At 67.7% G+C, this 114,518-nt stretch carries 103 protein-coding genes (1 of these 103 running past the window's edge); 66 read left to right on the plus strand and 37 right to left on the minus strand.

The features are described 5' to 3' along the window. Positions 1-5,983 precede the first annotated feature (5,983 nt). The 5 genes from trxA to C566_RS0115705 all read right to left on the minus strand — a co-directional run bounded on the left by trxA (position 5,984) and on the right by C566_RS0115705 (position 11,978). Positions 5,984-6,310: a thioredoxin gene (gene trxA, locus C566_RS0115685; RefSeq protein WP_018775302.1), complete on the minus strand. Its 327-nt coding sequence runs from the start codon at positions 6,308-6,310 to the stop codon at positions 5,984-5,986. Between the two features lie 37 nt (positions 6,311-6,347). Further along, complete coding sequence (gene trxB / locus C566_RS0115690) at positions 6,348-7,304, minus strand: thioredoxin-disulfide reductase (protein WP_018775303.1); 957 nt, start codon at positions 7,302-7,304, stop codon at positions 6,348-6,350. Positions 7,305-7,574: 270 nt separating this feature from the next. Further along, a complete protein-coding gene (locus tag C566_RS0115695; protein ID WP_018775304.1) occupies positions 7,575-9,131 on the minus strand; it encodes a hypothetical protein in 1,557 nt (518 codons plus the stop codon). 172 nt (positions 9,132-9,303) lie between these two features. Continuing rightward, a complete protein-coding gene (murJ, locus tag C566_RS0115700) occupies positions 9,304-11,367 on the minus strand; it encodes a murein biosynthesis integral membrane protein MurJ (RefSeq protein WP_018775305.1) in 2,064 nt (687 codons plus the stop codon). Between the two features lie 62 nt (positions 11,368-11,429). Continuing rightward, positions 11,430-11,978: an NUDIX hydrolase gene (locus C566_RS0115705; RefSeq protein WP_231386393.1), complete on the minus strand. Its 549-nt coding sequence runs from the start codon at positions 11,976-11,978 to the stop codon at positions 11,430-11,432. A 171-nt stretch (positions 11,979-12,149) separates the two neighbouring features. On the opposite strand from C566_RS0115705, the gene C566_RS0115710 reads away from it, so the two are divergent. The 5 genes from C566_RS0115710 (at position 12,150) to C566_RS0115730 (ending at position 18,249) form a co-directional block, all read left to right on the plus strand. Continuing rightward, on the plus strand, positions 12,150-13,628 hold the full coding sequence (locus C566_RS0115710; RefSeq protein ID WP_018775307.1) for a CCA tRNA nucleotidyltransferase: 1,479 nt from the start codon (positions 12,150-12,152) through the stop codon (positions 13,626-13,628). Continuing rightward, positions 13,629-14,213, plus strand: a complete 585-nt coding sequence (locus tag C566_RS0115715; RefSeq protein WP_018775308.1) for a histidine phosphatase family protein — start codon at positions 13,629-13,631, stop codon at positions 14,211-14,213. A gap of 746 nt (positions 14,214-14,959) precedes the next feature. Next, positions 14,960-15,094 carry a hypothetical protein gene (locus C566_RS23365; protein ID WP_018775309.1) on the plus strand — a complete coding sequence of 45 codons (135 nt, stop codon included), beginning with the start codon at positions 14,960-14,962 and terminating at the stop codon, positions 15,092-15,094. Between the two features lie 231 nt (positions 15,095-15,325). Continuing rightward, positions 15,326-16,804, plus strand: a complete 1,479-nt coding sequence (locus tag C566_RS0115725) for a glycosyltransferase family 87 protein (RefSeq protein WP_051082337.1) — start codon at positions 15,326-15,328, stop codon at positions 16,802-16,804. Continuing rightward, positions 16,801-18,249 carry a phytoene desaturase family protein gene (locus C566_RS0115730; protein ID WP_018775311.1) on the plus strand — a complete coding sequence of 483 codons (1,449 nt, stop codon included), beginning with the start codon at positions 16,801-16,803 and terminating at the stop codon, positions 18,247-18,249. The genes C566_RS0115725 and C566_RS0115730 overlap by 4 nt, the downstream gene beginning before the upstream one ends. On the opposite strand, the gene C566_RS0115735 is transcribed toward C566_RS0115730, so the two are convergent. Together C566_RS0115735 and C566_RS0115740 are read right to left on the minus strand one after the other, a co-directional pair. After that, positions 18,246-18,974, minus strand: a complete 729-nt coding sequence (locus tag C566_RS0115735) for an ABC transporter ATP-binding protein (protein ID WP_018775312.1) — start codon at positions 18,972-18,974, stop codon at positions 18,246-18,248. The genes C566_RS0115730 and C566_RS0115735 overlap by 4 nt on opposite strands. A gap of 41 nt (positions 18,975-19,015) precedes the next feature. Beyond that, positions 19,016-20,125 carry an FtsX-like permease family protein gene (locus C566_RS0115740; protein WP_018775313.1) on the minus strand — a complete coding sequence of 370 codons (1,110 nt, stop codon included), beginning with the start codon at positions 20,123-20,125 and terminating at the stop codon, positions 19,016-19,018. 196 nt (positions 20,126-20,321) lie between these two features. Between C566_RS0115740 and C566_RS0115745 the strand changes: the two genes are divergently transcribed. The 14 genes from C566_RS0115745 (at position 20,322) to C566_RS0115810 (ending at position 38,395) form a co-directional block, all read left to right on the plus strand. Then, positions 20,322-21,749, plus strand: coding sequence for a sensor histidine kinase (locus C566_RS0115745; protein WP_018775314.1), 1,428 nt, complete (start codon positions 20,322-20,324; stop codon positions 21,747-21,749). Beyond that, the gene (locus C566_RS0115750; protein WP_018775315.1) at positions 21,746-22,402 is read left to right on the plus strand and encodes a response regulator; all 657 of its coding nucleotides are present in this window, start codon (positions 21,746-21,748) and stop codon (positions 22,400-22,402) included. Before C566_RS0115745 ends, C566_RS0115750 begins: the two co-directional genes overlap by 4 nt. A gap of 76 nt (positions 22,403-22,478) precedes the next feature. Beyond that, positions 22,479-24,512, plus strand: coding sequence for a penicillin-binding transpeptidase domain-containing protein (locus C566_RS0115755; protein ID WP_026266753.1), 2,034 nt, complete (start codon positions 22,479-22,481; stop codon positions 24,510-24,512). Between the two features lie 35 nt (positions 24,513-24,547). After that, entirely contained in the window at positions 24,548-26,230 is a 1,683-nt protein-coding gene (locus C566_RS0115760) for an ABC-F family ATP-binding cassette domain-containing protein (protein WP_018775317.1), read from the plus strand. 119 nt (positions 26,231-26,349) lie between these two features. Continuing rightward, positions 26,350-27,123 (plus strand): DeoR/GlpR family DNA-binding transcription regulator, encoded by a 774-nt coding sequence (locus C566_RS0115765; RefSeq protein WP_018775318.1) that lies wholly within the window; start codon positions 26,350-26,352, stop codon positions 27,121-27,123. Further along, entirely contained in the window at positions 27,120-28,322 is a 1,203-nt protein-coding gene (locus C566_RS0115770) for an MFS transporter (RefSeq protein WP_018775319.1), read from the plus strand. The genes C566_RS0115765 and C566_RS0115770 overlap by 4 nt, the downstream gene beginning before the upstream one ends. A 93-nt stretch (positions 28,323-28,415) precedes the next feature. After that, on the plus strand, positions 28,416-29,912 hold the full coding sequence (locus tag C566_RS0115775) for a bifunctional phosphatase PAP2/diacylglycerol kinase family protein (RefSeq protein WP_018775320.1): 1,497 nt from the start codon (positions 28,416-28,418) through the stop codon (positions 29,910-29,912). Positions 29,913-30,062: 150 nt separating this feature from the next. After that, positions 30,063-31,004: an ABC transporter ATP-binding protein gene (locus C566_RS0115780; protein ID WP_018775321.1), complete on the plus strand. Its 942-nt coding sequence runs from the start codon at positions 30,063-30,065 to the stop codon at positions 31,002-31,004. 3 nt (positions 31,005-31,007) lie between these two features. Continuing rightward, positions 31,008-31,892 carry an ABC transporter permease gene (locus tag C566_RS0115785; protein ID WP_018775322.1) on the plus strand — a complete coding sequence of 295 codons (885 nt, stop codon included), beginning with the start codon at positions 31,008-31,010 and terminating at the stop codon, positions 31,890-31,892. 36 nt (positions 31,893-31,928) lie between these two features. Further along, positions 31,929-33,275 carry a sensor histidine kinase gene (locus C566_RS0115790; RefSeq protein WP_018775323.1) on the plus strand — a complete coding sequence of 449 codons (1,347 nt, stop codon included), beginning with the start codon at positions 31,929-31,931 and terminating at the stop codon, positions 33,273-33,275. Further along, entirely contained in the window at positions 33,268-33,999 is a 732-nt protein-coding gene (locus C566_RS0115795; RefSeq protein ID WP_018775324.1) for a response regulator, read from the plus strand. Before C566_RS0115790 ends, C566_RS0115795 begins: the two co-directional genes overlap by 8 nt. 285 nt (positions 34,000-34,284) lie before the next feature. After that, a complete protein-coding gene (locus tag C566_RS0115800; RefSeq protein WP_018775325.1) occupies positions 34,285-35,748 on the plus strand; it encodes an amino acid permease in 1,464 nt (487 codons plus the stop codon). A 336-nt stretch (positions 35,749-36,084) separates the two neighbouring features. Continuing rightward, positions 36,085-37,023 carry an intradiol ring-cleavage dioxygenase gene (locus tag C566_RS0115805; protein WP_026266754.1) on the plus strand — a complete coding sequence of 313 codons (939 nt, stop codon included), beginning with the start codon at positions 36,085-36,087 and terminating at the stop codon, positions 37,021-37,023. A 55-nt stretch (positions 37,024-37,078) separates the two neighbouring features. Beyond that, on the plus strand, positions 37,079-38,395 hold the full coding sequence (locus C566_RS0115810; RefSeq protein WP_018775327.1) for a M18 family aminopeptidase: 1,317 nt from the start codon (positions 37,079-37,081) through the stop codon (positions 38,393-38,395). Positions 38,396-38,461: 66 nt separating this feature from the next. Here the strand turns inward: C566_RS0115810 and C566_RS0115815 are convergent, their stop codons facing one another. After that, positions 38,462-39,145, minus strand: coding sequence for a DUF1345 domain-containing protein (locus C566_RS0115815; protein ID WP_018775328.1), 684 nt, complete (start codon positions 39,143-39,145; stop codon positions 38,462-38,464). Positions 39,146-39,423: 278 nt separating this feature from the next. Here C566_RS0115815 and rpsF point away from each other — a divergent pair, with 278 nt between their 5' ends. The 4 genes from rpsF (at position 39,424) to rplI (ending at position 41,195) form a co-directional block, all read left to right on the plus strand. Beyond that, the gene (gene rpsF, locus C566_RS0115820; protein ID WP_026266755.1) at positions 39,424-39,729 is read left to right on the plus strand and encodes a 30S ribosomal protein S6; all 306 of its coding nucleotides are present in this window, start codon (positions 39,424-39,426) and stop codon (positions 39,727-39,729) included. A 55-nt stretch (positions 39,730-39,784) separates the two neighbouring features. Continuing rightward, the gene (locus C566_RS0115825) at positions 39,785-40,360 is read left to right on the plus strand and encodes a single-stranded DNA-binding protein (protein WP_018775330.1); all 576 of its coding nucleotides are present in this window, start codon (positions 39,785-39,787) and stop codon (positions 40,358-40,360) included. Between the two features lie 125 nt (positions 40,361-40,485). Beyond that, complete coding sequence (rpsR, locus tag C566_RS0115830; protein ID WP_003800144.1) at positions 40,486-40,725, plus strand: 30S ribosomal protein S18; 240 nt, start codon at positions 40,486-40,488, stop codon at positions 40,723-40,725. A 17-nt stretch (positions 40,726-40,742) separates the two neighbouring features. Continuing rightward, positions 40,743-41,195, plus strand: a complete 453-nt coding sequence (gene rplI / locus C566_RS0115835; RefSeq protein ID WP_018775331.1) for a 50S ribosomal protein L9 — start codon at positions 40,743-40,745, stop codon at positions 41,193-41,195. A gap of 104 nt (positions 41,196-41,299) precedes the next feature. Here rplI and C566_RS0115840 read toward each other — a convergent pair whose 3' ends face one another. Then, positions 41,300-41,722, minus strand: a complete 423-nt coding sequence (locus C566_RS0115840) for a DUF1801 domain-containing protein (protein WP_018775332.1) — start codon at positions 41,720-41,722, stop codon at positions 41,300-41,302. Positions 41,723-41,862: 140 nt separating this feature from the next. On the opposite strand from C566_RS0115840, the gene C566_RS0115845 reads away from it, so the two are divergent. Together C566_RS0115845 and C566_RS0115850 are read left to right on the plus strand one after the other, a co-directional pair. Next, positions 41,863-42,489 (plus strand): FMN reductase, encoded by a 627-nt coding sequence (locus tag C566_RS0115845; RefSeq protein WP_018775333.1) that lies wholly within the window; start codon positions 41,863-41,865, stop codon positions 42,487-42,489. 69 nt (positions 42,490-42,558) lie between these two features. Continuing rightward, a complete protein-coding gene (locus C566_RS0115850; protein ID WP_043422850.1) occupies positions 42,559-42,966 on the plus strand; it encodes a TFIIB-type zinc ribbon-containing protein in 408 nt (135 codons plus the stop codon). Positions 42,967-43,023: 57 nt separating this feature from the next. On the opposite strand, the gene C566_RS0115855 is transcribed toward C566_RS0115850, so the two are convergent. Both C566_RS0115855 and C566_RS0115860 read right to left on the minus strand, forming a co-directional pair. After that, positions 43,024-43,596, minus strand: a complete 573-nt coding sequence (locus C566_RS0115855) for a hypothetical protein (RefSeq protein ID WP_018775335.1) — start codon at positions 43,594-43,596, stop codon at positions 43,024-43,026. Between the two features lie 3 nt (positions 43,597-43,599). After that, on the minus strand, positions 43,600-44,046 hold the full coding sequence (locus tag C566_RS0115860; RefSeq protein ID WP_018775336.1) for a hypothetical protein: 447 nt from the start codon (positions 44,044-44,046) through the stop codon (positions 43,600-43,602). A 679-nt stretch (positions 44,047-44,725) separates the two neighbouring features. Here C566_RS0115860 and dnaB point away from each other — a divergent pair. After that, positions 44,726-46,111 (plus strand): replicative DNA helicase, encoded by a 1,386-nt coding sequence (dnaB, locus tag C566_RS0115865; RefSeq protein WP_018775337.1) that lies wholly within the window; start codon positions 44,726-44,728, stop codon positions 46,109-46,111. A gap of 21 nt (positions 46,112-46,132) precedes the next feature. On the opposite strand, the gene C566_RS0115870 is transcribed toward dnaB, so the two are convergent. Together C566_RS0115870 and C566_RS0115875 are read right to left on the minus strand one after the other, a co-directional pair. Continuing rightward, positions 46,133-47,107, minus strand: coding sequence for an acyl-CoA thioesterase (locus C566_RS0115870; protein ID WP_018775338.1), 975 nt, complete (start codon positions 47,105-47,107; stop codon positions 46,133-46,135). Between the two features lie 168 nt (positions 47,108-47,275). Next, the gene (locus tag C566_RS0115875) at positions 47,276-47,710 is read right to left on the minus strand and encodes a DoxX family protein (protein WP_018775339.1); all 435 of its coding nucleotides are present in this window, start codon (positions 47,708-47,710) and stop codon (positions 47,276-47,278) included. 149 nt (positions 47,711-47,859) lie between these two features. On the opposite strand from C566_RS0115875, the gene C566_RS0115880 reads away from it, so the two are divergent. The 3 genes from C566_RS0115880 to C566_RS0115890 all read left to right on the plus strand — a co-directional run bounded on the left by C566_RS0115880 (position 47,860) and on the right by C566_RS0115890 (position 50,329). After that, positions 47,860-49,215, plus strand: a complete 1,356-nt coding sequence (locus C566_RS0115880; RefSeq protein ID WP_018775340.1) for an MATE family efflux transporter — start codon at positions 47,860-47,862, stop codon at positions 49,213-49,215. 75 nt (positions 49,216-49,290) lie between these two features. Further along, entirely contained in the window at positions 49,291-49,884 is a 594-nt protein-coding gene (locus C566_RS0115885; RefSeq protein WP_018775341.1) for a hypothetical protein, read from the plus strand. An 82-nt stretch (positions 49,885-49,966) separates the two neighbouring features. Beyond that, on the plus strand, positions 49,967-50,329 hold the full coding sequence (locus tag C566_RS0115890; RefSeq protein WP_043467191.1) for a hypothetical protein: 363 nt from the start codon (positions 49,967-49,969) through the stop codon (positions 50,327-50,329). Positions 50,330-50,376: 47 nt separating this feature from the next. On the opposite strand, the gene C566_RS0115895 is transcribed toward C566_RS0115890, so the two are convergent. Beyond that, positions 50,377-50,919, minus strand: a complete 543-nt coding sequence (locus tag C566_RS0115895) for a CGNR zinc finger domain-containing protein (RefSeq protein WP_018775343.1) — start codon at positions 50,917-50,919, stop codon at positions 50,377-50,379. Positions 50,920-51,159: 240 nt separating this feature from the next. On the opposite strand from C566_RS0115895, the gene C566_RS0115900 reads away from it, so the two are divergent. Together C566_RS0115900 and C566_RS0115905 are read left to right on the plus strand one after the other, a co-directional pair. Further along, positions 51,160-52,113 carry an EamA family transporter gene (locus C566_RS0115900; protein WP_051082338.1) on the plus strand — a complete coding sequence of 318 codons (954 nt, stop codon included), beginning with the start codon at positions 51,160-51,162 and terminating at the stop codon, positions 52,111-52,113. A 62-nt stretch (positions 52,114-52,175) separates the two neighbouring features. After that, entirely contained in the window at positions 52,176-52,448 is a 273-nt protein-coding gene (locus tag C566_RS0115905) for a DUF2277 domain-containing protein (RefSeq protein ID WP_018775345.1), read from the plus strand. A 27-nt stretch (positions 52,449-52,475) separates the two neighbouring features. Here the strand turns inward: C566_RS0115905 and C566_RS0115910 are convergent, their stop codons facing one another. The 4 genes from C566_RS0115910 to C566_RS0115925 form a co-directional block, all read right to left on the minus strand. Beyond that, positions 52,476-54,716 (minus strand): heavy metal translocating P-type ATPase, encoded by a 2,241-nt coding sequence (locus tag C566_RS0115910; RefSeq protein ID WP_231386402.1) that lies wholly within the window; start codon positions 54,714-54,716, stop codon positions 52,476-52,478. Positions 54,717-54,879: 163 nt separating this feature from the next. After that, complete coding sequence (locus tag C566_RS0115915) at positions 54,880-55,110, minus strand: heavy-metal-associated domain-containing protein (RefSeq protein ID WP_018775347.1); 231 nt, start codon at positions 55,108-55,110, stop codon at positions 54,880-54,882. A 67-nt stretch (positions 55,111-55,177) separates the two neighbouring features. After that, on the minus strand, positions 55,178-55,537 hold the full coding sequence (locus C566_RS0115920; protein WP_018775348.1) for a metal-sensitive transcriptional regulator: 360 nt from the start codon (positions 55,535-55,537) through the stop codon (positions 55,178-55,180). 214 nt (positions 55,538-55,751) lie between these two features. Continuing rightward, the gene (locus tag C566_RS0115925; protein ID WP_018775349.1) at positions 55,752-56,249 is read right to left on the minus strand and encodes a universal stress protein; all 498 of its coding nucleotides are present in this window, start codon (positions 56,247-56,249) and stop codon (positions 55,752-55,754) included. Positions 56,250-56,403: 154 nt separating this feature from the next. On the opposite strand from C566_RS0115925, the gene C566_RS0115930 reads away from it, so the two are divergent. The 3 genes from C566_RS0115930 to C566_RS0115940 all read left to right on the plus strand — a co-directional run bounded on the left by C566_RS0115930 (position 56,404) and on the right by C566_RS0115940 (position 58,176). After that, a complete protein-coding gene (locus C566_RS0115930) occupies positions 56,404-56,616 on the plus strand; it encodes a hypothetical protein (RefSeq protein WP_026266757.1) in 213 nt (70 codons plus the stop codon). Positions 56,617-56,710: 94 nt separating this feature from the next. Beyond that, complete coding sequence (locus tag C566_RS0115935) at positions 56,711-57,835, plus strand: WD40/YVTN/BNR-like repeat-containing protein (RefSeq protein ID WP_018775351.1); 1,125 nt, start codon at positions 56,711-56,713, stop codon at positions 57,833-57,835. A 14-nt stretch (positions 57,836-57,849) separates the two neighbouring features. Continuing rightward, complete coding sequence (locus C566_RS0115940) at positions 57,850-58,176, plus strand: MoaD/ThiS family protein (protein ID WP_018775352.1); 327 nt, start codon at positions 57,850-57,852, stop codon at positions 58,174-58,176. A gap of 4 nt (positions 58,177-58,180) precedes the next feature. Here the strand turns inward: C566_RS0115940 and C566_RS0115945 are convergent, their stop codons facing one another. The 3 genes from C566_RS0115945 to C566_RS0115955 form a co-directional block, all read right to left on the minus strand. Next, entirely contained in the window at positions 58,181-58,417 is a 237-nt protein-coding gene (locus tag C566_RS0115945) for a hypothetical protein (protein ID WP_018775353.1), read from the minus strand. Positions 58,418-58,566: 149 nt separating this feature from the next. After that, positions 58,567-60,300 (minus strand): alpha-amylase family protein, encoded by a 1,734-nt coding sequence (locus tag C566_RS0115950; protein WP_018775354.1) that lies wholly within the window; start codon positions 60,298-60,300, stop codon positions 58,567-58,569. After that, on the minus strand, positions 60,297-61,292 hold the full coding sequence (locus C566_RS0115955; RefSeq protein WP_018775355.1) for a TIGR03885 family FMN-dependent LLM class oxidoreductase: 996 nt from the start codon (positions 61,290-61,292) through the stop codon (positions 60,297-60,299). Before C566_RS0115955 ends, C566_RS0115950 begins: the two co-directional genes overlap by 4 nt. A 118-nt stretch (positions 61,293-61,410) precedes the next feature. Between C566_RS0115955 and C566_RS0115960 the strand changes: the two genes are divergently transcribed. Then, positions 61,411-62,496, plus strand: a complete 1,086-nt coding sequence (locus C566_RS0115960; protein ID WP_018775356.1) for an ATP-dependent DNA ligase — start codon at positions 61,411-61,413, stop codon at positions 62,494-62,496. 125 nt (positions 62,497-62,621) lie between these two features. Here the strand turns inward: C566_RS0115960 and C566_RS0115965 are convergent, their stop codons facing one another. Beyond that, positions 62,622-63,938 carry an MFS transporter gene (locus C566_RS0115965; RefSeq protein ID WP_018775357.1) on the minus strand — a complete coding sequence of 439 codons (1,317 nt, stop codon included), beginning with the start codon at positions 63,936-63,938 and terminating at the stop codon, positions 62,622-62,624. Positions 63,939-64,163: 225 nt separating this feature from the next. On the opposite strand from C566_RS0115965, the gene C566_RS0115970 reads away from it, so the two are divergent. The 12 genes from C566_RS0115970 to C566_RS0116025 all read left to right on the plus strand — a co-directional run bounded on the left by C566_RS0115970 (position 64,164) and on the right by C566_RS0116025 (position 75,945). Then, entirely contained in the window at positions 64,164-65,006 is an 843-nt protein-coding gene (locus C566_RS0115970) for an IclR family transcriptional regulator (RefSeq protein WP_018775358.1), read from the plus strand. Between the two features lie 195 nt (positions 65,007-65,201). Then, positions 65,202-66,083 (plus strand): shikimate dehydrogenase, encoded by an 882-nt coding sequence (locus C566_RS0115975; protein ID WP_018775359.1) that lies wholly within the window; start codon positions 65,202-65,204, stop codon positions 66,081-66,083. After that, positions 66,083-68,113 (plus strand): sugar phosphate isomerase/epimerase and 4-hydroxyphenylpyruvate domain-containing protein, encoded by a 2,031-nt coding sequence (locus C566_RS0115980; protein WP_018775360.1) that lies wholly within the window; start codon positions 66,083-66,085, stop codon positions 68,111-68,113. Before C566_RS0115975 ends, C566_RS0115980 begins: the two co-directional genes overlap by 1 nt. A gap of 41 nt (positions 68,114-68,154) precedes the next feature. Continuing rightward, a complete protein-coding gene (gene pcaH, locus C566_RS0115985) occupies positions 68,155-69,063 on the plus strand; it encodes a protocatechuate 3,4-dioxygenase subunit beta (protein ID WP_018775361.1) in 909 nt (302 codons plus the stop codon). A 7-nt stretch (positions 69,064-69,070) separates the two neighbouring features. Next, on the plus strand, positions 69,071-69,646 hold the full coding sequence (gene pcaG, locus C566_RS0115990; protein ID WP_018775362.1) for a protocatechuate 3,4-dioxygenase subunit alpha: 576 nt from the start codon (positions 69,071-69,073) through the stop codon (positions 69,644-69,646). Next, positions 69,643-71,202: a lyase family protein gene (locus C566_RS0115995; protein ID WP_018775363.1), complete on the plus strand. Its 1,560-nt coding sequence runs from the start codon at positions 69,643-69,645 to the stop codon at positions 71,200-71,202. Before pcaG ends, C566_RS0115995 begins: the two co-directional genes overlap by 4 nt. Continuing rightward, positions 71,195-72,013 (plus strand): alpha/beta fold hydrolase, encoded by an 819-nt coding sequence (locus C566_RS0116000; protein WP_018775364.1) that lies wholly within the window; start codon positions 71,195-71,197, stop codon positions 72,011-72,013. The genes C566_RS0115995 and C566_RS0116000 overlap by 8 nt, the downstream gene beginning before the upstream one ends. Then, positions 72,010-72,495: a 4-carboxymuconolactone decarboxylase gene (gene pcaC, locus C566_RS0116005; protein ID WP_018775365.1), complete on the plus strand. Its 486-nt coding sequence runs from the start codon at positions 72,010-72,012 to the stop codon at positions 72,493-72,495. The genes C566_RS0116000 and pcaC overlap by 4 nt, the downstream gene beginning before the upstream one ends. Then, a complete protein-coding gene (locus C566_RS0116010) occupies positions 72,492-73,691 on the plus strand; it encodes a thiolase family protein (RefSeq protein ID WP_018775366.1) in 1,200 nt (399 codons plus the stop codon). The genes pcaC and C566_RS0116010 overlap by 4 nt, the downstream gene beginning before the upstream one ends. Before the next feature lie 18 nt (positions 73,692-73,709). Continuing rightward, the gene (locus C566_RS0116015; protein WP_018775367.1) at positions 73,710-74,369 is read left to right on the plus strand and encodes a 3-oxoacid CoA-transferase subunit A; all 660 of its coding nucleotides are present in this window, start codon (positions 73,710-73,712) and stop codon (positions 74,367-74,369) included. Between the two features lies 1 nt (position 74,370). Then, the gene (locus C566_RS0116020; RefSeq protein WP_018775368.1) at positions 74,371-75,078 is read left to right on the plus strand and encodes a 3-oxoacid CoA-transferase subunit B; all 708 of its coding nucleotides are present in this window, start codon (positions 74,371-74,373) and stop codon (positions 75,076-75,078) included. Positions 75,079-75,138: 60 nt separating this feature from the next. After that, positions 75,139-75,945 (plus strand): IclR family transcriptional regulator domain-containing protein, encoded by an 807-nt coding sequence (locus C566_RS0116025; RefSeq protein WP_018775369.1) that lies wholly within the window; start codon positions 75,139-75,141, stop codon positions 75,943-75,945. A gap of 67 nt (positions 75,946-76,012) precedes the next feature. On the opposite strand, the gene C566_RS0116030 is transcribed toward C566_RS0116025, so the two are convergent. Continuing rightward, entirely contained in the window at positions 76,013-76,252 is a 240-nt protein-coding gene (locus C566_RS0116030; protein ID WP_018775370.1) for a hypothetical protein, read from the minus strand. Positions 76,253-76,424: 172 nt separating this feature from the next. Between C566_RS0116030 and C566_RS0116035 the strand changes: the two genes are divergently transcribed. After that, entirely contained in the window at positions 76,425-77,375 is a 951-nt protein-coding gene (locus C566_RS0116035; RefSeq protein WP_018775371.1) for a diacylglycerol/lipid kinase family protein, read from the plus strand. A 71-nt stretch (positions 77,376-77,446) separates the two neighbouring features. Here C566_RS0116035 and C566_RS21640 read toward each other — a convergent pair whose 3' ends face one another. The 3 genes from C566_RS21640 to mscL form a co-directional block, all read right to left on the minus strand. Next, positions 77,447-78,328: an ACT domain-containing protein gene (locus tag C566_RS21640; protein ID WP_018775372.1), complete on the minus strand. Its 882-nt coding sequence runs from the start codon at positions 78,326-78,328 to the stop codon at positions 77,447-77,449. Positions 78,329-78,424: 96 nt separating this feature from the next. Further along, positions 78,425-79,018, minus strand: coding sequence for a DinB family protein (locus C566_RS0116045; RefSeq protein ID WP_018775373.1), 594 nt, complete (start codon positions 79,016-79,018; stop codon positions 78,425-78,427). 97 nt (positions 79,019-79,115) lie between these two features. Continuing rightward, on the minus strand, positions 79,116-79,646 hold the full coding sequence (gene mscL, locus C566_RS21645) for a large conductance mechanosensitive channel protein MscL (protein ID WP_018775374.1): 531 nt from the start codon (positions 79,644-79,646) through the stop codon (positions 79,116-79,118). A gap of 230 nt (positions 79,647-79,876) precedes the next feature. Here mscL and C566_RS0116055 point away from each other — a divergent pair, with 230 nt between their 5' ends. Next, positions 79,877-80,959 (plus strand): FUSC family protein, encoded by a 1,083-nt coding sequence (locus C566_RS0116055; protein ID WP_018775375.1) that lies wholly within the window; start codon positions 79,877-79,879, stop codon positions 80,957-80,959. A gap of 13 nt (positions 80,960-80,972) precedes the next feature. On the opposite strand, the gene C566_RS0116060 is transcribed toward C566_RS0116055, so the two are convergent. Next, complete coding sequence (locus C566_RS0116060; RefSeq protein WP_043467172.1) at positions 80,973-82,310, minus strand: MFS transporter; 1,338 nt, start codon at positions 82,308-82,310, stop codon at positions 80,973-80,975. Positions 82,311-82,443: 133 nt separating this feature from the next. Here C566_RS0116060 and C566_RS0116065 point away from each other — a divergent pair, with 133 nt between their 5' ends. The 4 genes from C566_RS0116065 to C566_RS0116085 all read left to right on the plus strand — a co-directional run bounded on the left by C566_RS0116065 (position 82,444) and on the right by C566_RS0116085 (position 86,117). Beyond that, on the plus strand, positions 82,444-83,223 hold the full coding sequence (locus C566_RS0116065) for an IclR family transcriptional regulator (protein WP_043467200.1): 780 nt from the start codon (positions 82,444-82,446) through the stop codon (positions 83,221-83,223). A 96-nt stretch (positions 83,224-83,319) separates the two neighbouring features. Beyond that, positions 83,320-84,510: a 4-hydroxybenzoate 3-monooxygenase gene (locus tag C566_RS0116070; protein ID WP_018775378.1), complete on the plus strand. Its 1,191-nt coding sequence runs from the start codon at positions 83,320-83,322 to the stop codon at positions 84,508-84,510. A gap of 117 nt (positions 84,511-84,627) precedes the next feature. After that, the gene (locus tag C566_RS0116075; RefSeq protein ID WP_018775379.1) at positions 84,628-85,020 is read left to right on the plus strand and encodes a nuclear transport factor 2 family protein; all 393 of its coding nucleotides are present in this window, start codon (positions 84,628-84,630) and stop codon (positions 85,018-85,020) included. 8 nt (positions 85,021-85,028) lie between these two features. After that, positions 85,029-86,117, plus strand: a complete 1,089-nt coding sequence (locus C566_RS0116085; RefSeq protein ID WP_043467174.1) for an FAD-dependent monooxygenase — start codon at positions 85,029-85,031, stop codon at positions 86,115-86,117. Here C566_RS0116085 and C566_RS21650 read toward each other — a convergent pair. From C566_RS21650 to purB, 5 genes are all read right to left on the minus strand, one after another. Continuing rightward, on the minus strand, positions 86,056-86,490 hold the full coding sequence (locus tag C566_RS21650; protein ID WP_018775381.1) for an acyl-CoA thioesterase: 435 nt from the start codon (positions 86,488-86,490) through the stop codon (positions 86,056-86,058). The two genes, C566_RS0116085 and C566_RS21650, sit on opposite strands and share 62 nt — an antisense overlap. Before the next feature lie 126 nt (positions 86,491-86,616). After that, on the minus strand, positions 86,617-87,120 hold the full coding sequence (locus C566_RS0116095) for a GNAT family N-acetyltransferase (RefSeq protein WP_018775382.1): 504 nt from the start codon (positions 87,118-87,120) through the stop codon (positions 86,617-86,619). 155 nt (positions 87,121-87,275) lie between these two features. Then, entirely contained in the window at positions 87,276-92,132 is a 4,857-nt protein-coding gene (locus C566_RS0116100; RefSeq protein WP_018775383.1) for an NAD-glutamate dehydrogenase, read from the minus strand. Positions 92,133-92,286: 154 nt separating this feature from the next. Further along, positions 92,287-92,958, minus strand: coding sequence for a histidine phosphatase family protein (locus tag C566_RS0116105; RefSeq protein WP_018775384.1), 672 nt, complete (start codon positions 92,956-92,958; stop codon positions 92,287-92,289). Next, positions 92,955-94,397 (minus strand): adenylosuccinate lyase, encoded by a 1,443-nt coding sequence (gene purB / locus C566_RS0116110; protein ID WP_018775385.1) that lies wholly within the window; start codon positions 94,395-94,397, stop codon positions 92,955-92,957. Before purB ends, C566_RS0116105 begins: the two co-directional genes overlap by 4 nt. A gap of 150 nt (positions 94,398-94,547) precedes the next feature. Between purB and C566_RS0116115 the strand changes: the two genes are divergently transcribed. Together C566_RS0116115 and C566_RS21655 are read left to right on the plus strand one after the other, a co-directional pair. After that, positions 94,548-94,910: a hypothetical protein gene (locus C566_RS0116115; RefSeq protein WP_231386399.1), complete on the plus strand. Its 363-nt coding sequence runs from the start codon at positions 94,548-94,550 to the stop codon at positions 94,908-94,910. Then, a complete protein-coding gene (locus C566_RS21655; RefSeq protein WP_018775387.1) occupies positions 94,910-96,361 on the plus strand; it encodes a hypothetical protein in 1,452 nt (483 codons plus the stop codon). The genes C566_RS0116115 and C566_RS21655 overlap by 1 nt, the downstream gene beginning before the upstream one ends. Here C566_RS21655 and C566_RS0116125 read toward each other — a convergent pair. Next, complete coding sequence (locus C566_RS0116125) at positions 96,312-96,698, minus strand: phage holin family protein (protein ID WP_018775388.1); 387 nt, start codon at positions 96,696-96,698, stop codon at positions 96,312-96,314. The genes C566_RS21655 and C566_RS0116125 overlap by 50 nt on opposite strands. 128 nt (positions 96,699-96,826) lie before the next feature. Here C566_RS0116125 and C566_RS0116130 point away from each other — a divergent pair, with 128 nt between their 5' ends. The 4 genes from C566_RS0116130 (at position 96,827) to C566_RS0116145 (ending at position 101,916) form a co-directional block, all read left to right on the plus strand. Beyond that, positions 96,827-97,945 (plus strand): histidinol-phosphate transaminase, encoded by a 1,119-nt coding sequence (locus C566_RS0116130; RefSeq protein WP_026266762.1) that lies wholly within the window; start codon positions 96,827-96,829, stop codon positions 97,943-97,945. 147 nt (positions 97,946-98,092) lie between these two features. Next, positions 98,093-99,373, plus strand: coding sequence for a thiamine pyrophosphate-dependent dehydrogenase E1 component subunit alpha (locus C566_RS0116135; protein WP_018775390.1), 1,281 nt, complete (start codon positions 98,093-98,095; stop codon positions 99,371-99,373). Further along, complete coding sequence (locus C566_RS0116140) at positions 99,373-100,353, plus strand: alpha-ketoacid dehydrogenase subunit beta (protein WP_018775391.1); 981 nt, start codon at positions 99,373-99,375, stop codon at positions 100,351-100,353. The genes C566_RS0116135 and C566_RS0116140 overlap by 1 nt, the downstream gene beginning before the upstream one ends. Before the next feature lie 9 nt (positions 100,354-100,362). Continuing rightward, positions 100,363-101,916, plus strand: a complete 1,554-nt coding sequence (locus tag C566_RS0116145) for a dihydrolipoamide acetyltransferase family protein (protein WP_018775392.1) — start codon at positions 100,363-100,365, stop codon at positions 101,914-101,916. 124 nt (positions 101,917-102,040) lie between these two features. Here C566_RS0116145 and C566_RS0116150 read toward each other — a convergent pair whose 3' ends face one another. After that, on the minus strand, positions 102,041-102,379 hold the full coding sequence (locus tag C566_RS0116150; protein ID WP_018775393.1) for a hypothetical protein: 339 nt from the start codon (positions 102,377-102,379) through the stop codon (positions 102,041-102,043). Between the two features lie 242 nt (positions 102,380-102,621). Here C566_RS0116150 and C566_RS0116155 point away from each other — a divergent pair, with 242 nt between their 5' ends. After that, positions 102,622-104,265, plus strand: coding sequence for an AMP-binding protein (locus C566_RS0116155; protein ID WP_018775394.1), 1,644 nt, complete (start codon positions 102,622-102,624; stop codon positions 104,263-104,265). A gap of 4 nt (positions 104,266-104,269) precedes the next feature. Here the strand turns inward: C566_RS0116155 and C566_RS0116160 are convergent, their stop codons facing one another. From C566_RS0116160 to C566_RS0116170, 3 genes are all read right to left on the minus strand, one after another. After that, a complete protein-coding gene (locus C566_RS0116160; protein ID WP_018775395.1) occupies positions 104,270-104,698 on the minus strand; it encodes a universal stress protein in 429 nt (142 codons plus the stop codon). 106 nt (positions 104,699-104,804) lie between these two features. Beyond that, on the minus strand, positions 104,805-106,097 hold the full coding sequence (locus C566_RS0116165) for an aminotransferase-like domain-containing protein (RefSeq protein WP_018775396.1): 1,293 nt from the start codon (positions 106,095-106,097) through the stop codon (positions 104,805-104,807). 163 nt (positions 106,098-106,260) lie between these two features. Next, positions 106,261-106,824 carry an NAD(P)H-dependent oxidoreductase gene (locus C566_RS0116170; RefSeq protein WP_018775397.1) on the minus strand — a complete coding sequence of 188 codons (564 nt, stop codon included), beginning with the start codon at positions 106,822-106,824 and terminating at the stop codon, positions 106,261-106,263. Between the two features lie 126 nt (positions 106,825-106,950). Here C566_RS0116170 and C566_RS0116175 point away from each other — a divergent pair, with 126 nt between their 5' ends. From C566_RS0116175 to C566_RS0116200, 6 genes are all read left to right on the plus strand, one after another. Continuing rightward, positions 106,951-107,583 carry a TetR/AcrR family transcriptional regulator gene (locus tag C566_RS0116175; protein ID WP_026266763.1) on the plus strand — a complete coding sequence of 211 codons (633 nt, stop codon included), beginning with the start codon at positions 106,951-106,953 and terminating at the stop codon, positions 107,581-107,583. A 374-nt stretch (positions 107,584-107,957) separates the two neighbouring features. Next, a complete protein-coding gene (locus tag C566_RS0116180) occupies positions 107,958-108,944 on the plus strand; it encodes an ABC transporter permease (RefSeq protein ID WP_018775399.1) in 987 nt (328 codons plus the stop codon). A 2-nt stretch (positions 108,945-108,946) separates the two neighbouring features. Beyond that, positions 108,947-109,948 (plus strand): ABC transporter permease, encoded by a 1,002-nt coding sequence (locus C566_RS0116185; RefSeq protein WP_018775400.1) that lies wholly within the window; start codon positions 108,947-108,949, stop codon positions 109,946-109,948. Further along, complete coding sequence (locus C566_RS0116190; protein WP_018775401.1) at positions 109,945-112,113, plus strand: dipeptide ABC transporter ATP-binding protein; 2,169 nt, start codon at positions 109,945-109,947, stop codon at positions 112,111-112,113. The genes C566_RS0116185 and C566_RS0116190 overlap by 4 nt, the downstream gene beginning before the upstream one ends. Positions 112,114-112,182: 69 nt before the next feature. Further along, positions 112,183-113,880 carry an ABC transporter family substrate-binding protein gene (locus C566_RS0116195; protein WP_018775402.1) on the plus strand — a complete coding sequence of 566 codons (1,698 nt, stop codon included), beginning with the start codon at positions 112,183-112,185 and terminating at the stop codon, positions 113,878-113,880. 165 nt (positions 113,881-114,045) lie between these two features. Beyond that, positions 114,046-114,518: the beginning of a Gfo/Idh/MocA family protein gene (locus C566_RS0116200; RefSeq protein ID WP_018775403.1), read on the plus strand. 583 nt of this gene lie beyond the right edge of the window; only the first 473 of its 1,056 coding nucleotides appear in the window; its start codon is at positions 114,046-114,048; its stop codon lies off the right edge, out of view.

Raw genomic sequence — 114,518 nt, forward strand, 5'->3', positions numbered from 1 at the left:
GAACGTCCCTGCGGAGTGGTTCCTTGCAGCGCGTGGAGTAAACCCGCGATCCGCCTATGGGCAGCCGGCAACGGCCACGCCCGACATTGCTAGACCAGCGGTAGTCTCCAGCCGAACACCTCGTCCTGCGGTACTCAATCCGCGCATATCAGTCTGACCGCGCCGTCGCCTTTGACACGCTGACTACCCCGCCAGACCAACCGGCATCCCAAAAGGAAGCGGTCCCGGACAACCCAGTCCGGGACCGCTTCCCCACGCCCTTGACAGACGAACACCACATATCAGGCGGTTCCCGCTCGGACTGAACGGCGACTCTAGTTCCTCCACGACGATCGCGCTGATCAGCAAAAGCGATTGGCGGCCCGCTTCCCGGTGTTCATGGATTGCCCTTGGCTTTCGAGCGATGTTTCACGTGAAACGGGGCAGCCAAACTTTGACTTCGACGCGCATCAAACGCGAGGCCAAGCAGACGACCAGATGGCGGAGACGAATTGAGGCGGACGAATCCGGTCAACGGCTGGAGATCGGTCGGCAATCGTCATCCCGGAACCCCACCTTGGCCGGCCGACGGACGGGCCGAGTGCGGGCGCTTCGAGGGTTCGTCCATCCGTAACTCGAATCAGGAAGAACGGCCTCGTACGGCTTGGCCGGTTCCTGGGACGGTGAGAGCTCGTCGCAGCAACAGACGAACGTGCGGGCGGCCGCAGCTTGATGCGCGAGCAGGGCTGGTGGGGCAGCCGCCACGTCCTGGGGCGCCACCCAAAGCGCCCTACGCGCCGCTGTTGCGTTGCGAGGGCGCGTAGTTGGTTCCGTGACCGCGAAGCAGGCTGCAGGGCGCTGGAGCCTTGGACGCCGTGAGGTGCGTCGAAGCGGCCACTGTTCATCCTCCGGGTAGGGCAATCACTCTCGCTGCCTACCGGTCTTTGTTCACGGAGGAACCCTTCGTCTAGGGGAATTGGGGTGGGGTACCCGGCTATCGCACCCATGTTGTCAGGTGCTGCCGCAACTTTGCTGTGGAAAGCCGTCGATTGCGAGACGGCTCTCTAGCTAAGCTTTACGCTCAGTGATTGGCGCTTGGCGATTGCTTCACGGCCGACCATTCATGCCCCTGCTCTGGAGGCCCGTGGCTTGTTGCGTACGGGCGACGATATTCGACGCTGGTCTGGCGGTGGTTGGTGGGCTGTTGGCCTCGACGTGCGCCTCTACGCGATCCCTGAACCGAGGTCTGAATGTGGGTTTGGTAGGGGCATGCACGAGGCTCTCGACAAAGCTATTGGGCAGTACGGACCTCGACACGGACTTGGACACGGTCTTCGCGTGGGCATGGATGCGGCCTTGATGTGCACGGCCTACTGGCATCGGCGCCGCAGGAAAATCTTGGGTTATGCCACTCGGCAGAGTGCCACTCATGGAAGTTTGGTCGCCGACGCTGAACGAGACTTCATAGCTTCACGGATCACCGCGTCCTTCGGCTCCCCCGCCAAGTTGCTGCTCGACGCATCCGTCAACTTGCACACACATCCCTGATTCCGCATCCAGTTCCCGAAGACGCCGCGTCAGTTCGCCGGAGCTCGGGCAATCGGAACCGGGCACTTGCCACACATACGCCACCATCCAATTGGCCCCTCCTGCCGTATCCGACAGCTCGCACCCGCAATCCCGCCGCCGCACTCAGATGCAGATGGCGCCATGCCGGCATGCCTGGCACGTGACACGCCGGCTCCCCCACACAGTTCGACGCTGCTGCCGTAACCGTCAGCCGGCCAGAACGTGCGTGGGACAAAGCAGTCCTGAACTTGTTTTGCCACGTGCCCACGGCCCTCGCTGGCGGAAGGTCTGTAAGAGCCCTTCCTGCAGGAACTGTGAGCCAGCTCTGCTCTCCCTCAGGGGAGGACGAGTAGAGCCTGTGAGAAGTAGGTGCCGGCGTCGTGTCCATTGAGACCACGGGTCGATCACGCCTGCAGCGCACTAGGCCTGGCCCGGATTTTCGGGTGGCCGGTGTTTGGGCGCGCCCGCTGCCATCGTCGGGTGTGTGCTCAAGCTGCTGCATGACCAACTCCACAGTTTCCCCTGCCCGGCACTGCACGCTCCGGTTCACGGTGGTTCCGGCGGCCGGATTCGTCAAGGCCTAGGGAGGGAATCACAGTCCGCGACCCGCGACCTGCGACCCGCGACCTGCGACGTGCGACGTGCGACCTGCGACTTCGAGCCGCGGGCGGCGGGCGGCGGGCGGCGGGGCGCTGCAGGATTCGCTTCGCTGACCGCACCGAAGCGGCAAGTGGATACCGGAACCGGACGGGACCGGACCGTAAAGAGGGCACGTCGGCAGCCGGGTCAGTCTGGTTGGGTTCTGGACTCGGGCATGCGAGTGTGAACAGTGCCGGCTCGACCGGTTCCGCAGTCGGGCTGCTCCCTCAGCCCGGATCCCCCAGCCCCACCGGCATGGGTTCAGCCGGGACAACTCCAGTACCATCGCAATCTAGACAACGCCTGGCAAACCTCACCGTCGACGTCGGACTTCGGGTATGCACCAACCAACGGTCACGGCGGCGGTCGCGAGCTTATGCGAGTAGAGGATGTTTGAACCAGGAAGAACCACCGAGGACGTACGTCCCGAAGCTCTCACGACCCAGAAATACACGATGCCCTCCTAAGCTCATCGTGCCCGGGGCGCCCGTCGGGGCAACATGGCACGACGAGGCGATCCCATGGTCGGCACGCTGCCTGGAGACAAAAGGCTGAAACGGCTGCACTCCCCTGGTGGTCTCGAAATCTGGTGTTCTCAAAATCCGACATTGCCCTGTGGGACAGCACGCTCCGACGTAGGGGCCAGACGACCCAATCTGACGCAGTCGGCACTACGCTCGACGTGACATGGTTCGACCCACCTGGCTTTAGGGCTTCGGCCAACGGTAGGGCGACCCCTTCCCGAGACTGCTGCACCGCAGGTCGAGGCAGACTCCAGGCGCTGTTGTCAGGGCCGTCCATGGCCCGGACTTTAGCCAGCGGCCCGTGGACGGAGCGGTGGATAGAGCGGTGGATATTGCTGTGGATAACTTTGTGGATTAGTGGCCGGCTGTAGCCAGCTCGTGCCGGAAGGATCATGCTCCAACGGCGTCTGTGATATCTGCCCGGAAGCTCCCTTGCGGGGCAACTTTCCGTTTCACGTGAAACATGGTCAGCTCAGCCAGCAACGCTGGCCGGAGCATTCGTGGAGATGTCCCAAATCGCCGTTCTGCGGTTAATTTTTCGAGGAATTTGGCCTCGTCTTTGTGATTGGCGCCAGCATACTGACGGGTTGGCCAGGGCACATCCACTGCAAGGTGGACAGCTGGTCAGGAATCCAATGCGAGAGGCCCCAGCCGGGCTTCGCAGCTCACGGAGCGGGGCATGTGAATAATCTCTCAGGGCCTGTGGATAACTGTGTGAATAACTTCTGTGGAGAAACTGGTGGATATCGAGGAAGCATCGGATTCGACAGTCCCCTGGGAGTGCCGGTAAGGCCCCAATGTGGGACGCCGTTGACCCTGGTCTGGGGCCTTGGGACGGCAGTCATGACGGCGCGTGTGGTGTCCGTGGGGCCAGCACGGGGTCATCAATATGGTGGCGATTTGCGGACGGACACGTGAGAGCTCGAAGGACATTCCCGGTCGACAGCGGTGGTGCCTGCCGGGGGCGGGGGGAGAGAGGCCGCAAGAGCCGGCGTCCCTTGCGTTGTCGCAGAGGGGTCAAGGCGCTGCATTCCGGCTAGCAACGCATGGAATCGAAGAGGGCAAAGAGGAAGAAGTGCATTCGCCGGCACCGTGATCTGGATCAAACAGGGAAACACAAGGGCCCGGCTCAAGGCCAGTCCCCTCTTCAGCAGAGGCGCAACGACCGGCTGCCGACGGCACGGGGGTCTGGGGAAACTCCCTGCGGGTTGAGTGAGCTTGAGACCGAACGTGCCCGGGGTTAGCAGGCAATGGTCAGCGCGCAGTCGATGGGGCCGGGGACAGCTGGCAGTAGTCACGACGGAGATGATCATGCCGGGACCTGAACCGAGGTGATGGGTGACCAGACGACCAGCAGCGGCACGGCGGGTTGACCCTGGCAGATGCCAGAGGTCCCTGGACAAGCGGAGCGTCGACTCGGGCACTGTGAGGGCTGCGGACGGAGACACCGTATGGCCAGATCCCCGGACCTGGCACGCCCTGGAAGTAGCTTCGCGCCCAACGGATGGAACTGTCCCAAAACCCCTGTCTGGTCGGTTCGGCGATGGACTGGGAGCCCTGTCCCCCGCGTCCGACGTCGGGTAGCCTGCAGGTTATGAGTCGGCCGTACTGCGGCGGGACGAGTACCTCCGAAGGCTTCCTGCCGCGGCGGCCTAAAATCGGTCATCAAATCAGACAACATAGGCCGTCGGAGTGGACATTCGCCTGAGGCCCCGAGCTGGTGTTCTGCCCCCAGCCCCAGGGACTTGGCCCGCATCCCACTGCGCCCAAACGGGTCCATTGCAGGCCGTAGCAGGCCCCTCAGGTTTGAATACTGACGCGTGCAGCCGGCCTGAAGAGTCCTTAAGGACGGACGTCAGTCCCCCAGCGGAGTCTACGCAGGGAAATTTGTGACTGCCTCACTGCAGACTGGTCCGAGTGGGCCCACATGTTTCACGTGAAACGTGTGGGCCTGGAGATTCTGCCACCGAGCCGGATGTCGTGGCGATCTGCGTGAAATCCCGCCGGTAGTGCGAGCCTGTAGTGCGAAATATGAGTCGCAGCCAGCCGCGGCGGGTGATTGGCAAGGAGTTCTGCTGTTCGCGTTGGCGGAGGATCTTTCGGCTGCCCGGGCCGGAGTCGTCCAGGCCGCCAAGCGGAGAGACGCACGCCAGGAAGCGCATTGGTGCACCTCCTCCACGCCTCCAGACCGGCGGAAGCGCGGTGCCCAGACCCGCGATCCGCGGATTATCTAAGAGTCCACTGTCACTTATAGGAATATTTATGATTTGCACGAGTCGGTCCTGGTGGTGGTTTCACGTGAAACATGGGAGGGCGGAGTGGGCCGGCAACTCTTCAGCACTCGGGTGACGAACGCACTGTTTCACGTGAAACCGTCTCCGCGCCAGCCAGCCACATGCTGGGGAAGGTATTGACTGGCAGCATGATCGCCGCGTGGGGGCGACGTGGACGAATACGTGTCAATCCCGCGCAATTGTGGACATCCATTGCCTGGGCACCTATTTCACCGCGGACGCGGTTCGCTCCAATCCACTCCGTTTTACCGGCGGAGGTGCAGGAACTGGCGCAGCGCGCTTGCCCTGACGGGAAGATGCGGCGCCTGCCTGATCTCGTGTCGGCAGCGGTGCGTGGTGTCCGACGGGGAATCGCAGGTCCACTCACTTCTGAAGACCAGGCTTCTGACCCAGGTGTGCCCCACGCCATCACTCCTCCGACTGGGCTAACAGCGCGTCGAGTGCCTTTCGAGTCCGGGCCCGTCGACGCAAGACCTATCCATGCGCGAGTTGGTGTTTCACGTGAAACACGTCGTGCGTACGAGGTGCGCATCGCGGTTGGGTCGAGTTTTGCCAAACACCAAGTCGGGCTCCGCCAGAAATGGGATATCGGGAGGAACGTAACTTTGGGAAACCCGTTAGCAAAAGCGTCCTTCACTGAGCCAGTTCACTACTACGCAGTGCATGGCAAGCCTCATGTTTCACGTGAAACAAGTCTCCGGCGACGTGCCGACCCGACCGGCTCCCCGACATGCGTCCAGGTATGTAGGGAACTGCGGCTGCTTCACCGCTGACCGGAGCCTCCCGGAACGGCGGACGTCCACGGAAGAGGTGAATTGCCCGCCGGGAGAAAATAGGACCCAAAGCCACCCGGCAGAAGTTGCAATATCACTTCTGGTGGATTCCTGATGGTCGAGGCAGTCCCACTCCCCCGCTGCGGGCCGTGGATCACAGCAAAAAAGTGGCCCCCGCCAGAAGCGGGGGCCACTTTCGGTCAGCCTAGGACAGGACGTCCGCAAATTCCTTCTCGAAGAACTGCTTGGGCCGGGCACCGATGACGGTGCTCTTGACCTCGCCGCCCTGGAACAGGTAAACGGCCGGGATGGAGGTGATACCGTACTCGGCAGCGATGGCCGGGTTGTCGTCAACGTTCACCTTGACCACGTCAACCTTCTCGCTGTACTCGACCGAAATCTCGTCAAGAATCGGACCGAGTTTGCGGCAGGGGCCGCACCATTCGGCCCAGAAATCGACAATGACGGGCTTCTCGGAGGCCAGTACATCAGTGCTGAAGCTGGCGTCCGTTACGTCTTTTGCGTTGCTCATAACCTTTGTCTCTCTTCCGTTGGTTGCTGCGCGCCGTTTAGGCGTGGAAATCTGCGAGGTAGTGCTCGACGTCGAGGGCCGCCACACAGCCGGAACCGGATGCGGTGATCGCCTGGCGGTAGGTCGGATCAATCACGTCGCCGGCAGCGAAGACGCCAGGGACGCTTGTCTTGGAGGTGCGGCCGTCCACAGCGATGGTTCCCTCTGCGGTCAGCTCGAGCTTGCCCTTGACCAGATCGGTGCGGGGATCGTTGCCGATCGCCACGAACACTCCGGTCACGGCCAGTTCGGTTTCCGTGCCGTCCACCAGGTTCTTCAACCGCAATGCGGTGACTTTGTCCTGTCCCAACACGTCTTCCACACCGGTGTTCCACACGAAGTTGATCTTCTCGTGGGCCAAGGCGCGGTCAGCCATGATCTTGGAAGCGCGAAGGGTGTCGCGGCGGTGAACCACCGTGACGGACTTGGCGAACTTGGTGAGGAAAAGGGCCTCTTCCATGGCGGAGTCGCCTCCACCAATGACCGCAATGTCCTGGTCCTTGAAGAAGAAACCGTCGCAGGTTGCACACCAGCTCACACCGTGGCCCGAAAGCCTCTTCTCGTTCGGCAGCCCAAGCTCACGGTAGGCGGAGCCGGTGGAAAGAATGATGGAACGGGCCTTGAAGGTCTCCCCCGTGCCGATGGTGACGGTCTTGACGTCGCCGTCGAGGTCCAGGTCGGTGACGTCCTCGAACTGGATCTCCGTGCCGAAGCGGGCGGCCTGCTTCTCGAAGTTCTCCATCAGGTCCGGGCCCATGATGCCGTCGGGGAACCCCGGGTAGTTCTCCACGTCCGTGGTGTTCATCAGTTCGCCGCCGGCCGTAACCGAGCCCGCCAAGAGCAGCGGCTTCAGGTTCGCGCGCGCCGTGTACACCGCTGCGGTGTAGCCCGCCGGGCCGGAGCCGACGATGATGACATCACGTACTTCGGAGGCAGTGTTTTCTGCGTTGCTCACTGAACGGTGAACCTCTTCCTTTGTCGATGCGCCCGCCTCGATGGCCGGCCACATGGCACAACTATTGCCGGGCATTGAATATTCCGGCCGAAATGGGCGTCACGGAGCAACACCACTACAAAGGGTACCGGTTTGCCGCGGCCGGAGCCGGAGACCGCCCCGGATTACAGTGCCGCCTGCGCAGGGCCGCCGTTGCACGGCCGCACCCTTACAGCGCAGCCTTCGAGCGCAGCGGCCGCTGTTCAGCGCAGAGGAGCCAGGGCAGATCCGCTACTGGACCTTGATTTCGGCCAAGCGCAGGCCGTACCCATAGCGGGTCTTGGGAGCGGCCAGCTTCGGAAGCTTCTTGATGGACACGATCACATATTGCGCCGTGACGGGTTCAGACAGCGGCATGGTCAGGTCCGGTGACGTAAAGCTGTTGCTGCCAATCTGCTTTGCACCGTCCAGGGTCGGGCTGTCATTGGTGAAGACGCTGATGTTGCCACCGGAGGCCCCCAGTTGGCTCAGGGTGACGGAGGAGACCTTGGAAGGGTCCTTCAGCTTGACCACGAGCGGAACTTCGGAGGCGAGACCTCCCCAGTCATCCGTGGCAAACTCCATGTCGGACCAGAAGCTCGCGCCGTTCCCGTCAATAGTCTTTGCGAGGTCGGAATCGTAATTCCCGGCGAAATCGAAGTTGCCGAGCCGCGTCACGTCTTCGATGACGGGCGGACCGGCAGCAGGCGCCTCGGTGGCGGTCGAGGACGGTTGCGCGGTGGACGGTTCCGGCGCGCTGGACGAGGCGGAGGTTGCGGCGTTGGTCTGCGGGCTGCTCTTGAAGAGGCTGCCAAGGTTGGTGACCGCGAAGATCAGGCCCACCACCAGCACGGCAGCCAAGAGCCCGCCCACCAGCCAGCGCATGGAGCGCGGCTCCCGGTTGGGCTCGTCTTCGTACTCGTACTCGTCCTCATCCTGGTCGACGGCGGCACGGGCGGAGGCGGGGAAGTTGCCCGGAGCCCGATCCGCGGAGTCGAAGCCGGCCCCGGCCACTCCGGCGGCCGCGGCTGCGCCGCCGTCGTGCTCGCCGCCGCGCCGATCGTCACTGGTGTGGTCGTCGTCGGACCACAAGGAAACTTTAGGTGCCGCCGCGGGTGCCGGCTGCTGCGCGGCCGGCTCGGCCTGGCGGGGCGCGGCGCCGCTCTGGACGGGCTGCGGGGCCGTCGAATGCGCCGCGGTCTCCTGCGGCGCAGTTGTGGGGGCTTTGGGGGCCCTGGCGGCTGCCGCTCCGGCTGCTGCCGTGACGCCTGCCGCGGCAGCGGGAGCCGACGCGGGCCGCGACGGTACTCCGGCGGGGGGTACCGCCGGGGAAACCGGCGGCTGGCCGGCTGTGCCCTGACCCTGGCCATAGTTGATGTACCCGGCGTCGACTTCCTCGTCGTCGTAAAGTCCGTCGTAGGTTTCGGGTTCGTGGGAGCGGGCCTGCCCAAAGATCTCGCTGCCGAGAGTGTCCGTGAAGAAGGGTTCAACGTAAGGCGGGTTGGAAGACACCACAAGATCCAGGAGGTCCGCCGCAGAGGTGTGGTTGGTGATCAGGTACGTGGTGGCATCGCTGACGCCAAGATCCAGGATCTGCACGTTGCCGGGCCGTTCGCCCGTGGCCACTTCACGGGCGCTCTGGGCCACCTGGTCGGCGTTGCCCGGGCCTGCGACGAGGATGCTCACGGGACGGTTAAGCACCTGGTCCACACCGTCCAGCACCAGATCCTGGTCATGTGAGGTCAGTACGGTGGCAGTGACCTTGTAGCGGCCACCGAGTACTGATCCGACATCGATCGGGTGGGACACGGGCTCCTCCTAGACTGTCCGGGACCTGCCGACGTGGTCGCTCCGAGAGCGACCGTGTGCCCTCCGGTAAGCCGGTTGACCGCTGGTCCGCAAACTTCCCTTGTTAGTCTTCGATCCTAGCCGATGCTCTGTCCGGGCCGCGTGAGCACGGCAGTTAGAAACGGGGCTCGGCTCATTTTTTCTTTTTCCCGCCAAACGGGAAGTAGGGGTTGTGGCCGGCCGGGCCCTGGTAGGTGCGGCGGCCCGGCAGGGGAACATCGCCTTTGCCCAAGCCGCCCTGCGCGGTACTGGGGAGGTCTTCGGCCGGCAGGTAGCCGCCCTCCGGGCCCGCCGGACGGCCGTACGGAAACGAATCCTCTTCGCGGATGTCGGGACCGGCACGGAAGGACTCGGCGTCGAACTCGCCGGAGATTCGCGGAATCAGGCCCGTGTCCACCGAGACGGTGGCCCGCTCCGGTGCCCTTCGCACCTCCGCGGCGCCGCCTGCCTGCGGCTCAACGCCCGGCTCTGCGGCGGCCCTGCGCCGGAGCCGCCCCAGCAGCGGCTGCAGGAGGTCCTGCAGCTCGGTGACCCGGAAGAGCTTCAGCAGCAGGAAGTAAGCGGCCAGCATGACGGGACCGACGACGACGATTGTCACCAGCGCGGCGATCCGGTCGCTCCAGGCGTAGCCGTCCGGGTTGTAGCTGCCCAGCAGCCACAACGCCACGGCTCCGGCGAGGGCGGACCCGAGGGCCGCGTACCCCATGCGGATGTAGGAGCTGGCGATGCGGGGCCCGTCGAGGTGGCCCAGGAGCCGGCGCAGGAAGGTCGCGCTGACGATCACGGAGAGGATATTGCCGGCAGTGTAGAGGATCGCGATGGCGAAGATGATCTGATCGAACGGCAGGAACTGGATCGTGAACGCGGCCGTCAGGTTCACCAGCGCCAGGACCAGCTGGATGAAGAACGGCGTCCGGGCGTCCTCATTGGCGTAGAACACCCGCGACATCATGAAGTTGGCGCTCATGAACGGGGTGCTGAGGGCCAGGATCGTGAGGGTTTGGGCCAGCATGACACCGTCCTGGCGCTGCCCGCCGGAGAAGAACATGCCCAGCGGTCCGGCCAGCGCGAAGAGCGCCAGCGCGCCGAAGACGGTTGCCACGGCCATGGTCCGCAGCCCGTGGGAGAGCGCGTTGCGCAGGGCGGCCCGGTCTCCGTCCTGGGACGCCCGGGTCATCCGGTTGAACAGCACGGTGGCCAGGGACAGGGCAATGATGGAGTGTGGCAGCAGGTACAGCTGGCTGGCCACCTCCAGCACCGCGTTGCCTGGGATGCTGGTCGCCGCGGGGTCCCCCGCTTGCTGAAGGCGGAGCCGTTCCGCGCCCGGGATCGTCGCGATGCGCATGACGTAAAGGAATGCGAACTGCCCGACGGCGGCAGTCGCCAGGGTCCAGACGCTCAGCTTCGCGGCATGGCCCAGCCCGACTCCGCGCCAGCCGAAGCGCGGCCGCAGCCCCAGCCGGAGCCTGAACACGGGAATGAGCAGCACGGCGGTCTGGGCGACGACGCCGATGGTGGAGAACCCGGCGACGAGGATGGTCTGGAACGGGCCCCAGTTGTCGATCGTGTGCGGGTTGGCGGCGTTGGCCCCCATGATGCCGATGAACATGCCCAGCCCGGCGATCGCCACGATGTTGTTGATGATCGGCGCCCACATCGCGGGCCCAAAGGCCCCGTGGGCGTTGAGGACCTGGGTCAGCAGGGCGTACAGGCCGTAGAAGAAGATCTGCGGAAGGCACCAGAACGCGAACGACACCGCGAGGGCCTTCTGCTGCGGCGAATAGCCCTGGGTGGTCAGTTGAATGACCGACGGCGCCAGCAGCGTGACCAGCAGGGTGAGCACCAGCAGCACCAGCACCGCCAGCGTCAGCAGCCGGCTGATGTAATCCGCTCCCTTGTCCGGCGCCTTGCTTGCCTTGATGATCTGCGGCACCAGAACGGCATTGAACACCCCGCCCGCCACGAGGAGGAAAATGAGGTTGGGAAGGTTGTTGGCGTTGATGAAAGTGTCGTTGACCGTCGAGCCCAGGCCCAGGGCGGCGGCCAGCATCCAGGTCTTGGCGAAGCCCAGGAAACGCGAAACGAGGGTTCCGGCAGCCATGATGGCGCTGGAACGGGCTTCTCCGGATTGGGCAGCTTTGGAATCGGCGGGGCCGGAGGGTACGGGGGCGGGTTTGGCTGATGACATCGTCTTCATCGTCTCACCCGCGCGGGGCATTAGTCGCTATCCAAGGACGTGACCGGCAGCACCGGCGGTCTTCAGCGGTCTTCCGGGAGGACTTCCTTGGCCAGATCCGCGATCCGGCGTTCATTGGGGAAGGACAGCTTGCGCGCCAGCTCCTGGATCGGAACCCACGCGACGTCCACGGCTTCTTTGTCCGGATCGTTTTCGATGGTGAGTTCCCCGCCCGTGGCCCGCAACAAATAGTGGTGCACGGTCTTGTGGACGCGGTGCCCGCTCACGGTGAACCAGTAGTCGATGCTTCCCAGCGGTGCCAGGATCTTGCCTTCGATTCCGGTTTCCTCGGCGATCTCGCGGACCGCGGCTTCCTCGTTGCTTTCTTTGCCTTCCGGGTGGCCCTTCGGCAGGCACCACTCGAGACGTCCGCCGCGGTTCAGGCGCGCGATGATCGCTACCCGCAGGTCGGCGTCGGACATGTCCACCACGACGCCGCCGGCAGAGATTTCCTCCACGGTGGGCAGGGAGGCGTGGCCCGTGTGCTGGACAGGCGCGACATTGGCACCTATTGCCGACGGCAACGGTGCGTTTGTCCTCCTGCCGGGAGCGCTCGGTACGGGATGGGCCATGAGGTCCACTCTAACGACTCTTGCCCGCTGTTGATGACCTAAACATGGCCGGAAAGTGGACGGCCGGGAAAGTCGGCCCGCGCCGGTTCGTGCGCGATCGTGACGAACCCGCCGGATCCTTGGGGGTTCCGGTGTGGTGCTGGCGCGGTTTTCTGACAAGCTTAAGTAACTATGGCGCACGCACATCACAAGACTGACTCCCACACCGTTTCTTTCCAGGTGGATCCGGTGGTTCTGGAGCTCGGGCAGCGCTTCGTCGACGCCGGCCACGAGCTGTCCCTGGTGGGCGGGCCCGTCCGTGACCTTTTTCTTGGCCGGGTCTCGCCCGACCTGGACTTCACCACTGACGCCACTCCGGACCAGACGGTTGCCCTGATCAAGAGATGGGCGGACAACTACTGGGAGATCGGGCGCGCCTTCGGCACCATCGGGATGCGCAAGGACGACTTCCAGATCGAAATCACCACCTACCGGGCCGACGCCTACGATCCGGAGTCCCGCAAGCCTGTAGTGGCCTTCGGAACATCCCTGACGGATGACCTGTTGCGGCGGGACTTCACGATCAACGCCATGGCCCTGCGGCTGCCCATGCTGGAGCTCGTCGATCCCTTCGGCGGCGTCCGCGACCTGCACGCCTCGATCCTCAACACGCCGGGGCCGCCGGAAACGTCCTTCTCCGATGACCCCCTGCGCATGATGCGCGCCGCGAGGTTCGCGGCCCAACTGGGCGTGTCGCTGCACGCCGAGGTCCGCGAGGCCATGGTCCGGATGGCGGAACGGATCAGCATCATCTCGGCCGAACGCGTGCGTGATGAACTGATCAAGCTCATCTGCGCCGCGCAGCCCCGGGCCGGCGTGGACCTGCTGGTCGATACCGGACTCGCGGACCTGGTCCTGCCGGAAGTCTCGGCCCTGCGCCTGGAATCCGATGAACACCACCGCCACAAGGACGTCTACCAGCACTCGCTCCAGGTCCTGGAACAGGCAGCAGCGCTGGAGTCGAAGGCGGACGGCCCGGTTCCCGGCCCCGACTTTGTGTTGCGGTTCGCGGCCCTGATGCACGACGTCGGCAAGCCGGCCACGCGCCGCTTTGAACCGGGCGGCGCAGTGAGCTTCCGCCACCACGACATGGTGGGCGCCAAGCTGACCGCCAAGCGGATGAAGGCGCTGCGCTTCGACAATGACACCATCAAGGCCGTGGCCAGGCTCGTGGAGCTGCACATGCGCTTCTACGGCTACGGTGAGGCCGGCTGGAGCGATTCCGCGGTCCGCCGCTACATCACCGACGCCGGGCCCCTCCTGGAGCGCCTGCACCGGCTCACCCGCTCCGACGTCACCACCCGGAACCAGCGCAAGGCGGACCGGCTGTCCTTCGCCTACGACGACCTCGAGGACAGGATCGCGGCGCTGCGGGAGCAGGAATCCCTCGACGCCGTCCGCCCCGACCTGGACGGTGGCCAGATCATGGCGCTCCTTGGTCTCAAGCCCGGTCCCGTGGTGGGCCGCGCCTACAAATTCCTGCTGGAAGAACGCATGGAGCACGGCCCGCTCGATCCCGCCGTCGCCGAATCCCGCTTGCGGGACTGGTGGGCGGCACAGCCCGAGGCGGCGCCCGCCGGCGCCGAACTTTCCACCACTGAGGAGTCCTAAGTGATTGCACCATCCAACGGCCCCCGCCCCCAACTGTGGATCCTGCGGCACGGTGAAACAGAGTGGTCGAAGAGCGGGCAATACACCGGGCTCACGGACATGCCCCTCACGGTGGAAGGCGAGCAGCAGGCCGTAGAGGCGCGCAGGGTGCTCGAGACTGTCGACTTCGACCTCGTGCTGACCTCACCCCTGCGCCGTGCCCGGCGGACCGCCGAACTCGCCGGCTACCCCGACGCCCAGCTGGAGCCGCTCGCTGTGGAATGGGACTACGGCGACTACGAGGGCATCAGCTCGGACCTCATCCGCAAGGACAACCCCGAATACCTGATCTGGACGCACGGCGTGCCCAACGGTGAAGCACTCGACGACGTCGCCGCCCGGGCGGACAAGATTGTGGCCCGGGTGCTCGAATCGGGCCTGGACAATGTGCTGATCGTCGCGCACGGGCATTTCTCCCGCATCCTGACGGCCCGGTGGCTCGGGCTGGACCCCCACGAGGGCCGGCATTTCGTGTTGGGGACTGCCAAAGTCTGCACGCTGGGATGGGATAAGAAGACGCCGGCAATCGTGCGCTGGGGACTCTAAAACCGGTTTTTAAAACAAAGTCGAAAAAAGTTTATGAATTCGGTAGGCAACTGCCGCATTCGTAGTGTATTTTTATTTCTGACCCCAGGGCGACTTGCCGGGGTCACGGCGCGCGTCGCCCGGCCAGTCAGCCGGAGCCACGGCAGAACAGAAAAGGAGGTTGGGAAAATGATGATTACTTTGACTAGCGGATGGATGTACTCCACCACCGCCAACCCGGCCTCGTTCGCTGTGCCGCGCCCAAATGTCGGACTGACTGTTTCCTGACCGCTTTCCCGTCCCAGGTAATGCACCCTGGGGCCGGCGGCAGCTGGCTTCCTCAACGGAAAGCTTAGAGACGGCAGCCTGAACAGGCGGAACCACGCGGTTGCGCAGACTCCCCATAGTTCGGAACCCAGCTTCTTGTTGGGGTTTCGGCGCCACCGCGTCCAGGGGCCATTCTCCATCGAATAACTTCTTCCTATCCGGAATTCCGGCCTAATTAAAGCCCGGGATTTCTCGGCTAATTGTCGCACCCGGAAACGGCTATTCGAATTCAATTCGGCTAAGGCTCTATTTGTCGCGCCCAAAAAATGCGTCCGCCCGTTTTCATCCGGCCATTCCTGCTGCCGCTCGTTAGACCAGGGCGCGCAATCCCCCACCAACGAAAGGTCCTCGTGACTACCGCAACCACCGCTCCAACCCACCGCACAGCCCCAGCCGCCACAAAGGCGCATCGGTCAAGTCCCCGAAGGGAGGTGAGAACCATGATGAGCAAGCTCTATACGGTCCTGTTCCGAATGCTGGCACGCAGGGAGTCAACCCGCTTCAACGGCCAACTCCTGGACCAACGGCGGGACGATGCCTTCCTCGTAATGCATCAGGCCGGCCTGATTCGCTGAATCCCTGATCTGCTGACTGCCGGATACTTCCGTTTCGGGCAGGACTGTCCGCAGCGAAGGAGGACCTGATGACTGACCTTGGAACCGATCCCTGGGAGCCCGTGCGTCGACGCACGGGCTCCCCCTTCTAAGCCTCCCGTTACGACCCGCCGTTGGGGCGGCCGGCGATACGACGTGCCAGCGAAGGCAGCGGCGCGGCATGGGGCAATGGCCCCCGGTAAGCTCAAGGTCATGCAGGAGACAAAGCCGCCGGAGCACAAACGGGTCCGATTGGTCATCCCGAGCCGCAGCGACCCTTTTCTCCGAAACTTCACGGAACTGGTAGGCGGTCCTTTGGGACGCCGTTCGGCGCCCGGGATCGTTTCGCCGGGGTTCTTTACGGTGGAACGCGTTCTGGTGATCCTCACGGTCGTCGCCGCCCTGGCCGGGATTCTGCTCAAGAACTTCTGCCGCACCAACGGCTGGGAAACCCCCGGGCAGTTCTACGCCACGTGCTACTCGGACTTCCCGGAGCTGTTCCGCAACCGCGGCCTCGGTGATGGCGCCTTCCCCTTCATCACCCAGGGAAGTCTCTTCGAGTACCCCGTGCTGATGGGGTTCATCGCGGGTGCCACCGCACTTCTGGTGCCCGGCGCCGGCACCGACGATCCCCGCGTCCTTGGCTACTTCGACGTCAACGCCACGCTGATCGCCGCCGTCTGGATCATCACGGTGCTGGCCACGGCACGGACGAACCGCCGGCGGTCCTGGGACGGGGCGATGGTTGCCCTCGCCCCCGGCATTGTCCTGGCGGGCGTCATCAACTGGGACATGTGGGCCGTGTGCATGCTGGCTCTTGGCATGTACTTCTTTTCGCGGAACAAGCTCGTCCTAGCCGGAATCTTCATCGGCCTGGGCACGGCCACCAAGCTCTACCCGCTGTTGATCCTCGGCGCCGTCCTGCTGCTGGCGCTCCGGAGCGGACGCATCCGGGCGCTCTTTATCACGGCCGGTGCCGCAACCGCAGCCTGGCTGGCGGTCAACGTCCCGGTAGCCGCGACGAACCCGGAAGGCTGGAAGTACTTCTACCAGTTCACGCAGGAGCGGCCGGCGGGCTACAGCTCGCCCTGGTTCGCCTACAACCTGGTGGCCGCCCGGCTGGGCTGGAATCCGCTTGAGGCCGAGGCCATCAACTCCCTGGCGCTTGACCTGTTTCTCCTGGCCTGCATCCTGATTGCGGTCCTGGCACTGACAGCACCCCGCCGGCCGCGGATCGCGCAACTGGCGTTCCTGATCGTGGCCGCGTTCATCCTGACCAACAAGGTGTACTCGCCCCAGTTCGTGTTGTGGCTGATCCCCCTGATCGCCCTCGCCCGGCCCCGCTGGCGTGACTTCGTCATCTGGCAGGCCATCGAGGCGCTGCACTGGGGCGCCATCTGGATGTACCTCGGCCAGGCCACCAGCGGCGGCTCGACCCAGCACAACATCGACATGCCCTACTACGTCCTGGCCGTGGTTGCCCACATGTTCGCCACCGCGTACCTGATGGCGCGTGTCGCCTGGGACATCTGGGACCCGTCCTGCGACGTGATCCGCCGCCACCGCATCGATGATCCGCATGGCGGCCCCTTCGACGGTGCCCCGGACTGGCTGAGGATTAATCTCCGCCGGCCTGCGGCGTCCCTAGTGCCGTGGCGGAAGAGTGCCGTGACGGAAGGCCACAGCGCATGACTGACGTCGCCGTCGTCGGTTCCGGCCCCAACGGGCTGGCCGCTGCGGTGACCATGGCGCGGGCCGGACTCAAAGTCCACGTGTTCGAGGCCGCCGGGACGCCCGGCGGCGGGCTGCGCACCGCCGAACTGATGGAGCCCGGCCACTTCCACGACGTCTGTTCGGCCGTTCACCCCATGGTTCTGGCCTCACCCTTTTTCCGCCGGTTCGAGCTGTCCAGGCGCGTGCCCCTGGAGGTGCCCGAGCTCTCCTACGGATCCCCGCTCGACGGCGGCCGCGCGGCACTGGCCTACCGTTCCCTGGACCGCACTGTTGCGGAACTCGGGCGGGACGGCGCCGCCTACCGCCGGCTCATGGAGCCCCTCGTGCGGCGGGTGGAGGGCGTCGCGGACCTGACCCTGAACCAGTTGCTGCGGATTCCGGCAGATCCCGTGGCTGCCGCCGCGTTCGGCCGCCGCGCGCTCGAACAAGGCTCGCCGCTGTGGAATGTGAGGTTCAGCCAGGACCTGGCTCCCGCACTGCTGAGCGGCGTCGCCGCGCATGCCGTGGCGCCGCTGCCCTCGATCACCGCGGCTGGCGCCGGGCTGATGCTGGGCGCCTTGGGCCATGCCGGCGGCTGGCCGGTTCCGCGCGGCGGATCGGCCGCGATTGCCCGGGCACTGACCGCCGACATCGAAGCCCATGGCGGCGTGGTCGAGACCGGGAGGCGGATCACATCGTTCGCGGAGCTGCCGCCGGCCCGGGCCACGCTGCTGGATGTGGCGCCCCCCGCGCTGCTGCACCTGGCAGAGGGCATGCTCCCGGCACGCTACCGGAGCGCCCTGGCGTCCTTCCGCTTCGGGAATGCCTCGTGCAAGGTCGACTTCATCCTCTCCGGACCGGTGCCGTGGGCGGCGGACGGCCTCGCCGACGCCGGCACGGTGCACGTGGGCGGCACCCGAGCGGAAACCGCTGAAGCGGAGCGCCAGGTTGCCTCCGGACGGCACCCGGACCGGCCCTACGTTCTGGTGTCCCAGCCCTCGCGTTTCGATGCCGGCCGCGCGCCGGCCGGCCGGCACATCCTCTGGACCTATTGCCACGTTCCGGCCGGTTCCACCGTGGACATGAGCGATGCGGTCATGGCGCAACTGGAGCGCTTCGCGCCCGGGTTCCGGGATTTGGTGGTGCAGTTCAAGGTGACCACGGCAGCAGGGCTGGCGGCGTATGACGAGAACTTCGTCGGTGGGGACTTCGGCGCCGGCCGCATGGACCTTTGGGGCATGCTGCGCCGGCCGGTGCTGAGCCCGGTTCCCTGGCGGACGCCGCTGCCAGGGGTGTACTTGTGCTCGTCATCCACCCCGCCCGGTCCCGGCGTCACCGGGATGCCCGGCTTCCACGCCGCCCGGCATGCCCTCAAGGACATGTTCGGTCTCGGCGTCCCTGACCTCGGGTACCGGTCCCCCTAGCCCCGGCGCGGCGCCGCAGCGGCCCCCGTCGCCGCCATGGCGGACAGCCGTCCGTCGCGCATGCTCGCGACGGCGTCGGTGAGCGGGACGAAATCAGTGTCGTGGGTGACCATGACCGTTGCCACGCGGAACTCGTCGGTGACCCGCCGCAGCAGCCGGATGATCGCTTCGCTGCGCTGGTGGTCAAGGGCCGCGGTCGGCTCGTCCACGAGCAGCACGGAAGGGTCTCCCATGAGTGCCCGGGCAATGTTGACGCGCTGGCGCTGACCGCCGGAGAGCTGGTGGGGCCGCTTCGCCAGGGCGTGCCCGAGACCCACAAGATCCAGCAGAGCCGCGGCGCGTTCCCCGGCCGCCAGGGCCGTCCCGCCGCGCAGGCGCTGGGTGATCACGAGCTGCTCCACCGCGGTGAGGGAAGGCAGGAGGTTGGGCTGCTGGAAGATGATGCCGATCTTGTCCCGCCGCAGTGTGGTGCGGCCCGAGTCGGGCAATCCGCCGGCGTCCTCGCCGTCGACCACCACCAGGCCGGCGCTGGGCCGGACGAGGGTGGCGGCGACAGCCAGCAGGGACGACTTACCGGACCCCGAGGGGCCGATCAGGGACACGAATTCGCCTGCGTGCACCTTGAGGCTCACGTCGTCCAGGGCCTTGAGGGTGCCGTCTCCGTCCGGGTACTCCAAGGTGACGTTGACGAGGTTCAGGGCGGTGTTGCTGAAGGTGGGGTTCACAAGATATGCCTTTCTGGGAATATATGGGCGGCCGGAGCTGTTCAGTTGCCGCCGAGTGCGATGAGCGGATCGACGCGGGCGACGCTGCGGACCGCGAGGGCTGCGCCGGCCAGGCCCAGGAGCACGATTCCGGCGACGGGCAGCAGCGTTGTCCAGGGCGTAAGGAGGAACGGCGCCGCCTGGGACGCGAGGACCCCGCCGGCCACGCCGGCCAGCCCGCCGGCCGCTGCGCCGGCCAGCAGGACCAGGGCTGCCTGCGCCATGGCGTCCCGGAGGATGTAGCGTGCGGACCCGCCGAGTGCCTTCAGGACGGCGATGTCCCTTGTGCGCTGGACCGTCCAGACGGTCAGGAAGGCCACAATCACGAGGGCTGAGATGCCGTACAGGAAGGCCTGCATGAGCAGCAGCGAGCCGTTCTCGCTCTTGTAGGAGCCCAGGGCCTGGAAGGATCCGTCGATCGTGGTGCTGACGGTTCCCGCGGCGGTGTTGGCGGCACCGAGATCCACGCCTGTTCCGGACGTGGAGTCAAACGTCACGGCCAGCACCGTCGCGGCGCCCGCGGATCCCGCGTCTTGGATATGTGCCAGCTTCTGCCAATCGGCCAGCGTGGTCCACACGACTCCGGTGTGTGAATACCACTGCTCCGGCACGACGGCCGTCACAACGAGGTCGGTGCCGCCCACCGAGGCGTGGCTGCCGATGCTGAGCTCCAGGTCCTCCGCCAGTCCGGCTCCGACAGCGATGGTTCCCTCGGCCAGAGGAGCCGGAGCCAGGCCGGCGCCCGGCTCGGTGCCGAACACCGCAACGCTGGCCGTGCGTGCCGGCATGCCGCCGTCGCCCAGTGCCTGGAAGCGGCTCTGGCTGATCCCTAGGGCGTCGGCCCGGGCGACGCCCTCGCGCGCCGTCCATTGACTCTGTTGGGCGCGCGTGACTTCGGATTCCGTAAATGAGGCCTTGGGCGCGCTCCCGGCCGGGGCGCCGAAGACCAGCTGGTCGGCCGGGAGGGCGGCGAGGGCCGACGTCGACTGGTTCCCGAGTCCGGCCGTCAGTCCGGAAAGCATGACGAGCAGGAGGGTAATGAGGGCGACGACGGCGCCCATCAGGGCGAACCGTCCCTTGGCAAAGCGGATATCGCGGATAGCGAGATACATGGTGTCCCTTTTTGTGGAGTTTGCGGCGTTTGTGGCGTTGCTTCCAGCCTTCCCTCCGCCGGGCTCCGGGGCATCGGCCGCCCGGTTGGACCGTCGGCACCGTGCGGTCGGACCTGCGATCAACCAAAAGGTTGATTCCGCCGGGGGCGGGCAGTTTTCCGCAGGAGCCCCGCCGCACCGGCACTACGCTGGAAGCATGGAGGGCGACGCCGGCAACACGGTCCACAACGGCACAGGTCACACCGGCACAGGTCACACCGGCACAGGTCACGCCGGCGCTGGGCATGCCGGCGCACCGGCCCCGGGCACGGAGCCCACCGGGGCGGCCGTCATCCTGCGCGTCCTTCGCGTGAGCCTGCACGTTGGCTTCGCGGTGCTGCTCCTGGTGGCGCTGGTCCGGCTCCTGGCCGGCGGAATCACGGGCCAGGACTGGATCACCCTGCTGCTGGCCCTGCTGCTCGCCGCCTTCTACCTCGTGGGCACCGTCCTGGAGAAGCGGCACGCCGCCCACCGGACCCGGTTCGATCCGCGGCCCTACTCGGCCTGGTGGCTGGGCGGCGTCAGCCTCCTGTGGCTGCTGCTGATCTGGACCAGCGCCGACTTCGTCTGGCTGGCCTTCCCGCTGTTCTTCCTGCAGTTGCACGTGCTCCCGCGCCGGCTGGCACTGCCGGCGATCGCACTCAGCACCCTTTTCGTCATTGGGGCGCTCTGGTTCCACAACGGCGTTGGCGCACCCTCGGGGCAGGCCGCCGCGGAGCCGGCCAGCGTGGCGCCGCAGCTGCCCATGGTGCTAGGGCCCGCGTTCGGCGCGGCCTTCGCTGTGGTCACGGGGCTGGCCTACCGGGCGCTGTTCCTGGAGGCGGAAAACCAGCGGCTGGCGGCCGAAGAGCTCCGCCGGACCCGTGCCGAACTCGCCCGGACCCAGCACAACGCCGGCACCCTGGCCGAGCGCACCCGGCTGGCCCGCGAAATCCACGACACCCTCGCCCAGGGCCTGTCCAGCATCGTGCTGATGGGGCGCGCGGCCGAGAAGGCCCTGGACGACGGCGAACCCGCCGTGGCACGGGAAAGGCTCCGCGTTGTCCGGGACACGGCCGCCGCCAATCTGGCAGAGGCCCGCAACTTCGTCCGGGCCCTCCAATCCCCCGATCTCGAGGACGGCTCCCTCGTGGCCGGACTCCTCCGGCTGTGTGAACAGACCGAGGCGGAGACCGCAGCGCGGGGCACCGGGCTGCGCTGCCGCCTCGACGTCGAAGGTGTGCCGGCGGAACTCCCCGCCGCCCACCAGACGGTCCTGCTCCGGGCCGCCCAAGCGAGCCTGGCCAACGTGCGGGCCCATGCGCAGGCGGGCACCGCCGTCGTCACCCTTTCCTTCCTGGGCCAGGACGTGGCCATGGACATCTACGACGACGGCACCGGATTCGACCCCTCGGCCTTGCCGGCCCGTCCGGACGGATCCGGCTACGGGCTGACGTCGCTGCGGGACCGCGTGGCCGCCCTCCACGGCCAGTTGGACATCGAGTCTGCCCCGGGCGAGGGAACAGTTGTGGCCATCCGGCTGCCACTGGGCCAAGCACCCGGACCCAACGCCGCCCCGGCGCCGGCCAGCGGGGACCGAAAATGAACAACATCCGGGTGTTCCTGGTGGACGACCACCCCGTGGTCCGGGCCGGGCTGCGGGCGATGCTGGGTGATCTGGAAGGCATCACCGTGGTGGCCGAGGCAGCCGACGGCGGCGCCGCCCTGGCCGGGCTGGCCAGGCTCCACACCCTGGGCGAGCCCGCGGACGTGGTGCTCATGGACCTGCAGATGGGCGCGGGCATGGACGGAGTCACCGCCACCGGCCGGATCAAGGCAGGAGAGGCCGGCGAGCCGGCGCCTCCGGTGCTCATCCTCACCACCTATGATTCCGACGCGGACATCCTGGCCGCCGTCGAGGCCGGGGCCAGCGGCTACATGCTTAAAGATGCCCCGCCGGAGCAGATCCGCCAGGCGGTGCTCTCCGCCGCGGCCGGCGGCACCGCGCTGGCCCCCGAGGTCGCGGCCCGGCTGATGGGCCGGATCAGGAATCCGGAGCCTGCCCTGTCCGCCCGCGAGATCCAGCTGCTCGGATTGCTGGCCACCGGGATGGGAAACCGGGCGATCGCGAAGCAGCTGTTCATTTCCGAGGCCACGGTCAAGACGCACCTGGTGCACATCTACGGCAAGCTTGGCGTGGACAACCGCACTGCCGCGATCGCCGTGGCAGCGCAGCGCAGGATCATCCGGCGGCCCTAGGCGTGCCCGGCGCCGGAGTCCGTTCCGGCGTTATGTGACAACGGAGTTGTCAGTGGTCCGGGGCATAATGGGCGCCATGGGGAACTCATCAAAACTTGCGCTGGCCCTTGTGGGCCTGGTTCTTGGCGGCTCGCTGGTCGCCTGCAGCGACGGACGTGCCGGCGCCGAAAGCGCTGCCAAACAGCTCGCCTCCGCGGTGTCCGCGCTCGACGTCGGATCCGTCGCCTTTGAGGGCAAAGACTCCGGCGCCGCCAACGACCAGCTCAAGGAAATATTCAAAGGGCTCGACCCGGCCCGTCCCGCAGTGGAAAGCGGCCAACTGACGCTGGAGTCCGACAAGGCCACGGTCCCGCTCAACTACAGCTGGAAGATCGGCTCCGAAGAGTGGAAGTACACCACCTTCGCCGAGTTCAAGAAGTCCGGCGACAAATGGCTGACGGTCTGGAACCCGGCCACCTTGGTCCCCGAACTGGCCGAAGGCGAGCTCGTCAGCTCGGCAACCCATTCCCCGTCGCGTGCCGACATCCTGGGCGCCGGAGGGGTCCCGCTGGTCACGTACCGGCCCGTGGTCAATGTTGGCATCGACAAGCCCACACTCGGCGGCGCAGACCCCGCCGACTCCGCCACCAAGCTGGCCCAACTCGTGGGGGTCGACCCTGCGGCGTACGGCCAGCAGGTCGCGGCGGCCGGACCCGAGGCGTTCGTTGCCGCCATCACTTTGCGCGAAGAAGGCCGGACCATCACCGACGCCCAGATCGGCGAGATTCCCGGCGCCCGTGCCATCCAGGACTCCCTTCCGCTGGCACCAAACCGCACCTTCGCCCGCGCCCTGCTGGGTACGGCCGCGGAGGCGAATGCGGAACAGATCGAGAAATCGAACGGGGCACTCAAGGCCGGGGACACCACGGGCACCGGTGGTCTCCAACAGCAATACGACGCGCAGCTTCGCGGCAGCGACGGCATTCAGGTCCTCGCCGGGAAGGCAGGCCTCACCGACGCCGAAAAGCAGGCTTTGCCCAATGAGGGACGTCGCGTACTTTTCCAGAGTGAAATACAAGAAGGCACCCCGCTGAAAACCACCCTGGACCCGAAGCTGCAGCAGCTCGCGGAAGACGTCCTCGGCAAGGTCGGCCCGGCGTCGGCCATTGTGGCGCTCCGGCCCTCCAGTGGCGCCGTCCTGGCGGCCGCCTCCGGGCCGGGCAGCAACGGCTACGACACCGCGATGCTGGGACAGTATGCCCCGGGATCGATCTTCAAGATGGTCGATTCCCTGGCCATGTTCCGCAACGGCATGACGCCCGACTCCAAGGTGGACTGCCCGGCCACCCTGACGGTGGACGGCCGAACCTTCAAGAACGCCGAGGGATACCCTGAGTCCTCCCTGGGCTCCGTGACGCTGCGCGACGCCTTTGCGCACTCCTGCAACACAGCGTTCATCAACGCCCGCGACACCGTCAGCCAGGCACAGCTCGAATCCGCCGCGACCTCGCTGGGCGTGGCAGTTGAAGCACCCGCGCTCGGCGCGGCCGCATTCCTCGGCTCCGTCCCCGGGGGTGCCGAAGGAACCGAACATGCCGCCTCCATGATCGGCCAGGGCAAAGTGCTCCTGTCCCCCCTGGCCGCCGCCGTCATGGCCGGCTCGGTGGCCAAGGGAGCCCCGGTGGCTGCCCAGCTGGTGTTGAATCCGAACGAGGGCGTCAGTTCCCCGGATGCCGAGGGCGCCGCCCCCACGGGCACGGGTCCAACCGGCGCGTCGCCCGCTACCCCGCCCTCCGGTGACGCGACGGCGGACACGGCGACGCCGTCCGCCCCAGCACCGGCCGCGGCCGCCGAAAAGCCGGTAACTGCAGCGGAAGCCGCGGCGCTGGCTGACATGATGCGGGCCGTCGTCACCAGCGGGCACGCCGGGTTCCTGGCCTCCGTCCCGGGTGAGCCAGTCGGCGCGAAGACCGGAACGGCCGAGTTCGGCAACGACACCCCGCCCAAGACCCACGCCTGGATCGTGGCCGTGCACGGTGACCTCGCCGTCGCCGTGTTCGTCGAGGACGGCGGACTCGGGGCCACCACCTCCGGGCCGCTGCTCAAGGAGTTCCTCACCCGGGCCGGCTGAGCGGACGCTTTCCCGGCCGTGGGAAGATTGAACGCGTGGCTCATATTGACGTATCCGGCATCGACTACTTCCTCTCCGACGGCACCCAGCTGCTCAACGGGGTGACCTTCAAGGTCCCGGACGGTACCAAGACAGCGCTGATCGGGCCCAACGGGACCGGCAAGACCACGCTGTTCCGGATCATTTCCGGGGACCTCGTCCCGGACGAAGGCGTGATCGGCCGCTCCGGCAACATGGGGATCATGCGACAGTTCGTGGGCCAGGTCCGGGACGACTCCACGGTCCGCGACCTGCTGGTCTCCGCCGCCCCGCCCGCCCTTGCCGCCGCCGCGCGTACCGTCGACGAGGCAGAGCTCGCCATGCTGGAGCACGACGACGAGCCCACCCAGATGGCCTATGCCCAGGCGATCGTGGACTGGGGGGACGCCGGCGGCTACGACGTCGAAACCGTCTGGGACGAGGTCTGCATGGCCGCCCTCGGCCTGCCGTTCGACCGGGCACAGCACCGCCCGGCGTCGAGCCTCTCCGGCGGCGAGCAGAAGCGTCTGGTCCTCGAGGCCCTCTTCGCCGGCCCCGACGAACTGCTGCTCCTCGACGAGCCGGACAACTACCTCGATGTTCCGGGCAAGCGCTGGCTCGAGGCCAAATTGAACGACTCGAAGAAGACCGTGTTCTTCATCAGCCACGACCGCGAACTGCTCAACAACGCAGCAGGCCGCATCGTCACGCTGGAACCGGGCATCAACGGCGCCGGCGCCTGGATCCACGGCGGCGGCTTCGGCTCCTACGTGGACGCCCGGGCCGACCGGAACGCGCGCTTCGAGGAGCTGCGCAAGCGCTGGGACGAGGAGCACGTCAAGCTCAAGGAACTCGTCAACATGTACAAGAACAAGGCCGCGTTCCGTTCCGACATGGCCAACCGTTATCACGCGGCGCAGACCCGGCTCGCGAAGTTCCTCGAGGCCGGCCCGCCCGAGGCCCTGCCGATCGAGCAGAACGTGCAGATGCGGCTCAAGGGCGGGCGCACCGCCAAGCGCGCCGTCGTGGCCGAGAAGCTGGAACTGACCGGCCTGATGAAGCCGTTCTCCACGGAAATCTGGTTCGGCGACCGGGTGGGCGTCCTTGGTTCCAACGGATCGGGCAAGAGCCACTTCCTGCGGCTGCTCGCCACCGGCGGCACGGATCCCGAGCGGGAGCACCTGCCGGTGTCCGACGTCGAGATCGCGGAGGTGCCGCACGAGGGCACCGTGAAACTCGGCGCCCGGATCCGGCCCGGTTTCTTTGCCCAGACCCACGTCCGGCCCGACCTGCTGGGTAAGACCCTGCTTGAAATCCTGCACCGGGGCGACGAGCACCGCTCGGGGATGGGCCGCGAAGCCGCCGCCGGGGCGCTGGACGGCTATGGGCTGGCGGGGCAGTCCGAGCAGAAGTATGAATCCCTCTCCGGCGGCCAGCAGGCGCGGTTCCAGATCCTGCTGCTGCAGCTCTCCGGCGCCACGCTGCTGCTGCTCGACGAGCCCACGGACAACCTGGACCTGCACTCGGCCGAGGCCCTGGAACGGGCGATCGACCACTTCGAGGGCACCGTCCTGGCGGTCACCCACGACCGCTGGTTCGCCCGCACCTTCGACCGGTTCCTGGTTTTCGGCTCCGACGGCAGGGTTTACGAGTCCGCCGAACCGGTCTGGGACGAAAAGCGCGTTGAGCGCGCCCGCTAAGCAACGCGGGGTCAGATACGGCCCATTTCCGGGGCGGTTATGGGCGCTAAGTGACCCCGCGTTGCTGTTTGGGCTACGCAACAAATGATTAAATGATCACAAACCGCTAGCATTTGAGCATGAGCACTGATGAGCGGCACCGCCTGATCGGCGGAATGCTGCGCGAGCGGGAACATGTGACGGTGGACGAGCTGATGGCCGCCTGCGGCGCCTCCGGTGCCACCATCCGCCGTGACCTCGACACACTGGCCGTTCACGGCGTGTTGCGGAGGGTCCACGGCGGAGCCAAGAGCCTGGTTTTCGGCGGTGAAAACCCGCACTACGGGCAACGCGAACTTGAGGACCACACCGCCAAGGTTCAGATCGCCGCAGGGGTGGCGGCCATGCTCGCGGACCGAGGACACCTCTGGCTGGACAGCGGCACCACCGCCACGGAGATCGCGCGCCTTTTGCGCCAGCGGGAGATGACGATCATGCCGATGTCGCTGCGGGCCGTCACCGCGCTGTCCCCGGACGACGGTCCAGCCGGCCGCCGCCCCGAGCTCCTGCTGCCCGGCGGCAGCCTCGTTCCCGGCGAACTGTCGTTCCGCGGGCCCATGACGGAATCCAACATCCGCTCGCTGCGCTTCGACACCGCCGTCGTCACGCCGTGCGCCCTGAACCTCAAGGACGGGCTGTTGGCCCACGACCTCGACGACGCCGCGGTCAAGCGCGCCGGCCTGGAATCCGCCGCCCGGGTGATCGTCGCCTGTGCCGGCGCCAAATGGAACGCCAGCGCCGTCGCCCTCGTCGCATCCCTGGACGCCGTGGATGCCATCGTGACCGACCGACAGCTCAGCGCTGAAGAACTTGACCAACTCGCGCAACACTCGGTGGAAGCAGTGATCGTATGACCAGTACCGCAACCGTCCCGCAACTGAAGGCTGCCACCGGGGCGACTTTCCTTGTCTTCGGGATCAACGGATTAGTCTTCGCCAGCTGGGCAGCCCGCATCCCCGCCGTGACCGAGATCCTGCACATCACCGCGGGCCAGATGGGAACCCTGCTGCTGTGCCTGGCGGTCGGTTCGCTGATCGCCCTGCCGACGGCCGGGTTCGTCGTCGGCCGGATTGGCACCGCCAACACCGTCCGCAGCTCCGGACTGGTGGCTGCGGTGGCCGGTGTCGGCGTCGCGCTGTCACTGATGGCGGCCTCCGTCCCGGGGACTGCCATTGCCCTGTTCTTCTTCGGGATCGGCGTCGGGTTGTGGGATGTTTCGCAGAACATTGAAGGTGCCGACGTCGAACACCGGCTCGGGCGCACCATCATGCCGCAGTTCCACGCGGCCTTCAGCGGCGGCGCGTTCGTCGGCGCCCTGATCGGCGCCGGATTGTCCACCCTGGGGGTCGGGCTCCCGGAGCACCTGCTGGTTATCGCCGCCGTCGTCGCCGTCCTGACCACGGTGGCCCCCCGGTATTTCCTGCCCCATCTGCCTGCCGAGACGCCCGCCGCGGGGGACGCGGACCGCGGCAAGGCCGGTTCGGCCTGGCGGGACGGGCGCACGCTGCTGATCGGCGTCGTCGTTCTCGGCGCCACCCTGACCGAAGGCGCCGGCAACGACTGGATTGCCAAGGCCGCGGTTGACGGCCTGGGCGCCGAACAATCGACCGGGGCGCTGCTGTTCGCCGCCTTCGTGCTGGCCATGACCGCCATGCGCTTCTTTGGTGGCCGTGCGATCGACGTCTACGGCCGCGTGGCCGTGCTGCGCGCCAGCATGGCCGCGGCCACCGCTGGGCTCTGCCTCTTCGTGTTCGCCGGCACCATCTGGCTGGCCGCCGCCGGCGCCGTGCTGTGGGGCGTGGGGGCCGCCCTCGCGTTCCCGATCGGGATGTCCGCCGCGGCGGACGACCCCCGGAAGGCGGCCGCCCGGGTGTCCGTGGTGTCCACACTGGGCTACATCGCCTTCCTCGCCGGGCCGCCCCTGTTGGGCTACCTGGGCGACGTCACCGGCATCAGGACCGCCCTGCTGGCGATCGGGATTCCGATTGTGGTGGCGCTGGTGCTCGCCGGAGCCGCGAAGCCCCTGCCAGCGAAGCCCCTGCCCGCGAGGTAGGTGCCTGCGGGGCAGCTTCCCGCTGGGCAACTGCCCCGCCGCGCCCGCCGGACCCGACCCCCCGCTGGCCGCATCCGGCAGTATGGTGGTCCAATGCGAACCATGCTGAGGAAGGCCCCCGGCCGCCTGTCGAAATTCGACCGCAAACTGGTGCGCGCCGTCTCCAATCTGCCGGGCGGAGGGCATGACGAGTTCTTCCGCCGCCTGTCCGCCGCCGCGAACAAGGGCAAACTGTGGTTCGGCGTCGCCGGAGCCATGGCTCTGGTGCCCGGAAAGACACGCCGGGCAGCGGTGCACGGACTCATCGCGCAGGGCGCGGCCTCGGCGGTCACGAACCTCGTGTTCAAGACCCTCCTGCCCCGGACCCGCCCCCTGCCCGAACACTTTCCGGTCTTCCGCTTCGTGAACCCGCAGCCGACGAGTTCGTCGATGCCGTCGGGCCACTCGGCCTCCGCGGTGGCCTTCGCGCTCGGAGTCGGCATGGTCCGCCCGGCACTCGGGGCGGCGCTGGCCCCTGTCGCGGCCGGAGTGGCCTACTCCCGGGTCCACACCGGGGCCCACTGGCCCTCGGATGTACTGTTCGGTTCCGCGATCGGCGCCGGCGCGGCCATGGTGACGCGGAAGTGGTGGCCCGTCCGGCCGCCGTTCCCGGAAACCCGCCGCAGCGCCGCCCGGGCCGCGGAGCTCCCGGACGGCCAGGGGCTCGGCATCGCCGTCAACACCCTCGGCGGGTCCTATGCTGACGAGACCGTCGACGCCCTGCAAAATGTATTCCCCAAAGCGTATATAAAGGAAATCGGGCCCGACGAGTCCGTCGACGCGGGCATCGCCCACGTCGCGACCCGGCCGGGCATTGCCGCCCTGGGCGTCTGGGGCGGCGACGGGACCGTGGGCGCCGCGGCGGCCGCCGCCGTCGAACGTTCCCTCCCGCTGCTGGTGCTCCCCGGCGGAACGCTGAACCATTTCGCCCGCGACGCCGGGACCCCCACCCTGGCGGATGCCGTGCAGGCGGCGTCGCGCGGCGAAGCCGCCGTGGCCGACGTCGGCCACGTGAGCGTCGAACGCGGGCTCCCCGACAGCCCGGAGCAGCTCGAGCTGATCATGCTCAACACGGCCAGCATCGGCCTCTACCCGAACCTGGTCCGCCGGCGCGAACAGCTCCAGCCGGCGCTGGGTAAACCCCTGGCCGGAGTCGTGGCCATGGTCCGGACCTTCGCGGCCGGGACCCCCACCACGCTGATCGTCAACGGCGTGCGGCACCGGCTGTGGATCCTGTACATCGGCCGCGGCCGCTATTACCCGCGCGACCACGCGCCGCTGGTGCGCCCGGTGCTGGCGGACGGTGTCCTGGACCTGCGGATGATTACTGCCGATGAGCCGTTCGCCCGGCTGCGGCTGATCTGGGCCGTGCTCACGGGCACCGTGGCCACGTCCGGGATCACCCATCTGAGCGAAACGGACCGGATCACGGTGGAACCCGGGAACGGGCCCATGGTCCTCGCCGTCGACGGAGAGGTCATGCCCGGGGTGCGGCACGTCGAATTCACGGTCCGCCCCGGCGCGCTGACCTACTACTCGCCCCTCGGGTGAACCCTGTCATCCTCGCGGACTACCCTGATTCGCCCCTGAATCATCCCTGAGACCGGCGAAATACGCCGCCGGCCTCGGTAGCGTGGTGTGCAGACGGGCCCGTGACTGCGGTGCCCCGGACCATCCCCCGCTACGCAAAGGAACGCTTCCATGATCGAAGCACGAGGCCTGACCAAGGTTTACGGCGACAAGACCGCCGTCGCCGGCGTCAACTTCACCGTCGAAGCCGGCAGGGTCACCGGCTTCCTTGGCCCGAACGGGGCCGGAAAATCCACCACCATGCGCATGATCATGGGGCTGGACCGTCCGACGTCGGGCTCAGTGACGGTCAACGGGTCCCCGCTGACCGGACACGCCGCCCCGCTGCGCGACGTCGGCGCGCTGCTCGATGCCAAGGCCGTCCACACGAGCCGCTCCGCCTACAACCACCTCCTGGCCATGGCGGCGACCCACAGCATCCCGAAGAAACGGGTCCACGACGTCATTGAGATGACCGGACTGGCCGAGGTGGCCAGGAAGAAGGTCGGCGGCTTCTCGCTCGGCATGGGCCAGCGGCTGGGCATCGCCGCCGCCCTCCTGGGCGACCCGCAGACCGTCATCCTGGACGAGCCCGTCAACGGCCTTGACCCGGAGGGCGTGGTGTGGGTCCGCAACCTGGTGAAGTACCTGGCCTCCGAAGGCCGCACGGTCTTCCTTTCCAGCCACCTCATGAGCGAGATGGCCGTCACGGCGGACCACCTGATCGTGATCGGCCGCGGCAGGATCATTGCGGATGCCCCGATCCAGGAGATCATCACCGGCAAGGGCCAGGGCCGCACGCGGGTCCGCACCGACCAGCCGGACCGGCTCATGCAGCTGCTGGCCGGGACCGGCGTCTCGGTGGAGGTCCAGGAGCGCGAACTCCTCGAAGTCACCGGCCTGGACCCGCGGCAGATCGCCACTGCGGCGCTGGAGAACCACGTCATGATCTACGAACTCACCCCGCTGCAGGCCAGCCTCGAGGAGGCCTACATGGAACTGACCAAGGATGAGGTCGAATACCACTCGCTGATCACCACGGGCGCCGTTCCCGTCGAAGCCGGAGGCAACTAAGCCATGAGCTCCACAACCGTTGAATCCACGCCCTCCCGCCGCGGCGCCGACGCACAGCGGTCCGGAAACGGCAGCAGTTCCGGCCCCGGCCCCAGCTTCCTGCGGGTCCTCAACTCCGAATTCATCAAGTTCCGCACCCTGCTTTCCACGCTGATCCTGCTCGGCTCCACAGTGGTGGTCATGGTGGGATTCGGGGCGCTCTCGGCCTGGGGGACGGGCCAGTTCTCCGAGGCCGCAGCCCAGGACCCGCAGGCGGCCGCGACGATCGCGGCGCAGGGCGGAGACCTCGCCGTCGGCGTCCCCACCTCCGGCATCGCCTTTGCCCAGCTGATCCTGGGCTCCCTCGGCGTGCTGCTGATGAGCTCCGAATTCACCACCGGCATGGCGCGGTCCACGTTCGCGGCAGTGCCAAAACGCATCCCCGCTTTCGCGGCCAAGCTCGTGGTGGTGGTGCTGACGTCCTTCGTTGTCACGGCCGCGTCCACCCTGGCCGCCGGGTTCGTCTCCGTGCCCATCCTGGATAACTACGGCCTCGCCCTGGACCTGGGCAGTTCGCAGTCGCTGAAGATGCTCATGGTCAACAGCATCTACGTGGCAGCAGTCGCGGCGATCGGTATGTCCCTGGGCACCCTGATCCGCAACTCGGCGGGCGGCATCATGAGCCTGGTGGGCTTGTTCTTCGTGGCGCCCATCGCCTTCCAGCTCATCCCGGGTGACTTCTTCGTGGAGGCCCGCAAGTACCTGCCCGGCAACACCGTGGAGCCGCTGACCGCGGTGGAGCACCTCCCGGACACGCTTGAAGCCTGGCAGGCCGGCCTGGTGCTGGGCGCCTGGGTTGTGATCCCGGTGCTCCTGGCCGCCATCCTGCTCAAGAGGCGGGACGTCTAGGCCGGCGCCACAGGCACCAGAGTCTAGGCTCAGAGCATGATCGATGCGGTACCTGTCAGGGACGCGCCGGCCGGACCGGCCGACGCGTCCCTCGCTGAACTCACGGCCCGCCGCCGCGGCCGGCTCCGGCGCTACCTGCTGGCCAACCCGCGGGTCATGGACGTCCTGGTGGTGCTCTGCTACCTGGTCCTGGTGACGCCGACGGCGGTCGAGTCGATCATCCACGGCGACTGGCCGGTGGCCGTGTTGCTCGCCGCCGCCGCGCCCGTCCTGCTCTTCCGGCGGGCGTACCCGGTCCCGGTGGCGGCCGTTGTGGGGGCCCTGGAACTGGCGGTCACCCTCCTGCATCCCTGGGGATCCAATGTCTCCGCCGGGCTGTGGTTTTCGCTGTACGCCGTCGCCGTCGTCCGCACCCGGCGGTTCGCCCTGGCCGCCCTGGCCCTGACCACGGCCCCGCTTCTGCTCCTGTACCTCCTGCTGGCCGTCGGCCCGCTGGACGGGCGGCTCCCGGACATGGCGGTCCGCACACCGGAGAATTTCCAGCTGCTCACGGGCATCGCGGCGGGCATCGGCATCGCGCTCTCGAATGTGATCGCCACGGGGATCGGGATCTCGGTGCGGCAACGGCGCGAGCACGAGCACGAGATTGCGGCCTGGGCCGCCCGGGCCCAGCAGCTGGGCTCGGTCACGGAACGGAACCGGATCGCGCGCGAAATGCACGACGTCGTCGCGCACTCGCTCACGGTCATGATCAGCCTGTCGGACGGCGCCGCCGTCGTGGTCAAGAAGGATCCCCAGCGCGCCGCCGGCGTCCTGGCCGAACTCTCCCGGACCGGACGCGCCGCGCTGGCCGACATGCGGCGCGTCCTTGGCGTGCTGCGCGAGGACGCCGCCACGGGACATGCCCCGCGCGAGCCGCTGGTGGCCGGCGGCAGCCTGGCCAAACTGCTCGAGGGCTTCCGCACCGCGGGACTGCCGCTGCATTACACGCACACCGGCCCGTCCCTGCCAGCCGATGCGGCGTTCCAGCTGACCGTCTACAGAATTGTGCAGGAATCGCTGACCAACGTGCTGCGCTACGGCCGCGCGCTCAGCCGGGTGGACGTCAGCATTGTCCGGAACGGCTCCCGCGTCACCATTGAAGTGCTCGACGACGGCAGGGGCACCGTTGACTCCGGGACTCCCGGAACCGGCGCGCAGGCAAAGCCGGACGCACTGGACTCCTTCGGCACCGGGCATGGAATCGCCGGAATGCGGGAGCGGGCCAGGATCTACGCCGGCACCGTGTACGCCGGGCGCGCCGGTGACCGCGGCTGGCGGGTGCACGCGGAACTGAACTGCAACGGCGAGAATGCCACGGAATCAAGGGGGAACAATGTCTGACAACGGACCGGTACGCGTCCTGCTGGTGGATGACCAGCCGCTGCTTCGGATGGGCTTCCGCCTCATTCTGGAGGGTGAGGACGATTTGAGCATCGTGGGCGAGGCGTCCAACGGTGCCGAAGCGGTCCGCCACGTCCGGGAGCTCGCACCCGACGTCGTCCTGATGGACGTGCGGATGCCGGTGCTGGACGGGATCGAGGCCACCCGGGCCATCGCCGCCTCGGGATCCGACGCCAAAATCATCATCCTGACCACCTTTGACCTCGATGAATACGCCTTTGCAGCCCTGCGGGCCGGGGCCTCTGCGTTCCTGCTCAAGGACGTGGCGCCGGCGGAACTGATCAGCGCGGTGCGGGTGGTGGCCAGCGGCGACGCCGTGGTGGCACCGCGCGTTACACAGCGGCTGCTAGAGACCTATGTCCGCGGCGCCGGCGGCATGGATCCTGCAGGGACAGCCGGCGGCGGCCAGGGCGCCGTCAGCCCCGCACGCCCGGCGCGGGATCTGTTGCTGGAGGACCTGACACCCCGCGAAAACGAGATGCTCGGGGCGATGGCGGAGGGGCTCTCCAATGCCGAAATCGCGCACCGTTACTTCCTGTCCGAGGCCACCGTCAAGACGCATGTGCGCCGGATCCTGACCAAGCTCCACCTCCGCGACCGCGTCCAGGCCGTGGTGTACGCGTACGAGACCGGCCTCGTGGTGCCGAGCAACGCGGACTACTGACGGACGCCGCCCGGCGGCCGCGAAGCAGGCTACCGGCCGGTAGTGCCTGAAGCAGTGGTTTCAGGCACATTGCCGAATTGCCCATGAGGCAACTTTGGTTGCTTCCCCGGCCTTCCCGTTGGGGGATAGCCCGGTCTCACCCGCCGTCATTTGTGGGACTGCACAAGACGGACGGTGCGCCGCGCGGTCTAGTGTGAAACGACATTGTGGTCCGCCGCACAGCATGGATTCGATTCCGTGCCGGCACAGAGCGGGCCTGAACCCCCCACGAAGGACGGCGCTTCCATGCCCGCTGACCAGCAGCTCTCAAAATCCCTGAAACCCAGGCATCTGTCCATGATTGCGATCGCCGGCGTGATCGGCGCCGGACTGTTTGTCGGTTCGGGTGCGGCGATCCAGCAGGCCGGCCCTGGCATCCTGGTTGCCTATGCCGCGGCGGGACTCGTCGTCATCCTCGTCATGCGGATGCTGGGCGAGATGGCCGCGGCCAACCCGGAAACCGGCTCATTTTCCACCTACGCGGACAAGGCCCTGGGCCGCTGGGCGGGGTTCAGCATCGGCTGGCTCTACGCATGGTTCTGGATCATTGTCCTCGGCATCGAGGCCACGGCCGGGGCAGCGATCATGCACCGCTGGGTCCCCGGCATTGACCAGTGGGTGTGGGCACTTGCCCTGATGGTGCTGCTGACGCTGACCAACCTCGGGTCCGTGAAATCCTACGGCGAGTTCGAGTTCTGGTTCGCTTCCATCAAGGTCGCGGCCATCGTGCTCTTCCTGCTCTTCGGCGCCGCCGCGATCCTGGGCCTCGTCCCCGGCGTTCCGGCGCCCGGCCTGGACAACCTGATTGGCAACGGCGGGTTCATGCCCAACGGCCCCGGCGCCGTCCTGGCCGGCATCCTCGTGGTGGTGTTCTCGTTCTTCGGCGCCGAAATTGCCACCATCGCCGCCGGCGAATCCGAGAACCCGGTCGATGCCGTCAAGAAGGCCGTGAAGTCCACCGTCTGGCGCATCCTCGTGTTCTACATCGGCTCCATCGCCATTGTCGTCACCCTGCTGCCCTGGAACTCCGCTTCCGTCGCCAAGAGCCCCTACGTTGCGGTCATCGAGCTGTTCGGCATCCCCGGCGCCGGAACCATCATGGACATTGTGGTGCTGACCTCGGTGCTCTCCTGCCTGAACTCCGGCCTCTACACCGCCAGCCGCATGCTGTTCTCGCTGTCCCGCCGCGGCGATGCCCCGAAGTCGTGGATGCGGATTTCCAAGCGCGGCGTGCCTGCTGCCGCGGTGCTGGCCTCCACGGTGGTCGGCTTCGTCACCGTCGGACTGAACTACGTCGCCCCGGACACGGTCTTCCTGTTCCTGGTCAACACCTCCGGCGCCATCGCGCTGTTCGTGTGGCTCGTGATCGCGACTTCGCAGCTGATCCTGCGCCGCCGCATGGGGGCCGCCGCCAAGGACCTCCAGCTGAAAATGTGGCTCTTCCCGTACCTGACCTGGGTCTCGATCGTCAGCATCGTGGCCCTGCTGATCGGCATGGTGATCCTGGAATCCACGCGGGAATCGCTGCTGCTCTCGCTGGCTCTCGCCGCCGTCGTCGTGGGGATCGGGGTCGTCCGCTACCGCAGGAACGGTTCGAAGGCCGCCGTTCCCGCAGCAGGTGCCGCCGGGACTGTCACCGGGGACGCCACCGTGGCTGACGCCGAGGCTGGCGCCGAGGACGCCACGGTGGGCGCCCGCCCGGTGTCGTAGCCCGGACGGCCCCCGCGGCGGTCCCGGACCACCGGACATGCCCTCCCCCCGCGCCCACCATTGGACATAGCGCCATTATGTCCACTGCCCGGCGCGAGGGGAGGGCATCTCCATGCGGGCCGCGGGACATGCCCAGTCCCGGGGCCGAGGGGCGGGCATCTCCCTGCGTGCCGGGGGGACATGCCCAGTCCCCGGGCCGAGCGACGCGGCATTTCCCTGTGTGCCGGGGGGACATGCCCAGTCCCGGGGCCGAGGGGACGGCAGGTCCAGCGGGAGCACAGCCGCATCACAGGAAGGGACTAGCCAGCCCATAGCGCGGCCGGGTTCGATGGGCTCATGACAAAAATGCCCCAGCCCCCGCACGAGCCGCACCCCAACCACGACCGCGGCCTGGAATTCGATCTCTCCACCCTCGTGAGCCGCCGATCGCTGGGCATGTTCCTCGGCGCGGGAACGGCCGCGGCCCTCGCGGCCTGCAGCCCGGGCGGCATCAGCGGCACCGGCGGCAGTCCGACGTCGGCCGCGGCGACGTCGGCGGCAACAGCCCCGGCAACGTCGGCCGCATCGACTTCGGCGGCAACAGCCCCGGCAACGTCGGCCGCATCGACTTCGGCCACTCCGACGCTGACCCGGGCAATCGCCGAGTGCGGGGTTGAAATCCCGCAGGAAACCGCCGGTCCCTTCCCCGGTGACGGTTCCAACGGTCCCAACGTCCTTGAGGCATCCGGTGTGGTCCGTCAGGACATCACGTCCAGCTTCGGGACTTCCACCAGCACGGCCGAGGGCGTACCGCTGACCGTCACTCTGACTCTGCTCGACAACGCCAACGGCTGCAGCCCGCTGGCCGGTGCCGCAGTCTACGCCTGGCACTGTGACCGTGAGGGCAAATACTCCATGTACGATTCCGGGCTTCAAAACGAGAACTACCTCCGCGGCGTCCAGGAGGCCGACGCCAACGGCCAGGTCACGTTCAAGACCATCTACCCCGGCGCCTACAACGGCCGCTGGCCGCACATCCACTTCGAAGTGTTCGAGTCCATGAACAATGCGACGGCGGCCGGCCAGGTCCTGGCGGTGTCACAGATCGCGCTGACCGAGGCGGCCTGCAAGGAGGTCTACGCGTCGGCCGGGTACGAATCCAGTGCGCAGAACTTCCCCCGCACCACGCTGAAGTCCGACAACGTCTTCGGCGACGACGGCGGCATCTACCAGCTGGCCACCATGACCGGCTCGGTAGCCGCGGGCTACGCCGCCGGTCTCAACGTCACCGTCTAGGCACGGCGTCGCCCGTCTCCCGGGGGCCCGTGCGCGCCGGGCTAGACTCGGAGCCATGCCAACACCGAGCACTGCCGCAGAGCACATCCAGGACCTCGGCGCGTACGTCAGCGCGTCGCCGTCGAGCTTCCACGCGGTCCACGAAGCCGCGCGCCGGCTGGACGCGGCCGGCTTCACGGGCCTGGACGAACTGCGGCTCTGGCCGGAGCCCGCGGCCGCCACTGCCGGCAAGTTCTACGTGATCCGCGACGGTGCCCTCATCGCCTGGGTGGTGCCGGCAGGCGCCGGACCGACCACGGGTTTCAACATCCTCGGCGCGCATACGGACTCGCCGTCCTTCAAACTCAAGCCGAAGCCCACCACCGGCAAGTTCGGCTGGCTGCAGGCCGGCGTCGAGGTCTACGGCGGCCCCCTGCTGAACTCCTGGCTGGACCGCGAACTCCAGCTCGCCGGCCGGCTCGTCATGCGCGACGGCACGCAGCACCTTACGGCCACCGGCCCGCTGCTGCGCTTCCCGCAGCTCGCCATCCACCTGGACCGGGCCGTCAATGAGGGCCTGGCCCTGGACAAGCAGCAGCACATGAATCCGGTCTTTGGCCTGGGCGATCCCGCCGGCGAGGACCTGCTCGGACTCCTCGCGGACCGGGTTGCCGACGCCGAGGTGGATCCGGCGCAGATCGGCGGGTACGACGTCGTCATCGCGGACACCCAGGCCCCGGCGGTGTTCGGCGCCAGGGGCGAATTCTTCGCCTCCGGCCGGCTTGACAACCTCTCCGCGACGCACGCAGGGCTCACGGCCCTGGTGGCGCACGCCGCCACGCCGCTGCCGGACGGTGCGCCGATTGCCGTGCTGGCCGCCTTCGACCACGAGGAAATCGGCTCGGCGTCCCGGTCCGGGGCGTGCGGGCCCATCCTCGAAGATGTCCTCGTGCGGATCTCGGACGGACTCGGTGCCTCGGCAAGCCAGCGGCGGCAGGCCTTCGCGGCCTCGTTCTGCGTCTCCGCGGACGCGGGCCACGCCGTGCACCCGAACTATCCCGAGCGGCATGATCCCGCCAACCGGCCGGTCCTCAACGGCGGTCCGCTGCTGAAAATCAACGCCAACCAGCGCTATGCGACCGACGCCGCCGGGGCCGCCCTCTGGGCGCGGCTGTGCGCCGACGCCGGTATTCCGTACCAGGAATTCGTCTCCAACAACGTGATGCCGTGCGGGTCCACGATCGGCCCGCTGACCGCCACGCGGCTGGGAATCCGGACGGTCGACGTCGGCGTCGCCCTGCTGTCGATGCATTCGGCACGCGAGCTCTGCGGTATCGAGGACCCGCACCGGCTGGCCGTGGTGACCCGGACGTTTTTCCGGACGGCGGCCTGACGCCTGGCGGCGCCCCGGCCAGCCCGGCGGGGACCTCTGACGGGCGTGGCCGGGCCTGAGCCGGGCCTAGACGGTCAGCCCGACCACGAGGTTGAGTGTGGCGGCCAGGATGATGGTCCCGAAAACATAGGACAGCAGGCTGTGTTTGAGCGCCTCGGCGCGCACACTGTGGTTTTCCAGGGCAGTGTCCGAGACCTGGTAGGTCATGCCGAGGCTCGTGGCGAGGTAGGCGAAATCCGTGTACTGCGGGGGGCCGGCCTGGTTGAAGTCGATGCCGCCAACCGCCGCCCCCGCGCGGACGTCGGTGCTGTAGTACAGCTCGGCGTAACGCAGCGTGAACAAGGTCTGGACCAGCAGCCAGGACATCGCCACCGAGGACAGCACCAAAAACCCGCCGCCGAAGCGCGCCCAGGTGTCAGTGCTGTGGGAATCGATGACGACGGCGGCCACCGCGACGAGGCTCGCCGCATTCGTGGTCAGGATCAGCAGGTCGGTGACGCTGCGGGACGGGTCCTCGGCCGTGGCGTGGGCCCTGGTTTGGGTGGGGTCCAGCCGGCCGACCACCAGCCAGACCCAGACCACGTAGCAGGCCGCGGCGCAGGTCCAGCCGACCGCCGGCGCCTCCACCCAGTACCCTGCCAGCCCGGTCACCGCGGCGGCGGTCACGCCGACCATCATCATGGCCGCGAACCGCAGCCGGCTGCGGCGTACCGGTGGCGGCACGGAGGAGGAATCGGTGTCGGTGTCCATTTTCAGATCATGGCACAGACCGTGTCCCGGGAACCCGCCCCGCCGCGCTCCGTGCGGCGGTTTTCCACATGAGCGTCCCGCCCGATTCCGGCGCCGGGCGCCCGGGTCTAGCGTGGCCCCATCAGGAATCGTCGAAACCAGCCCCGATGCACTAAGATATTGAAGTCTGTGCTGCGCCCTGCCTCCGTTCCGGCGGCCGGGCATTGCATGGCACCGCAAATGAACCTCCTGTTACGGAAATGCCGTAACCGCTTAGCCCAAAGGAGGTGGGTTCACATATGCGTCCTTACGAATTGATGGTAATCATCGACCCCGAGGTCGAAGAGCGTGCCGTTGAGCCGTCGCTTCAGAAGTTCCTGAACGTCATCACCAACGATGGTGGAACCATCGAAAAGGTTGACATCTGGGGCCGTCGTCGCCTGGCTTACGAAATCCAGAAGAAGTCCGAAGGTATCTACGCCGTGGTGAACTTCACCGCTGAGCCGGCTACCGCCAAGGAACTTGACCGCCAGCTGAGTCTCAACGAGACCATCATGCGCACCAAGATCACCCGCCCCGAAGAGCAGAAAGTTGTTGCTGAGTAATTCAGCGGGCAACCTTCAATCTTCATCCCCGCAGGAACGCACAAGGAGGCAGTAGATGGCAGGCGAAACCACTATCACGGTTATCGGTAACCTCACCAATGACCCCGAACTCAGGTTCACACCGTCCGGTTCGGCCGTAGCGAATTTCACCATCGCTTCTACTCCCCGCACCTTCGACCGGCAGTCCAATGAGTGGAAGGACGGGGAAACCCTGTTCCTCCGCGCTTCGGTCTGGCGCGAAGCAGCCGAAAACGTCGCCGAGTCCCTGACCAAGGGCATGCGCGTGATCGTCTCCGGCCGCCTGAAGAGCCGTTCCTACGAAACAAAAGAAGGCGAGAAGCGCACCGTTATCGAGCTTGAGGTCGATGAAATCGGCCCGAGCCTGCGCTACGCCAACGCCAAGGTCAACCGCACCCAGCGCTCCGGCGGTCAGGGTGGCCAGGGTGGCTTCGGCGGCGGCAACAGCGGCGGTGGATTCGGTGGCGGCCAGGGTGCAAACCAGGGCGGCAACACCGGTGGGACATGGGGCGGCAACCAGCCCGCCGCGCAGGAAGACCCGTGGGCCACGCCCGGGGTCAGCAATGCGGGCGGCGGCTGGGGCAACGGCCCGGATTCCGAACCTCCCTTCTAAACAACATCTAAGGTCCGGCAACGAAAACCGACTGGCCGCCGCAAGGCGGCCTGGTGCAGACTGCGCCGGATCACCACCATCCCGTGGATCAATATCCACGGGCTCCATCGAATAGGAGCTCCACGATGGCTAAGGCTGAACTCCGTAAGCCCAAACCAAAGTCCAACCCCTTGAAGGCCGCTGACATCACTGTCATCGACTACAAGGACGTAGCATTGCTGCGCAAGTTCATCTCCGACCGCGGAAAGATCCGCGCCCGTCGCGTCACTGGCGTCACGGTGCAGGAACAGCGCAAGATCGCCCAGGCAATCAAGAACGCCCGCGAAGTTGCTCTGCTGCCTTACTCCGGCGCTGGCCGCGGCTAAGGAAGGGATTAACTAAAATGGCAAAGCTCATTCTGACCCACGAAGTAACCGGTCTCGGTGCTGCTGGCGACGTTGTCGAGGTCAAGGACGGTTACGCACGTAACTACCTGCTGCCCCGCAACTTCGCCCTGACCTGGTCCAAGGGTGGCGAGAAGCAGGTTGAGTCCATCAAGGCTGCCCGCGTTGCCCGCGAGCACGCTTCCCTGGAAGACGCTCAGAAGCAGGCTGCTGCACTCTCCGCCAAGCCGGTCAAGCTGGTCGTCAAGGCTGGCGCAACCGGACGCCTGTTCGGCACCGTCAAGCAGGGCGACGTGGCCGACGCTGTTGAGGCCGCAGGCCTGGGCCGCATCGACAAGCGCAAGGTTGAACTGCCGGCACACATCAAGTCGACCGGTTCCTACCAGGCAAACGTCCGTCTCCACGACGACGTTTCCGCTGTGATCGAACTCGACGTAGTCGCAGGCAAGTAGCCCTCACCGGCTGCAGTCCTGAACTGCTGGAAGGCTCCCGCTTCCGGACCCCCCTGGGGGACCGAAGGCGGGAGCCTTCTGCTTTTAACTGCAGCGCACGGGGCCTAGCTGTGGTGCAGCACCGTGGTGACATGCCGGTAGCCGAGCCGGACCAATTCCGCCAGCACGGCCTCGTCGACGTCGTCGAGCTTGTTGACGTACAGGCAGCCTGCGCCGAGCTTGTGCCTGCCCAGCCTGCCGAGGAGTTCGGCGGCCTCGGGCCCATAGGTCAGGCCGTAGAGCGACAGGCTGGATTTCCTGGGGGAGAAGCCGACCGCCGCGGCATCGCCCTCCCTGCCGCTCGCGTACTTGTAGTGGTAGCGGCCGAAGCCCACAATCGTCGGACCCCACATTTGCGCCGGTTCCCCCGTGATTTCGGACATCAGTGCCAGCAGGCGGAACCCGTCAGCGCGCCGGACCGGATGCTCGACGGCAGCCAGGAACTCCTGAACCGACGCTCCGGTTGCCTGTGTTTTGTTGTCAGCCATGAGGGCAGTCTGGCAGAGCGCGGCAGTCCTGTCAGGCGGGGCGGGTGCCCGGGAATAAATCCCTGCCCCCGCCGCTTCTAGAGGTAGATGCAAACGCATGTAGTCGTGTTGCTGACCAGGATTCAACTTAGGAGCACTCCGTGGAAACCCGCCGTATCACCGTTATCTCCGCCGGACTCGGCGTCCCCTCCTCGAGCCGCCTGCTGGCGGACCTGCTGGCGGCCTCGGCCGAGCGGCAGCTTGCCGCGGCCGGCTACGCAGTGGAGATCGAGGTCTTGGAGTTGCGGGACCTCGCCGTGGACATCGCCAACAATTTTGTGACCGGATATGCGGCTCCGCGACTGGCCGAAGTGATTGCCGGTGTCGAGGCCTCTGACGGCTTGATCGCCGTCAGCCCCGTGTTCAGCGCATCCTACAGCGGGCTTTTCAAGTCCTTCATCGACGTGCTCGACCCCAAGGCGCTCGAGGGCAAGGCCGTGCTGATCGGGGCCACCGCCGGAACGGACCGGCACCAGATGGTGCTGGACTTCGCGATGCGGCCGCTCTTCACCTACCTGCGCACCCGGATCGCCGCCACCGCGGTTTTCGCCGGCCCGCAGGACTGGGGAAACAACGACGACGGCGGCTCGCCGCTCTCGGTGCGCGTGGACCGGGCGGCGGGGGAGTTTGTCGCCCTGCTGCAGGACTCAGGGCCGCAGCAGAAGCCGGCCGCGCTGGAGTCCCTGCCGTTTGAGCAGCTGCTCGCCGGGATCTCTGCCCAGCGGTAGGGCCCGCCGGCCTTCCGAACCTGCAGCGTCCGTCCGAACCTTTTCGGCCTCCCGCTCGTTGTCCGGGACATGAAGTGTCCCGTGGATTCTATTGACCTGATCATGAGTGAACGCAGCGGTGTGGAGATCGACTATTGCCCCCAATGCCGCGGGGTGTGGCTGGACCGGGGCGAGCTGGACAAGATCATCGACCGTGCGGCGGAGTCACTGGGCCCGGCAGCTGCAGGCCCCGCCGCACCGTTGCCGCCGGCAGCGATGCCACCTACTACCCCCGGTCACATACCGCCCCCGCTGTACAACCTCGACCCGCGCCGGGATGACCGGCGGCCGGATGACCGCCGCTATGACGACCGCCGGTACGATGAGCGGCGCGACCGTCCCCGCCCCGACCAGGGGAGGTATGAGCAGCCGCGTTACGATGACCGGCGCCGTCCCAAGAAGAAGGAAAGCTGGCTGGGGGACCTGTTCGACTTCTAGCCCTGCGGACTCCCGGGCCCTGAGGGTGGCCCGGACTGGGCGTGGGGCCCGCGGTGCTCAGTCGCCGAGCAGTGCGATGAATTCCCGGGCCTGCTTCATGGAAATATCCGAGTGGCGGGTCAGGGCGGTCGCTGCGGCCTCGGTGTCGCCGCTCTTGGCCAGGGTGCGGATCCTCCCGTAGATCTCATCATTGAGCATGTTGCTGCTCACCTCGCGGGTGACATCGCCCTTGCTGGCGATCGCGCGGTAGCGGTACGAGAACCGCTGCGGGACGTCGTCGTCGTCCGGAACGGCCGCCGGCGCTGGCTCCGGGGCGCGGAAGGGCTGGGGGTGGGCTGCCAGTGCCGCGACGGCGTCGCGGGACGCCCGGAGGCCCTCGCCTGTTGCCTCGAGGTAGACCTTGATGGCGGCCATGGCCTGCCCCTGCGCGATGAGCGCGTAGAGCTGCCGGTGCTGTTCCTGGGTGAGCCTGGCGGCCGCGGTCCGGGCCAGCTCAGCGGAGTCGTGGTCCGGCTGTGGCGTGGGTGCCGGACTGGAGCGTTGTCCGCGGCGGCTCCACGCCCGGACGGCCATCAGCACAGCGGCGGCCACGAGCACCAGGATCAGTACGGGAATGAGCAGGGAGTCCATGTGCTAGAGCCGATCTACGTAATTCTTTGCGGTCTTCAGATCCGAGTGGGTGGACTGCCGCAGCAGCCGGGCGGCCTTCGTCTTCTGGCCGTCGCGGGCCAGCGACTGCAGCTGCAGGAGGAGTTGCGGACTCAGGTGTCCGATGGCGTACAGCGCGTCCTCGTGGCCGGCGCCGCCCCGGCCCAGCAGGGCGGAGCGGGCGTGGTCGGCCTGTTGCGATTGCTGCTGGGAGTTCTGGCTGGGGCGCGTGGTCGCTTCAATCCGGGCGCGGGAGGCCTCGGCAGCATGGACCTGCGCCGCGTAGTGGGCCTGGGACTTAACCGCCAGTTCCTGCTGGTAGCGCTCGGCCTCTGAGATGCCGTGGTTCCGCGGCTTCAGCGCCGTGACCGCCGCCCAGAGCACCGCCGTGAGGATGAGGGCAGGCAACATGACTATCAGTACATCGCCCATGTTTAGAGCTTATGCCAGATTGGCGTTATCCACAGCATGTTCCGCACCTCGCGTACAGTGCGCGGCGGCCGGCGTCAATTCGCTTCGGTGGGATGAATCCGGTCACAAAATGTGCAAATCGGGCGGCAAATGTGGCCTCCTGTGCCGCCTCGTATCCCGAGCCCCAAGGTGCAGGCTGTGGATGAAGCTTGGCGGAAATTGTTTTGTGTCCACAAGATGAATCCAACATTTCCGCAGGTCAAGTGCAGATTACAGGCTTAAGTTTTTTTCTATCCACAGCTCTACCCACAGACTGTGCACAAGCATCAGGCACTAGTGCACAGGTTATCCACAGGGCAGCGGAGTGGCCGGGTTGGTGCCTGTCCCATCGGCGGATAACGTTGCAGGATATCGGGCGTGGGAAGCGGAAAACCTGCGGTCGCCGGGTGGTGCCAACCAGGCCACCGACCCCGGGGCCCGATGGCCCACGGAGCCGCACCAACACTGTGGATAACGGCGGTGGTCGGACCGCACGAACTGTCGGAGCTGACTGGTAAGAATAGAGCGGCCGGCATGTGCCGGGGTTTGCCGCCGGCGTCACTGCGGTTCGGCGTCACTGCGGTTCGGCGTCACTGCAGTTCGGCGTCACAGCGATTCGGCGTCACAGCAATTCGGCATCACACAATGAAGGACGGCAGTTTTGTCAGTTACGCATCTGGACTCAGTCGAGGGTACGCGGGGAGCCGAAGGCAGCCGCAAGCCTCCGCAGGACATCCCAGCGGAGCAGTCAGTCCTGGGCGGCATGATGCTGTCCAAGGACGCCATCGCCGACGTCGTTGAGATCCTGCGGGGCCAGGACTTCTACCGTCCGGCGCACGAAACCATCTACGAGGCCATCATCGACCTCTACGGCCGCGGCGAGCCCGCGGACGCCGTCACCGTCTCGGACGAGCTGACCAAGCGCGGCGAAATCAACAGGATCGGCGGACCCGCCTACCTGCACGAACTCATCCAGACCGTCCCCACGGCCGCCAACGCCGGCTACTACGCGGAAATCGTGGGCGAACGCGCGGTGCTGCGCCGCCTGGTTAACGCCGGCACCAAGATCGTCCAGCTCGGCTACGGACAGGACGGCGAGGTCGAAGACCTGGTCAACCAGGCCCAGGCCGAGGTCTACGCCGTCGCCGAACGCCGGACCGCCGAGGACTACGTGGTCCTCAAGGACGTCATGGAATCCACCGTGGACGAGATCGAGGCCTCGGGCCACCGCGGCGAGGGCATGGTGGGCGTCCCCACCGGCTTCTACGAGCTCGATGAACTCACCCACGGCCTGCATCCGGGCCAGATGATCGTCATCGCCGCCCGCCCCGCCGTCGGCAAGTCCACGTTCGCGCTGGACTTCGCCCGCTCGGCCGCCATCAAGAACAACCTCGCGACCGTCATGTTTTCCCTCGAAATGGGCCGCAACGAAATCGCCATGCGCCTGTTGTCCGCCGAGGCAACGATCGGCCTCCAGGACCTCCGCAAGGGCACCATCAAGGACGAGCAGTGGTCCAAGATTGCCACCACCATGGGCCGGATGAACGATGCGCCGCTGTTCATCGATGACAGCCCCAACATGTCGCTGATGGAAATCCGGGCCAAGTGCCGGCGCCTGAAGCAGCAGCATGACCTCAAGCTGGTGATCCTGGACTACCTGCAGCTCATGAGCTCGGGCAAGAAGGTGGAGTCCCGCCAGCAGGAAGTCTCCGAGTTCTCCCGTGCCCTGAAGCTTCTGGCCAAGGAGCTGCAGGTGCCCGTGATCGCGCTGTCGCAGCTGAACCGTGGCTCCGAGCAGCGCCAGGACAAGCGCCCCATGGTCTCGGACCTGCGCGAATCGGGCTCCATCGAGCAGGATGCCGACATGGTGATCCTGCTGCACCGCGAAGACGTCTATGACAAGGAGTCCCCGCGCGCCGGTGAGGCGGATATCCTGATCGCCAAGCACCGTAACGGCCCCACAAAAGACATTGTGGTGGCCTTCCAGGGCCACTACTCGCGGTTTGCCAACATGGCCGCCGACGCCGGCGGTGGCGGGGGTTTCTAGCCCCCTGGCCCCTGCCCGGCCCTAGCGATCGCCGGCAGCGAGCAGGTGGTTGGGCAGCCGGTTCCCCGGGGCCCGGCCGCGGATTTCCAGCAGTTCGCGGGCGTGGGCGTGGAGCCGGATGTCTTCCGCGGACACCGGCACCCACTGCGGAATCGGAACCGAGGTGCCGGTCTCGTCGCGGGCGACCATGACGGTCAGGCAGTAGGTGGTCAGGTTCAGCTCGCGCCCCTTGGGGTCTCCGGACCGGACGTGGACGGCGATGTGCATGCCCTTCGTTCCGGTGTAGACCAGCCGGGCCTCCACCTCCACGACGTGGCCGATCAGCAGCGGCCGGTAGAACCGCACACCGCCGGAGAATACGGCCACGGTGTCCTTGCCGCAGTAGCGGGAGGCGCAGACATAGGCAGCCTCATCGATCCATTTCATGACGATGCCGCCGTGCACCTTGCCGCCCCAGTTCACGTCCGTGGGTGCCGCCATGAACCGCAGCACCACACGCTCGGCCGTGCCGGCGTCGGTATATTCCTGTGCGCTCATGGCCTCCACGATGTCCTCGCGGACTTTGATCCGGGCCAGCGCGTGGTCCCGCTGTTCGATTTCTTCGGGCGTCACGGGGACGAACTGCGGCACCGGTATGGGCTTGCCGTCCGCGCCCACGGCCACGAAGATCACGATGCACTGGCTGCGCATGGTGGCGGGGCCGCCCTTCGGATCGCCCGAGGACACCACGGTGCGGATATGCATCGAGGACCGCCCGGTGTACACGATCGTGCCCTCGACCTCCACCATGTCGCCGCTGTTGACCGGGTCCGCGAAGTGGATGTTCCCCACGTAGGCCGTCACGCAGTAGGACTTTGCCCAGCCGACGGCGGCGGCATAGGCGGCCTTGTCCACCCACTCGAGCACGGTGCCGGCGTCGACCGAGCCGCTGTGGCCGACATCGGTGGGGGCCGCCAGGAAGCGCAGGGTCACGGAATTGGGCGTGTTATCGCTCATATTGTGAGTTTACTGATTGGCCCGGCAGGTGCCGCCGGCCGGCGACACAATCGCTGTCCGGCACGCCATAACCCCGCCATAACCCGAAAACATGCGACGGCGGGCGGCCACCAGAAGGTGACCGCCCGCCGTCGCGCTCTCTAGGCCGTGAGCGAAGCCGTGGACGCCTTAGGCCAGGACGCGGAGCTTCGAGTCGACGCGGCCGAAGAGGGCGCGGTCGGCGGAGAGCCAGCCGGCGCCGACGAGGGCAACGGCTGCGGCGGCGGCCGCCAGGATCAGGACGAGTTCATAGCCGCCGGTTGCGACGAAGACGCCGGCTGAGGCGTGGACCATGAACAGGGCGCCGAGCATGTCCAGTGCGAGGAGGGCCGCAAAGACGCGGGTGAGCACGCCCAGGATCAGCGCGACACCGCCGACGAGCTCGAGGGTGGCGACGACGGGAGCCACCGCCTGGGCTGCCGGAACACCCATCTGGGTGAAGGCGGCCTGGGTGCCGGCGATTGTGAATTCGTTGAATTTCTGCCAGCCGTGGGCGGCGAACAGGAAACCGGCGATGACGCGCAGGATGGTTCGGGCGGAGGTGGTCAGGGCGGGCTGGTTCATGGGAAATACCGTTTCGTAAGGAGGAGGCGTCGCGGCTCTCTGGCGCCGCGGCTTCGGTTGCGTTCAACGTCAAGTCTCCCCGACATTTAGTTGAAATGTCAACTAAATGTCGAACTGGGTCGATGCGTTGGCCCGGCTAGGGTTAAGCCGTGCAACCTTCCCCGCAGCTGTCCACCGCCCCGCCGCCGTCCACCGGGCAGCGCCGGGAGATCCTGCGCCTGGCAGTGCCGGCCTTCGGCGCGCTGATCGCCGAGCCGCTGTTCCTGCTCGCGGATTCGGCCATTGTGGGCCACCTCGGCGTGGCCGAACTGGCCGGCGTCGGGCTGGCATCGGCGGTCCTGCACACGGCAGTCGGACTGATGGTGTTCCTCGCGTACTCCACGACGCCGGCAGTGGCGCGGGCCATCGGCAACGGCCAGCTGCCCAAGGCCCTCGCCGCCGGACGCGACGGCATCTGGCTGGCGCTCCTGCTCGGACTCGTCCTTGCGGTCGCGGGATTCCTGGCCGCCGGGCCGCTGCTGGACCTGATGGGCGCCCGCGGCGAGGTGCATGGGTTTGCCGTGGACTACCTGCGCGGGTCCATGCCAGGCCTCGTGGCGATGCTGCTCATCTTCGCGGGCACCGGCGTGCTGCGCGGACTCCAGGACACCCGGACCCCGCTGATCGTCGCCGCCGCAGGGTTCACGCTGAACATCGCCCTGAACCTGGTCCTCGTCTACGGGCTGGGCTGGTCCGTCACCGGCTCGGCCGTGGGCACCAGCATCGCGCAGTGGGCCATGGCGGCCGTCTATGTGCTGATCGTCCGGCGCAACGCCCGCACCAATGGGGTGTCCCTGCGGCCGGACTGGCGTGGCATCCGGGCCCTGACCGGAGTGGGTTCCTGGCTGATGCTGCGCACGCTTAGCCTGCGGATCGCGATTCTCGCCACGGTGGTGGTGGTCACCGCCCAGGGGCCGGTCAATCTCGCCGCGCACCAGCTGGCCATGACCATCTTCACGTTCTTCGCCTTCGCCCTCGACGCCCTCGCGATCGCGGCCCAGGCCCTGATCGGCAAGGAACTCGGCGCGGCCCGGCCGGTGGAGGCACGTGCGCTGACGCGCACCATGACCCGGTGGGGGCTCGGCTTCGGCGTCCTGACCGGGGTCCTTCTGGCTGCCGCGGCACCGTGGGCGGGCGCCCTCTTCACGCCCGACGCCGAAGTCCAGGCGGCGCTTACCGTCGCCCTTTGGGTGCTCGCCGCCGGGCAGCCGCTGGCCGGATACGTCTTTGTCCTCGACGGCGTCCTCATCGGCGCGGGCGACGCCAAATACCTGGCGATCGCCGGGGTCGTCAATCTCGCCGCCTACCTGCCGCTGCTGCTGGCCGTGCTGTCTTCCGGCGCCGGTGCCGGGACGGGATTGCTCTGGCTGTGGGCCGCCTTCTCACTCGGCTACATGGCGGCGCGGGCGCTGACGCTGGGCCTCCGGGCCCGGACGGACCGGTGGATGGTCCTCGGCGCGCGGTGAGTGCAGGCTGGGTGAGCGCTGGGCCCGCCCGGCGGGCAGACGCGCGCAGCGGCGGCTTCGCACTAAACTGGACGGGTGACTCTTCCCGCAGCGCCTGACGCGACCCCTGCCATCCGCGCCGCGGCCGACCTCTTCAAGCCCGTGCTTGTCAGGGCGGCCGTTGCGCTCGTGTTTGGCGCGGTCACCGTGTTCTGGGCGGCGCCCCCGGAGTCGGGCATGGGCTGGGCCGGCGGCCTCTACCTGCTGGCCACGGGTGTGGTGATGATCTGGACCGTGCCCAAGACCGGATTCCGCCCGCAGGAAGGCGCCGGCAGGGTCCTCTCCGCCGGCGGAGCAGCCCTGGCCGGAGCCGGCGCGGCCGTGGCCCTGATCCCCGCCCCGCTGGTCTTCGGAATCATCGCGGCAATGGGCCTGGGCGTGGCCGGCGCCGCGGAGCTGTTCGCGGGCATTCGTTGCCGCGGCCGGTCCGTGCTGGCCCGCGACTGGATCGCCTCCGGTGTGATCGGGCTGGGCACTGCGATTGCGCTGCCGTTCTTCATCGGCCTCGGCCCGCACGCCCTCCTCGGCGTTGCCGGCGGCGGGGCCATCATCAGCGGCGTCCTGTGGATGCTGTCCGGACTGACCCTGCGCCACGATGCTCCGGGCGATTCCGCGGAGGCCGTAAACTAGTACCGACAGGTTCTACCCGGCGTAGAACAATTGCGGTAATAAGACAGCCGCGCTTTTGCGCGGGCTGCAGGAGGAAAACACCTTGGCACAGCAGAAACCCGGAGCGCCCCGCAGCCTGCGGACCTCGGTCAAGGGACCGCTCATGTTCTCCGCATTCTGGGCCGTGGTGGTTTTCTTCGGCGTCCTGATCTTCGCCTCGGGCGGCAGCGCCCGCGCACCCCGCTTCGATCTGGCGCTCATCGGCGCCGGGATCGCCTTTATCGTGATCCTGGTGGTGGCCGCCATGCTGGCCATGAGTCACAAGGAGAACCCCGCCGATCTGGGGAAAGGCTCCGGCGTTAACCTCAGTTCCAAGCGCACGCCCTCCGGCCATGGCGGCCCGGCAGCGCAGCCCCGCCCCGAGGCCGGCCCCGGCGATTCCCGCGACAACGGGCCACGGGCCTAACAGCGGGGCTTAGCCGGCATAGGCCTCACAGCGGCGCGCCCGCGGCGTCAGGACGCGGCTTTCCGGGCCCGGTACGCGGCCACGTGCGCGCGGTTGGCGCAGTTTCCCGTGTCGCAATAGCGCTTCGAACGGTTGCGGCTCAGATCCAGCACGACGGCGTCGCAGTCGTCCGCGGCGCACACCAGCAGGCGGTCCATTTCCTTGCTGCGGATCACGTCCACGATCGCCATGGCCGCTTCCGTGCTCATCCGGTCGGCCAGCGGCGCCTCCGGGGTGGTGGCGTGCAGGTGCCAGTCCCAGGGGTCGTGCTTGACCAGCTGGGGCAGCGCCCGGGCCTCGCGGAGCAGCCGGTTCACGGTCTCCGCGGCGGCGGACTCCCCGGCCTGCCAGAGCTCGGCGAGCTCGCCGCGCAGCCGCCGCACGCTGGCCAGCTCGGCCCCGTCCCGGGTGCGGGAACCGGTGAAGCCCTCGGCCTCCAGGAAGTCGTCCAGATCCCTGACCGTGGCCAAATGTTCCTCACCGTTGGCCGCGGTGTTGATGAGGTTGACCACAGAACGCAGGGCAACTTCCGTGTCAGGGGCAAAAACCATCTTGACTCCTTACCTTGCCGGGGCGTAATGTCATGAGCATAACCCTACTTTACTCCTGACAGGAGAATGCCCGTGTCTGCCCCCCAGCGTCCCGCCGCCACCCCGGTCCGAGACCTTGCCTCCCAGCGGCCTGCCTCCGAACCGGGCGGCGCCCCGCAGGGACGCAAACTCGAAGGCAAGCGGGGAAGCAATCAGGGCGCTCGGCAGGGCACCACGCGGGCCGGCGCGCCATCCGGGTTCATGGCATCGGGCCTGGGCGTCGCCCTGTTTTCGTCTGCGGTGTTCGGGCTCTCCGGATCATTCGCCAAGGCGCTCCTGGAAACGGGCTGGACTCCCGGGGCGGCCGTTACGGCCCGGCTCACCGGTGCGGCCTTGATTCTGGCCGTCTTTGCTCTTCCCTCCTTGCGCGGGCGCTGGCACCAGCTCCGGGACAACTGGCTGACCGTGCTGCTGTTTGGATTCATCGGCGTCGCCGCCTGCCAGCTGTTCTATTTCAATGCCGTATCCCGGCTCTCGGTCGGCGTCGCCCTGCTGCTGGAGTACCTGGCGCCGGTCCTGATCGTGCTCTGGCTGTGGGCCGCCAGCCGGAAACGGCCGCGGCCACTGACCATTGCCGGCACACTCCTGTCCCTCGGCGGGCTGGTCCTGGTCCTGGATCTCACCGGAGCCGTCAAGGTCGACCTCATCGGGGTGCTGTGGGGGATCGCGGCCGCGGTGTGCCTGGCCATCTACTTCTTCATCACGGCCAAGGAAAACGACACCCTGCCGCCCATCCTTCTGGCCTCCGGCGGGCTCATGGTGGGCGCCATCGTCATGTGGCTGACCGCGGCAACCGGGCTGTTGCCGATGGCCTTCAGCACCGCCGACACCCGTCTGGGACCCTGGATCACCCCGTGGTGGGTGGCGCTGGGCGGCCTCGTGGTCCTGGCCACGGTGGTGGCGTACGTGTCCGGAATTGTCGCCGCGCGGGCACTCGGCTCGAAAGTCGCGTCCTTTGTCTCCCTCACCGAGGTGCTGTTCGCCGTCGTCTGGGCGTGGCTGCTGCTCGGCGAACTGCCCGGCCCCATCCAGCTCCTGGGCGGACTGCTGATTGTCGGCGGGGTGGTGCTGGTCCGGCTGGACGAGCTCCGGGCCCCGTCCGGCACCGGCGCGGCAGCGCTGGACCACGCGAACGACTGCGAGCCCGTGCCGTAGGCGGTTGTCCGTTCGGGCCCGGGCCCCTCGTTCCCGGGCCCGAAGGCCCTTAGCATGGAGATATGTGCCGAAATATCCGGACCCTCCACAATTTTGAACCCCACGCCACCACCGCGGAGGTGGAGGCCGCCGCGCTGCAATACGTACGCAAGATCAGCGGCAGCACCAAGCCGTCCAAGGCCAACGAGGAGGCCTTCAACCGGGCTGTGCATGAGATTGCCCATGCGACGCAGCACCTCCTCGAGTCCCTGGTGACCCACGCCCCGGCAAAGGACCGCGGGGAGGAAGCGGCCAAAGCCAAAGCCAGGGCCGCCATCCGCTACGGCGCGGCCTGAGGCGGGGGCACCCGGGCTAAGGCCGGCTTACTTCCCGAAGCCGCGCAGCCGCAGCGAGTTGGCCACCACCAGCACGGAGCTGGCGGCCATGGCGGCGCCGGCGATCATCGGGTTGAGCAGGCCCAGGGCCGCCACCGGGATGCCCACGGCGTTGTAGAAGAAGGCCCAGAACAGGTTCGTCTTGATGGTGCCGAGCGTCCGGCGGGACAGCTCGATCGCCTGCGCCACCTGTCCGAGGTCGTTGCCCATCACCGTCAGATCGGCTGCCTCGATGGCGACGTCGGTGCCGGAGCCCATGGCGATGCCCAGGTCCGCCTGCGCCAGCGCCGCGGCGTCATTAACGCCGTCCCCGGCCATGGCCACAGTGGCGCCGGCCGCTTGCAGCTTCCGCACGGCCTCAACCTTGCCCGCCGGGAGCACACCCGCGAAGACGTCATCCGGGCTGATCCCGACGGCGGCCGCCACCTGGGCGGCCACAGCGGCGTTGTCGCCGGTCAGTAGGATCGGCCGGAGCCCCAGCTCCCGGAGCCGGGTGACCGCGGCCGCGGAGCCGGGCTTCACGGTGTCCCGCAGGCTGATGAGACCGGCGGTTTCGCCGTCCACGGCAACCCAGACCGCCGTGGCGCCAGAGCCTTCGGCAGCACCCAGTGCCTCGCGCTGCGCCGGGGCAGGGGCCACACCGGACTCCAGCAGCCAGCCGGTGCGCCCCGCGACTACGAGCCGGCCGTCAACGGTGCCCCGGACGCCGCCGCCGGGTGCGGAGCGGAAGCCGGCGACGGCAGGGAGGCCGGCGCCGTCGTTGTTCACGCGCCCCGCCGCCGCGGCCAACGCGGCAGCGGCGATGGCCCGGGCGATAGGGTGCTCGGAGGCGTTTTCCACAGCCCCCGCCAGGCGCAGGACGTCCGCGTCGCTGTACCGCCCGAAGCTCTGGACGCCGTCCACGGCAAGGCGGCCGGTGGTGACGGTCCCGGTCTTGTCCAGCAGGATCGTGTCCACCGTCCGGGTGTCCTCGAGGACTTGCGGACCCTTGATCAGGATCCCCAGCTGGGCGCCCCGCCCGGTCCCGGTGAGCAGCCCGACCGGGGTGGCCAGCCCGAGGGCACAGGGGCAGGCGATGACCAGCACCGCGACGGCGGCGGTGAAGGCGCTCCGGAGCTCGTCGGCGCTGACGTCCGGTGCGGCCGCCATCAGCCACGCCGCGAAGGTGAGGGCGGCAATGGCCAGGACGACCGGTACGAAGACGGCGCTGATGCGGTCGGCGAGCCGGGCGATCGGCGCTTTTCCGGTCTGCGCCGCCGAGACGAGCCTGCCCATCTGGGCCAGGGTGGTCTCGGACCCGACGCGGGTGGCACGGACCAGGAGCCGGCCGGAGGTGTTGATGGTGGCCCCGGTGACCTGGCTGTCCGGGCCGACTTCCACGGGCACGGATTCGCCGGTCACGAGGGAGGCGTCCACCGCAGAGGAACCGTCGATGACGACGCCGTCGGCGGCGATCTTCTCGCCCGGGCGGACCACGATCACGTCGCCGAGGCCCAGCTGGTCGGCCGGGATCTTGTGCTCGGTGCCGCCGCGCAGGACCGTCGCGTCCTTGGCCCCCAGGTCCAGGAGGGCCTTGAGGGCATCTCCCGCCTTCCGTTTGGCGTTCGCCTCCAGGTAGCGGCCAAGCAGCAGGAATGTGGTGACCACGGAGGCGACCTCGAAATACAGGCCACCGGAACCCATGCCCTCGGCTGCGGGATGTTCGGTCATGCCCGGGTCGGCAAGGAGCTGCCAGGCCGAGAACGAGTAGGCGGCAATCACGCCGATGGACACCAGGGTGTCCATGGTCGAGGCCAGATGCCGTGCGTTGATGGCCGCGGCGCGGTGAAACGGCCACGCCGCCCAGGCAACCACCGGCAGGGCCAGGATCGCGGCCACCCAGCCCCAGTTCGGGAACTGGAACGCCGGGATCATCGAGATCGCGAGGACAGGGACGGTGAGCACGGCCGCCACAAGCAGCCGCGGGCGGAGCGAGGGGGCGGCTGTGCCGGGCGGAACCCCGGTGCCGGCCGGGAGTTCTGCAGGCTCCACCGGCGTGCCCGGGTACCTGGCGGACCGGATGGTGGCCTTGTAGCCCGCGGCCGCGACCGTGGCGGTGATTTGGTCGTCGGTGATGTCCGCGGGGACGCTGACGCGGGCGGACTCCAGGGGCAGGTTGACGCTTGCCTCGACGCCGTCGAGCTTTCCGAGCCTGCGCTCGACCCGGTTGACGCAGGAGGCGCAGGTCATGCCCTCGATATCGAGGTCAATGACGCGGCTCCCGGCCTGGTCCAACAACTGCTCGCTCACGGCGCCCTTCTTTTCCCGCTCGATTGGTCGTCTGCTGTTCCGTTGTCTGCGCCCGACGGCGTTTGCCATTCCGGCGCCTGCGCGCGCCCGGCGCGGTTGTCCCTCAGGCTTCGCTGGCGACCACGAGGTAGCCGGCCTCGGCGACTGCCTCGCCGATTTCGGAGGACTGCAGTGCTTCGCTGGAGGTGATCGTGACGGTGGAGATGCCGCCGGCGTTGAGGTCGACGTCGACCTTTTCGACGCCGGAGAGCGCCTCAAGTTCTTCGCTGACGGAGGACACGCAGTGGCCGCAGGTCATGCCGGAAACGTTGACGGTGGTGGAAACGGTGGCCATGGAGTGCTCCTTGTCGCTGGGCCGGGTGTGGTTCCCCGGCCCGGTGGTGTAGTGGGTGGTACGGGTCCTAGCGGAGCAGGCGTCCGATGGCATCGGTGGCCTCCTTGACCTTGAAGTCGATGGCCTCCGCACGGAGCTCCGGATCCGGCTCGGCGGCGGCGCCAACAACACAGTGGCCGATGTGCTCTTCGACGAGCCCCAGGCTCACGGCATGCAGGGCCTTGGTGACTGCGGCGACCTGGGTGAGGATGTCGATGCAGTACTTGTCCTCGTCGACCATTCGGGCGATGCCGCGGACCTGCCCCTCGATCCGCTTGAGCCGGCGAAGGTAGGCGTCCTTGTTGGAGGTGTAGCCGTGCTCAGGGGGCCGGGCGTCAAGGGGAACAGTGTCCAGACTCGCCGTGCCGGGATCTTCTGACTCGCTCATGCCCTCAACATATACCCCCTAGGGGTATGTTTCAAGCCTGCGGTCCGGGACGGCGCCGATGTGGAACGTTGCGCAAAACAAAGAGCTCCGGAGTGCGTTATTGGGGGATACGCACTCCGGAGCAGCTTTGGGGTAACCCGTTCGTCCGGGCTACAGATCGAGCTTACTCGCCGGTAGTGGGATAACACCAGCGGTCCGAATAAGTACTTTCGCTTTATTTTCTTCCCGCCGGAGCGGCCGCCGGAACGATCAGGATTGGACGCCCCTGATGGTGGCTCAGCCATGCCGCCACGGAGCCATTGAGCGCGGCGGAGATGCGGTGGCCGAGGCCGCGTTCGGGGGTCCCCACCACGATCACGGACGCGTTGGTGTCCGCGGCCAGCCTGCCGATCGCCCGGGCCGGGTCCCCGGCCAGGGTGCGCAGCGTCCAGTCGATCCCCAGGGGTGCGCAGAGTGCCTCAACGACGGAACGCAGCTCCTGGGTGGTGGCCCGGATCCGGGCCTCGTCCGCGTCCGGGTGCAGGGACAGGCGGTGCGCGGACCGCCCCGGATCCCATTCCACGAGGTAGCTGGCCTCGTCCACGTAGGCGCAGATCAGGGGCGCGGCGAGGGACTTCGCGAGGGATGCCGCCGTCTGCAGCACTTCCGGATGCTGTCCCGGAACCACACCCACTACGAGAGGCGCCGGGCCGTTGGCGGAGTCGTCAGGCATACTTCATTCTGGCGCCGGGGTGCGATCGTGAACAGGGGCTTACTTCCCGTTTGCCCGGCCCGGGACGGTACCGGCGCCGAATGCCGCGGCCTCCCTTGAACAGCCCGCGGGTGGGGCCTACGGTTGAAGGACACAGGAGGAGGAGGTGGCCGCCGTGGAGATCTACATGTGGTGGTTGGATCTGGATTTGGCGAGCAAGGAATGGCTTCGGGAAAACCTGCGGACCATCGAACTGCCCGAGGCCGTGCAGCGGGGAATCGCGGACGCCGGCGGGCCCCGTCCGGCTGGACCGTCCGCCGCCGGCGCGGCCATACTGACGGCCGCGGACTGGGACTTCATCGAGACGCAGTCGGAGTTCGTCGACTGACCCACATGCCACCGGCGCGGTAGCGCACCCCGGCAACGCCGGTAGAAACAGTGCCGGTAGAAAACCGTTGCGGCCTTCCGGCGGGGATGGTTGCATGGGACGCATGGCTACTGCAGAGAGTTACGTCCTGGCGATCGGGACCAAGAAAGGCCTTTGGCTGGCGACCAGCCCGGACCGGAAAGATTGGTCCCTGTCCGGACCGCATTTTCTGATGAGTGAGGTGCCGAGCATCGCCATCGATACCCGCGATGGCAGGACCCGGATCCTGGTGGGGGTCCGCTCTGAGCACTGGGGTCCCACGGTTTTCCACTCGGATGATCTCGGCGGATCCTGGACCGAACCCGAAAACGGTGCCATCACGTTCCCGGACGGCACCGACGCCGCCTTGGAACGGATCTGGCAGATTCACCCCGACGCCGACTCCCGCCCGGGCGTCGTGTGGGCGGGCTGCGAGCCGATCTCGGTCTGGAAATCCACCGACGGCGGCGAGCACTTCGAGCTCAACCGCGGCCTCTGGGACCATCCGCACCGCAGCGAATGGGGCGCGGGCTACGGCGGCGCTGCGGCGCACTCAATCGTCGTCGACCCCACGGGCGAGAAAGTCCACGTTGCCATGAGCACCGGAGGGGTCTACCGCTCGCTCGACGGCGGCGCCTCCTGGGAGCCGCGCAACAAGGGAATTTCCGCGTACTTCATGCCGGATCCCAATCCGGAATTCGGCCAGTGCGTCCACAAGATCGCGGCCGACGCCGCCGTCGACGGCCGCCTGTACGCTCAAAACCACCACGGCGTGTATCGCAGCGACGACGACGCCGAATCGTGGGAGTCGATCGCCGAAGGTCTGCCGGCGGACTTCGGTTTTGTGATGCTGACGCATCCGCGGCGGGCCGGCACTGCCTGGGTGGTCCCGCTGAAGGCTGACGGCGAACGTATCCCGCCGGACGGGAAGCTGGCCGTGCACCGGACCGATGACGCCGGCGCCAGCTGGAAGCGGCTCGATGCCGGGCTGCCGGAGGCCGAGTACAACGCCGTGCTGCGTGATGCTGCCAGCGTCGACGGTGCGGAGCCCGCGGGCGTCTACTTCGGGACGCGGGGCGGCAGTGTCTACGCCAGCGCGGACGAGGGGGAACACTTCACCGAGGTCGCCTCGCACCTGCCGGATGTCCTGTGCGTCCGGGCAGCCGTGGTCTCCGCGGCCCTGCTCCCGGCACGGCCGTGAAGGGGTAGAAACGCATGACCAGCGGCGTGATCAGCGGCGACGGCATGCCGGCAGACCCGGCGATCAGTGTGGTCCTGCCCAGCGTCCTCCAACCGCTCGCCGGCGGGCAGTCCATCCTGACTGCGCCCGCCGAGGCGGCGGTGACGGTGGAGTGGGTGCTGGATACGGTGACCGGGGACTATCCGGCGCTGTCGCGGCGGTTGCGGGACGAGACCGGAAGTGTTCGCCGTTACGTGAATATATACGTCAACGGGAATGAAATCCGGCGGCTGCAGGGTCTGGTGACTGCCGTGGCACCGGGCCAGGAAGTCCTCATCATCCAGTCAGTGGCGGGAGGCTGATCCCTCAGGCGACCCGCCAGACGCTGCATTCGTCCGCGTTGATGGCCTTGCGCATGCCGGTGTGGCGGTCCATGATCCAGACGACGCCGATTCCGGGGGCCGTTTCCTGAACGCTGCCGCGGCGGATCACGACGTCATCGTAGTTTGGGCCTACCCGCAGGCGGGCCTCGATCTCATCGCCGCGGTGCAGCTGGTCAAGGGCGCGGACGCGGGTTACATGGGCTTTCGCTTCCTTCAACATGGCGGGGCCTCCTGGACTGGAGCTGGTGCCTGCTCTTGCCGGCACTTCCAGTCTCCTGCGCCAATGTTGCGTCCGCGTTTCGGTGCGGTAAGGGGCCCGTTAGATCTCGGGGGCGCGGCCGAGACCGTCCCCCTTCAGGGCGGGGCGCCTCAGGGGAGGTGGCGTTCGCCCGGGCGCTCGACCCGGAACCACCGGTACCCGTAGCGGTCCAGCGGGACTTCGAAGGCGCCGTCGTCGGAGAGCGGGATTTCCTCGCCGCCGAGCAGGTCCCGGAGCACGGCCCCGGCGTACGAACGCCCCGCGCTGGCCTTTGCGTCCGGACCCCCCGGCCCGCCTTCCTCGTCCTCCGGCGGGACCAGCGCGGCCGTCACAGACGCCGGTTCGGCGCCAAAATTGTGGGCGGCCACCACGGTGGAGCCGTCCCACGTGCAGCGGTGCAGCAGCACCGCCGGGGCGGCCTGCTTGATGAGGTCGAACCTGCCCCAGCCGAGCTCGGGACATTCCCGGTAGCGCTGGATCAGCGTCGCGATGAAGTTCCACAGCGAATCAGGATCCCGTTTGGCGGCTGCGGCGTTGATGTGCGCCGGCCCGAACGGTCCGTCCACGGGCTGGGCCACGAGGTCCCCGGGAGGGGCGGTCGAGAAGCCGCCGTTCCCGGTGTGGTCCCACTGCATGGGGGAGCGGACGGCCGAGCGGCCCTTCGCGCGCAGGTCTTCGCCCATCCCGATCTCTTCGCCGTAGAAGAGCACCGGGGTGCCCGGCAGCGAGAACATCAGGGAGTAGACCATGCGGATCCTGGCCGGATCGCCGCCGAGCATGGTGGGCAGCCGCCGCCGCAGTCCGCGGCCGTACATCTGCATGTCGGGATCAGGGCCGAAGGCGGCGAAGACCTCCTCGCGTTCGGCATCGCTGAGCTTGTCCAGGGTGAGTTCATCGTGGTTCCGGACGAACATGGCCCATTGGTTGTCAGGATTGATCTTCGGACGGCTGCTGAGCGTCCGGGCCAGCGGCCGGGCGTCCTGCCGGGCCAGTGACAGGTACATGTTCTGCATTGAGAGAAAATCAAACTGCATGTTCAGCTCGTTGCCGGCCGGGCCGCCGAAGTACTTCAGCTGCTCTTTGTACGGAAGGTTGACCTCGCCCAGCAGCACCGCACTGCCGTGGCGGCGGTTGAGGAAGCTGCGCAGGGCGCTCAGGTACTGGTGCGGGTCGACTTTCGCGGCTTCATCCTTGGGCTCGCCGAGCAGCTCCAGGAAGAAGGGCACCGCGTCCAGCCGGAAGCCGTCCAGGCCCAGCTGCAGCCAGAATCCCATCGACTTCGCAATCTCGTCCCGCACCTTGGCATTCATCACGTTCAGGTCCGGCTGGTGTTTGGCGAACATGTGCAGATACCACTCGCCGGTGGCCTTGTCCTGGGTCCAGATGGACGTTTCCTCGCCGGGAAACACCACCTGGTCCGAGGTATCCGGCGGCGTGTCCTTCCGCCAGACGTAGTAGTCGCGGTAGGGGTTGTCCACGGACTTCCGCGCCTGCACGAACCACGGGTGCCGGTCGGAGGTGTGGTTGATGACAAAGTCCGCGATCACCCGGATGCCGCGGTCGTTGGCGGTGCGGATGAATTCCACCAGGTCCCCCAGGCTGCCGAGCCGGGGATCCACGCCGTACATGTCGGTGACGTCGTAGCCGTCGTCGCGGTCCGGGGAGGGGTAGAAGGGCATGAGCCAGATGCACGTGACGCCGAGCGCGGCAAGGTAGTCCACCCGCTGGATCAGCCCGCCGAAGTCCCCGGTGCCGTCGCCGTCTCCGTCGAAGAACGTCTCCGGATCCAGGCAGTAGATCACCGCGTTCTTCCACCAGAGATCCGAGGTCTCGGCGATTCTCACAGCGCACCGTCCGTTCCGGCCTGGGTCTGCCCCGCCGGGCGGAGCTGGGGGAGGACATGTTCGGCGAAGGCGTCGATAAAGGGTGTCTGCTCCTGGCCGACAAAGTGCAGGTACAGCTCATCGAATCCGAGGTCCAGGTAGGCGGCCAGCCATTGGGCGTGCTGCCCGGCATCGGCGGAGACGTTGACGGCCGCCCGCACCTGGTCCTCCTGGACACCGGTGCTGACGCCGTCGAAATGGGCCGCCGTGGGCAGGTCCCAGGGAATCGGCGGCGCAAAGACGTTGGTGCGCCACTGGTCCTCTGCGATCGCGACGGCCTCTGCCTCTGTCGGGGCCCAGGACAGGTGGACCTGGAGGGCAGCCTTCCCGCGGCCACCGGCGTCCCGGTAGGCCGCCAGCATGTCCTTCAGTTTTCCCGGCGGCTGATTGACGGTGACGAGTCCGTCCGCCCAGGCTGCTGACCGGCGCGCTGTTTCCACGCTCACGGCCGGGGCAATCAGCGGCGGTTTGGTCTCCGGAACGTCCCAGATCCGGGCCTGCTCCACCGTGACGAGCCCGTGGTGCGTGACCACGTCGCCGGCGTGGAGCCGGCGGATGATGTCCACGCACTCCTCCAGCCGGCGCTGCCGCGTCTCCTTCGGCGGCCAGGCCTCACCGGTGACGTGCTCGTTCATGTACTCGCCGCTGCCCGGGGCCATCCAGAAGCGGCCGGGAAACATGTCCGCCAGGGTGGCTGAGGCGTGCGCGATGATCGCCGGGTGGTAACGCTGCCCGGGCGCCGTCACCACCCCAAAGCGCAGACCGGTGGTGGCCAGCGCTGCCCCGAGCCAGGACCAGGCAAAACCGGAGTGGCCCTGCCGGGCGGACCACGGCTCAATATGGTCCGAGCACATGGCGGCGTCGAAGCCGGCCTGCTCGGCCAGCTGCACGTCCTGCAGCAGGCGGCGGGGGCTGATCTGTTCATGCGAGGCGTGGAACCCGACGGTAGCCATCACCTATGTTTACCGCCGGGGCGGGCACGTGTCGAGGAACCCCGTTGAGGAAACCCTCAACGGGCAACCACTACGTGGGGGGTGGCGGTGCCGGGTCCGCGGCGCAAGAATGGGCGCTATGCACCTGCCGTTGATGCCTCCCATTGCGCCCATGCTGGCCAAAGCACTCCCCGCACTGCCGTCGCCGGACGCCGGAACGGGCTGGCTCTTTGAACCGAAATGGGACGGCTTCCGCTCCATCATCTTCCGTGACGGCGACGAGGTGGAGATCGGCAGCCGGAACGGCAAGCCGATGACGCGCTATTTCCCCGAGCTTGTCGAGGCGCTGAAGTCGGAGCTGCCGGAACGCTGTGTGGTGGACGGCGAGATCATCCTGGTGGCGGCCTCCGGGGACCGGCTGGACTTCGACGCGCTCCAGCAGCGCATCCATCCGGCCGCCAGCCGGGTGAAACTGCTCGCGGAACAGACCCCGGCGCGCTTCGTTGCGTTCGACCTGCTGGCCCTGGGCGACGAGGATCTCACGGGCAAACCCTTCTCCGAGCGCCGCCGGCAGCTGGAGCGCGCACTCGCAGCCAGCGCGGCGCCGGTCCACGTCACGGCCGCGACCTCCGACCGGGACACGGCGCAGCGCTGGTTCCGGCAGTTCGAGGGCGCCGGTCTTGACGGGATTGTGGCCAAGACGCTGGAGGGCAGCTACCAGCCGGACAAGCGCGCGATGGTCAAGGTCAAGCACGAACGGACGGCGGACTGCGTGCTCGCCGGATACCGCGTGCACACCTCCGGTCCGGACCGGATCGGCTCGCTGCTCCTGGGGCTCTACGACGACGCCGGGGTGCTGGCGAACGTCGGCGTGGTGGGCGCCTTCCCGATGGCCCGGCGCGCGGCGCTCTTTGCCGAGCTGCAGGAGCTGGTCACCGGTTTCGACGGCCACCCCTGGGCCTGGGCCCGGCAGGAGGAGGGGGCGTGGACTCCGCGGAAAGCCGAGGGAAGCCGGTGGAGCGGCGGCAAAGACCTGTCCTTCACCCCGCTGCGGCCCGAGCGCGTGGTGGAAGTGAAGTATGACCATATGGAGGGAGAACGGTTCCGGCACACAGCCCAGTTCCTGCGCTGGCGTCCGGACCGCGATCCGCGCTCCTGCACGTACGACCAGCTGGAGGAACCGGTGAAGTTCGATCTCGCCGCAGTTCTGGGCGCCGCACCCTAGCCCGCCAACCACCGCAACGCCTCAACCCCTCAACGCCTTAACGCCGGCGGCCCGCCCCCGAAGGGACGGGCCGCCGGCGTGTGGTGCGGTGCGGAAGCGCGGTTGAAATCCGCTGCCGGTGCGGGCTAGTGCTGGCCGAGCTGCTTGGTGGGGACCCGGAATGTTTCCTTGGCAGTCAGTGCCGAGACCGTGGCGATCAGGCAGATGATGCCGGTGAAGATGGAGATCTGGACCCAGCCGCCGGGCTGGATGCCGCCCATGGCCGCCACGATTGCCGGGGCGAAACCGGCCATCAGGAAGCCCAGCTGGGTGCCGATTGCGAGGCCGGAGAAGCGGACGTTGGTGCTGAACATCTCGGCGTAGAAGGAGGGCCAGACCGCGTTGGCCGCCGCGTAGCCGAAGGAGAAGAAGGCGATGGCGGCCAGGAACATCAGCGCGACGTTGCCGGATTCGAGGCTCAGCAGGAAGACCGGAGTCAGGACCGCGCTGGACAGTGCGCCGTAGATGAACACCGGCTTGCGGCCGATCTTGTCCGCGAGCATGCCGAAGAGCGGCTGGGTGCCCAGGGCCAGGAAGTTGGCGCCGACGACGAGCCAGAGGGTGGTGGTGCCGTCCACGCCGGCGACGTTCTTGGCGTAGCTGATGGCCAGGGTGCCGAAGACGGTGGACACGGCGGCGATGAAGGCGCAGGCGATGACACGGACGACATCGCGCCAGTGGCTCTTGAGGAGGTCCGCGACGGGGAGCTTGGAGATCTGCTTGGTCTTCTGGGCCTCCTCGAACGCCGGCGGCTCGTGCAGGGTACGGCGGATGAAGAACGCGACCAGCACCACCACGGCGCTGAGCCAGAACGGGATGCGCCAGCCGATCGTGTACTTGATCTCGTCAGGCAGGGCGAGGACCGGGATGAAGACGAGGGCGGCAAGGATCTGGCCGCCCTGGGTGCCGGTCAGGGTCCAGGAGGTGAAGAAGGAGCGGCGGTTGTCCGGGGCGTGCTCGAGCGTCATGGACGAGGCGCCGGCCTGCTCGCCGGCTGCGGACAGGCCCTGGCAGAGCCGGGCCAGCACCAGCAGAGCAGGGGCCCACCAGCCGACTGTGCTGAAGTCCGGAAGGCAGCCGATGACGAACGTCGAGGCGCCCATCAGCAGCAGCGTGAACATGAGGACCTTCCGGCGTCCCACCCTGTCGCCGAAGTGGCCGAGGACCACGGCGCCGACAGGGCGGGCCACGTAAGCGAAGCCGAAGGTGGCGAACGACATGATCGCCGCGTTGGTGTCCGCATCGGGGAAGAAGACATGCGGGAAGATCAGCGCGGCTGCGGAACCGAAGATGAAGAAGTCGTAATACTCGACGGCGCTGCCCAGGAAGCTGGCAAGGGCCGCCTTCTTCGGCGTCCCTCCTGTGGTGATACCCGGCGTCGTGGACGGGACAGTGTGGCTCATGGTGTTCCTTTGGTGTGACGACGTTGTCGCGGATGGATCAGGAAGGTCTCGGCTGCCGCTTGGTTAAGTGTGGTGCAGCCGGAGGTCCGTGGAAAGACCCGGACTAGTAGCCACATGGTGGAAGCTACTTGTGCGATGTAGCAATCATGACTGTGAGCGCAGTCACTTGTCAACAAAAATAATCACCATCTAGAAATAGCTCTCACTATGTGGGAACATCAATGCATGAGTGTGAATGAAACCACAGACGTTCCCGCCGCTTCCGGCTATCCCGCGGAGGCCCCTTCGAAGCCTGCCAAGGCCGCCAGGGAGGACTCGCGGACGGACATGGTGGGCAAGGCCCTGGGCCTGCTGGTCCTCCTGGGCGACGAGCCGCGTGGCGCCAGCGCCGCGGAGATCTCCCGCCGCGCGGACCTGCCGTTCAGCACCACCTACCGCCTGCTCGGCTCGCTGACCCGGGACGGGTTCGTGGACTACGAGCCGGACGGCCGGCGCTACCACCTGGGGCTGCGGGTCTTCCAGCTGGGCCAGCGCGTCTCCAACCACCACGGCTTCGCGGGCACGGCGCTGCCCATCCTGCGGCGCGTGACCGAGGAAACGGGCGAGGCGACCATCCTCTCCGTGCGCGACGGCATCCACCACCTGACGGTGAACAAGGTGGACGGCCCGCAGACCTTCCGGGTCACGAGTGACCCCGGGCATCTCGGGGCGCTGCACACCACCTCGGTGGGCAAGGCGCTGGTGGCGTTCGCCGACGACGCCACCCGCGCCCAGCTCGTTGAGGAGCTGCCCCTGGAGCCGCTGACGGCGCTCTCCATCACGGACCGCGAGGCCTTCCGGGCCGAAATCGAGCAGGTCCGGCGCCAGGGCTTCGCCACCATGGACGAGGAAAACGAGCTCGGCATGCGCGCTGTCGCCGTCCCAGTCTTCAATGCCCAGGGGCACGCCTTCGCCTCGCTGGCCACGGCGGTCCCGGTCTTCCGCCTGAGCATGGAGGCCCTCGTGGCGCTCGTGCCGCTGCTGCAGGCGGCGGCCGCGGAGCTGTCGGCCCGGCTGCCCCAGCGGTGACGCCGGCGGGAGCTGGCGCGCGCCGCCGTCGTAAACAAGCCGACGCAACGAGCCGCCGCCGTAATAGTATGTTCGTCATTCGAACAACAGTGCAACATGTGAACAAAATCTGTAATGTAATACCTATCACCCGGTCCGCCGCAGACGCCGCAGGCGTCGCCCCCGCCGAGTGCCGTTGTCAAAGGAGCTAACCGGATGAGCAATCGAGCAGAGTCCTTCCTCGTGGGCCTCGTGGGAGACGGCGTCATGCCTTCCCTCACGCCCTATATGCACGAACGCGAGGGCGACGTGCAGGGCCTCCGGTACCTTTACCGCCCCATTGACCTCATCGAACTCGGCCTGCCCGGCCAGGCCGTGGGGGAACTGCTCTCCGGCGCCCGGAGCCTCGGGTTCAACGGATTGAACATCACGCACCCCTGCAAGCAGCTCGTGCTCGAGCACCTCGACGAGGTCTCCACCGACGCCCGGCGCCTCGGCGCCGTGAACACCGTGGTCATCCGCGACGGCCGCTTCATCGGCCACAACACCGACTTCTCCGGGTTCGCGGCGGCGCTGGCCTCCGGGCTCCCCGGCGCCACCCTGGACCGCGTGGTGCAGCTGGGAGCCGGCGGCGCCGGATCCGCCGTCGCCTACGCCCTGCTCACCGCGGGGGTCCGCGAGCTGGACCTTGTAGACACCGACGCAGCCCGCTGCACCGCCCGGGCAGCCGAACTCGCCGGGTTCTTCCCGGACCGGACCGTCACCGCCCGGACCACAGCGGAGCTGCCGCAGCTCATGCCGCAGGCCGACGGCCTGGTGCACTGCACCCCCGTGGGCATGGCCGCCCACCCGGGCGTGCCGCTGGACATGTCCCTCGTGGAGTCCCGGCACTGGGTGGCCGACATCGTGTACCGGCCGATCGAAACCGAGCTCGTCCGCGCCGCCCGGGCCAAGGGCTGCGAGGTGCTCGACGGCGGTCGGATGGCCGTGGGCCAGGCGGCGGACGCCTTCCGGATCTTCACCGGACGCGAGGCCGACGCCGACCGCATGCGCTCCCACTTCCTGGAACTTGTGGCCGCAGAAGAAGTGGCCGCCTGATGCGCACCGGAATCGCCACCGTCTGCCTCTCCGGCACCCTGCGGGAAAAAATGCAGGCCTGCGCCGTCGCCGGGTTCGACGGGATCGAAATCTTCGAACAGGACCTCGTGACGTCCCCGCTGAGCCCGGAAGACGTCCGGAAACTGGCTGCCGACCTGGGCCTCACCCTGGACCTTTACCAGCCGTTCCGCGACTTCGACAGCGTTCCCGAGGACTTGCTCGCCGCCAACCTGCGCCGCGCGGACGCCAAGTTCCGGCTGATGTCCCGCCTGGGCATGGACACCATGCTGCTCTGCTCCAACGTCGGCACCGCCACGATTGACGATGACGAGCTCCGGGCCGCCCAGCTCTCCCGGCTAGCGGCCCTCGCCGGCGACCACGGCGTCAAGGTCGCCTATGAGGCCCTGGCCTGGGGCAAGTACGTCAACGACTACGAACACGCCCACCGGCTGGTTGACATGGTGGACCACCCCAACCTGGGCACCTGCCTGGACTCGTTCCACATCCTTTCCCGGGACTGGGACACCGCGCCGATCGAAGCCTTCAACCCGGAGAAGATCTTCTTCGTCCAGGTCGCCGATGCCCCCAAGCTGTCCATGGACGTGCTGTCCTGGAGCCGGCACTACCGGGTGTTTCCGGGGGAGGGCCAATTCGAACTCGCCAAGTTCATGGGCCACGTGGTCCGCGCCGGCTACGCGGGCCCGGTGTCGCTGGAGGTGTTCAACGACGTCTTCCGCCAGTCCGATGTCGAACGCACCGCCGTCGACGCCATGCGGTCGCTGATCTGGCTCGAAGAGCAAAGCGCCCGCTGGCTGGAGGCAAATCCGGCCCCCGCCGCAGGCAAGGCGTCCGGCGCGTCGGCCCGTCGCCGGTACCCGATGGAGCTCGCCACGCTGCCCCGGGTGGCCGAGCCCGCCGGCTTCAACTTCGCCGAGGTCCGGGCCGGGGACACCGCCGGACTGGAAACCCTGCTCGGCCAGCTGGGTTTTGCATTCAACGGGCGCCATCGGACCAAGGATGTGCAATTGTGGACCATGGGCCACGCCCGCGTGATCATCAACGAGGAACCCGCACCCTTCGGCACAGCGACCCCTGCCGGCGGCGGCCCTGCCGCCGGTACCGGCCAGCCGGCTCCCGCCGCCCCTGCCATCTCCGCCCTGGGCTTCGACGTCGACTCTCCCGTTATCGCCGCAGCCCGCGCCCAGCAGCTCAAGGCCCCCGCCGTACCGCGCAAGAGCCAGGCCAACGAGGAAGTCTTCCAGGGCTTCGCCGCGCCGGACTCCACCGAAATCTTCCTCTGCCAGGGCAGCCCGGACGGCACCGCGGCCTGGGTCGGTGAATTCGGCGAGCCATACGAATCCGGCGAGGAACTGCCTCTCGCCGCTCCAGACGCCGGCCCCGTTCCCGGTGCGGGTGCCGGGGCAGGGGCCGTGATCGACCACGTGAACCTCGCCCAGCCGTGGCAGCACTTTGACGAAGCCGTGCTGTTCTACACGAGCGCCCTCGCGCTGGAACCGCAGCCGTATGCCGAGGTGGCCAGCCCCACCGGCCTGGTCCGGTCCCAGGTCATGCTCACCGAGGACCGTGGCGTCCGCCTGGTGCTGAACCTGGCGCCGCTGCTGCAGCAGGAAGCCGCCGACGGAACAAAAGAACCCGGCGCTGCGGGGTCCGGCCACCGCCGCACGTACCAGGAGCATGTGGCGTTCGCCGTGGATGACCTCGTGGCCACGGCCCGGGCCGCACGGGACCGCGGACTGGACTTCCTGCAGATCCCGGCGAACTACTACGAGGACCTCGACGCCCGGTTCGCCCTGGACCCGGAATTCCTGGCCACGCTCCGCGAACTCAACCTGCTCTATGACCGCGACGCCGACGGCGAATTCCTGCATTTCTACACGGCCACCGTGGGCAGCGTGTTCTTTGAAATGGTGGAACGCCGCGGCGCCTACGACGGCTACGGCGCCCCGAACGCCCCGGTCCGGCACGCCGTCCAATACGACCACCTGCACCAGCTGACCCGCACTTCCTGACCCCATCCGAATAGCAAACACACCAACGAAAGGAGGCTGCTGTGCCTGAAGAAATCAACCTCGACATCTTCAACGCCGACCCGATCACCGAGGACGTGTCCGACGAAGCCACGGAGGCCGCACCGAAGACGTATGCGCCCGCTGGCCCTGCCTTGGATACTGCCGCGGAGTCGCAGGCGGACCTCAGCGCCGAGATGAAGGCGATCGGCGCCGCCTACGCGCAGGCCCTCAAGAGCGGAGCCCCCGCCGAAACCCAGCCGCGGCTCGACTACGCGCCGTACCGCAGCAGCGTCCTGCGCCATCCCACCAAGGACCTGCACCACGCGGACCCGGAAACCATCGAGCTCTACTCGCCGGCGTTCGGGCACATGGACGTGCACGCGCTGGAAGCGGACCTGACCATCGCGCACAACGGCGAACCGCTGGGCGAACGCATCGTGGTCTCCGGCCGCGTGCTCGACGGCGACGGCCGCCCCGTCGCGGGCCAGCTTGTGGAAATTTGGCAGGCGAACTCCGCCGGCCGCTACATCCACAAGCGGGACCAGCACCCGGCACCGCTGGACCCCAACTTCACCGGCGTCGGCCGCTGCATCACGGGCGCGGACGGCTCCTACAGCTTCACCACCATCAAGCCCGGCGCCTACCCGTGGAAGAACCACCTCAATGCCTGGCGCCCGGCGCACATCCACTTCTCCTTGTTTGGGCAGGAGTTCACCCAGCGGATCGTCACCCAGATGTACTTCCCCGGTGACCAGCTGTTCCCGCTGGACCCGATCTACCAGTCGATCGTGGACCAGGATGCCCGCGACCGGCTCGTGGCCACCTACAACCACGAGCAGACCAAGCCTGAATGGGCTCTGGCGTACAACTGGGACATTGTGCTGACCGGGTCCAAGCGGACCTGGACCGAAAACGAGGCATTGGGCGCAGGAGGCGACGAGAATGAATAGGAGCGCCATGAGTAAACTCACCCCGACACCGGGCCAGACCGTGGGGCCGTTCTACGGCTACGCCCTGCCCTACACCAAGGACCGCGAGCTCCTGGCTCCCGGCTCCCCGGGCTCCATCCGGCTCCAGGGCACCGTCTATGACGGCGCCGGGCACCCGATCCCGGACGCGATCCTGGAGATCTGGCAGGCCGACGCGGACGGCAACGTTCCGCACCGTACAGGCTCCCTCGTCCGGGACGGCTACACCTTTACAGGCTTCGGCCGCAGCGCGGTCGGCAACACCGGCGTCTTCACCTTCACCACGGTGAACCCCGGCCCCACCGAGGAGGGCGCGGCGCCGTTCATCGCCGTCGCCGTCTTTGCCCGGGGCCTGATGAACCGCCTGTTTACCCGCGTCTACCTGCCGGAGGACGAGGAGGCACTGGCCAAGGATCCGCTGCTCAGCTCGCTCGAACCGGACCGCCGCCGGTCCCTCATCGCGCGTCGGGATTCCGACGGCGGCCTGACCTGGGACATCCGCCTCCAGGGCGAGGGCGAGACGGTGTTCCTGGATTTCAGCGGCGCCGAGGGTGCCTCGAAGTGACCTTCCTCGAAACCGACGGTGACTTTGGCCTGCTCAGTCCCGTGTCGGCGTCGCCGCTAGTGGCGGCGCTGACCGGGGACCGTGCAGTGCTCGGCGCCATCCTCAAGGTCGAGGCCGCGTGGGCGGCGGTCCTGGACGAGGCGGGCCTGGCCCCGGCGGGGTCCGCCGCAGTGGTGGCCGCCGCCGCGGACGTGCGGCGGTACGACGTTGCAGGCATCGCCGTGCGGGCCCAAGGCGGCGGCAACCCCGTCATCCCGCTGCTCGCCGACCTCCGTGAACAGGTCAGCAACCTGGACACCGCCGGACTCGGCGCCGTCCAGGCCATTCACACGTCGCTGACCAGCCAGGACGTGCTCGACTCGGCCCTGATGGTGCTGGCCGCCGGGGCCATCCGCGAACTCCTCGCGGAGCTCCGGGCGGCGACGGCCGCCCTCGCAGGCCTCGCCGAAGCCCATGCGCACACGCTTTGTGTCGCCAGGAGCCTGACCCAGCACTCGCTGCCCTACACCTTCGGGCTGCGGGCCGCGCAGTGGTTCAGCGGGCTGGCCGCCGCGGCCAGCCGCCTCGAGGCCCTCGAACTGCCGGTACAGACCGGCGGCGCCGCCGGGACCCTCGCCTCCGGCACTGTGCTCACTGACGGCACTGGACTTACCGACGGCGCTGGGTTGGCCGCAGGGACGCTGACCGCGGCGACGCTGTCCCCGTTTGATCTCGCCGACCGGCTGGCCGCCCGCCTGGGTCTCGCGCCAGTTCCTGCCCCCTGGCACACCAACCGGCTGGCAGTGACCGCGCTCGGCGACGCGCTGGCGGCGGTGACCGATTCGGCCGGAAAGATGGCCGCCGACGTCCTGTTCCTGAGCCGGCCGGAAGTTGCCGAGATTGCGGAACCGCGCGCCGCGGGGCGCGGCGTGTCCTCGGCCATGCCGCAGAAGCAGAACCCCGTGCTCTCCGTGCTGATCCGCAGCGCCGCCCTGCAGGCGCCGGCACTGGCCGCCCAGCTGCATCTCGCGGCCGCTAATTTCAACGACGAACGCCCCGACGGCGCCTGGCACAGCGAATGGGCCGCCCTGCGCCAGCTGCTCCGCCTGGCCCTCGGCGCCGCGGGACAACTGCGGGAACTGGCCGAAGGGATGGCGGTCTTCCCCGGGGCGATGCGCCGCAACCTCGGGCTCGGCGGCCCGCTGCTGCTCTCCGAAGCCGTCACCGCCGCCGTCGCACCACTTTTGGACGGGGCCGTTTTGGACGGGAGCGTTTTGGACGGCCGCGGCGCCGGGACGGGAGCGGACAGGACCGGGAAACAGCGGCTGCAGGCCGTCGTCGACGAAACGCTCCGGGCCCCGGCTGCGGACCAGGCGGACACCTACCGGGCACTGCTCCGCGCGGCTGTCCCTGAAGAGCTGCTCACGGACGCCCGCCTCGAGGAGCTGTTGAACCCGGCCAACTACCTCGGCCAGTCCGTCGAGATCTCCCGCCGCATCCTCGCGGCGTATCCGGAATACACCGGCCAGGCCGGCGCCATTGCCCACCAACTCCAGAACGGAGCCTCCCGTGGCTAGACCCACCGTCAAAGCAGTCCTGCTTTCGCCCCAGCGCGAGCTGGGCGACAAACCCCTCCTCATCGTCGGGCCCTCGCTCGGAACATCCTCCCTGCTATGGAGCCAGGCCGGCACATTGCTGGGCCCCGACGTCGACGTCATCGCCTGGGACCTGCCCGGGCACGGGGTTTCGCCCGCGGCGGAGGAGGCCTTCACGGTCGCCGACCTCGCGGATGCCGTGATCGGCCTGGTCGATTCGATCGCCCCGGGCGCGCGCTTCCACTACGCCGGGGTGTCCCTGGGCGGCGCCACCGGACTGCAGCTTGGCATCAAGCACGGCGACCGGCTCAAGAGCCTCTCCGTGCAGTGCTCCGGCGCGAAGCTCGGCACTGCCGAGGGCTGGCTGGAACGTGCCGAAACCGTCCGCACGCAGGGCACCCCGGTGATGATCCAGGGTTCCGCGCAGCGCTGGTTCGCCCCGGGATTCATGGAGAGCCAGCCGGAACTCAGCAGCCGGCTCCTGCACAGCCTCCGGGACGCCGACCGTTTCAGCTACGCCTTCTGCTGCGAGGCGCTGGCCGGCTTCGACGTGCGGGACCAGCTCGGCACCATCCGCGTGCCCACCCAGGTAGTGGCCGGCGCCCTGGACGCCGTCGCCCCGCCGTCGATGGCCGGGGAAGTCGCCGCGGGCATCACCTCCGGCGGCGGCACAGCCACGGCCGTCAGCCTGGAGGGCGTGGCACACCTGGCGCCGTTCGAGGCGCCGGGCCACGTCGCCGAGCTGCTCAAGGGCCTCATCACCTGGACCGAAACCCAGGGAGCGGGAGCATGACTTTCTCCGAAACCAGCAGGGCCGAATTCCACGGGCCCGAACGCAACGGTGTGGTCCAGCCCGGCGCGACCAGCCAGGAAATCTACGACGGCGGCATGAAAGTCCGCCGCGAGGTCCTCGGCGCCGCGCACGTGGACCGCGCCAACGCCAACAAGGATTCCTTCACCGAGGACTTCCAGGACATGATCACCAGGATCGCCTGGGGCGGCATCTGGACCCGGCCCGGGATCAGCCGCCAGATGCGCTCAGCCGTCACCCTGACTGCCATGGTGGCCCACGGGCACTGGGAAGAACTGGCCATGCACATCCGCGCCGCCATCACCAACGGCCTGAGCCGGGACGAGATCAAGGAAATCCTGCTCCAGACAGCCATCTACTGCGGGGTCCCCTCCGCCAACACCGCCTTCAAGACCGCCCAGCACGTCTTCCATTCCATGGACGAGGCGGCCAGGGACGAGGCAGAAACGGACAAGAACCCATGAATCAGGCATTTATCTATGACGCCGTGAGGACCCCGTTCGGGAAGTTCGGTGCCGGCCTTGCCGGGGTCCGCCCGGATGACCTTGCCGCGCACGTGATCCGCGAATCCGTGAAACGCGCCCCGAAACTCGACGTCGAGCGGATCGATGAGGTGGTGTTCGGCAACGCGAACGGCGCGGGGGAGGAAAACCGCAACATCGCCCGGATGGGCACCCTGCTGGCCGGGCTGCCGGTCTCGGTCCCGGGCACCACGGTTAACCGGCTCTGCGGGTCCTCCCTGGACGCGGCGATCATCGCCTCCCGCCAGATTAATACCGGCGACGCCGACCTGATGCTGATCGGCGGGGCCGAGTCGATGTCCCGGGCCCCGTGGGTGCTGCCCAAGACCGAGAAGCCCTACCCGGCCGGGGACCTGACCCTGGCCTCCACCACGCTGGGCTGGCGCCTGGTGAACCAGGCCATGCCCGCGGAGTGGACCATCTCCCTGGGCGAGGCCACCGAACGGCTGGCCGAAAAAAACGGGGTCAGCCGTGAGGCGCAGGACGAGTTCTCCGCAGCCTCCCATAACCTCGCCGCCGCGGCGTGGGACGAGGGCTTCTACGATGCCCTGGTCGCCCCGGTCCCGGGCACGGACCTGGTCCGCGACGAGGGCATCCGTCCCGGGTCCTCGGCCGGGAAGCTCGCCGGGCTCAAGACCGTGTTCCGGACCGAGAACGGGACCGTCACGGCCGGGAATGCCTCCCCGCTCTCCGACGGCGCCTCCGCGGCCTGGCTCGGCTCCGAGGCCGCCGCCGGGCTGCTGGGGATGGACCCGCTGGCCCGGATCGCCGGGCGCGGCGCGCACGCCAACGATCCGCAGTACTTCGGTTACGCCCCGGTCGAGGCCGCGAACAAGGCCCTCGCCAAGGCCGGGATCGGCTGGGACCAGGTCGGCGCCGTCGAGCTGAACGAGGCGTTCGCCGCGCAGTCCCTGGCCTGCATCAACGCCTGGGGCATCGATGCGGGAATCGTGAACCGGCACGGCGGCGCGATCGCCATGGGCCACCCGCTCGGCGCCTCCGGCGCCCGGATCCTGGGCACCCTGGCCCGGTCCCTGCAGGCCTCCGGGCAGCGCTGGGGCGTCGCCGCGATCTGCATCGGCGTCGGCCAGGGCCTCGCCGTCGTGCTCGAAAACGTAACTTCCCGCAATGCGGCATAGAGGACAGGGCTAAGAGAGATGCTGAATTTCATTGACACCGTCGGCGAGGCCGTCGCCGGCATCAAGGACGGCTCCACCGTGATGATCGGCGGCTTCGGCAACGCCGGGCAGCCGTTCGAACTCATCGACGCGCTGCTGGAGTGCGGCGCCACCGACCTGACCGTGGTGAACAACAACGCCGGCCAGGGCGACCAGGGACTGGCGCTGCTGATCAAGGAGGGCCGGGTGAAGAAGATGATCTGCTCCTTCCCGCGGCAGTCCGACTCCTGGCACTTCGACACCAAGTACCGCGCCGGCGAGATCGAGCTCGAACTCGTCCCGCAGGGAAACCTCGCCGAGCGGATCCGAGCTGCCGGTGCCGGGATCGGCGGCTTCTTCACGCCCACCGGCTACGGCACCATGCTCGCCGAAGGCAAGGAAACCCGCTTCCTGGACGGCAAGTGGCAGGTGTTCGAGACTCCCATCCACGCCGACGTCGCCCTGATCAAGGCCCTCACGGCGGACGGCAGGGGCAATCTCGTCTACCGCAAAACCGCGCGGAACTTCGGTCCCATCATGGCCGCCGCCGCGAAACACACCATCGCCCAGGTGTCAGAGGTTGTCCCCACCGGCGGCCTGGACCCGGAAAACATCGTGACCCCCGGCATCTACGTCAACAGCATTGTGAAGGTGGCCTGAGATGAGCATCCCAACCAATGACCAGGGTCTGCGGACCGGCAACCAGGCTGGTCTCCAGACGTCCGACAAGCCGCTGGGCCGTGACGATCTCGCCCGCCTCGTGGCCCGTGACATCCAGCCCGGATCTTTCGTGAACCTTGGCATCGGCCAGCCCACCCTGGTCTCGAACTACCTCGAACCGGAGCAGAACATCACGCTCCACACCGAGAACGGGATGCTCGGCATGGGCCCGGAAGCCGCCGGGGACCAGATCGACGGCGACCTCATCAATGCCGGCAAGATCCCGGTGACCGAGCTGCCGGGGGCGTCCTACTTCCACCACGCTGACTCCTTCGCGATCATGCGCGGCGGCCACCTGGACATCTGCGTGCTCGGCGCCTTCCAGGTCTCCGCCACCGGTGACCTCGCCAACTGGCACACCGGGGCCCCGGACGCGATCCCCGCCGTCGGCGGCGCCATGGACCTCGCCACCGGCGCCAAGGACGTCTTCGTCATGATGACGCTGCTGACCCGCGACGGCGTGTCCAAACTCGTGGAGACCTGCACCTACCCGCTCACCGGGATCGGCTGCGTGACCCGCGTCTACACCGACAAGGCCGTCTTCCTGACCGGCTCCGACGGCGTCCAGGTGCGGGAGACCTTCGGCTGCACGCTCGAGGAACTCCAGGCCATGGTCCCGATGCCGCTGCGGGCGGCGGAGCCAAGCTGACTGTCCTGCGGCCGGAGAACGTGTGCCCCGCTAAAGTGATGCGGGACCGAGAGGCGAAAAATGATTGAGCCAGCCAAGAGCGGCGGCGCGCCCGCGGCCAGCGACCAGTACGTGCAGTCGCTGGCGCGCGGCCTCGCCGTGATCCGTGCCTTCGACACGGAACATCCCAAGATGACGCTGACCGAGGTCGCGGCCCGGACCGAGCTGACCCGGGCCACGGCCCGGCGGTTCCTGCACACACTCGCGGAGCTGGGGTATGTCCGCACGGACGGCAAGATCTTCGCCCTGACCGCCAAAGTGCTGCAGCTCGGCTACGCCTACTTGTCCGGGCTGTCCCTGCCGCAGCTCGCCCAACCGCACCTGGAAGAACTCTCGCTCGAACTGGGGGAGTCGACGTCGGCCGCGGTGCTCGAAGGCACCGACATCGCCTACATCGCCCGGGTGTCCACCCGGCGGATCATGACGGTCGGCATCACGGTGGGCACCCGCTTCCCCGCCTATGCAACCTCCATGGGCAGGGTGCTGCTCGCGGCCCTCCCGCCGGCGAAGCTGGAAGAGTACCTCGCGGCTGCCGAGATCCGGCCCCTGACTCCCGGAGCCATCGGAACGCGGGCCGCCCTCCTGGCGGAGCTTGATACTGTTCGCGCCCAGGGCTGGTGCCTGCTGGACCAGGAGCTGGAGCTGGGGCTGATGTCCATTGCGGCGCCCGTCCATGACGGGCCCAAGGTGGTGGCGGCGATCAACGTCTCGCTGCAGGCCCAGACTGTGTCTGCGCAGCCCGATCCCGATGCCTACCTCAAGGCCGTGCGTGAGGCAGCGTTGGCCACGGCGGAAATCATCTCCGAGGACCTGACCTCGGGACGGTGAACCGCGCCCCAGACGGCACGTCTGGAATGGATACGTCTGAGAAGAGATACGTCTCGGCAGAGAACCGTCAGGAGGAAGCGGGGCCCGGGATGGGCTTTGTTGAAACCGTGATCGTAACGCCCCCCGGTTCGTCACCGATTTTCAGGTGCAAGTCCCTGCCCACCAGCAGGGCATGGATGTCTTCGCTGTCTCCGGGCGCGATCTGCTCGGCCAGCCGTGTGAGCGCCAGTGCCATCGCCCGGCCCCAGTCATGGGGGTCAATGCTGGATGATTCTGCCGTCGCTGAGTAATTTTCTGATTCAGTCATCTGCCCCCGCTTTCGGCGTCCGGAGCGCAGCGTCCGGCACATCACGAAGCCCAGTCTAGTGAGCCTGCGGAGCGCACGTCCACGATTCGCGCTGGCCCTGCGCAGGTTACGCGGGCACTGCGGCTAGGATTTTAGTTCGGGTACTCTTCGCCCAATTGCCCCTAAGGACGCCATGACAGAGAACAGCACCGCGACGCCGGAGACCCCGGACAACGCCCCGTCCCGGCGCGCCGCCGTGGTTATCAACCCCATGAAGTCTCCCGGCGAGAGCTTCCGCGCCTCCTTCTTCCGCCTCTGCGAGACCCAGGGCTGGGCCGAGCCGCTGTGGCTGGAAACCACAAAGGAGGACACCGGGCTGGGCCAGGCCCGCGAGGCGCTGGAGGCCGGAGTCGACGTCGTGATCGCCGCAGGCGGCGACGGAACGGTCCGCTGCGTGGCGGAAGTCCTCGCAGGCACCGGAACGCCGATGGGCCTGGTGCCCCTGGGGACCGGCAACCTGCTGGCCCGCAATCTCGGCATCGACATCACCGACCCCGTGGCTGCCAGCTACGACGTCCTGAGCGGCACGGACACCAAGGTGGATGTGGTGAAGGCGTCGCTGGACCACGCCGAGGCGGAGTCCACCTTCCTGGTGATGGCCGGTCTGGGCTACGACGCCGCCATCATGGCCAACACCGTGGACGAACTCAAGGACCGCGTGGGCTGGCTCGCCTATGTCGAAGCGGGCATCCGGCACCTGCCGGGCAAGCCCATCAGGGCGAAAATCAGCATTGACGGCCAGCACCCGGTACGGCGCCGGATCCGCAGCGTGATGGTGGGTAATTGCGGCAAGATCATGGGGGGCGTGGAAATCTTCCCCGACGCCAAGATCGACGACGGCATCCTGGACGTCGTGATTTTGGCGCCCATCGGCCGGTTCGGCTGGCTGGATGTGCTGGCCGGCGTCTTCGGCCGGAGGAACTCCAAGAACGCGTCGGTGGAATATTTCGCCGGAAAGTCAGCCGAGATCGAACTCGCCCACGAGCAGGAATTCCAGCTCGACGGCGACCCGCTCGGCAAGGCCAAGCATCTCAAGGTCACGGTCGAGCAGGATGCCCTCACCATCCGGATGACAGGCATCTGACCCCGGGCCAACCATTGCCGGGCCGGCCCTTTCACCGGCCGGTCGGGCGGGCCGCCGGCCGGGCTGGCCGGCTAACGTGCCGCCGGCCGGTGCGCCAGGATCTCCGCGAGTTCGGCCAAACGGTGCGCGCGGGCGGATTCGGCAGGCGTGAACGGCTCACCGGGCCGGGAAAACGTAATGGGGCCGTGCCACGCCGTAGGGATTTTCAGGACCGTCCCGTCACCTCCCGGCCGCGGCGAAGCCTCGGCGTTGCCGGCAGCCGGTCCGGGGATGATCCGTGCCCGCAGCAGTTCCGCGACCGCCAGCGGCAGCTCCTCCGGGCTGGCGGCGATCCGGGCGGCCAGGCTCAGCGCGCCGGTTTGCCCGTCGGCCATGGCCAGGGCGGTGGTCGGCCACACGTGCGGATCCGCTCCGCCGCCGGCCCGCAGCGCCCGGAGCAGCTCGGCTTCGCGGACTTCACCGGGTGCCGAGAGGACAAACTCGTCCAGCACACCGCCGGCCACGGGGTGAACATGAATGCTGAGGATGTTCGTGTTCAGCCCGGCCAGGGCCTGCGTCAGTTTCTGCAGCGACCCGGGCTTGTCTTTCAGGACGGTCCGCGCCCGCCACAGGGCGGGTGCGGCGCCGAGCCGTTTGCGGTGGCGCAGGGCCGGGGCATGCAGCCAGCCCCTGAGCATCCGGGCCGCCGACGGTTCGGCCACCCAAATCACCAGGATGGTCGCGGTCATGGTCAGAACCAGGACCTTGCCAACGTACGGCAGATGGGTTCCCACCACCGCCGCGTGCACCAGCAGCTCAATCGGAAGCATCACGGCGACATTGGCCAGGGTCAGCCGCGCCTTGGTCGGCTCGGGCATCTGGCCGCACACTTCGCAGCTCAACTCGGAGGTGGCCGGGGACTGGGCTTTGCCTGGGGTTTTGGCAGGGTTTTTGCCTGTGGCGTTGCGCGTCATGCTCCCATGATTCCGGCCGGCTGTTTCGGCCGGATTGCCGCCGGGTGACGGTTTCGCGCCGGAACCGGGACCGGCACAGGGCAGGGGAGCGGGCTGTTACAAGCCCGGCCCAGCCTCCACGCCGTTCCGGAGCAAGCCACGGTGGGCGTAGAGGTCGCGGAGCAGGGCGACTTCGGCCAAGTGGTGGATCATCTCGCGGTTGATGTGCAGGACCAGTGCTGCCATCGGGGCATCGGCGAACGGACCCTCGGCCGGCCCGCAGGGCGCCGCCAAACCCGCTTCATGGAGGCCCTTCACGCCCTGGATCCACCGGTCGTAGTACTCGTCCAGCTGGGCCAGTGCCCCGGCCGCGGTGCCGGGGTAGGCGAAGGACTGGTAGTCCACCGCAGGACCGCCAAAATGCGATGCCGTGCGTGCGCCGAGGACGCCGACCAGAATGTGGCACAGGCGCCACGCAATGGTTGTCACCGGAGCGGGAACGGGCTCCGGGTAGCTGAAATCAATGGTGAAATCGCCCGAACCCGGCGCGCCCGGGGGCGTTGAGGCGTCCTTGCGGCGGACATTCCAGCCCGGCGCCGGCTCCCAAAAGTACTCGTGGTCAGTCAACCCGTCCAGACGGGGGCGGGCCTGGTTGGCAAAGTGCCAGTCCAATTGGTCCACCAGCTCGTGGTTCCAGTGAACATCCGGCATGGTGTTCCTCCTTGGCATCCGGGCTCGCGCGGCGGGGGCGTCTACATCAAAGCACTCCGGAACACCCGCCCGCCAGAGGGCGCACAGCAATGACGGCTCAGGCGTGAGTTCGGCTTGCGACTCCGGCCGGTTCGGACGGCAGTGCCTTCCCGGACGGGTACTCCCCCTCCGGGTGCTCCCCGTCCGGGTGCTCCCCGACCCGGGCGCGGTTGGCACCGGCTTCCGGGCCGGCCAGATTGGCCAGCAGGTCGCGGATCTCGGCCAGCAGCGCGGTGTCGGCCGGGATCGGCTCTTCCTCGGGCTCGGCTGCGCTGAGCCGGCTCTTGACCATTCGGTTGATCCGGTTCATGGGGGCCACGAAGATGAAGTACACCACCGCGGCGGTGATGAGGAAGGTCAGGAAGGCCGTCACCACGGCGCCGATGTTGACGAAGGTCTTGTCGTTGCCCGGCCAGATGTGAAAGCCCAGGCCCTGGGTCTGGACGCCGCCGGCGGCCGCGAGGATCGGGTTGACGATGTTCGAGGTGAACGCGCTGACCAGGGCGGTGAAAGCGGTGCCGACCACGACGGCGATGGATAGTTCGATCACGTTGCCGCGCAGGATGAAATCCTTGAATCCTTTGAGCATGGGGAACCTCCGGTGTGCGTTGCGGGCTTGATTCAACCGCTAGACGCTACCACTTCGCGGTGCACCCGGCCGATCCCGATCAACGGATTCCGATGCCGCCGCCGCGCCCTTCCGGCGTAAACTCCGTCTTGGATGCCAGCGCCGCCGTCGTAACACTCCGGCTGCAACGAAAGGCGTCCCGACCCGTGAGAACCCGCCCATGAAGGACTTTTCGCTGTGAGGCCGGCGCCATGAAAGTGTTCGCCGAGATGTTCACCATCGCGCCGGGCAACAAGGACCACCAGGTTGCCTTCCGCTGCGCCGTGGGAGTCTTTGTTCCGCTGATCACGCTGGTACTGCTGGACCGCCTGGATCTGGCAATCTTCGCTTCCTTCGGCGCCTTCACCGGCATCTACGGCCGCAACGAGCCGCACGCCAGGCGCCTGACCCTGCAGGTCCGCGGCGGCGGGCTGATGCTGCTGGTGATGTTCCTGGCCGCCCTCACCGCGCGGGTGGACGCCCTGGCCGGGCTGTCGGCGGCCGGCACCACGTGGGTCCTGGTCGTGGCCACCACCGTGATCGCGTGGGGATGCTCCCTGGTTGTCGCGTGGTGGCGCCTGCGTCCCTCCGGTTCGCTGTTCCATATCTTCGCGTTCGCGGCCATCGCGTCAATCCCCAACCAGCCGCCGCTGTGGCAGGCCATGCTGGTGGCGGTCCTCACGGTGGCTTTCTCCCTGCTGCTCGGCCAGTCCTCACGGGTGGCCCGGAGCCACCGGACCCCGTGGGTGAATCCGAGGCCGGCGGCCCTCACTCCGGAGGAGAAGCGCACCTCGTGGCACGAAAGCTGGGGCTACCTCGTGGCGGCAGGCCTGGCGGGAACACTGGCTACCCTGGCCGGGGAATGGCTGGGCATTGGCCACAATTACTGGGCGATGGTGGCCGCCGTCGTCCCGCTCGTGGGCCACACCACCCGGCACCGCGTCAGCCGCGGCCTGCAACGCGTCGCGGGCACCGCCCTGGGGCTGGTGCTGCTCGCCGGAATCCTGCTCCTGCAGCCGACGCCCTGGCAGACGGTGCTCGTGATTGCGGCGTGCCAGTTCGGCGCCGAGATGTTCATCGCCCGCCAGTACATGCTGGCGCAGGTTTTCGTCACGCCGCTGGCCCTGACCTCCACGCTCCTCGTGGCGCCCGTGCCCCCCGGCCTCCTGCTCCGCGACAGAATCGTTGAGACCATCATCGGCGCCGCCGTCGGCATCGCCGTCGTGCTGGCGCCCGGCGCGTGGCGCAAACTCAGGGGCCGCCACGAGGCGCAGGCCCCGGAGCGCTTCTCCTAGGAGTGGCTGACGGCTACGGGTGCCCGACGCTGGCGCCGGTGCGGGACACAGCCGGGACGGTCTGCGGGACGAAGGCGAGGGCGATGACCGCCAGGACCGCGGCGGCGGCGAAAACATAGAAGCCCCACGGGTAGGCGATGCCGGCGGCCACCAGTGCGCCGGTGACGGCCGGGCCCAAAATAGCTCCCAGCCTGCCCACTCCCGCGGCGAAGCCAAGGGCGGTGCCGCGCAGGCGGACCGGGAAGAGCTGGCTGACCCAAGCGTAGACCAGAACCTGGGAGCTGAAGACGAACACGCCGGTGACAAAGACGGCGGCATAGAGCACCACTTCGTTCTGGATCTGGATGCTGAGCGCGGCCAGGAACACGGCGGAGAGGCCAAACCAGAGCAGGACGATCTTCTTGGTGCCGTGCCGGTCCGCCAGGACCCCGGCGATCAGCAGGCCCACCACGGCGCCCACGTTCAGGACCAGGAGCAAGGCGAGGCCGGCGTTCAGGCTGTAGCCGGCGGAGGCCATGAGCTGCGGCAGCCAGGTGTTCAGGCCGTAGACCAGCAGCAGCCCCATGAAGGACGCCACGGCCACGCCGGCCGCAATCAGCGGGTAGGGCTTGCGGCCCAGGTCGCGGAAGCTGGCGCGTTCCTCCGCGGGCGAGGACGCGGCCACTGCTCTGTCCGGGGTGGCCGCCGGGGTGCCGGCAGGGGCGGCAGCTGCAGATCTGGCAGCTGCGGACTTGGCGGCGGCGGGGATGTGGTGGACCGGCGGGAGGGTCTCCGGAAGCTTGAACCACAGGAAGGGAACCAGGGCGAAACCGGCCAGGCCGCCGGCCACGAACATGGTCCGCCAGCTCGGAATGACCATGAGGGCCAAGAACGCGGTGGCCACGGCGCCGACGTGGTACCCGGTCATGGTCCGGGTGGTGGACTTTCCGGCCGTTCCGGCGGGTGCGTAGTCGTTCATGTACGCCAGGGCGGCGGGCAGGCAGGCGCCCAGGCCGAGGCCGGCCAACAGCCGGAACGTGCTGAACCACGCCACGTTGGGTGCGAAGACGACGGCGATCGTAAAGAGGGAGAACCATGCCACGCAGGCCACCAGCAGGTTCCGCCGGCCGAGGCGGTCCGAGAGCGGGGCGATGAAGAGCGCGCCGAGCCCCACACCCACCAGGGAGACGGTTGCCGCGAACGTCGCCCCAACGGCATCGAAGCCAAGTTCCTGCGACTTGATGAGGGTCGGGATGACGGTGCCGAGCACCACCAGGTCAAAGCCGTCCAGCACCATGGCCAGCCAGCAGAGCCACACGGGCCACCGTGATTTCTGCCCCGATGACGACTTGTCCAATGACGACGTTGACATTGTTACCTCAGCATTAGTATTTATGTGATTCCGAGCGGCCGGCCGGTGCCGGCCGGCCTCTTTCCATTGTGAGAGTTCTATCACTGCACCGTGTTGCATGGGACACTTAAAACCATTCAACGGAAGGAGCATGGTGGCCAATTCGAACTCCGGCGATTCGGTGGTGGACCGGGTCCTGCGGTTAATTGCCGCGTTCCCCGAAGGTGTCACGGCGCTGCAGCTCTCGGAGCTCGCCGCGAGGGCGGAGCTCCCCCTGACCACCGCGCACCGGCTCGTCCGGCAACTCGCCGGACATGGCCTGCTCGACGTCGGCCCCGGCGGCTCCGTCAGCCTGGGCCTGCGGCTCTGGGAACTCGCCAACCGCAATTCGCCCACGCTCGAGCTCCGCCAGGCCGCCCTGCCGTTCATGGAGGACATCCAGCAGGTGCTGCATCAAAACGTGAACCTCGCCGTGCTGGACGGGCGGGAAGCGCTCTTTGTGGAGCGGCTGTCCCGCCGCGGCTCCGTCGCCAACCGGGCGCAGGTGGCCGGGCGGATGCCCGTGCACGTGTCCTCCGCCGGGCTGGTGCTCATGGCCAACCAGCCCCGCCCCGTCCAGGCCGAATACCTTGAGGGATTCAGTGATCCGACCGGCCGGCTGGCCCTGGAGGACCTCCGTGCCCTCCTGGGCGAGGCCGCCCATCTGGGTTATGCCCAGCTGGCCGGCGTCGTAGACCCGGACACGTGGGGGATCGCGGTTCCCGTGCTGGACCGCAGGAAGCACGCGGTGGCGGCCCTCGGCGTCGTCGTTCCCCTTCGAGAAGTGCGCCTGCAGGCGCTCGTTCCCGCCCTCCAGACCGCGGCGCGCGGGATCGGGCGGCGGCTTGGCGAGCCCCGCGAGAACCCGGCATTCCATTCAGCGGAATCTCTGTAACGCGCATCACGGCCGTGGGAGCACACTGTTAGCCAGACGAACCCAACCGGCCCCAGGCGCCCGCCCCCCGGGACCCCGCAACGAAGCGAGACGCACATGGCACAGCGAAAAGTCATCACCACCCAGGTAGCCATCATCGGGGCCGGTCCGGCCGGGCTCATGCTGTCCCACCTGCTGGCCAAGGCCGGCATCGAATCCACCGTCCTGGAGATCCGCAGCCACCAGGAGATCTCCGAGACAGTCCGCGCCGGCATCCTGGAGCACGGCTCGGTCAATATGCTGGTCGACAGCGGCGTCTCCGACCGCGTGCTGCGTGACGGTGACCGCCATGACGGAATCGAACTGCGCTTTAACGGTGAAAGCCACCGGATCGACTTCCAGGACCTGGTCGGGGAATCGGTGTGGCTGTACCCGCAGACGGACGTGTTCCTGGACCTCGCCGCACGCCGGAAGGCCGACGGCGGCGATGTCCGGTACGGCGTCACGGACACCACCATCCACGACATCGAAGCCAAGCCCAAGGTCTGGTTTACGGACGCGGACGGCGTCGAGTACGAGCTCCAGGCCGACTTCATCGCCGGCGCGGACGGTTCGCGCAGCCACTGCCGGTTCCAGATTCCCGAGGCGCACCGCAAGTGGTACTTCCACGAGTACCCCTTCGCCTGGTTCGGCATCCTGGCCGAGGCACCGCGCAGCTCGGACGAGCTGATCTACGCCAACTCCGGGAACGGCTTCGCCCTGATCAGCCAGCGCACAGAGACGGTCCAGCGGATGTACTTCCAGTGCGACCCCAACGAAGACGTCGACAACTGGGATGACGACCGCATCTGGGACGCCTTCCGCAGCCGCGTCAACGGCAACGGCTTCGAGGTCAAGGAAGGGCCCGTGATCGACAAGACGGTCCTGAAGTTCCGCAGCTTTGTCCACGCCCCCATGCGGCACGGCAACCTGTTCCTCGCCGGGGACGCCGCGCACACGGTGCCGCCCACGGGGGCCAAGGGCCTGAACCTGGCCCTGAACGACGTCAAGGTCCTCTTCGAGGGATTCGACAGCTTCTATTCCACCGGCTCCGCCGCGCTCCTGGATGCCTACAGCGACCGCGCCCTGGACAGGGTGTGGAAGGCCCAGCAGTTCTCCTACTGGATGACCTCCATGCTGCACACCCCGGCCGGCGCCGATGACTTCTCCCGCGCCCGCCAGCTTGGCGAGCTCCAGTCCGTGGTGTCCTCCCGCCACGGCAGCGCCTACCTCGCGGAGGCCTACACCGGCTGGCCGGGAGCCCGCTAGAGCACCCGCAGGATCCCCGGGAAGAAGCGCATATTTCCGTCGACAGGCACCGGGGCCAGGACTAGCCTTGAACCGTCCCAGCATGGCCCGACAAGGACGACGGAGAGGTGTCCGATCATGGGAACGGCAGAGAATGTTGAACTGGTTCGGCGGGGGTATGCGGCCTTCAATTCAGGGGATATGGCGACCCTCCGCGACATGTTCGCGGAGGACGCAGTCTGGCACGTTGCCGGAAGTGGCGTGCTGTCCGGAACCAAACAGGGTCGCGACGCGGTCCTGGCGTACTTCGGCGAACTGGGAGCGCGTACCCAGGGTTCCTTCCAAGCCAACCTCGAGGACATCGTCGGCGGCGAAAACTACACGGTAGCGATCCAGCACACCCGCGGTGAAAACAACGGCAAGACCCTGGACATGGCCACCGTCATTACGTTTGTGGTCCGCGACGGAAAGATCACGGAAGGGCGGGAGTTCTTCGAGGACACGGCCAAGGCGGACGATTTCTGGACCTGACCGAACAACTGCATGATCGGCCCCGCCCACAAGCTGTTTCCATCATCGGCGGCGGCATCGCCGGGCTGGCTCTTGCAGCCCGGCTGGATCCCGCGCGTTTCGAGGTCACCGTCACCGAACAGCGGTACGGACTCCCGACCGTGGGGACATCCTTGGCCATGTGGCCCGCGGCCCAGCGCGCCCTCGGCGATTTGGGCATCCTGGACGCCGTCAGGGAGGCCAGCCCGGCAATCGACGGCATGACCGTCCGGGCGGCCTCCGGGAGGCCATGGACATCAGCGCAGGCGACGGGCCTGATCGGCGTCTCCCGGGTTGACCTCATCCGGCTCCTCGACGCTGCCGTTCCGGGCAGCGTGCGCCGGGTGTCCGGCCGCCTCGACGTCGTCCGGCCCGGTCCCGCCGGCCTCGTGGTGGGCGCCGACGGTGTCCACAGCGCGGTGCGCCGCAGCTGCTGGGGCGCCCGCTCCGGTGCCCGGCCCACCCGCTACCTCGCGGTCCGCGGCGTGGTTCCCGGATCGCTGTGGCGGGGACACACGGGCGAATACTGGGGCCGCGGGCAGCTCTTCGGGATTGGTCCCGCGGCGGCCGGGACCAACTGGTACGCGGCGTTCCGCTCCGGGCCGGGACGCGGAAGCCTCGACGTCGCCGCGGTCCTGGCGGAAACCCGGGTCCGCTATAGCGGCTACGCCCCGGGCATCCGCGACGTCCTGGCCGCTGCGGTACCGGAAACGACCCTGGCGCAGCGGATCTGGACGGCGCCGCCGCTTGGTAGCTACGTCCGCGCCCGGGTGGCACTGCTCGGCGATGCCGCCCACGCGATGACACCCAACCTCGGCCGGGGCGCCTGCGAGGCGCTGGTCGACGCCGTGACCCTCGCGGCGCTGCTCAATACCCGGCCCGTGGACGAGGCGCTGAGCGCCTACAACCGGGCGCGTCACCTGCGCACCCAGGCTTTGCGGTGGGCGTCGTCGGCCGTGATGCGCCTGGCTCTGGCGGAGCGGGGCCAGCCTGTGCGGGACGCGCTGCTGGGCTTGGCTAGTCCTGGTCCAGGGTCTCGGTCAGGTGGTGCGTCGGAATCCGGTCCCGGTCATAAGTGATTTCGGTGTAGCCGTGCGGCTCGGGCTTCCCGGACGGGCTCAGGTTCACGAAGACGATCTCATCAATGGTGAGGATGCTGCGGCGCGTGATCATGTTCCGGACTTCGGCCCGCATGGTCAGCGATGTCCGGCCGAAGCGGGTCGCGGTCAGGCCCATTTCGATCAGGTCGCCCTGGACCGCGGAGCTGACGAAGTTGATTTCGGAGATGTACTTGGTGACGGCCCGGCCGTTGCCCAGTTGCAGGATGGCGTAGATGGCCGCCTCCTCGTCAATCCACTTCAGCAGGCTCCCGCCGAACAGGGTGCCGTTGGCGTTGAGGTCCTCGGGCCGCACCCATTTGCGGGTGCGGAAGGTGATGTCGGCCGGTTCCATAGTGCGAGGTTAGCCGACTCCGTGACGGGCGGCGTTGTGTGACGCAGCAGCACGGCGCCGGCAGCGCGGCACGGCACGGCACCGCACCAGCGGCACCGGCGGCGCCGATCTACGGCGCCGCACCGCCTATGCCATGGCGGTGTGCGCGGCGCTGTGCGAATCGATTGGCTTCGCGTAGCAGTACGAGTGCACCATGCCGACATAGGGGCCGAAGTTCGGCACGGACACGAAGCCGGAGTTCTCGTAGAACTGCCGCCCGTCGGTCTGCACCGAGCCGGCCTCCGCCGTCAGGGTGGTAATCCCCAACGCGTAGGCGTGGGCTTCGAGGGCCGCGAGGATGGAGCTCGCCACGCCCGAGCCGCGGGTGTAGGGCAGCACGTAGAGGCGTTTGATTTCCGCGGTGTGCGCGTCCAGCATGCGAAGGCCGCCGCAGCCGACCGGCTGGCCTGAGGCCTTGTCGTGCGCCACCAGGAACACCGCGGTGTCCGCTTCCGACGGCGGCGGGCCGGGTTCGTGGTCGGGGCGGCCGAAACGGGCCTCGAGTTCCGCCTGCTGGGCGGCCCTCAGGTCCGCGCCGACGGGGTTCGCCCAGGCGACCTGACGGATGTTGAGCCGCGGGTTGGTCTGCATGACTGCCTCGATTCGCCGAAGTGTTATGCAGTCCAAGGCTAGGCACCAGCGGTTTCGGCTGTGTTTCCTGCGGGTAAGCGTCCGAAGAACTGTGAGTTGCGGTGCACTTGCGCCTTCCAGCCCGACGTCCGGGTGGACCTGGCGGTGGCCACAGCCTAGCGCCGCACCAGTGTCCGCAGGAGTTTCAGCGCCACAGAGATCGAGGCGATGTCCACCTGCCCCGGTTTGGTCACTTCCGCGAAGGTATCCTTGAGCCGGCCCAGCTGCTCCTGGTGCCCGCGTTCCCACTCCACGATGCGCTCCACGGCGTCGGATGTGCCGGCCTCTCCGGCACCAGGGCCGTGGGTGGTCTCCATCACGGAGACCGTCATGTCCGCTACAGCGGAATACACATCATCGCGCAGGGCGGCCCGAGCGAGGGCCTCCCAGCGGCTCTGCCGGGGCAGGTCGGTGATGCTGAGCAGCAGGTTCGCGGCGCCGATTCGCTGGAACACCGCGTAGTACACCTCGGCGATGGCGGCGATCGGTTCGCGTACTCCTTCGGAGATCAGGGAAATGTCCAGCAGCCCGAAACTCTCCAACAGGTCCGAGGCCCGCCGGCCCAGCTCAGGGGGCATCCCCACGGCGTCCCAGTGCGCGAGCCGCTCTTGCACACGGTCCAGGTCGGAGCCGCGGAGGTAGTCCACGGTCCGGGTCCGCAGCAGGTCCAGGGTGGGCATGATCCTGCCCAAGGCGGCGTCCACGGGCTGGTCGCGGTGGTCGTGCGTCACGTACCACCGCGTGGCCCGGTCCAGGACCCTGCGCATGTGCAGGGTCGCTTCGGCGATGACTTCGTTGGGATATCCGGCGGGGAGTGCGGCCAGCCGGTTGACGATCCACGGCAGGTCGTAGGCTTCCCGCGCCACCACAAAGGCCCTGGCTATACCTGCGGCCGTCGCAGTGGTTTCCTCGATGGCGCGGAAGGCGAACGTGATTCCGCCGAGGTTGATCATGTCGTTGGCCACCACTGTGCACACGATCTGGCGGCGCAGAGGGTGGCCCTCAAGCTCTGCTTCGAAGCGTTCGGACAGCAGGCGCGGGAAGTACCCGCGCAGGACGCGCCGGAACCACGGGTCGTCGGCAAGGTCGCTGGCATTGAGCTCCGCGGCCAGTTCGATCTTGGCGTAAGCGGCCAGCACCGCAAGTTCGGGCGCGGTCAGGCCCTCACCGGACCGCAGCCGTTCCCGGAGCTGTTCGTTGCTGGGCAGACCCTCCAGCCTGCGGTCAAGGTCGGTGGCGTTCTCGAGCCAGTCCATGGTCCGTTCGAAACCCGGGCTCCATGCCAGCACCAGGTGCCGGTCGTTGTAGAGCAGGACATTCTGGTCCGTGTTATTGGCCAGGACCAGGCTGGCCACTTCGTCCGTGAGGGAATGCAGGAAGCCCGCGCGTTCCGCCGGCTTCATCTTTCCCGCGGCGATCATCCGGTCCACGAAGATCTTGATGTTTACCTCATGATCCGAGCAGTCAACTCCGGCTGAGTTGTCGATCGCATCGGTATTGAGCAGGACGCCGGACAGGGCGGCCTCAATCCGCCCGAGCTGCGTGATTCCCAGGTTCCCGCCCTCGGCGATGATCTTCGTTCGGACCTCATTGCCGTTGACCCTGATGGGGTCGTTCGCCTTGTCGCCAACCTCGGCGTTGCCTTCCAACGAGGCCTTGACGTAGGTTCCGATGCCGCCGTTGTACAGCAGGTCCACGGGCGCCCGGAGGATGGCCTGAAGCAGCGCGTGGGGTGGCAGCGACACGGTGCCCGGGTCCAGGCCGAGGGAACTCCTGACCTGTTCCGTGATGCTGATCGCCTTGGCCCCGCGGGAGTGGACACCACCACCCTTGCTGATCAGCCCTGGATTGTAGTCTGCCCAGGAGGACCGGGGGAGGGCAAAGAGCCGCCGCCGTTCCTCGAACGAGGCCGCCGCATCCGGCGCCGGGTCAAGGAAGATGTGCCGGTGATCGAAAGCTGCCACCAGGCGGATGTGGCGGGAGAGAAGCATCCCGTTCCCAAAGACGTCGCCGCTCATGTCGCCGATGCCGGCAACTGTGAAGTCCTCTTCCTGGCAGTTCACCCCGAGTTCGCGGAAATGGTGCTTCACGGATTCCCAAGCCCCGCGGGCCGTGATGCCCATCTGCTTATGGTCAAAGCCCACCGTCCCGCCGGACGCGAAAGCATCGCCCAGCCAGAAGCCGTATTCCTCGGCCACCGCGTTCGCAGCATCGGAAAATGACGCTGTTCCCTTGTCCGCCGCCACCACGAGGTAATAGTCGTCGACGTCGTGCCGCACCACCCGCGCCGGAGGCACCACTGTTTCCCCGTGCGCGGTGGTGACCAGGTTGTCGGTGACGTCCAGCAGCCCGCGGACGAAGATCCGGTAGCACTGAAGGCCCTCCGTCAGCCAAGCGTCGCGGTCCATGGAGGGGTCCGGCAACTGTTTGGGATAAAAACCGCCCTTGGCGCCGGTGGGCACAATCACCGAGTTCTTCACGTTCTGCGCCTTGACCAGGCCCAGGACCTCGGTGCGGAAATCCTCGCTTCGGTCGGACCAGCGCAACCCGCCCCGGGCCAGTGCCCCGAAACGCAGGTGGACGCCTTCGACGCGGGGCGAGTACACCCAGATTTCGTATTTGGGACGCGGAAGCGGCGCACTGGCAATGGCGGCGGGGTTCAGCTTGAAGCTCAGGTGGAGCCGCCCCTGGAAGTAGTTGGTGCGGAGCGTGGATTCCACCAGGTTCATGAAGGTGCGCAGCAGCCGGTCGGCGTCGAGGACGGGAATGTCGTCGACCGCGGCCAGCAGTTCCTTCCGGGCCGCGTCGGTGTCCCCGGACCGGCCCAGCGCCTGCAGGTCGGGATCAAACTTGGCCCGGAATAGCGCCAAGAGGGCATGGGTGGCCCGGGCATTGGCCAGCAGGGTGTCGGCCATGAAGCCGTAGGAGGTCGTTGTGCCCAGTTGCTGCAGGTACTTGGCATAGCTGCGCAGGATTGCCGCCTGGCGCCACTCGATGCCCTCCCGGAGGACAAGGCCGTCAAAGCGGTCCGATTCCGAGTCCCCGCGCATGGCGGCCGCGAAGGCATCCCGCAGCAGCCCGCTGGTCCGGGCCGGATCCACGCCCGCTGGGTACCGGACGCCGAGGTCATAGAGGAACAACGGCCGGTCGCTCCCGCGCACAACATCGAAGGGCCGTTGGTTCAGCACCTCCAGGCCGAGGTTGTGGAAGAACGGCAGGATCCGCGTCAGGCTATGGGCGGTGGTCAGATAGAGCCGGATCCGTGCGTCTTCGGCCAGCGTCGGGGCCGCAGCCGTGGGGACATGAACGGCCAGTTGAGGATCGTTCAGCGGTCGGCCGCCCGTGCCGTCGAGATCGACCTTCTCAAACCGTCTGATGTCTTCAACCGCGTCCTCGACGTCGAAATCAGCCCGGTAGCTGGCCGGGAAGGCGGCGGACCACAGCGTCGACAGCCGGCTGGCCTCCGCGGACGGCAACCTGGCACGGAGCGCTTCGTCCAGGCCCGCGGCCCAGGTCCGCGTGGCGCTGATAATGCTCCGCTCCACCGCAGCGGAATCGACGTCGGGCATCCCGCCGGCAGGCAGTTGTATCCGGAAGAACACGCGGGCCATCGGGGATTCACTCAGCCGGACCTCGAATTCGAGCGAGGAGGACCTGAAAGCCTGTTTGAGCTCGTTTTCGATCCGGAGGCGCACGGCCGTGCTGTACCTGTGCCGGGGGAGGAACACCAGGGCTGTCATGAAGCGGCCATAGCTGTCAGAGCGCAGGAACACCCGTGTCTGGTGGTGCGCTTGCAGGAGCAGGATCTCCCGGGCAAGCCCGAAAAGTTCATCCAGGTCCCGATGGAACAGCTCGTCCAAGGGGAAGGACTCGAGGACGGTGAGAAGCTGTTTGCCCTGGTGGGAGGACTCGGTGAAGCCGAAGCGTTCCCGGATGGCGTGCACCTTGTCCCGGATCATCGGGATGCGCCGCACGGACCGGCCCGTGGCGCCCGGGGCGAAGAGGCCCACAAACCGCACTTCTCCCGTGCCTTTCCCTGCGCTGCCGAAGATCCGGACGAGGATTTCATCCAGGTAGGCCGGGCGGGGGACCGACGATCTCAGATCAGAAATGGAGATGGTGAGAACCTGTGAATGGGGTAGTCCCGTAACGGGCTGGCGGGCCTCCGGCCGACCGTCCCTGAGCAAACCCAACCCCGTGCCCGGCCGCAACGCCACGGCATCGGTGCCCTCCGACGTCGAGTATTCAAATTCGCTGTAACCCAAGAACGTGAAGTTGCCGCGGTCCAGCCAGTCCAGGAGCTCGCCGAGCTGCTCCGGGGTCGGAACCGTGCCTGCGGGCAGCCGGTCCAAGGAATTGATGGCGCGGGCGAGGCTGGCGTGGATGGCGGGGGTGTCGTCCGCAACCAACTGGACGTCCGCCAGGACACGACGCACGTTGCCGGTGAGCTCCGCGACGGCCCGTGACCCCGGCAGGCGGCCAATCTCCGCCGCCACCCAGGTTTCGGACGACCACCCCGGCGGCTCCTGGGCGGCGCCGGCCGCCACAGCGCCCGGGATGCCGGCGATTCGGCCCGCCGGTGCGGACTGCGAGGACCCATGCCGTATTTCCATCAGCCGGCCAGTCCGTGGATCCCGCCGCACCAGGAAATTGGGATGCACCAGCAACCTGATGGACTCGTTTTCGCGGGCCAGCTCGGCGGTGAGCGAATGGATCAGATGCGGCAGGGTGTCTGCAACCACCAGCAGGACGCTGGCGTCGCTTTCGTTCAGGATGGCGACGGCCGCAGTGCCCGACGGGCGGCTGTCCGCCAGTTCCGCATGGCGCCTGGCCCGCTGCTCAAGGTTTTCGGGACTGTAGCCTTGGAGGTCCTCGGGCGCAGCGTGCTCGTAATAGGCTGCGAGGAACTGTTCATCGAAGACGTGGACTGCGCCGGCGGGCGCATGCCCCGGGTGTTCCGATTTGCGTGACATGCCCCTGCGCCTCCACTGCGCGGGAACATGCGCGGGATCAACCGCATGCCGCGGCCGACCATCCTGTCCCCACGCCTGCTTTCATCATCGCCGCGTCCGGGGGAGCAGTCCAGTCCCGGCCTGCAGCGTGCGCCCCCGACGGGTGCCCTGGCCGCTACGCCGGACGGCCGGTGGGATCCTCCGCCGTCGGATCCGCCAGTGCCAGTCCGCCCACGGGGCTGCCGTCCCAGTGGATGAGTTTCCAACCGTTCGCGGGATCGCCTTCCAGCGCCACGATTCCGGTGTTGTCCAGCACGTGCCGGATGGCAAAGTCCGGTTCGATGTTCTCTGCCCGCAGGCCGGCCCACACCCGGATGGCGGCGCCGTGGCTGACCACGGCCACGGATCCTGAGTCCCCGGCCCCGTTGGTGCGGGCCGCTATTGTGGCGATCGCGGCGTCGTAGCGTTCGAAGAAGTCCCGGCCGCTGGGACCGGCAGGCATCCGGCGCTCCAGCTCGCCGTCCGCCCACGAAAAAATGGTGCCGATGTACCGCTTGTGCGATTCGTGGTCCGTCTGCTTTTCCAGGGACCCGGCTTCGATCTCGTGAAGGCCCTCAAGCACCTCGGTTTCCAGCCCGTGCACCCGGGCGAGCGGTGCCGCTGTGATCTGCGTCCGAACCAGGGTGGAAGCGTACAGGGCAAGGATCCGCTCGTTCGCCAGGGCGCGGGACAACACCTCAGCCTGACGCTGGCCGAGTTCGGTCAGCCCGGGCCCCGGGTGCGCCGTGTCCAGCTGGCCCAGGACATTGCCGGGCGTCTGGCCGTGCCGGATGAGCAGAAGTCTCATTTGAGGTGGTCCACCAGCTGGTCCGCGATGCCCGTGTACCTGCCCGGGGTCAGCGCCAGCAGGCGGGCTTCGGCGTCGGCGGACAGGCCGAGGCTCTGGACGAATTCCTGCATCCGGGCGGCATCCACGCGCTGGCCGCGGGTCAGGTCCTTGAGCCGCTCGTACGGGTTTTCCATGCCGTCGACGCCTGCGATGGCCTCGGCGCGCATGACCATCTGGATGGCTTCGCCGAGGACTTCCCAGTTCGTGTCCAGGTCCGCGGCCAGCACGTCCTCGGCAACCTTGAGCCGGTCCAGGCCCTTGGCAACGTTCGAGATGGCGAGCAGCGAGTGGCCGAACGCCACACCGATGTTGCGCTGCGAGGAGGAGTCGGTGAGATCTCGCTGCCAGCGGGAGGTGACCAGAGTGGAGCCAAGCACGTCCAGCAGGCCGGAGGAGATCTCGAGGTTGGCCTCGGCGTTCTCGAAACGGATCGGGTTCACCTTGTGCGGCATGGTCGAGGAACCCGTGGCGCCTGCCACCGGGATCTGCACGAAGTAGCCGATCGAGATGTAGCTCCAGATGTCGGTGCAGACGTTGTGCAGGATGCGGTTGAAACGCGCGACGTCGGCATAGAGTTCGGCCTGCCAGTCGTGGCTTTCGATCTGGGTGGTCAGCGGGTTCCAGGACAGGCCGAGGCCTTCGACGAAGCTCTTGGCGACGTGCTCCCAGTCGGCGCCCGGGACGGAGGCGACGTGGGCGGCGTACGTGCCGGTGGCGCCGTTGATCTTGCCGAGGTATTCGGTGCGGGCGATCCGGTCCAGCTGCCGGCCCAGCCGGTGCGCGATGACGGCCAGTTCCTTGCCCAGCGTGGTGGGCGTGGCGGGCTGGCCGTGCGTGCGGGAGAGCATCGGCACGGCGCGGTTGTCCCCGGCCATGGCGCTGATCTGGGCGACGAGGGCGCGGGCCGCAGGCAGCCACACATCCTCTACGGCCCCCTTGATGCCCAGGGCGTAGGAGAGGTTGTTGATGTCTTCGGAGGTGCAGCCGAAGTGCACCATGGCGGTCAGCCGGTCGATTCCGATGCCGGGCAGGCGGCGGCCGATGTAGTACTCGACAGCCTTGACGTCGTGGACCGTCACGGCCTCGATCTCGGCCAGTTCGGTGACGGAGGCGGCGTCGAACTCCGTGACGATCGCGCGCAGTTGCTGCTGTTGTTCCGCCGTGAGCGGGCCGGCCCCGGGCAGGACGCTGTTGCCGGTCAGGTGGATCAGCCACTCGACCTCAACAGCCACGCGGTCGCGGTTCAGGGCCGCCTCGGAAAGGTAGTCGACCAGCGGCGCGACGGCGGACTGGTAGCGGCCATCCAGCGGGCCGAGCGCGATCTGGTGGTCGGACGCGGCGAGGGCCAGGCGTCCGGACGGCGTGCGGGTATCAGCTGTGGCGGCAGTTTCAGGCATGTGCCGATTCTTTCACGAAGTGCCGCCGGGCCTTAAGCGCCCCCGTCCTTATGACATTGCCGGCTGGCAGTGCATGGCGGTCCGGGACGTTGTCCACATAGCCCGACGGCGCTCTTCAGCGGGCACCGGCCGCCCCGCTAGCGTCGTTTCATGACCAGAGGAATGACTGGAGGCTTCCCGCCGGGACCGGCGGGAAGCCTGGCAGTGCAGGACGTGGCGGTTCTTGGCGTGACGGCCGCCGACGCCCTCGAGTGCGCTTCGCGCAGCTACGAAATCCAGCAGTTCGCGGCGCGCGTGGCCCGGTGCGCCGATGAGGCTGATGCGGTGCTCGCCGCCCTCGCCCGCCTTGACCTGCAGACCTGGCAGTCACCGGCCGGCCGCGCCTACCGTATGGCCGTGTCCCTGCACGCGGCGGCGCTGCGCCGGAGCCGGGATGCCCTGCTCGATGCTGTTGCCGTGGTGCTCCGGCACGCCCGGAATGTGGCGCAGCCCGCGGACCGGACGGGACCCTGATGGCCGAGGCCACTCCGGCTGGCTCCGGCGGCAGCCCCGGGGTTTCCGCGCCGCCGCGCGACGGCACCCTGCTCATCCGGGGCGGAATCGGCGGGGTGAGCTTCCAGTTTGAGGAGCTGCTGGCGGGTGCCGCGGCACTGGACGGGCTGGTCCGGCAGCTGCAAATGGTTGAAGTGGAGGCCGACGCCGTCCGGCGCGCACTCTTTCCCTATCAGTCCGAGTCCTACACCAGCGGCAGCAACGCCATCATCGCCGTGGGGGAGGCCGGCCGGGACGTCGGACGCGTCCGGGCGCAACTTCAGCGGATCGGCGACGACGTCCGCGCCAGTCACCGTGAATACGAATATGCCGAAGCCCGGAATGCCCTGCTGCTGCGGATGGGACTTCACGGCTCCGAGTACGGCGCAGCGCCGGAGCCCTTCGCCCTGCCCGGGGTGCGCGGGATCGTTGAAGACTGGGTCGCCATGGCGCCCCGGAATCTCGCCGTGCTGCTTGGCCTGCCCGGGCCCCTGGCCGCCGTAGCCGGCGCCCTGGCCGGCCCCACTGATATCCGCCGCCTGGTCCGGGACGCCTCGGAAGCGCCGGGGCTCGTGTTCCTCAAACCCCGTCCGGTCAGCATCGTGGGCCGGGAGACGTTTACGGCCGACGTCGACCTCTCACCGGCCGGGCTGTTGCGGCGGGCCGGGGGAGTGGGAGAGCGCGGCGGCCGGATCGAGGTTATCGAGCTCGACGGCGGATCCCGGCCCGCGTGGGTGGTGGTCATTCCCGGAACCCAGCAGGGTGCCCTGCCGGAAGGCACCAACCCCTTTGACCCCGCCGGCATCGCCGAGGCCCTGGGCTATGGCTCGGCGTCGACGGCGGAGGCCATCCGGGAGGCGTTGCGGCAGGCCGGGGCCGAGGCCGGCGATCAGCTCGTGGCCGTCGGTTACAGCCAGGGCGGGATCCACGCGATGAATCTCAGCAAGGACCGCGCTGTCCTGGCCGAGTACGACCTCAAGTTCGTGCTGACCGCGGGCTCGCCGGTGGGCGGCATCAGCCCGGGACCGGGGATCCGCAGCCTGCACCTGGAACATGAGCAGGACTGGGTGCCGGGGGCAGACGGACAGGCGAACCCGGACACCAGGGACCGGGTGACCGTGACCCTCACCAACCCGCTGGCTGTGCCGCCGCTCCAGGACGTCGGCCTGGGTCCGGGGCACCGGCTGGAGAATTACGCCGACGGGGCCGCGCTCATCTCGGCGAGCCGGGACAACACGTTGCAGGACTCCACCGCGGCGCTGGCCGCGGTCGTGGGGACCGGCGGGGCGGCGACGGTGACCCGGTTCTCGCTCCGGCGCGAGGCCCGGCCGGAACCGCGGGCAACGCCCGCAACCACTTCGGGACCGCACGGCGCGGGCGCTTCTAACGATCGAGGGCGGGAAGGAAGCTCGCCACGAGGGACACCGCGCTGATGATGATGGCGGCGAACACGGCGGTCCAGAAGAACGAGTCAATGGTGAAGTGCACAGTGGTGTAGCTGCTGATCCAGGACGTCAGATAGAGCATCGCGGCGTTGATGACCACGGTGAACAGGCCCAGGGTGAGGATGGTGATCGGCAGCGACAGGAGGCTGACGATGGGCTTGACGAGGGCATTGACCAGACCGAAGATCAAGCCGATGAACAGGTAGCCCAGTACGGTGCTGATGGTGCCGTTGCCCTGGGTGGAAATGTCCAGGCCCGTGAGGATCCAGCAGGCGATTGCCAGGGCCAACCCGTTGATGATGACTCGTACGATGAATGAGCGCATGGCCCCATGCTGTCATACGCCAGGCGGCGACGGCAGGGACCATATTCCCCATGTCGGCAGCGGCCGTCCCATAGGGGCCGCGATCATCTCCCGCAACAGCGGCAGTGACCCGAAGTAGGCTAGTTGGCATGACTTCATCAGAAAACCCGGCCGGGGGCATCAGGCCCCGTCCGGTGGTAGACCTCCTCCCCCGCTACGCGGCCGGAAAACCCCCCGTCCCCGTGGAAGGCCTGGCCAGCTACAAGCTGTCCTCCAACGAAAACCCGTTGCCCCCGATCCCTGCAGTGCAGCAGGCCATCGCGGCGCAGACCGACTTCAACCGCTACCCCGATCCGCTCAGTAGCAGGCTGCGTGAATCGCTCGCCCGCTTCCTGGATGTTCCCGCCGAGGACATCGTCACGGGCGCCGGCAGCCTGGGCGCCCTGAACCAGCTGCTGACCACCTTCGCCGGCCAGAACGACGACGGCAAGGCCGACGAAGTCATCTACGCCTGGCGCTCGTTTGAGGCCTACCCGATCTGCGTCGGACTGGCCGGTGCCGAGAGCGTCCGGATCCCGCTGACGGCCGACGGGCGCCATGACCTGGACGCCATGGCCGCCGCGGTGACTGCGCGGACGCGGATGATCCTGCTGTGCACCCCCAACAACCCGACCGGACCCATCTTGACGGCCGAGGAAACGGAGCGCTTCATCAACGCCGTTCCGGCCGACGTCGTGGTGGTCATCGACGAGGCCTACCAGGAATTCGTGCGCGCCGGCGACGCCGTGGACGGCATCGCCATGTACCGCAAATACCCCAACGTCGTTGTCCTGCGGACCTTCTCAAAAGCGCACGGCCTCGCCGGACTCCGCGTGGGCTACAGCGTCTCCCGGCCCGAACTGACACAGCACCTGCGCGTCGCTGCCACCCCCTTCGCCGTGTCCCAGATCGCGGAAACGGCTGCCGTTACATCGCTCGAGCACTTCGCCGATGTTGTAGAAAGGGTACAAAGCCTGGTGGACGAACGGGACCGGGTCACGGCCGGACTGCGTGAACTCGGATGGTTCGTTCCCGAGGCCCAGGGCAACTTTGTCTGGCTCAATCTGGGCGAAAACAGCGCGGAATTCGCCGCCCTCGCGGCGGAACGGGCACTGTCCGTGCGTGCCTTCGGCAACGAGGGCGTCCGGGTCAGCATCGGCGAAACGGAAGCCAACACCCGTTTCCTGGAGCTCTGTGCGATCTATACAAAACCGCCGCAGCGTTCCTAGCGCTTAACACTGCGCGCTCAGGCCGCCCCGTGCGGATAAAGTAAGGACCAGTAAGCCAAAATATATGCCGGACCCGGAATGTATTCCCGGTCCGGCATATATCCCAGCGATTGCGGCGCATTCGGATGCGGCAAGCAAGGAGACGGTATGGGCGCCACACATCTGCCCTCTACCGAGTTCGACGGAACCGAAATGGATGACCAGCTCGAGGCCGAGGCCGAGGCCCAACTCGGCGACCCCGCCGAGCCTATGGTGCAGTTGCTGGGCCCGGACGGCACCCTGGGCTCGGACCCGGTCTTCTCAAAGTACGCCGAGAAGCTGGATCCGGACACGCTGCGCGGTTTCTACGCGGACATGGCCAAGATCCGCCGCTTCGACGTGGAAGCCACCGCCCTGCAACGGCAGGGCCAACTGGCCCTGTGGGTCCCGCTCACGGGGCAGGAAGCCGCCCAGATCGGCTCCGGACGGGCCAGCCAGCCGCAGGACTACATCTTCCCGACCTACCGCGAGCACGGCGTGGCCTTGACGCGGAATGTGGACCTGGCCGAGCTGCTGCGCCAGTTCCGGGGCGTCTCCAACGGCGGCTGGAACCCGAAGGACACGAACTTCCACCTCTACACGCTGGTCCTGGCCGCCCAGACCCCGCACGCCGTCGGTTACGCCATGGGCATCCAGCGGGACCAGAAACTGGCGGCCGCCAACGCCGTCGCCAGCGGGGAGGCGGGACAGGCGGTGGAGCCGAACGCCGCCGTCATGGTGTACTTCGGCGACGGCGCCAGCTCCGAAGGGGACGTCCATGAATCCATGGTGTTCGCCGCCTCCTACCAGGCGCCCGTGGTCTTCTTCTGCCAGAACAACCACTGGGCCATCTCCGTGCCGAGCTCCGTGCAGACCCGCATCCCGCTGGCCAACCGCGCCAAGGGCTACGGCTTCCCCGGCATCAGGGTGGACGGCAATGACGTGATCGCGGTCCACGCGGTCACGGAATGGGCGCTGGAGCGTGCCCGCGACGGCCATGGTCCCGTGCTGATCGAGGCGTTCACCTACCGGGTCGGGGCGCACACCACGGCCGATGACCCCACCAAGTACCGCGGATCCGCCGAAGAGGGCCTGTGGCGTGCCAAGGACCCGCTGGCACGGCTGGAGAAGTATCTCCGGGCCGAGGGCCTCGCGGATGACAGCTTCTTCGAGCAGGTCAGGGCCGACGGCGACGAGCTCGCCGCCTACGTCCGCAAGACCACCCATGACCTGGAAACCCCGGACATCCGGACCGCCTTCGCCAACACCTACGTGGAGGCCCACCCGCTGGTGGCCGAGGAACTGGCCTGGTTCGAGGAATACAGCGCGGGGTTCGCCGACGAGGCGACCGCCGATGAGGCGTCCGCCGAAGAGGCAGATACAGTCCAGACAGACAGGGCGGCCCGCTGATGACCACCATGACCATTGCGAAAGCCATCAATGAGGGTCTGCGGGCCACGCTGAGCAACAACCCCCGCTCGCTGCTGATGGGCGAGGACATCGGGGCCCTTGGCGGCGTCTACCGGGTCACCGACGGGCTGATCGCCGAATTTGGCGCCGACCGCGTGGTGGATACCCCGCTGGCCGAATCCGGGATTATCGGCACCGCGATCGGCCTCTCCCTGCGCGGCTACCAGCCGGTCTGCGAGATCCAGTTCGACGGCTTCGTGTTCCCGGGGTTCAACCAGATCACCACCCAGCTGGCCAAGATGCACTCGCGCAGCAACGGCAACCTGACCGTTCCCGTCGTCATCCGGATCCCGTACGGCGGCGGCATCGGCTCCATTGAGCACCACTCCGAATCGCCGGAGGCGCTGTTCGCCCACACGGCCGGGCTGCGCATCATCACGCCGTCCAATCCGCACGATGCCTACTGGATGATCCAGCAGGCCGTCGACTGCCAGGATCCGGTAATCGTCTTCGAACCCAAGCGCCGCTACTGGCTCAAGGGCGAGGTCGACACCGAGACCCCCGGCGCGTCCGCGGACCCCTTCAAGGCGCATGTGCTCCGCGAGGGCACCGACGCGACCGTCGTCGTCTACGGCCCGCTGGTGCCCGTGGCCCTCGCCGCGGCCGAGGCCGCCGCCGAGGACGGCCACAGCGTCGAGGTAATCGACCTCCGATCCATCTCGCCGATCGACTTCGACACCGTCACGGCCTCGGTCCGGAAGACGGGCCGGCTGATCGTGGCCCACGAGGCCCCCACATTCGGCGGCATCGGCGGCGAAATCGCCGCACGGATCAGCGAACGGGCGTTCCATTCACTGGAGGCCCCCGTCATCCGCGTCGGGGGATTCCACATGCCCTACCCCGTGGCCAAGGTCGAAGAAGACTACCTGCCGGACATCGACCGCATCCTTGAGGCGCTCGACCGCGCCCTGGCGTACTGACGAGGACCCATGACGCTCAACAAGTTCAACCTGCCCGACGTCGGCGAAGGGCTGACGGAGGCCGAAATCGTCGCCTGGAAGGTCAAGGCCGGCGATACCGTGGCCATCAACGACGTCCTGTGCGAGATCGAGACGGCCAAGTCCCTGGTGGAACTGCCCTCACCGTTCGCGGGAACCGTCACCGAACTGCTGGTGCCCGAGGGGGTCACGGTGGATGTCGGCACGCCGATCATCAGTGTGAGCGACGCCGTCGCCGCCCCGGAGCCGGCCGCCGCGGCACCTGCCGCTGCGCCTGCCGCAGCGCCTGCCGCCCAGGAGCGGGCCGCCGCCGCGCCCATGTACGGCACGCTGCCGTCTGATACGTCCGACGCCGGCGAAGCAGCCGGGCGCCCGGCCGGCGGGCCGCTGGTGGGCTCCGGTCCCAAGGCCGACGCCGTCAAGCGCCGGCGGCGGATTTCCGCCCCTTCGGCCGCCGGCCACGAAGCCCCGGCCTCCACTGCGGCTACCGGCGCTGCCGCCCCGGTGGCCGAGCGGGTGGGTGTAGAGGACCACGACATATGGATCAACCCGGACGCGGCCAGCCGCCCTGCCGACGCGGCCACAGCCCCCGACGACTCGGTTGACGCGCGCCCCACCCTGGGCGGTGCCATCAACGGCCTGGTCGGCAAGGTGCTGGCCAAGCCGCCGGTCCGCAAGATCGCCCGCGACCTTGGGATCAACCTGGCCGACGTCGTGCCCACCGGCGCCCGCGGTGAAGTGACCCGTGAGGACCTGGTGAGCTACCAGGCCCAGCGTGACGCCGAGGTGGACAAGGCGGACTCGTTCTGGGGCAAGTCCGGCCGCCCGCAGGACCAGCGGATCGAGCGGATCCCGGTCAAGGGCGTCCGCAAGGCCACCGCAAAGGCCATGGTCGAATCCGCGTTCGCCGCGCCGCACGTGAGCATCTTTGTCGACGTCGACGCCAGCCGCACGATGGAATTCGTCAAGCGCCTCAAAGCCTCCCGCGACTTCGAAGGCATCAAGGTCTCCCCGCTGCTGATCCTGGCCAAGGCGGTTATTTGGGCCGCGGCGCGAAACCCGAGTGTCAACGCGACGTGGGTGGACAACCCGGACGGCAGCGATTCCGCGGAGATCCACGTCAAGCACTTCATGAACCTGGGCATCGCGGCCGCGACGCCCCGCGGGCTGATGGTGCCGAACATCAAGAACGCCCAGGACCTCTCGCTCAAGCAGCTGGCCCTGGCCCTGAACGAGCTCGCCACCACGGCGCGGGCCGGCAAGACCCAGCCTGCCCAGATGCGGGGCGGCACGCTCACCGTGACCAATATCGGCGCCCTCGGGATCGATACCGGCACGCCGATCATCAACCCGGGCGAGGTCGCGATCGTGGCGTTCGGCACCATCAAGCAAAAGCCCTGGGTCCTGGACGGCGAAGTCATTCCGCGCTGGATCACCACCCTCGGCGGCTCTTTCGACCACCGCGTGGTGGACGGCGACCTGTCGGCCCGCTTCATGGCCGACGTCGCCGCCATCCTGGAAGAGCCGGCCCTGCTGCTGGACTAGCCGGCGAAACTGGCCACGAAACGACAGAACCCCGCCGCTGAACCATTTCAGCGGCGGGGTTTGTCAGTGTTGGGGTTTCCCAGTCGTGGGGTTTCCCAGGCGCGGGCCGCCTGGCCCGGGGCGCTCAGTTTCCCGAGTATGCGGTCAGGATCTGGACCAGCGCGGGATCGCCGCTCATGCGGGCGAGGGCGGCCGAGGCGGCAAACATCAGGCCCGCGAGCCCCGCACTGCACGCGCTGATTCCCGTCAGGAACTTCCAGTCCTCACGGAGCACGCTGCGCATGGTGTCGGGCATGCGCAGGCCCGGGGCAATCAGGTTGGGTGCGCTGTCGGTTGATCCGTCGTCCAGGAACGCCACAACGCGCCCGGCACCGCGGTCCACGCGCATGGCGCTGATGTGGTTGCCGTGCCGGGCCAGCAGGATGTCGTGGCCAACCAGCTGGCGGCGCTGAAGAGTGATCATGGGGCTCCCTTGGTAGGTGGGTTCTCGAAACGTCCGCACCATCGCAGGGCACCTCCCATTTTACTGAGCCGGTCCGTGCCGGGCGGCCCGCTGGGCGGTGAGGCTGCCCACGGCTGGGGGTGATCCTCGTCAAGTCCAGTCGCAGTCGAGCCCGCGCCGTCCCGTCCCGCGGATACGCCCCGGCACTAGAGTGGCACCAGCCGCCGACAGCCCGGGCGGAAGCGGATCAAAGGAGATGCTGCGTGTTTTCAAGCCCGTACCCCGACGTCGATGTTCCCAACCTCGGCATTTATGACTACCTTTTCGGCGCGCTGGCAGAGGAGGACCTGGACCGGGTCGCCGTCGTCGATGGCGCCAGCGGTGCGGAGACCACCTACCGGGCACTGCGCGGGCAGATCGACGCCCTCGCCGGCGCCGTCGCCGCCCAGGGCCTGGGCGTGAACGGCGTGGCCGCCATCCTGTGCCCCAACGTCCCCGCCTTTGCGACCGTCTTCCACGGACTGCTCCGGGCCGGCGCCACGGTCACCACCATCAACGCCCTGTACACGGCGGACGAGATCGCCGCCCAGCTCACCGACGCCGGCGCTGACTGGCTCTTCACCGTATCGGCGCTGCTGCCGGCCGCCCGGGAGGCCGCCGAAAGGACCGGGATCCCTGCCTCACGGCTCGTGGTGCTCGACGGCGCCGACGGCCACCCCTCGCTGGCCGACTTGCTCGCCGTGGGCGCACCGGCTCCCCGCGTCTCGTTCGATCCCGCCACGCATGTGGCCGTGCTGCCCTACTCCTCCGGCACCACCGGCCGGCCGAAGGGGGTCATGCTCAGCCACCGGAACCTGGTCGCCAATGTGGAACAGGCCAGGGGCCTGCTCGACGTCGGCCCCGACGACCGGATCCTGGCGCTGCTGCCGTTTTTCCACATCTACGGACTGACCGTGCTGCTGAACCTCGCACTGCGCCAGCGGGCCAGGCTTGTCACCATGCCCCGGTTCGATCTGCCTGAGTTCCTGCGGATCATCCAGGACCACCGGTGCAGCTACCTGTTCATCGCCCCTCCCGTGGCCGTGGCGCTGACCAAGCACCCGCTCGTAGCCGAGTACGACCTCAGCTCGGTGCACACCACCTTGTCCGGCGCGGCGCCGCTGGACGGCGAACTCGGCACGCGCCTGGCCGAACGTCTCGGCTGCCGGGTCCTGCAGGGCTACGGCATGACCGAGATGAGCCCGGTGTCGCACCTCATTCCGCGTGCAGGCCGCGATGGACTCAGCGTCCCCGTCAGTTCCGTGGGGTACACAGTGCCGAACATGCAGTGCCGCCTCGTGGACCCGGCCACGGGGGAGGAGATCCCGGTTCCCGCGGAAGGAACCAGCGCGCCGGGGCACCTGTTGTGCCGCGGACCGAACGTGATGCTGGGCTACCTCAACCGGCCGCAGGAAACCGCGGACACCCTGGACGCGGACGGCTTCCTGCACACCGGGGACATCGCCACGGTGCGGGCGGACGGGGTAGTGACGGTCGTGGACCGGCTCAAGGAACTGATCAAGTACAACGGCTACCAGATCGCCCCGGCGGAACTGGAGGCGGTGCTCCTCACCCACCCCGGCATCGCCGACTCCGCGGTGGTCGGCTCCCTCGATGCCGACGGCCAGGAAGTGCCCAAGGCGTTCGTGGTCCGCCAGCCGGGCGCGGACGGCGATGCCTTGGACGTGGCGGGCGTCGTGGACTTCGTGGCAGCCCGAGTGGCGCCGTTCAAGAAAATCCGACGGGTGGAGTTCATCGAGGCCGTGCCGAAGTCGGCCTCAGGAAAAATCCTGCGCCGGATGCTTGGGTCCGCAGGATCAGACACAGGCCAGGCCGCTGTACAGGCGGCGGCACCGGAGAAGCTGTAGCGCCTCAGTCGGCGTCGGTCTTGGCGATGTAGACGTCGCAGGGGGCGTTGTGGGCCACGCTGTTCGCAACGCTCCCCAAGACCCGGCCGATCCCGCTCATGCGCCGGTTGCCGACCACGATCATCCGGGCGCCGGTCCGTTCTGCTTCGCGGATCAGGGCCTCGGCGGGCTTGCCCCGGGCGGCGGCATGAGTGACGTTGGTGTCCGGGCGGCGCAGGCCGTCCGCCACCGTCCGCGCGACCTTCTCGGCGTTGCCGGCGTCGGAAACGATCCACTCGTCACTGCCGCTGCCGAAGACCTGGGTCTTGTCGCTGTCAAAGGCGCTGACCACATGAAGTGTCGCCCCCATGGAAACCGCGAGGTCGCGGGCGGTGTGCGCCGCCCGCAGGGCAGTTTCACTGCCGTCGACGCCGACGACGATAATTCCGGTCATGGACTGCTCCTCTTTCAACGAGTAATGCTGTTCAATGTGCCTGTCTGGCGATCAACAAGGTCCGGGCCGCTGTCGAGGCCCGGCAGGGGTCCTGCCGGTGCTCACGCTACAGGGCGGCCAGCGCTTCCCGCAGGACCGGCGCGAGACGCCGCACGCCCTCGCGGATCGATTCGGGCGGCACCGCGCTGAACGCCAGCCGGATCTTGTTCGACGGATCGTCCGTGTTCGTAAAGGCTGCGCCCGGAATGAAGACGACGCCGGCGTCGATGGCCTTCTTCAGCAGCGGGTAGGTGTCCACGCCGTCGGGCAGCGTGACCCAGACGAAGAACCCGCCCTCGGGGTGCGTCCAGGTCAGTCCCTCCGGCATGTATTCGGCCAGGGCGGCAAGCATTGCCTCGCAGCGTTCCTGGTACAGCCCGCGGTACGTCTCGATCTGGCCGCGCCAGTCGTAGTCGCGCAGATAGGCCGACACCAGCATCTGGTTCAGCGTCGGCGGGCACAGGGTGACGGCCTCCGATGCCAGGTAATACCGGCGCTGCAGGTGGGCCGGGACCAGGGCCCAGCCGATCCGCAGGCCCGGGGCGAAGATCTTGGAAAAGGACCCCATGTAGATGACGTCATCCGGGTTGGCTGCCCGCAAGGGGGTGAGCGGCTTGCCGTCGAAGCGGAGCAGTCCGTAGGGGTTGTCCTCCAGCACCAGAATATTCGCGCGACGGCATATATCCACCACACTTTGGCGGCGTTCCGCGGACAGGGTGATGCCGGACGGGTTGTTGAAGCTGGGGATAGTGTAGAGGAACTTGACGTTCTTGCCCGCGGTCTGGAGGGCGGCGATCTTTGCCTCCAGCAGATCAGGGATGATGCCGTCACCGTCCATCGGCACCGTTTCGACCTCCACCTGGTAGGCCTCGAAGGTGTTGAGGGCCCCGACATAGGTGGGGTCCTCCACGAGGACCACGTCGCCCGGATTGCAGAACACCTTGGTGGCTACATCCTGCGCGGACTGCGAGCCGGCCGTGATGACGACGTTCGCGGGGTCGGCGTCGAGGATGCCCTCTGCCGCCATGACCTCGCAGATCTGGATGCGGAGTTCTTCGGTGCCCTGGCCGCCGCCGTACTGCAGGGCGGTCATCCCCTGCTCGGCGATGATCTTCGCGGCGGTCTGGCCCAGGCGTTCCAGCGGCAGGGACTGCAGGTAGGGGCTGCCGCCGGCGAGGGAAACTAGGCCGGGGCGCATCGAGATGTCGAAGACATCCCGGACTGCCGACTGCTTGATATTTGCTGCGCGCTCCGAGAACAGAATCTCGTGGCGGTGGGCGGACGTAGCCGCACGTTCGATTGCGTCAATGGCCTCGGCCGGAAGTACTGCTGCGGCGGCATCAAGTGTTTCGTGGGTCACAAACCCAAGGATACTACCCGTGTTGTCTTGGGGGAAACGATTGTTTCCAGATGGCCCCGGCCTGAAATCCGCCGGGTGCGCGTCGGACGGCCCGGGGCCCCCGGCAGCCGTGTGCTGCCGGGGGCCCCGGGAGGTATCTGGAGCGGAGCGCGGGTGCGGTAGTTTAGGCCGCTTCCGCAGCGGGAGCCTCGGCCAGTGCGTCGAACACACCCTTGATCTGCTCGACAACTTCGGCGTCGTCCTTGGGGTGGACCTCGGCGAAGCGGACCATCGAGCCCGGGACTGCCAGCTTGACGTTTTCGAGGACCTGGGCGCCGGCGATGCCGACGGCCTTGCGGGCCTCGTCCTGGGCCCATACGCCGCCGAACTGGCCGAAGGCGGTTCCGACAACCGCGGTGGGCTTCCCGGACAGGGCGCCTGCGCCGAAGGGGCGGGACAGCCAGTCGATGGCGTTCTTCAGCGAGGCCGGGACGGTGCCGTTGTGCTCCGGCGTGACCAGAAGGATGGTGTCGGCCTCGTTGGCGGCGGCACGCAGGGCGGCGGCGGCCGCGGGCACCTGGCCTTCGACGTCGATGTCTTCGTTGTAGAAGGGGATGTTGCCCAGGCTCTCGTGAATGACCACGTCCACCTGTTCCGGCGCGTTGAGCGCGATGGCCTCGGCGAGCTGCAGGTTGGTGGAGCCGGCGCGAAGGCTGCCGACGAGCGTGAGGATGGTCTTCTTGGACATGTGTACTCCTGTGCATCACGCCGCAGGGTGATTCCGGCGGCTGGTGGATCGTGAGGCTTTGGGGGCCTTCACCCATGCTAAACGGACTGCGGTCCGGTTATATTCCGGGGCGCTAGAATCAGCGGTGTGAGCCTCATCCCGATCCGTCCCGGTGCCCAGTCCGGGGGAGGGCGCCCCGCCGCGCCCGCCGCAGAATCAGCGCGCCGCGACGCGATGCGCAACAGGGAGCTCCTGCTCTGCGCCGCCCGGGAAATCGTGGAGGAATCGAGCGTCGACGCCCTCACCATGGACCGGCTGGCGCAGCGCGCCGGAGTCGGAAAAGGGACAATCTTCCGGCGGTTCGGCAGCCGTGCCGGCCTGATGATGGCGCTCCTCAGCGACGCGGAGGCCGAATTCCAGGGCCGCTTCATGTTCGGCCCGCCCCCGGTGGGGCCCGGGGCTCCGCCCCTGGAGCGGCTGATCGCCGTAGGCGCCGCCCGCATTGACTGGATCCTGGAATTCGGGGAGCTGGCGCGGGCCGCCGACGCCTCGGTCTACAACAGGTTCGATGTCCCGCCGGCCGTCCTCTGGCACCGCCATCTTGAGATGCTGCTGCGCGACGCCGGCGTGACGGCGGACCCGTGGCTCATGGCGTCGGCCCTGGGGGCGTCGCTGGAGCCGGAACTGCTGCTCCATTCCGTCGGCGTGCACTCAATTGCGCCGGAGCGCCTTGCGGACACCTGGCGGGAACTTGTCACGCGCGTAGTGTGCGGATCCTAACGCTGCGTCAGATTCCGCCGGTGCCGCCGGTTCCGTGGGCCAAATCCATTCCGCGGAGTTATTCATAACGATCTGTGGCGAAGCCGCCGTGTCGCGGCCCGTGGAAACCCGGCGGAGCCCGGCTGATGTGATAGCTTCCTCTGGAATGTGACCCGCAACATAGCCCACAAGGGCTCAGCCGCAAGGCATGCGGGCGGCCGGAAACCAACTGGCCATACTCCCGAACCGGCCGCGGAACCCGCTGCCGGATGGGGACGACGGAAGGATCGACGTTGTGAATAATCTTGTCCTTGGAACAGGCAGGCCCGCCCGTGCGGCCGCAGCCTTGACGCCCCGATCCGCTCAGGCAACGGCGATCCAGAACTAGCCGCTCCATGCTTCGATATCTCGCAAAACGTGCGCTCACGTATGTCTTCATGATCTTCCTGACCACCAGTTCCGGCTATCTCCTGGCTGTGAGCACGCTGCAGCCGGCGCTGCTTGAGCAGGAGCGGATTCCGCGGCCCACGCCCGAGCAGGTGGTCAATTCCTTCCGGCTCAAGGGGCTCGATCCCACGCTCAGCCCGTGGGAGCGCTACGTCGACTGGCTCACCGGCATACTCACCCGCTGGGACTGGGGCCGGAGCCCCAACGGCGCCTTCATCAACGCCGAGTTCGGCGACCGGGTCTGGATCTCAACCCGGCTCTTCCTTGCCTCAATCATCCTGACCCTCGTGATCGGCGTCGCCCTCGGCGTCTTCACCGCGGCCCGCCAGTACAAGGCCTCGGACCGGGCCATCACCTCGTACAGCTACCTCATGTACATCGTCCCCGCGCCGATCGCCTACTTCCTGGTGCAGCTGGGCGCCATCAACATCAACGAGTCGGTGGGGGAGCGCGTCTTCTTTGTCACCGGCATCTCCACCCCGGGCCTCGACGGCGACGGCTGGGCCCAGTTCGTCGACATGCTCGCCCACTACGCCGTGCCCACGTTCGCCATCACGATAGTGGGCTGGGGTGCCTACCAGATCGCCCAGCGCCAGTACCTGCTGGACAACGTCAACGCCGACTTCGTCAGGACGGCACGGGCCAAGGGCCTGACCCGCAACCAGGCCATCAGCCGGCACGCCCTGCGGGTGTCCTTCATCCCCGTGGCGCAGAGCATTGCGTTCACCATCCCGGCCATCTTCGCCGGCGGCTTCTTCGCCGAGAAAATCTTCGCCTGGCACGGGGTCGGGTCCTGGTCCATCGACTCGATCGCCCTGCAGGACGTCAACGCGGCCACCGCGACGCTCGCCTACGGCTCCGTCATTTTTGCGGTCGGGGCGATCCTCGCCGACTTCGCCACCACGCTCGTCGACCCGAGAGTGCGGGTGCAGTAATCATGACCAACCTCAACACGATTGACCCGGCCGCCGTCCTGGACGAAGGAAAGTTCGGCGGCGACGACGTCGTGATCGGCAAGTCGCGGATCATCCTGCGACGCTTCCTGCGCAACCGCACCGCCGTCGCCGGCCTGGCCATCTTCCTGGCCCTGACCCTCTTCTCCTTCATCGGCGGCTTCTTCAGCAGCTGGGACAAGGAGACCATCGACCCCTTCAACATCGGCATGCCGCCCTCCGCGGAGCACCTGCTGGGCACCTCCCAGGCCGGGATCGACCTCTACGCCCTGACCGTCGAGGGCACCAGGGTCTCCATCCTGATCGGCGTCGTCGTCGGCCTCGTCTCGGTGCTGATCGCCGCCGTCTACGGCTGCACCATGGCGTTCTTCGGGCGCAAGGTGGACAAGGTCATGCTGTTCATCCTCGAAGCCCTGATCATGATGCCGGCCCTGCTGGTAGTCGCGGTGGCCACGAGCGGCGGCGCCAACGGCCTGAAGAACACCGTCCCGAGCTGGCTGCTGCTCATCGTCGTGCTGCTGGTCTTCAGCTGGATGGGCACCGCACGCCTCATCAGGTCCCTGTCGCTCTCACTCATGCAGCGTGACTTCGTCAAAGCCTCCCAGTACATGGGCATCCCGCCGCACCGGATCGTCTGGCGCCACCTCGTGCCGAACATCGGCTCCCTGCTGGTCCTGGAAGTCACCCGCGGGGTCACCGGCGCCATCCTCGCCGAGGTTGCATTCTCCTTCATCGGCATCGGCATCAAGGTCCCCGACGTGAGCCTGGGCGTACTGATCGGCCAGTCGACCTCCCAGGTCTCCACGTTTCCGTGGATGTTCTGGGCTCCCCTCATTGTGATGTTCCTGCTGACCGGCTCGCTCGCCATGATGAACGACGGCCTCCGCGACGCGTTCGACCCCAGCTCCAGCTCCGTTGGCCGCACGAAGCGGAATAGCGCCACTGGCAAGAAACAGTCTGGCAAAACACAGAAGAAGATCAAATGACCAGCAACACCACCGCACGGGACACCGCCCAGGGCACCGCCGAGCGCCTCCACGCCGCCGGGCTGCACGCCCCCACCGACGCAGTCCTCTCCGTCCGGGACCTCAACGTCCGCTTCAACACCGAAAACGGCGTGGTGCACGCGGTGCGCGGCGTCGACTTCGACGTGATGCCCGGCAAGACGCTGGGCATCGTGGGCGAGTCCGGCTCCGGCAAATCGGTCACGTCCATGGCGATCATGGGCCTGCTGCCCCCGACGGCGGAAATCACCGGGTCCGTCCGGCTGCAGGGCAAGGAGCTCCTGGGCCTTAGCGACAAGGCCATGTGCCGCCACCGCGGCAGCGACCTCGCGATGGTGTTCCAGGATCCGCTGTCCTCCCTGACCCCGGTCTACACGGTCGGCACCCAGATCATCGAGGCCCTGACCGTCCACAACCCGACCATGAGCAAGCAGGCCAAGGAAGCCCGCGCCGTCGAACTGCTGGGATTGGTCGGCATCCCCAGCCCGAAGGACCGGCTCAAGGCCTTCCCGCACGAGTTCTCCGGCGGCATGCGCCAGCGCGTCATGATCGCCATCGCCATCGCCAACAACCCGCGGGTCCTGATCGCCGACGAGCCGACGACGGCGCTGGACGTCACCATCCAGGCGCAGGTCCTCGAGGTGCTCCACGCCGCCCAGGAGGAGACCGGCGCCGCCGTCGTCATGATCACGCACGACCTCGGCGTGGTCGCCGGCATGGCGGACGACATCATGGTGATGTACGCGGGCAGGCCGGTGGAGACCGGCAGCGTCGATGACATCTACTACAGCCCGCGGATGCCCTACACCATGGGCCTGCTCGGCGCGGTCCCGCGCGTGGACGTCGCGGAAAAATCGTCGCTGGTGCCGATCGATGGCATCCCCCCGAACCTCACCCAGCCGCCCACGGGCTGTTCGTTCGCGCCGCGTTGCCCGCTGGCCACCGAGGCCTGCCTCGACGGCGAACCGGATCTTCGGGCGGTGGCGCCCGGTACCGGGCACAGCGCCGCCTGCATCAAGAGCGAAGCCCTCGCCGACGTCGATGTCCACACGGTTTTCGCCGTCCCGGCCGTGCCGGTGTCCCGTTTTGACAGCCTTCCGCGGCACGAACGCAAGACTGTCCTGGAACTCCGCGACGTCAGGAAGCACTTTCCCCTGATGAAGGGCGCCCTGATCAAGCGCAGGATCGGCACGGTGAAGGCCGTGGACGGGCTGAGCTTCGATATCCGCGAGGGCGAGTGCTTCTCGATCGTGGGCGAGTCGGGCTGCGGAAAGACCACCACCCTGCTGGAAATCATGGAATTCCACAAAGACCAGGACGGCGAGGTGGTGATTGGCGGGCTGAGCAACAAGCAGGCCGCGGACGCCCGGGCCAAGAGTGCCATGCGCAAGGAACTGCAGATGGTGTTCCAGGATCCCACCGGGGCACTGGATCCGCGCTTCACCGTCTATGAGGTCCTTGCCGAGCCGATGGAAAACCTGGGCATGCCGAAGGCTGCCATCCGGAAGCGGATCATGGAGCTCATGGAGCTGGTGGGCCTGCAGGCGGACCACGTCAACCGGTTCCCCAACCAGTTCTCCGGCGGCCAGCGCCAGCGCATCGGCATTGCCCGCGCCCTCGCGGTGAACCCCCGGCTGGTGGTCCTGGACGAGCCCGTCTCCGCCCTGGACGTGTCGGTGCAGGCCGGCGTCATCAACCTGCTGGACAAGCTTCGTGCCGAACTCGGCCTCAGCTACCTCATGGTGGCCCATGACCTCTCCGTGGTCCGGCACATCTCCAACCGCGTTGCCGTCATGTACCTGGGCAAAATCGTGGAGATCGGCGACGTCGACGCCGTCTTCGACAACCCCCGCCACCCCTATACCCGCGCCCTGCTCTCCGCGATCCCGGTACCGGATCCGGAGCTGGAGCGCACCCGCGAGCGGATCATCCTCCAGGGCGACCTGCCCTCGCCGCTGGAAGCACCGGCGGGCTGCAACTTCGCCACCCGCTGTCCCGTGTTCGCGGCCCTGCCGCCGGCCAAGCAGGAGAAGTGCCTGACCCTGGAACCGGCCCTCGAAGCGTCCGCCACCGACCAGCAGTTCGCCTGCTTCTACCCGGACGGCGAACTGGACGCGGACATGCTGGTTGTCCACGAAAACCACTGAATCACCTCACCAGCACACCACCCGAGAACCCACGCATCACACTCGCACGAAAAAAATGAAGGGGATCACATGAAAAATCGGACCAGGATCGGCGGCCTCACCGCCGTCGTGGCGGCCCTTGCGCTGACCGCTTGCGGCAGCGGTGGCGCCTCAACCACCGCCCAGAGCGCCAAGGCACAGGATGCCTCCGGCGACCTGAGCAAGCTGGTCAGCGTCAACGCCAAGAAGGCCGCCGACTTGCAACAGGGCGGTACCGTAACGCTGCCCCTGGGCAACATCGGACCGGACTTCAACGGCTTCTCCAACGCGGGCAACTCGGCGGACAACACCGAACTGCACTACCCGATCGACGAGGCCGGCTACGTGGGCTGCTGGAAGCTGGACTTCGACGGCACCGCCAACCTCAACAAGAACTTCTGCGAAGACTTCAAGAGCGAGATCAAAGACGGCAAGCAGACCCTCACCATCAAGATCAACCCGAAGGCCGCCTACAACGACGGCACCCCGATCAACGCCGCCACGTTCGAGAACACGTGGAAGATGCAAAACGGCCAGAACAAGGACATCGACATCGTCACGTCCGGCGCCTACGAGTTCATCGACTCCGTCAAGGCCGGAAGCAGCGACAAGGAAGTCGTTGTGACCACCACACAGCCGGTGTACCCGCTCAGTGACATGTTCGGCGGATTCATCCCGCAGACCGTGAACACTCCCGAAATCTTCAACACCGGCTTCACGGGTGAACTGCACCCCGAGTGGATGGCCGGCCCGTTCAAGGTGGACAAGTTTGACTCTGCCGCCAAGACGGTCTCCCTTGTGCCGAATGACAAGTGGTGGGGCGAGAAGCCGGTCCTGGACAAGGTGATCTTCCGCCAGCTGGAGGCCAGCGCCGAGATCGCCGCCTTCAAGAACGGCGAGATCGACATGGCCGACGGCCGCACGCTGACCAAGTACAAGCAGCTTGAAGGCACCAAGAACTCCGAGGTCCGCCGCGGCCAGCGCCTCTTCGCCGGCGGCCTGAACCTCAACGCCCTGAAGGCCCCCCTCACCGACGTCGCAGTCCGCAAGGCAATCTTCACCGCCGTGGACCGTCCCGCCATCCGCGCCGTCCGCTTTGGCGGCCTGAACTGGGAAGAGAACAGCTCGGGCTCGATGATGCTGATGCCGTTCTCGAAGTACTACCAGGACAACTACCCGGTCAAGGAAACCGGCGCCGATGCCGCCAAGAAGGTCCTGACCGACGCCGGCTACAAGGCCAACGCCAAGGGCATCATGGAAAAGGACGGCGTCCCGGCGTCGTTCAAGATCACCAACTTCGGTGACGACCCCACCGCCCTCGCCACCGTGCAGACGCTGCAGAAGCAGCTGCAGGCAGCCGGCATGGACGTTGGCATCGACCAGCGCGGCGACGCCGACTTCGGCAAGGTGGTTGGCAGCCGCGACTTCCAGCTCACCATCAGCGGCTACACGGTAGGCGCCGACGCCACCTCCGGCGTGAAGCAGTTCTACGATTCCAAGACCAACGAGAACGAACTCGGTGACGCCGAGCTGGACAAGGCCATCAAGGACCTCGCGTCCATCCAGGATGACGCCCAGCGCAACAAGGCCGCCATGGACGTCGAGAAGAAGCACATGGAAAAGTACTTCTCCATGGGCGTCATCATGAACGGCCCGCAGATCTACTTCGCCCGCACCGGCCTGGCCAACTACGGTGCAGCCCTGTTCCAGACCCCGGACTGGAGCGTCGTCGGCTGGGACAAGAAGTAAGCCCTGCTGACTGAGCAATACTGAGCAATACTGAGCAGCACTAAGCACCACCAAGCAACGGCCGAGGCCGGTGCCCCCGGAACCATCCGGGCGGCGCCGGCCTCGTTCGATTAAGCCCTGCCGGTCAGCCACCCGGGCTCCGGCCCAGCCGGTAGCCTTGGCACCATGAGCAACGATTCAACCCGGCCCATCCGCACCGCCGTCGCCGGCTTCGGCCTTTCGGGCAGCGTCTTCCACGCCCCGTTCATCGCCGCAAACCCCGCCTATTCGCTCGACGCCATTTCCACCTCCGACGCCGCCAGGAAGTCTGCCGCCGCACACAGCTATCCGGCGGCCAGGATCGTGGACACACCGGCCGAGATCCTGGAGCTCGCGGGCGAACTGGACCTGCTGGTGCTCGGCACGCCGCCCGCCACCCACTACCCACTCGCGAAAGCGGCGCTGGAAGCCGGGCTCGACGTCGTCGTCGACAAGCCGTTCGCTGTCCGCAGCGCCGAAGGACAAGAGCTCATAGACCTGGCCGCGCGGCTGGGCCGGGTGCTCACGGTGTTCCAGAACCGGCGCTGGGACGGCGACTTCCTCACGGTGAAGGCCCTCATGGACACCGGAGCCTTCGGCACGGTCAGCCGCTTTGAGTC

The organism is Arthrobacter sp. 131MFCol6.1 (assembly GCF_000374925.1).
GTDB lineage: Bacteria > Actinomycetota > Actinomycetes > Actinomycetales > Micrococcaceae > Arthrobacter.

Excerpts from the sequence above, each read along its gene's own strand:
- mscL (WP_018775374.1), bottom strand. The coding sequence starts at position 79,646 with ATGCTCAAAGGATTCAAGGATTTCATCCTGCGCGGCAACGTGATCGAA.
- C566_RS0115915 (WP_018775347.1), bottom strand. The coding sequence starts at position 55,110 with ATGGCCACCGTTTCCACCACCGTCAACGTTTCCGGCATGACCTGCGGC.
- C566_RS0115785 (WP_018775322.1), top strand. The coding sequence starts at position 31,008 with ATGAGCTCCACAACCGTTGAATCCACGCCCTCCCGCCGCGGCGCCGAC.
- C566_RS0115705 (WP_231386393.1), bottom strand. The coding sequence starts at position 11,978 with ATGGCCCATCCCGTACCGAGCGCTCCCGGCAGGAGGACAAACGCACCG.
- C566_RS23365 (WP_018775309.1), top strand. The coding sequence starts at position 14,960 with ATGATGAGCAAGCTCTATACGGTCCTGTTCCGAATGCTGGCACGCAGG.
- C566_RS0116045 (WP_018775373.1), bottom strand. The coding sequence starts at position 79,018 with ATGCCGGATGTTCACTGGAACCACGAGCTGGTGGACCAATTGGACTGG.
- C566_RS0115860 (WP_018775336.1), bottom strand. The coding sequence starts at position 44,046 with ATGGGCGATGTACTGATAGTCATGTTGCCTGCCCTCATCCTCACGGCG.
- C566_RS0115790 (WP_018775323.1), top strand. The coding sequence starts at position 31,929 with ATGATCGATGCGGTACCTGTCAGGGACGCGCCGGCCGGACCGGCCGAC.
- C566_RS0116015 (WP_018775367.1), top strand. The coding sequence starts at position 73,710 with ATGCTGAATTTCATTGACACCGTCGGCGAGGCCGTCGCCGGCATCAAG.
- C566_RS0116130 (WP_026266762.1), top strand. The coding sequence starts at position 96,827 with ATGACTTCATCAGAAAACCCGGCCGGGGGCATCAGGCCCCGTCCGGTG.
- C566_RS0115725 (WP_051082337.1), top strand. The coding sequence starts at position 15,326 with ATGCAGGAGACAAAGCCGCCGGAGCACAAACGGGTCCGATTGGTCATC.
- C566_RS0115755 (WP_026266753.1), top strand. The coding sequence starts at position 22,479 with ATGGGGAACTCATCAAAACTTGCGCTGGCCCTTGTGGGCCTGGTTCTT.
- C566_RS0116185 (WP_018775400.1), top strand. The coding sequence starts at position 108,947 with ATGACCAACCTCAACACGATTGACCCGGCCGCCGTCCTGGACGAAGGA.
- C566_RS0115945 (WP_018775353.1), bottom strand. The coding sequence starts at position 58,417 with ATGTTGAAGGAAGCGAAAGCCCATGTAACCCGCGTCCGCGCCCTTGAC.
- C566_RS0115800 (WP_018775325.1), top strand. The coding sequence starts at position 34,285 with ATGCCCGCTGACCAGCAGCTCTCAAAATCCCTGAAACCCAGGCATCTG.
- C566_RS0115850 (WP_043422850.1), top strand. The coding sequence starts at position 42,559 with ATGAAGTGTCCCGTGGATTCTATTGACCTGATCATGAGTGAACGCAGC.
- C566_RS0115875 (WP_018775339.1), bottom strand. The coding sequence starts at position 47,710 with ATGAACCAGCCCGCCCTGACCACCTCCGCCCGAACCATCCTGCGCGTC.
- rplI (WP_018775331.1), top strand. The coding sequence starts at position 40,743 with ATGGCAAAGCTCATTCTGACCCACGAAGTAACCGGTCTCGGTGCTGCT.
- C566_RS0115900 (WP_051082338.1), top strand. The coding sequence starts at position 51,160 with ATGGCATCGGGCCTGGGCGTCGCCCTGTTTTCGTCTGCGGTGTTCGGG.
- C566_RS0115805 (WP_026266754.1), top strand. The coding sequence starts at position 36,085 with ATGACAAAAATGCCCCAGCCCCCGCACGAGCCGCACCCCAACCACGAC.
- C566_RS0115955 (WP_018775355.1), bottom strand. The coding sequence starts at position 61,292 with ATGGCTACCGTCGGGTTCCACGCCTCGCATGAACAGATCAGCCCCCGC.
- C566_RS0115780 (WP_018775321.1), top strand. The coding sequence starts at position 30,063 with ATGATCGAAGCACGAGGCCTGACCAAGGTTTACGGCGACAAGACCGCC.
- C566_RS0115825 (WP_018775330.1), top strand. The coding sequence starts at position 39,785 with ATGGCAGGCGAAACCACTATCACGGTTATCGGTAACCTCACCAATGAC.
- C566_RS21655 (WP_018775387.1), top strand. The coding sequence starts at position 94,910 with ATGGCCGAGGCCACTCCGGCTGGCTCCGGCGGCAGCCCCGGGGTTTCC.
- C566_RS0116135 (WP_018775390.1), top strand. The coding sequence starts at position 98,093 with ATGGGCGCCACACATCTGCCCTCTACCGAGTTCGACGGAACCGAAATG.
- C566_RS0115710 (WP_018775307.1), top strand. The coding sequence starts at position 12,150 with ATGGCGCACGCACATCACAAGACTGACTCCCACACCGTTTCTTTCCAG.
- C566_RS0115765 (WP_018775318.1), top strand. The coding sequence starts at position 26,350 with ATGAGCACTGATGAGCGGCACCGCCTGATCGGCGGAATGCTGCGCGAG.
- C566_RS0115905 (WP_018775345.1), top strand. The coding sequence starts at position 52,176 with ATGTGCCGAAATATCCGGACCCTCCACAATTTTGAACCCCACGCCACC.
- C566_RS0116105 (WP_018775384.1), bottom strand. The coding sequence starts at position 92,958 with ATGAGACTTCTGCTCATCCGGCACGGCCAGACGCCCGGCAATGTCCTG.
- C566_RS0116100 (WP_018775383.1), bottom strand. The coding sequence starts at position 92,132 with ATGTCACGCAAATCGGAACACCCGGGGCATGCGCCCGCCGGCGCAGTC.
- C566_RS0116070 (WP_018775378.1), top strand. The coding sequence starts at position 83,320 with ATGGCACAGCGAAAAGTCATCACCACCCAGGTAGCCATCATCGGGGCC.
- C566_RS0116030 (WP_018775370.1), bottom strand. The coding sequence starts at position 76,252 with ATGACTGAATCAGAAAATTACTCAGCGACGGCAGAATCATCCAGCATT.
- C566_RS21640 (WP_018775372.1), bottom strand. The coding sequence starts at position 78,328 with ATGACGCGCAACGCCACAGGCAAAAACCCTGCCAAAACCCCAGGCAAA.
- C566_RS0115775 (WP_018775320.1), top strand. The coding sequence starts at position 28,416 with ATGCGAACCATGCTGAGGAAGGCCCCCGGCCGCCTGTCGAAATTCGAC.
- C566_RS0115855 (WP_018775335.1), bottom strand. The coding sequence starts at position 43,596 with ATGGACTCCCTGCTCATTCCCGTACTGATCCTGGTGCTCGTGGCCGCC.
- C566_RS0116095 (WP_018775382.1), bottom strand. The coding sequence starts at position 87,120 with ATGCAGACCAACCCGCGGCTCAACATCCGTCAGGTCGCCTGGGCGAAC.
- C566_RS0116145 (WP_018775392.1), top strand. The coding sequence starts at position 100,363 with ATGACGCTCAACAAGTTCAACCTGCCCGACGTCGGCGAAGGGCTGACG.
- C566_RS0116160 (WP_018775395.1), bottom strand. The coding sequence starts at position 104,698 with ATGACCGGAATTATCGTCGTCGGCGTCGACGGCAGTGAAACTGCCCTG.
- C566_RS0115980 (WP_018775360.1), top strand. The coding sequence starts at position 66,083 with ATGCGCACCGGAATCGCCACCGTCTGCCTCTCCGGCACCCTGCGGGAA.
- C566_RS0115810 (WP_018775327.1), top strand. The coding sequence starts at position 37,079 with ATGCCAACACCGAGCACTGCCGCAGAGCACATCCAGGACCTCGGCGCG.
- pcaG (WP_018775362.1), top strand. The coding sequence starts at position 69,071 with ATGAGTAAACTCACCCCGACACCGGGCCAGACCGTGGGGCCGTTCTAC.
- rpsR (WP_003800144.1), top strand. The coding sequence starts at position 40,486 with ATGGCTAAGGCTGAACTCCGTAAGCCCAAACCAAAGTCCAACCCCTTG.
- C566_RS0116025 (WP_018775369.1), top strand. The coding sequence starts at position 75,139 with ATGATTGAGCCAGCCAAGAGCGGCGGCGCGCCCGCGGCCAGCGACCAG.
- C566_RS0115795 (WP_018775324.1), top strand. The coding sequence starts at position 33,268 with ATGTCTGACAACGGACCGGTACGCGTCCTGCTGGTGGATGACCAGCCG.
- C566_RS0115970 (WP_018775358.1), top strand. The coding sequence starts at position 64,164 with ATGAGTGTGAATGAAACCACAGACGTTCCCGCCGCTTCCGGCTATCCC.
- C566_RS0115920 (WP_018775348.1), bottom strand. The coding sequence starts at position 55,537 with ATGAGCGAGTCAGAAGATCCCGGCACGGCGAGTCTGGACACTGTTCCC.
- C566_RS0116125 (WP_018775388.1), bottom strand. The coding sequence starts at position 96,698 with ATGCGCTCATTCATCGTACGAGTCATCATCAACGGGTTGGCCCTGGCA.
- C566_RS0116180 (WP_018775399.1), top strand. The coding sequence starts at position 107,958 with ATGCTTCGATATCTCGCAAAACGTGCGCTCACGTATGTCTTCATGATC.
- C566_RS0116140 (WP_018775391.1), top strand. The coding sequence starts at position 99,373 with ATGACCACCATGACCATTGCGAAAGCCATCAATGAGGGTCTGCGGGCC.
- C566_RS0116195 (WP_018775402.1), top strand. The coding sequence starts at position 112,183 with ATGAAAAATCGGACCAGGATCGGCGGCCTCACCGCCGTCGTGGCGGCC.
- C566_RS0115745 (WP_018775314.1), top strand. The coding sequence starts at position 20,322 with ATGGAGGGCGACGCCGGCAACACGGTCCACAACGGCACAGGTCACACC.
- C566_RS0115965 (WP_018775357.1), bottom strand. The coding sequence starts at position 63,938 with ATGAGCCACACTGTCCCGTCCACGACGCCGGGTATCACCACAGGAGGG.
- C566_RS0115730 (WP_018775311.1), top strand. The coding sequence starts at position 16,801 with ATGACTGACGTCGCCGTCGTCGGTTCCGGCCCCAACGGGCTGGCCGCT.
- C566_RS0116035 (WP_018775371.1), top strand. The coding sequence starts at position 76,425 with ATGACAGAGAACAGCACCGCGACGCCGGAGACCCCGGACAACGCCCCG.
- C566_RS0115910 (WP_231386402.1), bottom strand. The coding sequence starts at position 54,716 with ATGACCTGCGCCTCCTGCGTCAACCGGGTCGAGCGCAGGCTCGGAAAG.
- C566_RS0115815 (WP_018775328.1), bottom strand. The coding sequence starts at position 39,145 with ATGGACACCGACACCGATTCCTCCTCCGTGCCGCCACCGGTACGCCGC.
- C566_RS0115840 (WP_018775332.1), bottom strand. The coding sequence starts at position 41,722 with ATGGCTGACAACAAAACACAGGCAACCGGAGCGTCGGTTCAGGAGTTC.
- C566_RS0115740 (WP_018775313.1), bottom strand. The coding sequence starts at position 20,125 with ATGTATCTCGCTATCCGCGATATCCGCTTTGCCAAGGGACGGTTCGCC.
- C566_RS0115935 (WP_018775351.1), top strand. The coding sequence starts at position 56,711 with ATGGGACGCATGGCTACTGCAGAGAGTTACGTCCTGGCGATCGGGACC.
- C566_RS0116055 (WP_018775375.1), top strand. The coding sequence starts at position 79,877 with ATGAAAGTGTTCGCCGAGATGTTCACCATCGCGCCGGGCAACAAGGAC.
- pcaC (WP_018775365.1), top strand. The coding sequence starts at position 72,010 with ATGACTTTCTCCGAAACCAGCAGGGCCGAATTCCACGGGCCCGAACGC.
- purB (WP_018775385.1), bottom strand. The coding sequence starts at position 94,397 with ATGCCTGAAACTGCCGCCACAGCTGATACCCGCACGCCGTCCGGACGC.
- C566_RS0115960 (WP_018775356.1), top strand. The coding sequence starts at position 61,411 with ATGCACCTGCCGTTGATGCCTCCCATTGCGCCCATGCTGGCCAAAGCA.
- C566_RS0115975 (WP_018775359.1), top strand. The coding sequence starts at position 65,202 with ATGAGCAATCGAGCAGAGTCCTTCCTCGTGGGCCTCGTGGGAGACGGC.
- C566_RS21650 (WP_018775381.1), bottom strand. The coding sequence starts at position 86,490 with ATGGAACCGGCCGACATCACCTTCCGCACCCGCAAATGGGTGCGGCCC.
- C566_RS0116190 (WP_018775401.1), top strand. The coding sequence starts at position 109,945 with ATGACCAGCAACACCACCGCACGGGACACCGCCCAGGGCACCGCCGAG.
- C566_RS0116075 (WP_018775379.1), top strand. The coding sequence starts at position 84,628 with ATGGGAACGGCAGAGAATGTTGAACTGGTTCGGCGGGGGTATGCGGCC.
- C566_RS0115895 (WP_018775343.1), bottom strand. The coding sequence starts at position 50,919 with ATGGTTTTTGCCCCTGACACGGAAGTTGCCCTGCGTTCTGTGGTCAAC.
- trxA (WP_018775302.1), bottom strand. The coding sequence starts at position 6,310 with ATGAGCAACGCAAAAGACGTAACGGACGCCAGCTTCAGCACTGATGTA.
- C566_RS0116060 (WP_043467172.1), bottom strand. The coding sequence starts at position 82,310 with ATGTCAACGTCGTCATTGGACAAGTCGTCATCGGGGCAGAAATCACGG.
- C566_RS0115770 (WP_018775319.1), top strand. The coding sequence starts at position 27,120 with ATGACCAGTACCGCAACCGTCCCGCAACTGAAGGCTGCCACCGGGGCG.
- C566_RS0116010 (WP_018775366.1), top strand. The coding sequence starts at position 72,492 with ATGAATCAGGCATTTATCTATGACGCCGTGAGGACCCCGTTCGGGAAG.
- C566_RS0115925 (WP_018775349.1), bottom strand. The coding sequence starts at position 56,249 with ATGCCTGACGACTCCGCCAACGGCCCGGCGCCTCTCGTAGTGGGTGTG.
- C566_RS0116115 (WP_231386399.1), top strand. The coding sequence starts at position 94,548 with ATGACCAGAGGAATGACTGGAGGCTTCCCGCCGGGACCGGCGGGAAGC.
- C566_RS0115750 (WP_018775315.1), top strand. The coding sequence starts at position 21,746 with ATGAACAACATCCGGGTGTTCCTGGTGGACGACCACCCCGTGGTCCGG.
- rpsF (WP_026266755.1), top strand. The coding sequence starts at position 39,424 with ATGCGTCCTTACGAATTGATGGTAATCATCGACCCCGAGGTCGAAGAG.
- C566_RS0116150 (WP_018775393.1), bottom strand. The coding sequence starts at position 102,379 with ATGATCACTCTTCAGCGCCGCCAGCTGGTTGGCCACGACATCCTGCTG.
- C566_RS0116020 (WP_018775368.1), top strand. The coding sequence starts at position 74,371 with ATGAGCATCCCAACCAATGACCAGGGTCTGCGGACCGGCAACCAGGCT.
- C566_RS0116170 (WP_018775397.1), bottom strand. The coding sequence starts at position 106,824 with ATGTCCAAGAAGACCATCCTCACGCTCGTCGGCAGCCTTCGCGCCGGC.
- C566_RS0115940 (WP_018775352.1), top strand. The coding sequence starts at position 57,850 with ATGACCAGCGGCGTGATCAGCGGCGACGGCATGCCGGCAGACCCGGCG.
- murJ (WP_018775305.1), bottom strand. The coding sequence starts at position 11,367 with ATGAAGACGATGTCATCAGCCAAACCCGCCCCCGTACCCTCCGGCCCC.
- C566_RS0115870 (WP_018775338.1), bottom strand. The coding sequence starts at position 47,107 with ATGAGCGATAACACGCCCAATTCCGTGACCCTGCGCTTCCTGGCGGCC.